The sequence below is a fragment of the Catellatospora sp. NPDC049133 genome (assembly GCF_040648455.1).
Classification (GTDB): Bacteria; Actinomycetota; Actinomycetes; order Mycobacteriales; family Micromonosporaceae; genus Catellatospora; species Catellatospora aurea.
Genome location: NZ_JBEZDT010000006.1, coordinates 6,787 through 116,884, shown reverse-complemented (window position 1 = coordinate 116,884; position 110,098 = coordinate 6,787). Strand labels below are relative to the sequence as shown.

General features: G+C 72.0%; 107 protein-coding genes and 1 pseudogene. 52 read left to right on the top strand and 56 right to left on the bottom strand.

Annotated features, from left to right (window positions below; all coding sequences use genetic code 11):
• Positions 1-99: 99 nt before the first annotated feature.
• Positions 100-507: a hypothetical protein gene (locus tag AB0B35_RS08495; protein ID WP_361042448.1), complete on the bottom strand. Its 408-nt coding sequence runs from the start codon at positions 505-507 to the stop codon at positions 100-102.
• A 136-nt stretch (positions 508-643) separates the two neighbouring features.
• Complete coding sequence (gene rho, locus AB0B35_RS08490; protein WP_361042446.1) at positions 644-1,957, bottom strand: transcription termination factor Rho; 1,314 nt, start codon at positions 1,955-1,957, stop codon at positions 644-646.
• A gap of 604 nt (positions 1,958-2,561) precedes the next feature.
• On the opposite strand from rho, the gene AB0B35_RS08485 reads away from it, so the two are divergent.
• The 4 genes from AB0B35_RS08485 to AB0B35_RS08470 are packed head-to-tail and all read left to right on the top strand — an operon-like array spanning position 2,562 to position 5,485.
• Complete coding sequence (locus AB0B35_RS08485; protein WP_361042444.1) at positions 2,562-2,966, top strand: hypothetical protein; 405 nt, start codon at positions 2,562-2,564, stop codon at positions 2,964-2,966.
• An 11-nt stretch (positions 2,967-2,977) separates the two neighbouring features.
• Positions 2,978-3,502, top strand: a complete 525-nt coding sequence (locus tag AB0B35_RS08480) for a hypothetical protein (protein WP_361042442.1) — start codon at positions 2,978-2,980, stop codon at positions 3,500-3,502.
• Entirely contained in the window at positions 3,432-4,655 is a 1,224-nt protein-coding gene (locus AB0B35_RS08475) for an MAB_1171c family putative transporter (RefSeq protein ID WP_361042440.1), read from the top strand. Before AB0B35_RS08480 ends, AB0B35_RS08475 begins: the two co-directional genes overlap by 71 nt.
• A 2-nt stretch (positions 4,656-4,657) precedes the next feature.
• Positions 4,658-5,485, top strand: a complete 828-nt coding sequence (locus AB0B35_RS08470; RefSeq protein WP_361042437.1) for an oxygenase MpaB family protein — start codon at positions 4,658-4,660, stop codon at positions 5,483-5,485.
• Positions 5,486-5,536: 51 nt separating this feature from the next.
• On the opposite strand, the gene AB0B35_RS08465 is transcribed toward AB0B35_RS08470, so the two are convergent.
• Both AB0B35_RS08465 and AB0B35_RS08460 read right to left on the bottom strand, forming a co-directional pair.
• On the bottom strand, positions 5,537-5,836 hold the full coding sequence (locus AB0B35_RS08465; RefSeq protein WP_361042434.1) for an antibiotic biosynthesis monooxygenase: 300 nt from the start codon (positions 5,834-5,836) through the stop codon (positions 5,537-5,539).
• 29 nt (positions 5,837-5,865) lie between these two features.
• Positions 5,866-6,693: an alpha/beta hydrolase gene (locus tag AB0B35_RS08460; protein ID WP_361042432.1), complete on the bottom strand. Its 828-nt coding sequence runs from the start codon at positions 6,691-6,693 to the stop codon at positions 5,866-5,868.
• Between the two features lie 505 nt (positions 6,694-7,198).
• On the opposite strand from AB0B35_RS08460, the gene AB0B35_RS08455 reads away from it, so the two are divergent.
• From AB0B35_RS08455 to AB0B35_RS08440, 4 genes are read left to right on the top strand one after another with little or no spacing between them, the layout of a single operon-like run.
• Entirely contained in the window at positions 7,199-8,224 is a 1,026-nt protein-coding gene (locus AB0B35_RS08455) for a sulfate ABC transporter substrate-binding protein (RefSeq protein ID WP_361042430.1), read from the top strand.
• Positions 8,221-9,069 (top strand): sulfate ABC transporter permease subunit CysT, encoded by an 849-nt coding sequence (cysT, locus tag AB0B35_RS08450; protein ID WP_361042427.1) that lies wholly within the window; start codon positions 8,221-8,223, stop codon positions 9,067-9,069. The genes AB0B35_RS08455 and cysT overlap by 4 nt, the downstream gene beginning before the upstream one ends.
• Complete coding sequence (locus AB0B35_RS08445) at positions 9,062-9,889, top strand: sulfate ABC transporter permease subunit (RefSeq protein ID WP_361042424.1); 828 nt, start codon at positions 9,062-9,064, stop codon at positions 9,887-9,889. Before cysT ends, AB0B35_RS08445 begins: the two co-directional genes overlap by 8 nt.
• Entirely contained in the window at positions 9,886-10,860 is a 975-nt protein-coding gene (locus tag AB0B35_RS08440) for a sulfate ABC transporter ATP-binding protein (RefSeq protein WP_361042422.1), read from the top strand. Before AB0B35_RS08445 ends, AB0B35_RS08440 begins: the two co-directional genes overlap by 4 nt.
• A gap of 95 nt (positions 10,861-10,955) precedes the next feature.
• Here the strand turns inward: AB0B35_RS08440 and AB0B35_RS08435 are convergent, their stop codons facing one another.
• A complete protein-coding gene (locus AB0B35_RS08435; protein ID WP_361042419.1) occupies positions 10,956-11,423 on the bottom strand; it encodes an Rrf2 family transcriptional regulator in 468 nt (155 codons plus the stop codon).
• A gap of 150 nt (positions 11,424-11,573) precedes the next feature.
• Entirely contained in the window at positions 11,574-12,173 is a 600-nt protein-coding gene (locus AB0B35_RS08430) for an XRE family transcriptional regulator (protein ID WP_361042416.1), read from the bottom strand.
• Between the two features lie 118 nt (positions 12,174-12,291).
• On the opposite strand from AB0B35_RS08430, the gene AB0B35_RS08425 reads away from it, so the two are divergent.
• Positions 12,292-12,975 (top strand): class I SAM-dependent methyltransferase, encoded by a 684-nt coding sequence (locus tag AB0B35_RS08425; protein WP_361042413.1) that lies wholly within the window; start codon positions 12,292-12,294, stop codon positions 12,973-12,975.
• 17 nt (positions 12,976-12,992) lie between these two features.
• Here AB0B35_RS08425 and AB0B35_RS08420 read toward each other — a convergent pair whose 3' ends face one another.
• The 6 genes from AB0B35_RS08420 to AB0B35_RS08395 all read right to left on the bottom strand — a co-directional run bounded on the left by AB0B35_RS08420 (position 12,993) and on the right by AB0B35_RS08395 (position 17,673).
• Positions 12,993-13,307 carry a hypothetical protein gene (locus AB0B35_RS08420; protein WP_361042411.1) on the bottom strand — a complete coding sequence of 105 codons (315 nt, stop codon included), beginning with the start codon at positions 13,305-13,307 and terminating at the stop codon, positions 12,993-12,995.
• A complete protein-coding gene (locus tag AB0B35_RS08415; protein ID WP_361042409.1) occupies positions 13,307-14,305 on the bottom strand; it encodes a pre-toxin TG domain-containing protein in 999 nt (332 codons plus the stop codon). Before AB0B35_RS08415 ends, AB0B35_RS08420 begins: the two co-directional genes overlap by 1 nt.
• Complete coding sequence (locus AB0B35_RS08410; protein WP_361042407.1) at positions 14,302-15,525, bottom strand: hypothetical protein; 1,224 nt, start codon at positions 15,523-15,525, stop codon at positions 14,302-14,304. Before AB0B35_RS08410 ends, AB0B35_RS08415 begins: the two co-directional genes overlap by 4 nt.
• Complete coding sequence (locus AB0B35_RS08405; RefSeq protein ID WP_361042405.1) at positions 15,470-16,153, bottom strand: DUF6789 family protein; 684 nt, start codon at positions 16,151-16,153, stop codon at positions 15,470-15,472. Before AB0B35_RS08405 ends, AB0B35_RS08410 begins: the two co-directional genes overlap by 56 nt.
• A 76-nt stretch (positions 16,154-16,229) precedes the next feature.
• Positions 16,230-17,204 carry a hypothetical protein gene (locus AB0B35_RS08400; protein ID WP_361042403.1) on the bottom strand — a complete coding sequence of 325 codons (975 nt, stop codon included), beginning with the start codon at positions 17,202-17,204 and terminating at the stop codon, positions 16,230-16,232.
• 73 nt (positions 17,205-17,277) lie between these two features.
• On the bottom strand, positions 17,278-17,673 hold the full coding sequence (locus AB0B35_RS08395) for a MerR family transcriptional regulator (protein ID WP_360527347.1): 396 nt from the start codon (positions 17,671-17,673) through the stop codon (positions 17,278-17,280).
• A 280-nt stretch (positions 17,674-17,953) separates the two neighbouring features.
• Here AB0B35_RS08395 and AB0B35_RS08390 point away from each other — a divergent pair, with 280 nt between their 5' ends.
• The 4 genes from AB0B35_RS08390 to AB0B35_RS08375 all read left to right on the top strand — a co-directional run bounded on the left by AB0B35_RS08390 (position 17,954) and on the right by AB0B35_RS08375 (position 22,939).
• The gene (locus AB0B35_RS08390; RefSeq protein WP_361042400.1) at positions 17,954-19,087 is read left to right on the top strand and encodes a sporulation protein; all 1,134 of its coding nucleotides are present in this window, start codon (positions 17,954-17,956) and stop codon (positions 19,085-19,087) included.
• A gap of 95 nt (positions 19,088-19,182) precedes the next feature.
• Positions 19,183-20,001: a Bax inhibitor-1/YccA family protein gene (locus tag AB0B35_RS08385; RefSeq protein ID WP_361042398.1), complete on the top strand. Its 819-nt coding sequence runs from the start codon at positions 19,183-19,185 to the stop codon at positions 19,999-20,001.
• Between the two features lie 167 nt (positions 20,002-20,168).
• Complete coding sequence (locus AB0B35_RS08380) at positions 20,169-21,203, top strand: alcohol dehydrogenase catalytic domain-containing protein (RefSeq protein ID WP_361042395.1); 1,035 nt, start codon at positions 20,169-20,171, stop codon at positions 21,201-21,203.
• A gap of 482 nt (positions 21,204-21,685) precedes the next feature.
• Positions 21,686-22,939: an EAL domain-containing protein gene (locus AB0B35_RS08375; RefSeq protein WP_361042393.1), complete on the top strand. Its 1,254-nt coding sequence runs from the start codon at positions 21,686-21,688 to the stop codon at positions 22,937-22,939.
• Positions 22,940-22,946: 7 nt separating this feature from the next.
• On the opposite strand, the gene AB0B35_RS08370 is transcribed toward AB0B35_RS08375, so the two are convergent.
• From AB0B35_RS08370 to AB0B35_RS08350, 5 genes are all read right to left on the bottom strand, one after another.
• Positions 22,947-23,309, bottom strand: a complete 363-nt coding sequence (locus AB0B35_RS08370) for a hypothetical protein (RefSeq protein WP_361042391.1) — start codon at positions 23,307-23,309, stop codon at positions 22,947-22,949.
• 29 nt (positions 23,310-23,338) lie between these two features.
• Positions 23,339-24,370 carry a nitronate monooxygenase gene (locus AB0B35_RS08365; protein WP_361042389.1) on the bottom strand — a complete coding sequence of 344 codons (1,032 nt, stop codon included), beginning with the start codon at positions 24,368-24,370 and terminating at the stop codon, positions 23,339-23,341.
• Positions 24,371-24,403: 33 nt separating this feature from the next.
• A complete protein-coding gene (locus AB0B35_RS08360) occupies positions 24,404-25,111 on the bottom strand; it encodes an SDR family oxidoreductase (RefSeq protein WP_361042386.1) in 708 nt (235 codons plus the stop codon).
• Positions 25,112-25,283: 172 nt separating this feature from the next.
• Positions 25,284-25,583 carry a muconolactone Delta-isomerase family protein gene (locus AB0B35_RS08355; RefSeq protein ID WP_361042384.1) on the bottom strand — a complete coding sequence of 100 codons (300 nt, stop codon included), beginning with the start codon at positions 25,581-25,583 and terminating at the stop codon, positions 25,284-25,286.
• A gap of 171 nt (positions 25,584-25,754) precedes the next feature.
• Positions 25,755-26,336 carry a TetR family transcriptional regulator gene (locus AB0B35_RS08350; protein ID WP_360527320.1) on the bottom strand — a complete coding sequence of 194 codons (582 nt, stop codon included), beginning with the start codon at positions 26,334-26,336 and terminating at the stop codon, positions 25,755-25,757.
• 280 nt (positions 26,337-26,616) lie between these two features.
• Here AB0B35_RS08350 and AB0B35_RS08345 point away from each other — a divergent pair, with 280 nt between their 5' ends.
• Together AB0B35_RS08345 and AB0B35_RS08340 are read left to right on the top strand one after the other, a co-directional pair.
• Entirely contained in the window at positions 26,617-28,815 is a 2,199-nt protein-coding gene (locus AB0B35_RS08345) for an MMPL family transporter (protein ID WP_361042851.1), read from the top strand.
• A 152-nt stretch (positions 28,816-28,967) separates the two neighbouring features.
• Positions 28,968-29,909, top strand: a complete 942-nt coding sequence (locus tag AB0B35_RS08340) for a hypothetical protein (protein WP_361042381.1) — start codon at positions 28,968-28,970, stop codon at positions 29,907-29,909.
• Between the two features lie 55 nt (positions 29,910-29,964).
• On the opposite strand, the gene AB0B35_RS08335 is transcribed toward AB0B35_RS08340, so the two are convergent.
• Entirely contained in the window at positions 29,965-30,585 is a 621-nt protein-coding gene (locus AB0B35_RS08335) for a methyltransferase domain-containing protein (protein ID WP_360528228.1), read from the bottom strand.
• A 211-nt stretch (positions 30,586-30,796) separates the two neighbouring features.
• Here AB0B35_RS08335 and AB0B35_RS08330 point away from each other — a divergent pair, with 211 nt between their 5' ends.
• Together AB0B35_RS08330 and AB0B35_RS08325 are read left to right on the top strand one after the other, a co-directional pair.
• Positions 30,797-31,102 carry a hypothetical protein gene (locus AB0B35_RS08330; RefSeq protein WP_361042378.1) on the top strand — a complete coding sequence of 102 codons (306 nt, stop codon included), beginning with the start codon at positions 30,797-30,799 and terminating at the stop codon, positions 31,100-31,102.
• Positions 31,099-31,713 carry a hypothetical protein gene (locus AB0B35_RS08325; protein WP_361042375.1) on the top strand — a complete coding sequence of 205 codons (615 nt, stop codon included), beginning with the start codon at positions 31,099-31,101 and terminating at the stop codon, positions 31,711-31,713. Before AB0B35_RS08330 ends, AB0B35_RS08325 begins: the two co-directional genes overlap by 4 nt.
• Positions 31,714-31,897: 184 nt before the next feature.
• On the opposite strand, the gene AB0B35_RS08320 is transcribed toward AB0B35_RS08325, so the two are convergent.
• Entirely contained in the window at positions 31,898-33,442 is a 1,545-nt protein-coding gene (locus tag AB0B35_RS08320; RefSeq protein WP_361042373.1) for a vWA domain-containing protein, read from the bottom strand.
• 248 nt (positions 33,443-33,690) lie between these two features.
• Here AB0B35_RS08320 and AB0B35_RS08315 point away from each other — a divergent pair, with 248 nt between their 5' ends.
• The 7 genes from AB0B35_RS08315 (at position 33,691) to AB0B35_RS08285 (ending at position 42,357) form a co-directional block, all read left to right on the top strand.
• A complete protein-coding gene (locus AB0B35_RS08315; RefSeq protein WP_361042370.1) occupies positions 33,691-34,320 on the top strand; it encodes a HEAT repeat domain-containing protein in 630 nt (209 codons plus the stop codon).
• A 90-nt stretch (positions 34,321-34,410) separates the two neighbouring features.
• On the top strand, positions 34,411-34,905 hold the full coding sequence (locus AB0B35_RS08310) for a hypothetical protein (RefSeq protein ID WP_361042368.1): 495 nt from the start codon (positions 34,411-34,413) through the stop codon (positions 34,903-34,905).
• Positions 34,906-35,149: 244 nt separating this feature from the next.
• On the top strand, positions 35,150-36,385 hold the full coding sequence (locus AB0B35_RS08305) for an exonuclease domain-containing protein (protein ID WP_361042366.1): 1,236 nt from the start codon (positions 35,150-35,152) through the stop codon (positions 36,383-36,385).
• A 106-nt stretch (positions 36,386-36,491) separates the two neighbouring features.
• Positions 36,492-40,004 carry an ABC transporter ATP-binding protein gene (locus AB0B35_RS08300; RefSeq protein WP_361042363.1) on the top strand — a complete coding sequence of 1,171 codons (3,513 nt, stop codon included), beginning with the start codon at positions 36,492-36,494 and terminating at the stop codon, positions 40,002-40,004.
• Positions 40,005-40,208: 204 nt separating this feature from the next.
• Positions 40,209-40,946, top strand: coding sequence for a lytic polysaccharide monooxygenase (locus AB0B35_RS08295; protein WP_361042360.1), 738 nt, complete (start codon positions 40,209-40,211; stop codon positions 40,944-40,946).
• A gap of 103 nt (positions 40,947-41,049) precedes the next feature.
• The gene (locus tag AB0B35_RS08290) at positions 41,050-41,646 is read left to right on the top strand and encodes a DUF305 domain-containing protein (protein ID WP_361042357.1); all 597 of its coding nucleotides are present in this window, start codon (positions 41,050-41,052) and stop codon (positions 41,644-41,646) included.
• 105 nt (positions 41,647-41,751) lie between these two features.
• Positions 41,752-42,357 (top strand): hypothetical protein, encoded by a 606-nt coding sequence (locus AB0B35_RS08285; protein ID WP_361042354.1) that lies wholly within the window; start codon positions 41,752-41,754, stop codon positions 42,355-42,357.
• A 6-nt stretch (positions 42,358-42,363) separates the two neighbouring features.
• On the opposite strand, the gene AB0B35_RS08280 is transcribed toward AB0B35_RS08285, so the two are convergent.
• The 3 genes from AB0B35_RS08280 to AB0B35_RS08270 all read right to left on the bottom strand — a co-directional run bounded on the left by AB0B35_RS08280 (position 42,364) and on the right by AB0B35_RS08270 (position 46,892).
• Positions 42,364-43,572: a PP2C family protein-serine/threonine phosphatase gene (locus AB0B35_RS08280; RefSeq protein ID WP_361042351.1), complete on the bottom strand. Its 1,209-nt coding sequence runs from the start codon at positions 43,570-43,572 to the stop codon at positions 42,364-42,366.
• 96 nt (positions 43,573-43,668) lie between these two features.
• Complete coding sequence (locus AB0B35_RS08275; protein ID WP_361042348.1) at positions 43,669-46,158, bottom strand: ABC transporter permease; 2,490 nt, start codon at positions 46,156-46,158, stop codon at positions 43,669-43,671.
• Complete coding sequence (locus AB0B35_RS08270) at positions 46,155-46,892, bottom strand: ABC transporter ATP-binding protein (RefSeq protein WP_360527272.1); 738 nt, start codon at positions 46,890-46,892, stop codon at positions 46,155-46,157. The genes AB0B35_RS08275 and AB0B35_RS08270 overlap by 4 nt, the downstream gene beginning before the upstream one ends.
• A gap of 108 nt (positions 46,893-47,000) precedes the next feature.
• Here AB0B35_RS08270 and AB0B35_RS08265 point away from each other — a divergent pair, with 108 nt between their 5' ends.
• Positions 47,001-48,212 carry a histidine kinase gene (locus AB0B35_RS08265; RefSeq protein ID WP_361042344.1) on the top strand — a complete coding sequence of 404 codons (1,212 nt, stop codon included), beginning with the start codon at positions 47,001-47,003 and terminating at the stop codon, positions 48,210-48,212.
• Complete coding sequence (locus AB0B35_RS08260; RefSeq protein WP_361042342.1) at positions 48,200-48,850, top strand: response regulator transcription factor; 651 nt, start codon at positions 48,200-48,202, stop codon at positions 48,848-48,850. The genes AB0B35_RS08265 and AB0B35_RS08260 overlap by 13 nt, the downstream gene beginning before the upstream one ends.
• A gap of 4 nt (positions 48,851-48,854) precedes the next feature.
• Here the strand turns inward: AB0B35_RS08260 and AB0B35_RS08255 are convergent, their stop codons facing one another.
• On the bottom strand, positions 48,855-49,562 hold the full coding sequence (locus tag AB0B35_RS08255; RefSeq protein WP_361042340.1) for a carbon-nitrogen hydrolase family protein: 708 nt from the start codon (positions 49,560-49,562) through the stop codon (positions 48,855-48,857).
• A 328-nt stretch (positions 49,563-49,890) separates the two neighbouring features.
• On the opposite strand from AB0B35_RS08255, the gene AB0B35_RS08250 reads away from it, so the two are divergent.
• The 5 genes from AB0B35_RS08250 to AB0B35_RS08230 all read left to right on the top strand — a co-directional run bounded on the left by AB0B35_RS08250 (position 49,891) and on the right by AB0B35_RS08230 (position 55,439).
• The gene (locus tag AB0B35_RS08250) at positions 49,891-51,750 is read left to right on the top strand and encodes a Calx-beta domain-containing protein (protein ID WP_361042338.1); all 1,860 of its coding nucleotides are present in this window, start codon (positions 49,891-49,893) and stop codon (positions 51,748-51,750) included.
• 386 nt (positions 51,751-52,136) lie between these two features.
• Positions 52,137-52,748, top strand: coding sequence for a hypothetical protein (locus AB0B35_RS08245; protein WP_361042336.1), 612 nt, complete (start codon positions 52,137-52,139; stop codon positions 52,746-52,748).
• 58 nt (positions 52,749-52,806) lie between these two features.
• Positions 52,807-53,394 carry a hypothetical protein gene (locus AB0B35_RS08240; RefSeq protein WP_361042333.1) on the top strand — a complete coding sequence of 196 codons (588 nt, stop codon included), beginning with the start codon at positions 52,807-52,809 and terminating at the stop codon, positions 53,392-53,394.
• Between the two features lie 122 nt (positions 53,395-53,516).
• Positions 53,517-54,308: an META domain-containing protein gene (locus AB0B35_RS08235; RefSeq protein WP_361042330.1), complete on the top strand. Its 792-nt coding sequence runs from the start codon at positions 53,517-53,519 to the stop codon at positions 54,306-54,308.
• 264 nt (positions 54,309-54,572) lie between these two features.
• Positions 54,573-55,439 carry a hypothetical protein gene (locus tag AB0B35_RS08230; protein WP_361042328.1) on the top strand — a complete coding sequence of 289 codons (867 nt, stop codon included), beginning with the start codon at positions 54,573-54,575 and terminating at the stop codon, positions 55,437-55,439.
• A gap of 133 nt (positions 55,440-55,572) precedes the next feature.
• Here the strand turns inward: AB0B35_RS08230 and AB0B35_RS08225 are convergent, their stop codons facing one another.
• The 3 genes from AB0B35_RS08225 to AB0B35_RS08215 form a co-directional block, all read right to left on the bottom strand.
• Positions 55,573-55,911, bottom strand: a complete 339-nt coding sequence (locus tag AB0B35_RS08225) for a hypothetical protein (RefSeq protein WP_361042326.1) — start codon at positions 55,909-55,911, stop codon at positions 55,573-55,575.
• A 127-nt stretch (positions 55,912-56,038) separates the two neighbouring features.
• Positions 56,039-56,188, bottom strand: a complete 150-nt coding sequence (locus AB0B35_RS08220; RefSeq protein WP_361042323.1) for a hypothetical protein — start codon at positions 56,186-56,188, stop codon at positions 56,039-56,041.
• A 65-nt stretch (positions 56,189-56,253) separates the two neighbouring features.
• The gene (locus tag AB0B35_RS08215) at positions 56,254-57,867 is read right to left on the bottom strand and encodes a RecQ family ATP-dependent DNA helicase (protein ID WP_361042320.1); all 1,614 of its coding nucleotides are present in this window, start codon (positions 57,865-57,867) and stop codon (positions 56,254-56,256) included.
• Positions 57,868-58,093: 226 nt separating this feature from the next.
• Here AB0B35_RS08215 and AB0B35_RS08210 point away from each other — a divergent pair, with 226 nt between their 5' ends.
• Positions 58,094-59,773: a fibronectin type III domain-containing protein gene (locus tag AB0B35_RS08210; RefSeq protein ID WP_361042317.1), complete on the top strand. Its 1,680-nt coding sequence runs from the start codon at positions 58,094-58,096 to the stop codon at positions 59,771-59,773.
• A gap of 124 nt (positions 59,774-59,897) precedes the next feature.
• Positions 59,898-60,653, top strand: a complete 756-nt coding sequence (locus AB0B35_RS08205; protein ID WP_361042313.1) for an alpha/beta hydrolase — start codon at positions 59,898-59,900, stop codon at positions 60,651-60,653.
• A 152-nt stretch (positions 60,654-60,805) separates the two neighbouring features.
• Here the strand turns inward: AB0B35_RS08205 and AB0B35_RS08200 are convergent, their stop codons facing one another.
• The gene (locus AB0B35_RS08200; protein WP_361042311.1) at positions 60,806-61,744 is read right to left on the bottom strand and encodes an SDR family NAD(P)-dependent oxidoreductase; all 939 of its coding nucleotides are present in this window, start codon (positions 61,742-61,744) and stop codon (positions 60,806-60,808) included.
• Between the two features lie 162 nt (positions 61,745-61,906).
• Here AB0B35_RS08200 and AB0B35_RS08195 point away from each other — a divergent pair, with 162 nt between their 5' ends.
• Positions 61,907-62,470 (top strand): TetR/AcrR family transcriptional regulator, encoded by a 564-nt coding sequence (locus AB0B35_RS08195; RefSeq protein ID WP_361042308.1) that lies wholly within the window; start codon positions 61,907-61,909, stop codon positions 62,468-62,470.
• A gap of 88 nt (positions 62,471-62,558) precedes the next feature.
• Here the strand turns inward: AB0B35_RS08195 and AB0B35_RS08190 are convergent, their stop codons facing one another.
• On the bottom strand, positions 62,559-63,500 hold the full coding sequence (locus tag AB0B35_RS08190; RefSeq protein WP_361042306.1) for an NAD(P)/FAD-dependent oxidoreductase: 942 nt from the start codon (positions 63,498-63,500) through the stop codon (positions 62,559-62,561).
• Positions 63,501-63,574: 74 nt separating this feature from the next.
• Positions 63,575-64,162, bottom strand: coding sequence for an HD domain-containing protein (locus AB0B35_RS08185; RefSeq protein WP_361042304.1), 588 nt, complete (start codon positions 64,160-64,162; stop codon positions 63,575-63,577).
• Positions 64,163-64,518: 356 nt separating this feature from the next.
• Here AB0B35_RS08185 and AB0B35_RS08180 point away from each other — a divergent pair, with 356 nt between their 5' ends.
• Positions 64,519-65,484, top strand: coding sequence for a sulfite exporter TauE/SafE family protein (locus AB0B35_RS08180; RefSeq protein ID WP_361042301.1), 966 nt, complete (start codon positions 64,519-64,521; stop codon positions 65,482-65,484).
• Positions 65,485-65,501: 17 nt separating this feature from the next.
• Here AB0B35_RS08180 and sigJ read toward each other — a convergent pair whose 3' ends face one another.
• From sigJ to AB0B35_RS08155, 5 genes are all read right to left on the bottom strand, one after another.
• Positions 65,502-66,440, bottom strand: coding sequence for an RNA polymerase sigma factor SigJ (gene sigJ / locus AB0B35_RS08175; protein ID WP_361042299.1), 939 nt, complete (start codon positions 66,438-66,440; stop codon positions 65,502-65,504).
• On the bottom strand, positions 66,440-66,877 hold the full coding sequence (locus tag AB0B35_RS08170) for a carboxymuconolactone decarboxylase family protein (RefSeq protein ID WP_361042296.1): 438 nt from the start codon (positions 66,875-66,877) through the stop codon (positions 66,440-66,442). The genes sigJ and AB0B35_RS08170 overlap by 1 nt, the downstream gene beginning before the upstream one ends.
• A gap of 119 nt (positions 66,878-66,996) precedes the next feature.
• Positions 66,997-67,389 carry a four-helix bundle copper-binding protein gene (locus AB0B35_RS08165; RefSeq protein WP_360525285.1) on the bottom strand — a complete coding sequence of 131 codons (393 nt, stop codon included), beginning with the start codon at positions 67,387-67,389 and terminating at the stop codon, positions 66,997-66,999.
• A 281-nt stretch (positions 67,390-67,670) separates the two neighbouring features.
• Positions 67,671-69,344 carry an MDR family MFS transporter gene (locus AB0B35_RS08160; RefSeq protein WP_361042294.1) on the bottom strand — a complete coding sequence of 558 codons (1,674 nt, stop codon included), beginning with the start codon at positions 69,342-69,344 and terminating at the stop codon, positions 67,671-67,673.
• Between the two features lie 74 nt (positions 69,345-69,418).
• A complete protein-coding gene (locus AB0B35_RS08155; protein WP_361042292.1) occupies positions 69,419-70,036 on the bottom strand; it encodes a TetR family transcriptional regulator in 618 nt (205 codons plus the stop codon).
• 252 nt (positions 70,037-70,288) lie between these two features.
• Between AB0B35_RS08155 and AB0B35_RS08150 the strand changes: the two genes are divergently transcribed.
• Complete coding sequence (locus AB0B35_RS08150; RefSeq protein ID WP_361042290.1) at positions 70,289-70,495, top strand: S1 RNA-binding domain-containing protein; 207 nt, start codon at positions 70,289-70,291, stop codon at positions 70,493-70,495.
• 41 nt (positions 70,496-70,536) lie between these two features.
• Here AB0B35_RS08150 and AB0B35_RS08145 read toward each other — a convergent pair whose 3' ends face one another.
• Together AB0B35_RS08145 and AB0B35_RS08140 are read right to left on the bottom strand one after the other, a co-directional pair.
• On the bottom strand, positions 70,537-70,968 hold the full coding sequence (locus tag AB0B35_RS08145; RefSeq protein WP_361042287.1) for a CBS domain-containing protein: 432 nt from the start codon (positions 70,966-70,968) through the stop codon (positions 70,537-70,539).
• 21 nt (positions 70,969-70,989) lie between these two features.
• Positions 70,990-71,874, bottom strand: coding sequence for a universal stress protein (locus tag AB0B35_RS08140; RefSeq protein WP_361042284.1), 885 nt, complete (start codon positions 71,872-71,874; stop codon positions 70,990-70,992).
• Positions 71,875-72,015: 141 nt separating this feature from the next.
• Between AB0B35_RS08140 and AB0B35_RS08135 the strand changes: the two genes are divergently transcribed.
• Positions 72,016-72,978, top strand: a complete 963-nt coding sequence (locus AB0B35_RS08135; RefSeq protein ID WP_361042282.1) for an alpha/beta hydrolase — start codon at positions 72,016-72,018, stop codon at positions 72,976-72,978.
• Positions 72,979-73,270: 292 nt separating this feature from the next.
• Positions 73,271-73,744, top strand: a complete 474-nt coding sequence (locus AB0B35_RS08130; protein ID WP_361042279.1) for a hypothetical protein — start codon at positions 73,271-73,273, stop codon at positions 73,742-73,744.
• A gap of 98 nt (positions 73,745-73,842) precedes the next feature.
• On the opposite strand, the gene AB0B35_RS08125 is transcribed toward AB0B35_RS08130, so the two are convergent.
• Positions 73,843-74,100, bottom strand: a complete 258-nt coding sequence (locus AB0B35_RS08125) for a hypothetical protein (protein ID WP_360525306.1) — start codon at positions 74,098-74,100, stop codon at positions 73,843-73,845.
• A 325-nt stretch (positions 74,101-74,425) separates the two neighbouring features.
• Here AB0B35_RS08125 and AB0B35_RS08120 point away from each other — a divergent pair, with 325 nt between their 5' ends.
• Positions 74,426-74,866: a GNAT family N-acetyltransferase gene (locus AB0B35_RS08120; RefSeq protein WP_361042276.1), complete on the top strand. Its 441-nt coding sequence runs from the start codon at positions 74,426-74,428 to the stop codon at positions 74,864-74,866.
• 43 nt (positions 74,867-74,909) lie between these two features.
• On the opposite strand, the gene AB0B35_RS08115 is transcribed toward AB0B35_RS08120, so the two are convergent.
• Both AB0B35_RS08115 and AB0B35_RS08110 read right to left on the bottom strand, forming a co-directional pair.
• A complete protein-coding gene (locus tag AB0B35_RS08115; protein ID WP_361042273.1) occupies positions 74,910-75,788 on the bottom strand; it encodes a hypothetical protein in 879 nt (292 codons plus the stop codon).
• A gap of 62 nt (positions 75,789-75,850) precedes the next feature.
• The gene (locus AB0B35_RS08110; RefSeq protein WP_361042271.1) at positions 75,851-76,048 is read right to left on the bottom strand and encodes a hypothetical protein; all 198 of its coding nucleotides are present in this window, start codon (positions 76,046-76,048) and stop codon (positions 75,851-75,853) included.
• Between the two features lie 157 nt (positions 76,049-76,205).
• On the opposite strand from AB0B35_RS08110, the gene AB0B35_RS08105 reads away from it, so the two are divergent.
• The 5 genes from AB0B35_RS08105 to AB0B35_RS08085 all read left to right on the top strand — a co-directional run bounded on the left by AB0B35_RS08105 (position 76,206) and on the right by AB0B35_RS08085 (position 81,257).
• Entirely contained in the window at positions 76,206-77,462 is a 1,257-nt protein-coding gene (locus AB0B35_RS08105; RefSeq protein ID WP_361042268.1) for an alpha-L-fucosidase, read from the top strand.
• 72 nt (positions 77,463-77,534) lie between these two features.
• Complete coding sequence (locus AB0B35_RS08100) at positions 77,535-78,788, top strand: acyltransferase (protein WP_361042265.1); 1,254 nt, start codon at positions 77,535-77,537, stop codon at positions 78,786-78,788.
• 17 nt (positions 78,789-78,805) lie between these two features.
• Positions 78,806-79,708: an ABC transporter ATP-binding protein gene (locus AB0B35_RS08095; protein WP_361042262.1), complete on the top strand. Its 903-nt coding sequence runs from the start codon at positions 78,806-78,808 to the stop codon at positions 79,706-79,708.
• A complete protein-coding gene (locus AB0B35_RS08090; protein WP_361042260.1) occupies positions 79,705-80,772 on the top strand; it encodes an ABC transporter permease in 1,068 nt (355 codons plus the stop codon). The genes AB0B35_RS08095 and AB0B35_RS08090 overlap by 4 nt, the downstream gene beginning before the upstream one ends.
• 317 nt (positions 80,773-81,089) lie before the next feature.
• Entirely contained in the window at positions 81,090-81,257 is a 168-nt protein-coding gene (locus tag AB0B35_RS08085; RefSeq protein ID WP_361042257.1) for a hypothetical protein, read from the top strand.
• Between the two features lie 105 nt (positions 81,258-81,362).
• On the opposite strand, the gene AB0B35_RS08080 is transcribed toward AB0B35_RS08085, so the two are convergent.
• Both AB0B35_RS08080 and AB0B35_RS08075 read right to left on the bottom strand, forming a co-directional pair.
• Positions 81,363-82,013 carry a response regulator transcription factor gene (locus AB0B35_RS08080; protein ID WP_361042255.1) on the bottom strand — a complete coding sequence of 217 codons (651 nt, stop codon included), beginning with the start codon at positions 82,011-82,013 and terminating at the stop codon, positions 81,363-81,365.
• Entirely contained in the window at positions 81,977-83,992 is a 2,016-nt protein-coding gene (locus AB0B35_RS08075; RefSeq protein WP_361042252.1) for a sensor histidine kinase, read from the bottom strand. Before AB0B35_RS08075 ends, AB0B35_RS08080 begins: the two co-directional genes overlap by 37 nt.
• A gap of 134 nt (positions 83,993-84,126) precedes the next feature.
• Between AB0B35_RS08075 and AB0B35_RS08070 the strand changes: the two are divergent.
• Both AB0B35_RS08070 and AB0B35_RS08065 read left to right on the top strand, forming a co-directional pair.
• Positions 84,127-84,786 (top strand): annotated as a pseudogene (locus AB0B35_RS08070) (ABC transporter ATP-binding protein); the annotation flags it as partial.
• Positions 84,787-84,876: 90 nt separating this feature from the next.
• Positions 84,877-85,620, top strand: coding sequence for an ABC transporter permease (locus AB0B35_RS08065; protein WP_361042250.1), 744 nt, complete (start codon positions 84,877-84,879; stop codon positions 85,618-85,620).
• 55 nt (positions 85,621-85,675) lie between these two features.
• On the opposite strand, the gene AB0B35_RS08060 is transcribed toward AB0B35_RS08065, so the two are convergent.
• The 6 genes from AB0B35_RS08060 to AB0B35_RS08035 form a co-directional block, all read right to left on the bottom strand.
• Positions 85,676-86,179 (bottom strand): hypothetical protein, encoded by a 504-nt coding sequence (locus tag AB0B35_RS08060; protein WP_361042248.1) that lies wholly within the window; start codon positions 86,177-86,179, stop codon positions 85,676-85,678.
• A gap of 159 nt (positions 86,180-86,338) precedes the next feature.
• Positions 86,339-86,584, bottom strand: a complete 246-nt coding sequence (locus AB0B35_RS08055; protein ID WP_361042245.1) for a DUF6458 family protein — start codon at positions 86,582-86,584, stop codon at positions 86,339-86,341.
• 37 nt (positions 86,585-86,621) lie between these two features.
• Entirely contained in the window at positions 86,622-87,812 is a 1,191-nt protein-coding gene (locus AB0B35_RS08050) for a cation diffusion facilitator family transporter (RefSeq protein ID WP_361042242.1), read from the bottom strand.
• 73 nt (positions 87,813-87,885) lie between these two features.
• Positions 87,886-88,131, bottom strand: a complete 246-nt coding sequence (locus tag AB0B35_RS08045; protein ID WP_360525400.1) for a hypothetical protein — start codon at positions 88,129-88,131, stop codon at positions 87,886-87,888.
• Positions 88,132-88,209: 78 nt separating this feature from the next.
• Positions 88,210-89,049: an alpha/beta fold hydrolase gene (locus tag AB0B35_RS08040; protein ID WP_361042240.1), complete on the bottom strand. Its 840-nt coding sequence runs from the start codon at positions 89,047-89,049 to the stop codon at positions 88,210-88,212.
• Positions 89,050-89,159: 110 nt separating this feature from the next.
• The gene (locus AB0B35_RS08035) at positions 89,160-89,825 is read right to left on the bottom strand and encodes a LysE family translocator (protein WP_361042237.1); all 666 of its coding nucleotides are present in this window, start codon (positions 89,823-89,825) and stop codon (positions 89,160-89,162) included.
• 257 nt (positions 89,826-90,082) lie between these two features.
• Here AB0B35_RS08035 and AB0B35_RS08030 point away from each other — a divergent pair, with 257 nt between their 5' ends.
• On the top strand, positions 90,083-90,883 hold the full coding sequence (locus tag AB0B35_RS08030; RefSeq protein ID WP_361042234.1) for a metallophosphoesterase: 801 nt from the start codon (positions 90,083-90,085) through the stop codon (positions 90,881-90,883).
• A gap of 20 nt (positions 90,884-90,903) precedes the next feature.
• Here AB0B35_RS08030 and AB0B35_RS08025 read toward each other — a convergent pair whose 3' ends face one another.
• Positions 90,904-91,080 (bottom strand): hypothetical protein, encoded by a 177-nt coding sequence (locus AB0B35_RS08025; RefSeq protein ID WP_361042231.1) that lies wholly within the window; start codon positions 91,078-91,080, stop codon positions 90,904-90,906.
• Positions 91,081-91,736: 656 nt separating this feature from the next.
• Between AB0B35_RS08025 and AB0B35_RS08020 the strand changes: the two genes are divergently transcribed.
• Positions 91,737-93,530 carry a glycoside hydrolase family 15 protein gene (locus tag AB0B35_RS08020; protein ID WP_361042228.1) on the top strand — a complete coding sequence of 598 codons (1,794 nt, stop codon included), beginning with the start codon at positions 91,737-91,739 and terminating at the stop codon, positions 93,528-93,530.
• 9 nt (positions 93,531-93,539) lie between these two features.
• Here the strand turns inward: AB0B35_RS08020 and AB0B35_RS08015 are convergent, their stop codons facing one another.
• From AB0B35_RS08015 to AB0B35_RS08005, 3 genes are all read right to left on the bottom strand, one after another.
• Positions 93,540-94,808: a vanadium-dependent haloperoxidase gene (locus AB0B35_RS08015; protein WP_361042226.1), complete on the bottom strand. Its 1,269-nt coding sequence runs from the start codon at positions 94,806-94,808 to the stop codon at positions 93,540-93,542.
• 204 nt (positions 94,809-95,012) lie between these two features.
• Positions 95,013-97,814, bottom strand: coding sequence for a glycoside hydrolase family 9 protein (locus tag AB0B35_RS08010; protein ID WP_361042224.1), 2,802 nt, complete (start codon positions 97,812-97,814; stop codon positions 95,013-95,015).
• Positions 97,815-98,328: 514 nt separating this feature from the next.
• Positions 98,329-100,221, bottom strand: a complete 1,893-nt coding sequence (locus AB0B35_RS08005) for a cellulase family glycosylhydrolase (protein WP_361042848.1) — start codon at positions 100,219-100,221, stop codon at positions 98,329-98,331.
• A gap of 388 nt (positions 100,222-100,609) precedes the next feature.
• Here AB0B35_RS08005 and AB0B35_RS08000 point away from each other — a divergent pair, with 388 nt between their 5' ends.
• The 3 genes from AB0B35_RS08000 to AB0B35_RS07990 all read left to right on the top strand — a co-directional run bounded on the left by AB0B35_RS08000 (position 100,610) and on the right by AB0B35_RS07990 (position 104,742).
• Positions 100,610-101,590, top strand: a complete 981-nt coding sequence (locus AB0B35_RS08000; RefSeq protein WP_361042222.1) for an aminoglycoside phosphotransferase family protein — start codon at positions 100,610-100,612, stop codon at positions 101,588-101,590.
• A 78-nt stretch (positions 101,591-101,668) separates the two neighbouring features.
• Positions 101,669-103,327 (top strand): FAD-dependent oxidoreductase, encoded by a 1,659-nt coding sequence (locus tag AB0B35_RS07995; RefSeq protein ID WP_361042220.1) that lies wholly within the window; start codon positions 101,669-101,671, stop codon positions 103,325-103,327.
• Positions 103,324-104,742: an ATP-binding protein gene (locus tag AB0B35_RS07990; protein WP_361042217.1), complete on the top strand. Its 1,419-nt coding sequence runs from the start codon at positions 103,324-103,326 to the stop codon at positions 104,740-104,742. Before AB0B35_RS07995 ends, AB0B35_RS07990 begins: the two co-directional genes overlap by 4 nt.
• 8 nt (positions 104,743-104,750) lie before the next feature.
• Here AB0B35_RS07990 and AB0B35_RS07985 read toward each other — a convergent pair whose 3' ends face one another.
• Both AB0B35_RS07985 and AB0B35_RS07980 read right to left on the bottom strand, forming a co-directional pair.
• Entirely contained in the window at positions 104,751-105,629 is an 879-nt protein-coding gene (locus tag AB0B35_RS07985; protein ID WP_361042214.1) for a helix-turn-helix transcriptional regulator, read from the bottom strand.
• Positions 105,630-105,711: 82 nt separating this feature from the next.
• Positions 105,712-105,945, bottom strand: coding sequence for a DUF397 domain-containing protein (locus AB0B35_RS07980; RefSeq protein WP_203698181.1), 234 nt, complete (start codon positions 105,943-105,945; stop codon positions 105,712-105,714).
• 368 nt (positions 105,946-106,313) lie between these two features.
• Here AB0B35_RS07980 and AB0B35_RS07975 point away from each other — a divergent pair, with 368 nt between their 5' ends.
• Positions 106,314-106,577 carry a hypothetical protein gene (locus AB0B35_RS07975; protein WP_360525437.1) on the top strand — a complete coding sequence of 88 codons (264 nt, stop codon included), beginning with the start codon at positions 106,314-106,316 and terminating at the stop codon, positions 106,575-106,577.
• Between the two features lie 77 nt (positions 106,578-106,654).
• On the opposite strand, the gene AB0B35_RS07970 is transcribed toward AB0B35_RS07975, so the two are convergent.
• The 3 genes from AB0B35_RS07970 to AB0B35_RS07960 form a co-directional block, all read right to left on the bottom strand.
• A complete protein-coding gene (locus tag AB0B35_RS07970) occupies positions 106,655-107,497 on the bottom strand; it encodes an SAM-dependent methyltransferase (RefSeq protein ID WP_361042212.1) in 843 nt (280 codons plus the stop codon).
• A gap of 87 nt (positions 107,498-107,584) precedes the next feature.
• Positions 107,585-108,949, bottom strand: coding sequence for a lysine N(6)-hydroxylase/L-ornithine N(5)-oxygenase family protein (locus tag AB0B35_RS07965; protein ID WP_361042210.1), 1,365 nt, complete (start codon positions 108,947-108,949; stop codon positions 107,585-107,587).
• Positions 108,950-109,109: 160 nt separating this feature from the next.
• Positions 109,110-109,949: an NAD(P)-dependent oxidoreductase gene (locus AB0B35_RS07960; protein ID WP_361042207.1), complete on the bottom strand. Its 840-nt coding sequence runs from the start codon at positions 109,947-109,949 to the stop codon at positions 109,110-109,112.
• Between the last annotated feature and the right edge of the window lie 149 nt (positions 109,950-110,098).

The window sequence follows — 110,098 nt, the reverse complement described above, 5'->3', positions numbered from 1 at the left end:
GGGCCCGCCCAACACACCCCTCCCCCACCCGGCGCTCATGCCCCCCCCGGGCGGGGGGGCCCCCCGGCCCCCCCGCGCCGGCGCCCGCCGCACGCAGGGTCACCGGGCGCAGGAGACCCCGGTCAACCACACGGGCGAGTAGCACTCGGCGAACGACCACTTCTGATCCGAGAAGCTGTCGTCCGTGCTGTCGGTGTACACCTCAAGCCCGCCTTGCGGCGTCACCCGGTAGTACTCGCGAACAGGGTCACCCTCGATGGTCGGGAAAGTCACCTTCAGCTCCGCGCTCTCGCCACTCTCGAGGGCGCGCTCCAGGCAGGCGATCTCCTGCACCGCCTTCTGCCGCATCTCCTCATTCAGCCCCAAGCTCACCTCGCCACAGCTGGGAAACTCCGTCCTGGACGCCCAACGGTCCTCGACCGGATCACCGAACAGACCGCAGCCTGAGGTGAACAAGGACGCCGCCGCCACCGCGACGAGCCACGGGCGAGCCGAACGAGCTGCCACGCGGCGATGATGAGCGCTGCTCCGACCTACCATGTCGTGTCCCCTTCCCTGCTGGTTCAACGCGGCCGGGCGGACGGCCGGTTCCATGCGGGCAGGTAACAGATACGTTCCGGAACGGACGGTGCACCGCGGCAGGTCAGGGCGTGCTGCGGGCGAGCTGCATGAGGAACTCGGCGTTGCTGCCCGTCTTGCGCAGCCGGTCGACGAGCTGTTCCCCGGTCTGCTGGCTGTCCATGGTGTGCAGGGCGCGGCGCAGGCGGCGGACCAGCTCCAGCTCCTGCGGGCCGACCAGCAGTTCCTCGCGGCGGGTGCTGGAGGAGTCGACGTCCACGGCCGGGAAGACGCGCCGGTCGGCGAGCCCGCGCAGCAGCCGCAGCTCGGCGTTGCCGGTGCTCTTGAACTCCTCGAAGATGACGGTGTCGCCCAGCGAACCGGTCTCCACCAGCGCGGTGGCGATGACGGTCAGCGAGCCGCCGCCCTCGATGGTGCGGGCCGCTCCCAGGAAGCGCTTGGGCGCGTGCAGGGCGCCGGCCTCGATGCCGCCCGACATGATGCGGCCGTTGGACGGCGCGGCGAGGTTGTAGGCGCGGCCCAGCCGGGTGATGGAGTCGAGTAGCACGACGACGTCGCGGCCCTGCTCGACCAGGCGCTTGGCGCGTTCGATGGCCAGTTCGGCGACCGCGATGTGGTCGGCCGGCGGCCGGTCGAACGTCGAGGAGACCACCTCGCCGCGTACGGTGCGGCGCATGTCGGTGACCTCCTCCGGACGCTCGTCGATGAGGATCGCCATGACGTGCGCGTCGGGGTGGTTGACCGTGAGCGCGTGCGCGATCGCCTGCAGCACCATGGTCTTGCCTGCCTTGGGCGGCGAGACGACCAGGGCGCGCTGGCCCTTGCCGATCGGGGTGAGCAGGTCGATCACCCGGGTGGTCAGGATGTCCGGGGTGGTTTCCAGGCGCAGCCGCTCCCGCGGGTAGATCGGGGTCAGCGCGTAGAAGTCGGGCCGGTCGCGCAGGTGCCCGGCGGGCTCGCCGTTCACGGTTTCGATCGTGGTGACGGTCGGCCGCTGGGCGCGGCGCGCGTCGGCGCGCTCGCCGGAACCGGACCGGCGGACGGTCGCGGGCTGCGCGGCGGTGCCGGTGACGAGGTCGCCGCGGCGCAGGCCGAGGCGCTGGACCAGGCCCGGCGGCAGGTACGGGTCGCCCGGGTCGGACAGGTAGCCGACCAGTCGGACGAAGCAGTGCTTGTCGCGGACGTCTACGACGCCGCTGACGGCCGTCGTCGGAGCCTCGGCGCCAGGCTCGGCGGCATCGTGCTCGATGTGGTCCCGCACGTTCGCGCGGGGGCGGGCCGTCGTGCGGCGGCGGCGGGTGGAGGTGGCTGGTCCCGTCGCACCGTTCGCGGCGGCGGGGCTCGCCGCGGCGGAGGGCCGCAGGTCGAGATCGGTCATGGGTACTCCTCGGAGACGGTGCGCCAGGGCACGGGCGTGCTGGGGCGCGATGGGCACCGAGCGCCTGATGCGTCTGCCGGGCGGATCCAGAATGGTCCGGAGGGCTCGGCGGCTGAGGCGGCGGTGCGGTGGAAGCCGGTCCCGGCGGACGCGCGGAGCGTGGCCGGTTCTCGGGAAAGGGCATCCTCGGGGCGGGAACTCCACGCCTGCATCGAGAGATGCTTGATCAAATGTACCCCACCGGGGCGGTCGGGGCAACCGGCACGCCGGTACGGCCGCGATCGGGCTTCGCCCGGCGGCCTTGCGGGCTGCGGCGGCACGCCCTCGCGCGCGTCACAAGGAGAGTGGCCGCGCGGGCCGCTCCCCTTGTGCCCCCGTTACGCCGCTGTGCAGGCACTCCCCCGTCGCGCCTGCCGCCCCGCGCGGGTGCGGCCCCGCGCGGTCCTGTTCGTCCGGACCCGAAACGCCGACCGCGCACGGCTTTCGGCCGTGCATCGGCGAATTGAGTCTTGGACCCCGACAGCATAGGCTGTTGACTATGGATTCTGTCAACCACAGCTAACAGCTCCGTGGCTGGCGTCAGCTTCAGATGACTAGGGGCGTCATGGGCGAGAACAGCGGCCCAGGAACGGTCGCCGAGCGCTTGACCAGGCTTTTCGACACCATCACCAACCCGCGTACGGCGAAGCGCTACACCGATCGCGAGGTGGCCGCAGCGGTCGGCTGTTCGCATACGCTGATCTTCGATCTGCGCAAGGGCAACACCCCGCCGGAGAAGACCCAGGCGGGCATCCTCATGCGGCTGGCCAGGCATTTCGGCATGGACGACAACCACCTCATGCCGGCGGGCTCGGGCACGGTCGACCCCGAGGTCTGGTCCTTCGCGATGCGGGCGAGGGCCATCTCACCGGCGGGCCTGGCGATGCTGAACGGTGTCCTGGATCACATCGCCGAACTGGAGGCTCGCGCGGCCACCCGGCCCGGGGCGACCGACGACGCGCCGATTTAGACTGTCCGCCTATGCCACCCAGCCGCGAGGTCGTCGCCGAGTGCCGCGCCGCGCTCGACGGGCTGGCCATTCCCGACCCCTGGGACGTGGTCGCGCTGGTCGAGTGGCTCGGGCAGCGGCGCGGTCGCCCGATCATCCTGATCCCGTGGCCGACGGCGGGCGGAGTCACCGGCTGCTGGGTGGCGGCGGCGCACCAGGACTACATCGTGTACGAGCGCACCGCCACGCCGCTGCACCGGTCGGTGATCGTCTGCCACGAGGTGGCGCACATCTGGCTCGGACACCGCGGGCACCCCACGACCGCCCTGGCACAGGAGTCGGTGCTGCCGCACGGCTACACCGGCGACGAGGAGATCCGCGCCGAGACCCTGGCCGAGCTGATCCTCGAACAGGCCGCCCTGCCGGCCCCCAAGGTGCCCGAGGACGTGCTGCGGGTGATGAAGACACTGGATCAAGGAGTGACCGTTGATTCCCTGGCTGACCAGCGGGGCGTTCCTGCTCGCCGCCGTCGTCGTTGGCTCGGTCCTCGCCCGTAGGCCGCAGGCCCGCACCCCCGCGGGCAAGGCACTGCTCGCCTGGAACCTGCTCGGCGGCGCGGCGCAGGTCGTCACCATCCATCCCGTATACCAGGCGATCAGCTCGCTGACCGGGCACCACAACACCGCGATCGTGATCAGCCACAGCCTCGGGCTGGTCGCCGCGTTCTTCGCCGAAATCATGATGCTGTGCTGGACCCGCGGCGCCGACGGGGCCCGTGCCGCGGCCCGCTACCGGGCCGCGATCACCGGCGCGGCGACAGCGGCGCTCGTCGTGCTGTTCGCGCTCACGCCCGAGGTCGCCGACACCCCGTCGAGCTGGCGACTGGACAACATCGACCGGACCACCGTGGCGCTCTACTCGGTCGGGTACGCCCTGGCGTACTCCTGGGTGCTGCTGGACCTGTGCCGGCTGAGCATCCGCTACTCCCGGATGGTGGTCACGGCGCAGACCCGGGTCGGGTTGCGGCTGTTCACGGTCGGCACCGCGTTCGGCCTGGCGTATCAGCTGATGGCCGCCGTGGACGGGCTGGTCGGCCTCACCGGGCACCGGCTCCCCGCGCACACCCCGCTGAGCCTGGCCCTGGTCTGCGTCGGCGTCGTGTTCCTCTGCCTCGGCGCCATCGTCCCGCTGGTCACCACCGCCGTGATCGAGTTCGCGCGACGCTGCCGGCAGGCCTGGCTGTGCCACCGCATGGAGCCCCTCTACCGCGACCTGGCCACCGAATACCCGCAGGTCCTGAAAGGCCCTGTGCGGTACGGCACCGTGGGCTGGCTGGTCAACTGGTACGGCAACGGGCGGCGGCTGATGCAGCGCACCATCGAGGTCCACGACGGGCTGTCCGAGCTGCGGCCCTGGCTCGACGATCTCGCGTACCGCATCGGCGCTGCCGAGGCGGTGAAGGCGGGCTTCGACGCCGACACGGTGATCCTGGTCGCCCAGGCCGCCCAGGTGGCCGACGCGCTGCGGGCCAAGCGCGCCGGCGAGCCCGGCCACCAGGTCCACGTGGAGATGGTCGAGGTGGCCAAGGACCGGGAGGCGGTGTGGCTGGCGCGGCTGGCCCAGACCTACCGCTCCCGTTTCGTCGAACACGCCCTGGCCGAGCTGATCCTGCGCCGCGGCCCCGCCCTCGAACAACCCGTGGGGAACTGACCGTGTCGCAGCCGCAACACCTCGACCACCACGCCGTCTACCGGCACCTTGCGCTCCGCGAGTTCGCCGCGGACGTGCGCATCGGGCTGAACCTCGCGTTCTACCGGACGTTCGCGGTCCCGGCGGCCGCGCGGCTGCTGCTGGACACCGGCGAGATGACCGAGCGGTCCGCGAAACGCACCGACGACACCGGCCTGATGATGTACGAGGTGATCGCCCACGGACCCGCCCACCCGCGCAGCAGGCAGGTCATCTCCGCGCTCAACCGCATCCACCGCGTGTACGACATCACCCCCGACGAGTACCGGTACACGCTGGGCACCTTCATCTTCATCCCGACCCGCTGGATCGACCGGTACGGCCCGCGCCGCCTCACCGCCGACGAACGGACCGCCACCTGGCACTTCTGGATCGAGGTCGGCAAGCTCATGAACATCCGCGACGTCCCGGTGACGTGGGCGGAGTTCGAGCAGTGGTTCAACGCCTACGAGCGCGACAACTTCGCCTACGACGAAGCGGCGACCAGGCTGATGGACGCCACCCGGGAGGTGCTGGCCGCCCGCTTTCCGAAGGCGCTGCGCCGCTGGGCGGGCGCGGCCGGCGACGCGCTGCTCGACGACGACGTCCGCCGGGCGCTCGGCGTGCCGAAGCCGAGCCTGGCCACCCGCGCCGTCGTGCACGGCGCGCTGCGGGCCGGCGCGCTCAAGCGCCGCCTGCGACCGGCGGCGAAGGACATCTTCACGCCCGGCCAGCCCAGCCGCCACTACCCCGGCGGGTACACGATCGAGCAGCTCGGGCCCGACCCGGTGCGGCCCGTGGCCCGGCGCTGACGATCAGCGAAGGGAGCCCTGCCGCGTGGCAGAGCTCCCGTGCGGACACCGTCAGGACGGCATCTTGTACGTCAGCAGGTCCACCGGGTTGATCCTCGGCGGCGGATCGAACAGATCCGCGCGGGCCTCCAGGCCCTGCCGTACCTTCCCCGCCAGATGGAACTGGCGGTCGTCCTCGTTGTTGAAGGCGTCGAAGATGCGAAACGAGGTCGGCCCGACCTGGAAGGCGTACCAGACGATGGTGCCGGGTTCGGCGTCCACCAGTACCTTGGCCTGCCGCAGGAACTCCGCGACCTCGCCCTCCTTGCCGGGCTTGGCCTCGATCTCCACGAGAAAACCCAACGTGAGCACGCCTGCTCCCTCCCTGCGGACGGCGGCGATCAGCCCTTGAGGAACGCCAGCAGGTCGGCGTTGAACTCGTCCTGATGAGTGGCGAACAGGCCGTGCGGCGCTCCCGGGTACACCTTGAAGGTGTTGTTGGGAATGATCTTGGACGACTTCTGGCCCGAGGCGACGATCGGCACGATCTGGTCGTCGTCACCCTGGATGATGAGCACCGGGACGTCGATCTTCTTGCAGTCCTCGGTGAGGTCCGTCTCCGAGAAGGCCTTGATGCAGTCGTAGGCGGCCTTGAAGCCCACGGTCATGCCCATGAGCCAGAACGAGTCGCGCAGACCCTGGCTGACCTTGCTGCCCTCGCGGTTGCCCCCGTAGAACGGCGCGCTCAGGTCCTTCCAGAACTGCGACCGGTCACGCTCGACGCCTTCGCGCAAGCCGTCGAAGACGCTGCGGGGCAGGCCTTCCGGGTTGGCGTCGGTCTGCAGCATCAGCGGCGGGATCGCGCCGACCAGCACCGCCTTGGAGACGCGGTCGGTGCCGTGTCGACCCATGTAGCGCACGACCTCACCACCGCCGGTCGAGTGGCCGACCAGCACGATGTCGCGCAGGTCGAGCTTCTCGATCACCGCGGCCAGGTCGTCGGCGTACGTGTTGAGGTCGTTGCCTTCCCACGGCTGGCTGGAGCGGCCGTGGCCGCGCCGGTCGTGGGCGATGCCGCGGAAGCCGTTGGAGACGACGTACCACATCTGATCGTCCCAGGCGTCGGCGGTGAGCGGCCAGCCGTGGCTGAAGACAACGGGTTGTCCCGTACCCCAGTCCTTGTAGAAGATCTGGGTTCCGTCCTTGGTGGTGACCATACCGGTGCTCATGTGGCGACTCCCTGCAGGCGAATGTGGCAGTGCGTACGTCGCGGCACACCGTCGGGCCGACCTCCCGAAGCTAGCATCACGGGCTTGTCGGACTTGTCGGTTCAGAGAATGAAACAACCTACAGGCAGTTCTGCCACTTTTCACGGGTTTTCAACCACTTTTGCTCCCTCTGGCGCGCCACGGCTCGCGCGCCCCTCCGGGAGGTAGTCCGTTCGGCCAGTCATTTTTTCTCATATTCGGGCATTTGTCTTGTATGCCCGGGGTCCGCTCGGCAAACCATTGAAAGTCTAGCGGATTAGTGGGATATTCGCTTCGTGGTCGTTCCGGATCACGTCTGCCGGCGGGCACCCGCCGGAGGTCGTGGCATCGGAGCCCGACGTCGCACGTGCCGGTCGACCATGCGCCACCACAGAACTGCACCCCCAAACATTGATGACTACCGATCACGCCGAACTCTCGGCGTTATTCGGTGTGCGCATTTGCGCTCGAGGAGGACAGGTTCCGCATGAAGAACCGGATCAGAGCAGCCGCCGCACTCGCCGCCACCGCCGTCCTGGCGCTGTCGGCCTGCGGCGGGGGCGACAGCGGCACCACGGGATCGAGCACCACGCTGAACATCGTCGGCTTCGCCGTGCCGGAGGCGGCGAACAAGGCGATCGCGGCCGAGTGGAACAAGACCGAGGCCGGCAAGGGCGTCAAGTTCCAGACGTCGTACGGCGCGTCCGGCGACCAGAGCCGCGCGGTCGTGGCCGGCCTCAAGGCCGACTACGTGCACTTCTCGGTCTCCAGCGACGTCACCCGCCTGGTCGACGCGAACCTGGTGGCCAAGGACTGGAACGCCGGCCCCAACAAGGGCATCGTGTCCTCCTCGATCGTGGTGCTCGCGGTGCGCGAGGGCAACCCGAAGGGCATCAAGGGCTGGGACGACCTGATCAAGCCGGGCGTCCAGATCGTCACCCCGAACCCCGCCTCCTCGGGCGCCGCCCGGTGGAACGCGCTCGCCGCGTGGGGCCACGTCACCGCCAACGGCGGCACCGACGCGCAGGCCACCGAGTTCCTGACCAAGCTGTTCGCCAACGTCGTCGCCCTGCCCGGCAGCGGCCGCGACGCGACCACCAGCTTCCTCGGCGGCACCGGCGACGTGCTGCTGGCCTACGAGAACGAGGCCATCCTGGCCACCCAGGCGGGCGAGAAGTTCGACTGGGTCGTGCCGGCCACCACCATCCTGATCGAGAACCCGGGCGCGATCCTCGTCAACGCCGACCCCAAGGCCAAGGACTGGCTGAACTTCGTGCTCAGCAAGGAAGGCCAGCGCCAGTTCGCCCTCAAGGGCTTCCGGCCGATCATCGAGGGCGTCGACACCACCGGCATCGAGGGCGCCAAGGACCCGGCCAACCCGTTCCCCGCGCCGGAGAAGCTGCTCACCGTGTCGAAGGACTTCGAGAGCTGGTCGGCTCTGTCGAAGAAGTTCTTCGACGAGAAGGAGGGCATCATCGTCAAGGTCATCGCAGCCTCGGGCAAGGCTAAGTGACCTCGACCGCGCTCTCTCCGGACCGGCCGGCGACCTCTCGCCGGCCGGTCCGGACCGGCCGCCCGCTGACCCGAGTCTCCGGACTCGGGTTCGGCGTGGCGATGATGTGGTTCAGCCTGCTCGTGCTCATCCCGCTGGCCGCCGTGGTGGTAACCGCGTCGACGGGCGGGTGGAGCGCGTTCTGGCAGGCGGTGACCAACGAGCAGACCGCCGCGGCGATCGAGCTCACCGTTGGCACCGCGTTCGCCGTGACACTGGTGAACATCGTCATGGGAACCATGATCGCGTGGGTGCTGGTCCGGGACCGGTTCTTCGGCAAGCGCGCCCTGGAGATCCTGATCGACATCCCGTTCGCGTTGCCGACCATCGTCGCCGGCCTGGTCCTGCTGTCGCTGTACGGCAAGACCAGCCCGCTCGGCATCGACATCGCCAACACCCGCCCCGCGGTCTTCCTCGCCTTCCTGTTCGTCACCCTGCCGTTCGTGGTCCGCACGGTGCAGCCGGTGCTGGCCGAACTGGAGCGCGACGTGGAGGAGGCGGCGATGTCGCTGGGCGCCAGCCGGTTCACCGTGTTCCGGCGCATCATCCTGCCCAGCCTGACGCCCGCGATCGCCGCGGGCGCCGCGCTGTCGTTCGCCCGCGGGGTCAGCGAGTACGGCTCGCTGGTGCTGCTGTCGGGCAACCTGCCGATGAAGACGGAGGTCACCTCGGTGCGCATCCTCAGCAGCATCGAGAACGACAACCTGGACAGCGCCGCGGCGGTCGCCACGATCCTGCTGGCCATCTCGTTCGCGGTCATCGTGCTGCTCGACGTCATCCAGCGCAGGATGGTGCGCCGTGGCTAGCCACCCCAGCACCCGCACCCGGCGCGGCCCGGTCACCTACCTGGTCCGCCTGCTCGTGATCGCGTACCTGTTCCTGCTCGTGGCGTGGCCGGTGTACCTGGTCGGCAAGAACACCTTCGCCGACGGCATGGACAACATCAACGGGATCCTCGAAGACCCCGACATCGTGCACGCGATCAGCCTGACCGTGCAGGTCGCGATCATCGCGGTGATCATCAACACGCTGTTCGGCGTGGGCATCTCGCTGCTACTCGTCCGGTACGACTTCCCGGGCAAGCGGCTGCTCAGCGCGCTGCTGGACATGCCGTTGTCGGTGTCGCCGATCGTCGTCGGCCTGGCCCTGGTGCTGGTCTACGGCGGGCGCACCGGCTGGTTCGGACCCGGCCTGGAGAGCATGGGCTTCCAGGTCATCTTCGCCACCCCCGGCATCGTGCTGGCCACGGTGTTCGTCGCGCTGCCGCTGGTGATCCGCGAAGTGGTGCCCGTGCTGGAGGAGGTCGGCGAGGAGCAGGAGCAGGCCGCCCGCAGCCTGGGCGCGAACGCGTGGCAGACGTTCCGGCGGATCACCCTGCCGTCGATCAAGTGGGGCGTCATCTACGGCGTCGTGCTGAGCCTGGCCCGGTCGCTGGGCGAGTTCGGCGCGGTCAAGGTCGTCTCCGGCAACGTGCTCGGCGAGACCCGCACCGCCACCCTGGTCGTCGAGGAGAAGTACCTCAACTTCGACAAGGGCGGCGCGTACGCCACCGCGTTCCTGCTCGCCCTGGTGGCGGTGGCCTGCATCATCATCGTCTCAGTCATTCGGCCGAAGGAAGACCGTTGAGTATCGAGATCGTCAACGTTGCCAAACGTTTCGGAGACTTCGTCGCTCTCGACAACGTCTCCGTCAGCATTCCGTCCGGGCAGCTCACCGCGCTGCTCGGCCCGTCCGGTGGCGGCAAGTCGACGCTGCTGCGCATCATCGCCGGGCTGGAGACGGCCGACAGCGGCCGCATCGAGATCGAAGGCGTGGACGCGACGAAGCTGTCGCCGCAGAAGCGCAACGTCGGTTTCGTGTTCCAGCATTACGCGGCCTTCAAGCACCTGTCGGTCGCCCGCAACGTCGCGTTCGGACTGGAGATCCGCAAGCGGCCCAAGGACGAGATTCGCGAGCGGGTCGACGAGCTGCTCAAGCTGGTGCACCTGTCGCAGTTCGCGGACCGGCTGCCCTCCCAGCTGTCCGGCGGGCAGCGCCAGCGCATGGCCCTGGCGCGGGCGCTGGCGGTGCAGCCCACCGTGCTGCTGCTCGACGAGCCGTTCGGCGCACTCGACGCCAAGGTGCGCAAGGAGCTGCGTGACTGGCTGCGGCGGCTGCACGACGAGGTCCACGTGACGACCGTGTTCGTCACGCACGACCAGGAGGAGGCACTGGAGGTCGCCGACGAGATCGTGGTCATCAACGAGGGCCGCGTGGAGCAGATCGGCTCGCCCGACGAGCTCTACGACACCCCCGCCAACGACTTCGTCATGCGCTTCCTCGGCCCGGTCACCGAGCTGGGCGACCGGCTGGTCCGGCCGCACGACCTGCAACTGCTCACCGGCGGCGGCGAGCCGGACGCCGTCGCGGGCCGCATCACGCGGATCACCCGCGTCGGCTTCGAGATCAGGGTGGAGGTCGCCGTGGCCGGGCAACCGGTCATCGTCACCCTCACCCGTAACGAGTTCCTGTCGCTCGGCCTGCAGGTGGGCTCCGAGGTGCAGGTGCGGGTCGCGCCCGAGGTCGTGGCCGGGGCGAGGCTGCTCGACGCGGTCTGATCGGACACGAGAGCCTCCGGGCGGGGTGGTGCGCGCCGATCCGGCGGCCGCCCACGCCCGGGGGCTCTCGTCTGCGCGGATGCGGGCCGCCACCGTCACGGTCGGCGTCCGCCGGTGTCACCGCTCGCGCCGTCGCGCTCCGGACGGGCCGCGGTCAGCGCGGGTCCGGTGCCGAGCAGCTGGTCGAGGGTGGTGCTGTCGAGCAGGTCATTGGTGAACGTGTGGACCGAACGCCAGAGTCCGGGCAGCGCCGTGGCCGCGCCCGTGTACGTGATGGTGTGCGGCGGACGGCCTCGTACGCTGGCCAGCGCGCCGCTGACGGCCCGCATGATGTCGCCGACGCTGATCCGCGTGATCGGCCGGGCCAGGCTGAAGCCGCCGTCGGTGCCGGGGCGGCTGCTCAGCAGCTCCGCGCGGCGCAGGTCGGCGAGGATCGACGGCAGGTAACTGACGGGAATGCCCTGCATGGCAGCCAGGTCGCTGGTCTTCACCGGACCGCCGCCAGCCGCGGCGATGGCCAGCATGGCCTGCACCGCATAGTCGTGTCGCGCTGAAATGTGCACGGCCCCATGGATTCCTGCTCGTGACGGCGCGACCGGCAGCAGGCGCGCGTTGCATGCGTGTCCGCATATTCCTATAACTTCGATAGATAATATAGGCGTTACGCGTACGGGGCAATGGCGGTCACGATCCGATCTCGACGGCGGCCGCCGTCACCGTTCGGCAGACTCCTTCGGCTTCGGCGCCGCCCGCAGGTGGGCACGCTCGCCCTGGGTGCCGAACAGGCTGAGGAACTCGACCGGCTCCGGACCGGCCGCGCCGAACCAGTGCGGCACCCTGGTGTCGAACTCGGCCGCCTCCCCCGGCGACAGCACCAGGTCGTGCTCGCCGAGGACCATGCGCAGCCGGCCGTTGAGGACGTACAGCCACTCGTAGCCCTCGTGGGTCTTCAGTTCCGGATGCCGGCGGCGGCTCTCGGCGGGGATCACCAGCTTGTACGCCTGGATCCCGCCCGCGCGGCGGGTCAGCGGTAGCATGATCATCCCGTGCCGGGTCACCGGGCGCAGGTGGATGCGCGGGTCGCCGGTCGGCGGGGCGTCGACCAGCTCGTCGAGCGTGACACCGTGCGCCCGGGCCAGCGGGAGCAGCAGCTCCAGCGTCGGCCGCCGGGAGCCGGACTCCAACCGGGACAGGGTGCTCACCGAGATCCCGGTCGCCGTCGACAGGTCGGCCAGCGTGGTCTCCCGCTGCTGGCGCAGCGCGCGCAGCCGCGGCCCGACCGCGCCCAGGGCTTGATCAAGGTCGTCGTCCATGCTCCCACTTTGCCAGATCGGCAACAGGATTTGCGAACGCGGCCGATCGTCTCGCATGGTTGTCCCCTGGCCACGGCTCATCCGTGACCACGCACAGGGCAGCACGGAAGGGATCGCCATGACCGAGGAGTTCAGCAAGGCGTACTGGGAAGACCACTACCAGGGCCCTGCCGCAGCCCACGGCCATGCCGGGGAGCACGGTGACGGCGCAGGCCACGGTCACGGCGCGGGCCACGGCAAACCGGCCAACCCGCAACTGGTCGCGGAGATCGCCGGCCTGACGCCCGGCACGGCGCTGGACGCCGGGTGCGGCGAGGGGGCCGAGGCGATCTGGCTCGCCGCCCAGGGCTGGCAGGTCACTGCGGTCGACATCGCCGACAGCGCACTGCGCCGGGCGCGCTCACACGCGCAGGACGCCGACGAGGCGGTCGCCGAGCGGATCGACTGGCTGCAGGCCGACCTGTCCGAATGGACGCCGCCCGCGGAGCGGTTCGACCTGGTCTGCTCCCTCTACGTCCACCCGACGTCGTCTCGCGAGTCCCTGGCAGCCCGGCTCGCCGCGGCGGTCGCGCCCGGCGGCACCCTGCTGATCGTCGGCCACCACCCGTCGGACCCGCGGCCCGGCGTCTCGCCCTCCGCCGTCCGCGACGTGCACTTCACCGCCGACGAGGTCGCGGCCGGGCTGGACCCCGACCACTGGGAGATCATCGTCGCCGAGTCCCGCCACCGCCCGGCCACCGGCCACAACGGCCACGAGCACCTCTTCCACGACACCGTCCTGCGCGCCCGCAAACTCCACTGACGCCGGGCGCGGGCGGGTCAGGCGTTCTCGGCGAGTCGGCTGAGGTCGCGCAGCAGGTCGACGGCTTCGGAGCGGTTGGGCAGCGTCGGCGGCAGCTCCCGGTCGGCGCGGTCGACCAGCTCCGTCCTGATCCGGCGCAGCACCTCGGCGCGGACCGCCGGGGACAGGTCGTCCAGCCCCAGCCAGCCGAGATTGTCGTCGACGATCTCCCGCAGCGACGCGACCGCGGCGTCGTCATCGAGGTCTTCCGCCAGGGCTTCGACGGCCCACTCGAACAGCCAGCCGGCCGCCGACCAGCGCTTGTCGGGGGCGACCGCGATCGTTCCGGACATCAGTTGCCTACCAGGAATGCTCGGGGCGCGAGGCCGTTGTCGGTGATGAACTTCTGTACCTTAGCGATCTGATCGGGCGTGAACTGGGAGACGTCGACGGGCACGTAATCGGCCTTGGCCAGGTGGTCGACAATCCTGGTCTGCAGATTGGGCCACTGCTGGTCGAAGTGCCGGGACGGAAAGTTGCCCACCGCGTCGTAGGTCTTGCCGGTGGCGTTGTCGACCCAGTCCACCTTCGGATCGGTCGAGCGGCTCAGCTCCACACCGGTGGCGTCCTCGACGCGCAGCGCGGTCTCGCCCTCCGCCGCGCGATACCGCCCCGTCGCCGGGTCCATGCCGAGTTCACGCTGGTGGGCGTCGCGGGCCGCCTCGGCCGCCCGCTCGGCCTCCCGGGCGCGTTCGGCTTCCTGAGCCGCCTCCGCGGCGCGATCCGCTTCCCGGGCACGCTCAGCGTCGCGGGCGGCCTCCGCCGCGCGTTCCGCCTCCCGGGCAGCCTCCGCGGCCCGCTCCGCCTCCCGGGCCGCTTCGGCGGCGCGTTCGACCTCGCGCGCGGCTTCGGCGGCGCGTTCGGCGTCGCGGGCGGCTTCGGCAGCGTCCGCGGCCCGGTCCACGGCCCGGCCGAGGTCGGCGACGTCGTCGATCGCCCGTGCGCCCTTGGAGATGCCGGCCGCGACGCCGGCGATCCCGCCGACCACGGGCACGATGCCGAGCAGGCGTTCCCACCAGGCCAGCTCCTGGCCGGTGATGAGGTCCTTGCCGGTGATCGCCTCGATGACGCCTTTGACCGTGCCGACCACGGGGACGAAGTCCAGCCCGATGCTGAGCAGCACCCCGAACAGCACGGACAGGCCGACCAGGGCGGCCAGCGCCGCCCGTGCGGTGTAGTAGCAGTCGGACATGCTGCCGCAGTTGTCGGCGTACGCCGTCCCGGGCAGCAGCAGCACCGCCGCGCCCGCGCCGAGCGCGGCGCCGGCCAGCACCCGTGTCGTCGTTCTCATTTCGACTCCTCGGGGCCGGGCGCGGAGGCAGGCGACGGCGGCGCGGGCGACGCCTCGCGGGCGTGCGGGCTGAGCAGGGTCATCAGCACCGCCGACACGATCGCCAGCAGCAGGAACGGGAAGAAGCTGGTCTGGTCCAGGAACATGGGCACGACGACCGCGCCGAGCAGGTACACCGGGATCATCACGACGATCAGGCGGATGATCCGGGGGATCTTGGCGATGAAGCGGGCGTACGCCCCGAAGTCGAGCGGCAGCAGCGGGCTGGCGATGACCTGCGCGACGAACAGCACGAGGAAGGTGAGCCCGGCCTGCCAGTAGGCGGCGTACAGGCCGGACAGCAGCGCGGTGAGGATCGCCGCGCGGATCAGCAGCCGCAGCACCAGCGGTATGCGGCCGACCAGCGGCTGCACCGGGACGTCGGTGCGGAACCGGTCCTCCAGCTGCGTCATCCGGTCGGGGCCGCCGCCCTTGCCGATCGGGTTCGCCAGGACCGCCTGCGCGACGGCCCGGCCGACGGTGGCCGCGACCGCGAGGAACACGATCCAGCCGCCGCTCTCCTGCGTCGTCGACATGGCCTCGACGGTCGGGCGGGCCCCGGCCCAGACGAACACAGGCCGCACCAGCAGGGGCGCCGACTGGGTCCACACCCAGACCAGCAGCCCCGAGATGACCACGAGCGCGCCGAGGCCGACCATCGCCCGCACCGCTCTCGGGACGCTCGGCGGCAGCAGGAACTCGGCGGCGAACGACTTCGCGGCGATGGGCACGCCGACCGCCAGCATCGCGAACAGCGCGTAGGTGAGCAGCTGGGAACCGTACTGCGCGGGGATGTCGAGCAGGGTGTCGGTGTGCCAGGTCTCCCACTGCGGGTGCGCGCCGAGAGCCAGGTCGCCGAGGGCGAACCCGAGGGTCAGGTAGGAGCCGAGAGCGCCGCTGACCGCGCCGACGAGCGCGATGAGCAGCAGCAGCCAGAGCGCCTCGGTGAAGACGTACTCGAAGCCGGGGTGGAGCACGCCCACGACCAGACCGATCAGGAACACGGTGGGCACGGTGACCAGGCCGACGACGGGGCGGGCGGCGAGATACAGGCCGTCGACGGTGGACATCGCCAGGCCGGCTGACAGCTTGCGCAGGGTCAGTGGCACACCGACCCAGATGCCGTCAGCGAGCCTGGTCAGGGGATCGGGCGGGCTCGTCGGCCCCGGAATCGCGGTCATGTTCTCCCCATCGGGAACTGCCGAGCAGGTGTTTGGCGAGCCAGCCGAGCACGACGCCGTAGACGAGGTGGCCGGTGATGCTGACCGACAGGAACTCGTCGAGCGCCTTGAGCCCGAGCCAGCCCGGGTAGACCGAGACCATGAAGGTCTCCAGGACCAGCGCCCAGAGGATGGCGGGCCAGATGCCGCGTCGTCCGAACGCGACCGTGTACGCGACTCCGAACGCGATGCCGTTGCACAGGTGGAACGCGACGCCGAGCAGGAACACCCAGGTGGCGTCGTGATCCGTCTCGGCCAGGGCCAGCCCGAACAGCCGCCACGCCTCGAACGGCCGCAGCCGCAGGCCGGCGAACTCCACCAGGGCGATCCGGACCGCGTCGTAGGCCAGCGTCGCGGCGAACCCGGCGACCGCGCCGACCGCCATCCGGCGCAGCACCTTGGCTCTGCGCTCAGCGGGCAGCCGCCGGATGACGACGGTCGCCACGACGGCCGCGGCCAGGCCGAGCGCAAGGAAGGTCCAGCGCAGGGAGACGCCCGACAGGATGTACACCAGCAGGGCCGCGCCGCTGGCCAGGAAGACCGCGGCGACTGTCCACTCTGGCCGGAGCCGGGGTCCGCGATCAGCCACGCCGATACGTTAGGAACTCACGACCATAAGTGGGGCGCAGTGTCGGCGAGCCGACAGCGGGCTCAGCGGCAGCCGCTCAGACGGGTACGCCGGCTGGGTCCTCCGCCGGTCTTTCGTACGGCCGCTGCCGCGACGGCAGCGCGGCGGCTGCGAGGGCGAGCAGCGCGAACCCCGTCCCCAGCAGGAACAGCAGGCCGGTGGTGGGCAGGCCCAGCCACTCCCACAGCGGATGCCAGGAGTAGTGCCATTCGCTCAGGTGGTGCCGCAGGCCCAGCGGCGCGGCGAGCACGACCGGCGCCCACCACAGGAACATCGCGAACGCGAACAAGGTCTTCACGCCCCCGGCGGGCCGCGACGCGGTGCGCCTACTCGCCCAGGCGAACAGCCACCAGGCGGACAGCGCGCCGACCAGCCCGGCGACGGCCGCGGCCGGATACACGGCCGGCGGGGTCGCCCGGGTCAGGCTGATGCCGAAGTTGTTGCTGCCGCTGCTGCCCGCGGCGAAGCCGCTCACGTTGACGACCTGGTCGCCGCGTCCCGCGTAGACCACGGTCTCCCGGGCGGCGGTGTCAGGGTCGCATCCGGTGCCGCACGGGTCGAGATACGTCACCTTCGGGTAGCCGACGCTCCAGCCGCCCGCCCGCAGCCGCTCGACGACACCGTCGAGGACCTGCTTCTGCTCCGCCGGGCCCACGTCCCGGCCCAGTGTCCCGCCGATCCCGGTCAGGCTGTACTCCCCGCCGTCGCCGAGCAGCAGCGTGTCGAGGTTCCGCCAGCTGAGCGGCTCGCCGTAGATGACGAACACGGTGTCCGGCTCCGGGCCCAGGTGGGTGGTGATGTCGGTGCCGGGCATCAGCTCGGTGAGCACCTCGACGGCCTCGGCACTGGTCAGCGGGCGCATCGTCCACCACGCGGCCCAGGTCGCGATGGTCGCCGCGTACAGGCCGGCGGCGAGGGCTGCCAGCAGCGCGAAGACGACCGCCGAGCGGCTCTCGGGCCGCCCGAGCCGCGCACGCAGGGTAGGCCGCTCCTTGGCGGACGGTTCGCTCATCGCGGCACCATAACCGACCCGCGGCTTGGACACCGCCCCGTCCGCGCGGCCCTGCGGACCAGGCATGCCGCGCTCAGGGCGGCGGCATCGTGGCCAGCAGCTCCGCGGCAGCGGTCAGCAGCTGATTGGCGCGCACCGCGAGCGTCGTGGCGAGGCCGTGCGCGGTGCCGGCCGCGGTCTCGGCCAGCGCCCGCAGCGCCGTCAGGTCGTGGTCGAGCCGGGCGAGCGCGCCGGCCAGGTCGGCCGCGGCTGCGCCGTGCAGGTGTGCGGCGATGTCGTCGAGGGCCATGCCGCTGGACTCCAGCCGCTGAACGGTGGCGATCTGCTCGACCGTCGCCGGGTCGTACAGCCGGAAGCCGCCGGTGGTGCGCGAGGCGGGGGTGATCAGGCCGAGGTTGGTGTAGAAGTCGACGGTCCGATTGCTCACGCCCGCTGCCGAGGCAAGTTCGCCGATCCGCATCAGCGCCATGAGCAGCCCCTTTCCAGCAACCGTACAGTTTCACGTGTTAGTGTCGCTCCCGTGGCTGATCCTACCGCCGCCCGCCGCCAACGGCACCGGTCCAGACCAGGGCCGACAGCGCCGCGGCCGAGGCGAGGAGCACTGGCACCGCCGTGCTGATCCTCGCGGACCTGGACTCCACCATCGGCGCGCCTGGCCGCCCCCGCTCTTGCCGCGTACTGCGGCGACGCCGCCCGCACACCACCGCCGCGGCTGAGGCCGGGGCGGAGTTCCACAGGAGAGGAAACCCATGGTCTTCAAGAAACTGCTCGCCGGGCTCGGACTGGGCGGCGTCGAGGTGGACACCGTGCTGTCGCCGCAGACCACGGTCCCGGGCGGTCAGCTGAGCGGCCACGTGAACCTGCGCGCCAAGTCCGACACCGACATCACCGCGATCTCGCTGCTGCTCACCGCGACCGGACCGGCCGGCGAGCTGGAGCTGGCCCGCTACCAGGTGGCGCAGCACCTGCGCCTGCCCTCGGGCAGCACCCAGGCCGTGCCGTTCACGGTGCCGGTCCCGGTGCACGCGCCGTTCACCGCGCTGTACGGCCAGGCCCTGCCGGGTCTCGGCGTCGGGGTGCGCACCGAGGTGTCGGTAGCCTCGGGCAGCGCCAAGGGCGACTTCGACCCCGCACGTATCGACGCGGCGCCGGTCCAGCAGCACATCATGGACGCGCTCGGCACGATCGGCTGCCGGTTCGTCCGCAGCGAGCTGCGTCCCGGCGGGGTGCCCGGCCTGCCCGTGCCCGCCGCGCAGGCGATCACCTGCTACGCCCCGCTGCCCGAGGGCGGGCAGCACGGCCCGCACATCCCGCTGCTCACCTTCACCGTCGCCGCCGCCGGGGACGGCCTCGTGGTGCTGGCGGAGCTCACCGGCCGGTTCGGCGCGCCCGACCGTCACGACCTGTCGGCGGCCGACCTGGCGCGGCTCGCCGAGACCGAAGGCGGCTGGATCGCCGAGGTCGACCGCTGGCTGACCAACGCCCTGGACAAGCTCGGCTCCCCCGCGCAGGCCGCCCCAGGCGCGTTCCTGCAGTCGCCCGCCCCGGCCCAGCCGGGCTACGGCCAGCCGGGGTACGGCCAGCCTGCCTACGGGCACGGACGTCCCGGATACGCCTACGGCGGGCACGGCGGACACCACGGCGGCTACAAGTACGGCGGCTACCGGGGCAAGCCGAGCATGGCCGGTGCGATGGCGGCCGGGGTCGGCGGCGCGGCGCTGGGCTTCCTCGGCGGCATGGTGATCGGCGACATGATCGGCGACGCGATGGCTCCCGACCTGGGTGAGGCCGCGTCGGCGGCCGGCCTGGACCCGGGTGTGGCCGACGCCGGTTTCGAAGACCTCGGCGGCGGGGACTTCGGAGGCGACTTCGGAGACTTCTGACCGCCGATCGCGGGTGGTGCGGGCCTGTCCTAGCCGGAGGCCCGCACCACCCACCCCCTCGCACCAACCCCGCCCGTAGACGAAGGAGACCCTGCGTGAAGTCCTCTAACCCGGTGCTCGGGCGGATCACCGCCGCCGCGCAGCAGCCGACCTACAGCGTGCCCGGCGGCCAGCCCTACAGCTACGGCGGCCAGACCTACGAGCAGCCGGCCGGCGGTTACGGCTACCCCGAGACCGTCCAGCACTCCCGCGACGTCATGACGATCGACGACGTCGTGGTCAAGACCGTGTCCCTGATCGGTACGGCGGTGGCCGCGGCCGCCGCCACCTGGATCCTGGTCCCGCCGCAGTCGCTGGGCGTGGTGTGGATCGCCGCGATGCTGGTCGGGCTGGTGCTCGGCCTGGTCATCTCGTTCGCCCAGATCACCAACCCGGTCGTCCTGTTCAGCTACGCGATCGTCGAGGGCGTGTTCCTCGGCGCGGTGTCCAAGGCGTTCGAGACCCGCTGGAACGGCATCGTCCTGCAGGCGGTCATCGCGACCCTGGGCGTCTTCTTCATCATGGCTGCGCTGTACCGGGCCCGGATCATCCGGGCGACGCCGAAGTTCATGAAGGTCGTGATCGGGGCCGCGGCCGGGCTGGCCGTGGTCATGCTGGTCAACTTCGTCATCAGCATGTTCACCGGCTCGGCCGGTCCGCTGCGCGACGGCGGCGGCATCGCGATCATCTTCTCGCTGGTCTGCATCGTGGTGGCGGCGCTGATGTTCGTGGTCAGCTTCCAGCAGATCGAGGACGGCATCGCCGCCGGGCTGCCGCGCAAGTACGGCTGGCTCGGCGCGTTCGGCATCCTCGTCGAACTCGTCTGGCTCTACCTGGAGATCCTCCGACTGATCTCGTACTTCCAGGAAGACTGACGCCGCGACCAGGCGGCCCGGGTTCTCCCCAGCCCGGGCCGCCGCACGCGGGCACCCGTGCGCATTGCCCGCAATGACCGGATACCGCGGCCGCCCCGCGCCGATACTGATCGTTGGACCAGGTCGGCACCGGCCGGGCCCGCGAGGATCACGGAACGGGGAGAGCCATGCGAGCCACCTTGATCTACGGCGCCGGTGACATCAGGGTCGAGAACGTGCCCGACCCGGTGCTGCACGAACCCACCGACGCCCTGGTACGCGTGCTGCGGTCCTGCATCTGCGGCAGCGACCTGTGGCCGTACGGGTCACGGCCCGCCAGCGAGCAGGGCGACCGCATCGGCCACGAGTTCCTCGGCGTCGTCGAGGACACCGGCGCGGACGTCTCCGGGCTGACAGCGGGCGACATCGTGGTCGCGCCGTTCGTCTGGGCGGACAACACCTGCGACTTCTGCCGCGAAGGCCTGCAGACCTCCTGCCGGCACGGCGGCTTCTGGGGCGCGAACGGCGTCGACGGCGGCCAGGGCGAGGCGGTACGTGTGCCGCAGGCCCAGGGCACGCTGGTCAAGCTGCCCGTCGGCGAGGACTCGGCGCTGCTGCCCTCCCTGCTGTCGCTGTCCGACGTGTTCCCGACCGGCCACCACTGCGCCGTGACCGCCGGGGTGGGTCCGCGGACCACGGTGACCGTGATCGGGGACGGCGCGGTCGGCCTGTGCGCGGTGCTGGCCGCCAAGCGCCTGGGCGCGGAGCAGATCATCCTCATGGGCCGCCACCAGGGCCGCACCGACCTCGGGCGGGACTTCGGCGCGACCGACGTGGTCGCCGAACGCGGTGACGAGGGCGTGGCGAAGGTCCTGGAGCTGACGGGCGGCGACGGCACCCACGCCGTGCTGGAGTGCGTCGGCCTGCGCCCGGCCATCGAGACGGCGTTCGCCGTGGCCCGGTCGGGCGGCACGGTGAGCCGGGTGGGCGCGCCGCAGTACCCGGAGGTGCCGATGGGCTTCGAGGAGTTCCGGCGCAACGTCACGCTCACCGGCGGCATCGCCCCGGCCCGCGCCTACATCGAGGAGTTGCTGCCCGACGTGCTCGCCGGGGAGGTCGAGCCCGGCCGGGTGTTCGACTCCGTGATCGGCCTCGACGAGGTGCCCGCGGGCTACCAGGCCATGGCCGACCGCACCGCCCTCAAGGTCCTCATCCGCCCCTGACCGAGATCATCGGACTTGCCTGGCAACTGGGCTCATGCACGGTCAAGATACGCACAGGTGCCCGGCAAGTCCGATGATCTGGTCGGTCAGGGCAGCAGGCGCGGGTCGGCGGCTAGTGCGGCCAGGCGGGCCGGGGTGAACGCGGCGGCGTCAAGTGCGGGCCGTGGCCGCGCAGTTCCTCATCGAGTCGCTGCTGCTGTCCGGCCTCGGCGGCGTCGCCGGGGCGCTGCTCGGCGCGGCCGTCACACCCTTTCTGAACTTTCAGGGGTTTTGCAGGCTTATAAGCTGTTTTAGCAGCGATTTCCGTGAAAGTGCAGCCTCAGTGGACTCGGCCCCGCCTATGGACGCCACGGGCGGGCCCGGCAGGGCGGGTCCGGTGAGGATCAGTGCCGCAGTACGCGGAAGTCGCAGGCCGGAGGCTGTCTGGCCGTTAGCCTTACAACGGACAAACCCATAGATAAGGTGGCGGGACTGGTGACGCAGTGAACGATCCGCAGGACGGGTCCGCCGAGCTCGACCGGACCGTGACCAAGCGTGCCGTCTACCCGGTCTTCCAGCCGGTCATCGCGTTGCGCAGCGGCCGGGTCGCCGGCTACGAGGCGCTGGCGCGCGGACCGGCGGGCTCCGAGCTGCGCAACCCCGCCGAGCTGTTCGCGCAGGCCCAGCGTGCCGGTCGGCTCACCGAACTGGACTGGGTGGCCCGCGCGGCGGCGTTCCGGGCAGCGATGGCCGCGTGCCTGCCGTGGGACGTACCGCTGTTCGTCAACGTCGAGCCGTCCACCATGGGCAGTGCCTGCCCGCCGGGGCTGGTCGACACCATCGACACGGCCATGCGCGAGCTGCAGGTCGTCATGGAGATCACCGAACGCTCGCTGTCCGACGACCCGGCCGCGCTGCTCACCTCCGTGGCCCGGGTGCGCGGCCAGTCGACCCGCATCGCCCTGGACGACGTCGGCGTGAACCCGGCGAGCCTGTCGCTGCTCGCCCTGCTCAGCCCCGAGATCATCAAGCTGGACCGGCACGTGGTGCAGGGCCGCCCGACCCACGAGACCGCGCAGGTGGTCAACGCGGTGCTGGCCGAGTCCGAGCGCACCGGCGCGATCATCCTCGCCGAGGGCATCGAGACCGAGCGGCATCTGGCGGCGGCGATCTCGATGGGCGCGACGCTCGGGCAGGGCTGGCTGCTGGGACGGCCCGGCCCGCTGCCCGGACAGTTCGAACGGCCGGACATCGACCTGCCGTACAGCACCGCGCCGAGCACGGGGGCGCGTACGCCGTTCGAGGTCGCCCGGCGGCAGCGGCGCGCCACCCGGGCCACCAAACGGCAGCTCATTCCGCTCAGCCACCACCTGGAGAGCATGAGCGAGAACGCGCCGGAGGCGTCGGTGCTGCTGGGCGCGTTCCAGGACGCGAAGCACTTCACCGAGCACACCCGGCACCGCTACCTGTCCATCGCCGGCAAAGGGGCGCTGACCGCGGTGTTCGGCCGCGACATCACCTCGCAGCCCGCTCCGGGCATCCGCGGTGGACCGCTGGCTGACGACGATCCGCTGATCGGGGAGTGGTCGGTGATCGTGCTGGGCAGCTACTTCTCGGGCGGCCTGTTCGCCCGGCAGCTGCCGACCACGGCGGCCCGCGAGGCCGACCGCGAGTTCGACGTGATCATCAGCTATGACCGGTCGCTGGTCGCCGAAGCCGCGCGCACACTGCTGAGCAGACTCGCCCCGGTCTCCTGACCGCGGCTCACAGTTGCGAGACCTGGTAGTGCGCGACGAGCCAGTCGTCGCCGACCCGGCGCACGATGAGACTGAGGTAGACGTTCTTGGTCGGACGGTCGGTGAACGAGAAGTCGACGGCCAGGTAGCCCAGCACCACGTCGTCGGCGAGGCGGCGGGTCTCCAGCAGGCGGTACTCGGCGGTCATACCTATCGGCTGGCTGTCGTAGTACTCCGCCACGCCGCCAGGCCCGACCGTGTACGGATGCAGGCCTTGGAAGATCGCGTCGTGGGTGAAGTTCTCCGCGACACGCCGCGGATCGTGGGCGTCGACGGCCGACTTCCAGCGGTCGAGCACGGTGGTCAGGATCTGGGCCTCGGTGCCGGTCATGTCCTTCTCCCTCGCGTCGCTGCGTGCGGTCAGAGCCGGGCGGCCAGGCCGGTGAGGATCGCGGCGGCCGGTCCGTCGGCGGCCCGCCGGTAGCCGGTGCCGGCCCACAGGTGCACCCGCTCGGGGTCGCCGGCCGCGGCGGCCGCCCGGCGCAGGCCCGCCGTCAGGTGGTGCACGGCGGGATAACCGTACGGGGCGAGCTCGCCGTACCGGTCGGTGAACTCGTTGCGCAGGGCTCGGGCGGGACGTCCGGTGAAGGCGCGGGTGACGACGGTGCCGGTCCGGTCCGGGTCGGTGACCGCGGCCCGGTGCACCGCGGAGGTGCCCGCCTCGTCGCTGCGCAGCAGGACTGTCCCCACCGCGGCGGCGTCCGCGCCGGCGCTTACGACGGCGGCCACGTCCTGCGGTGTGGACAGACCTCCTGCGGCTATCAGCGGCAGGTCCACGGCGTGCCGGATGGCCGCGACGAGGTCGGTGAGCGCGGTGCCGGTGACCGGTGCGGACGGGTCGAAGGCACCGTAGTGGCCGCCAGCGGCGGCGGCCTGCACGGCGAGCGCGTCCACGCCGGCGGCTGCGGCCGCCTTCGCCTCCTCGATGCTGGTGACCGTCTGCACCAGCAGCGCCCCGGTGGCGCGCAGCGCGGCCAGGTCGGCCCGGCTCGGTATGCCGAAGGTCAGGCTGATCACGGGCACCGGCCGGGCGCGCAGCACGTCGAGTTTGTCCTGCCAGCGGTCGTCGTCCTCGACGGGCACCGGGTCCAGGGTGACGCCGTGCCGGCCGGCCTCGGCGGCGAGCAGATCGGCGTAGCGGCGCAGGGCCGCCGGGTCGATCGGCACGGGGTTGGGCACGAAGAGGTTCACCCCGAACGGCACCTCCGCCGCCCCGACCGTCGTGATCTCCGCCTCGAGCGCCTGGGGCGTCTTGTAGCCGGCGGCGAGGAAGCCCAGTCCACCGGCACGGGCGGCGGCCACGACCAGGGCGGGCGTGCCGGCTCCGCCGGCCATCGGCGCGGCGATCAGGGGCACGTCGACGCCCAGCGTACGGATGAAAGCGCTGCTCATCGTTCTTCGGCTCCCCGGTGGACGCGGTGTGGCTCAGTGCCCGGCGCTCTGGCCGCCGTCGACGTGCAGGATCTCACCGGTGACGAAGCCCGCGCGGTCGAGGTAGAGGACGGCGTCCACGACGTCGTCCACCTCGCCGACCCGGCCCACGGGGTGCAGGGCGGCGAGCGCTGCGTAGTCGTCGGACGCGTGCATCGGGGTGCGGATGACACCCAGCGCGACGGCGTTGACCCGGATGCCGCGGGTGGCGTACTCGATGGCCAGCGATCGGGTGACCGCGTTCAGCCCGCCCTTGGTGAGCGCGGCCATCGCTGCGGGCACCTGCGAGTTCGCGTGGTCCACGAGGGTGGTCGTGATGCTGACGACGTGGCCGCCGCCGTGGTCGAGCATCGCGGCCACGGCCCGTTTCGTGATCTCGAAGAACCCGCGCAGGTTGACTCCGGTGACCAGGTCGTAGTCCTCGGCGGTGTACTCGGTGAACGGCTTGGCGACGAACACGCCCGCGTTGTTGACCAGCGTGTCGATGCGGCCGAACGCGGCGAGGCCCTCGTCGATCACGCGGGCGGCGACGTCCGGGTCGGCGATGTCGCCGGCCACCGCCAGCACCATGGGATCGCTGCTCGGCGGCATCGACCGCGAGTTGGCGACGACGGCGTGACCGAGCTTGCGGTACGCGGCCACCAGCGCCGCCCCGATGCCCTGGGACGCGCCGGTGACCACGGCGACCTTCTGCGTGTTCATGGCATCGTCTCCGTCTGATGGTCTGCGGCTTGCCGAGCAGCCCGACGCGACCGGCGTCGAACCGGATGCCCTAAGCGTGCGCCCACCTGGCCCGCGAGCGCAGCCGCCTGACAGGACCCGCGCCCGATCGCCCATGCCCGTGCGCTGCGGGCCAGGCGGGACCCGTGCCTGGTCAGCGGGGCGGTTGGCCGGGGTCGTTCGGGTGCGGCGTGAGCGGCGTGACCTCCTCGGTCCGCCAGGCGCGCAGGGGCATGGACGCGAGCACGGTCTCCAACTGGTCCGGGTCGTCCGCACGGAACAACCCCCAGGTCCGCCACTCCCCCGGGGCCAGCGGCGGCCGCCACAACCGCAGCAGGCTGCCCTGCGCCACCAGCTCGGCCGACCGCGCCGCCTCGCGACGGCGCATGTCGGCGACCCCCTCCTCGGTGGTGCCCTCCGGCACCGTGGTCCGCATGTCGACCATGTATTCCATCGCCGCGCTCCCTTCGCCGCCCAGCCGCCCCGTGTCGCGGCCGGCCACCAAGACCGTCGGACTTGCCTGGCACCTGTGCGTATCCACGCGCAAGATACGCACAGGTGCCAGGCACATCGGGCGATCTTGAGCGTACGCGGCGCGGGACCGGGGCGTGGGCGGCGGGCGGAGTCAGGGTTTGCGGGCGCGCAGGCCGAGGATGCGGCGGCCGGCGGCGAGCAGGTGGTGGCGCAGCACGTCGGCGTCGTGGTGCTGCATCACGGGCGAGGAGGCGGTGGTGGCGATGCCGGCCAGGGCGAGCGTCGCGTTGATCTCGGCTTCGGCGGAGCCGTCGAGGGCCATCAGCTCGCCGGGGCGGCGGAACAGCTCCATCACGTCCGGGTGGCTCTGCAGCGCGCTGGTGACGCCGGGATCCGTGCCGATCATCGCGATCAGGCCGCGGTGCTTGACGGTCAGGTCGACCAGGCCCGACAGCATCGCATCGGCCCGCGCCGACGGGGTGCGCTGCGCCTCGGCGGCGGCGATGATCGCGTGCATCTCCTCGATGGCGGGCTGGATCACCGCGGTCAGGATGTCGTCACGGGTCTTGAAGTGGTGGTAGACGGCCGCCTTGGTGACCCCGAGGGTGTCGGCGATCATCTGCAGCGACGTGCCGGCGAAGCTGTGCATGGCGAACAGCCGGCAGGCCTCGTCCAGCAGGCGCTGCCGGGTGCGCTCCGGGCCGCGCGAGTCGGCGTGTGTCGCAGCTCTCACGGCACCCTCCTTACCAGATCAACGACGGCGGGGGAAGTCACCCGTCCTGAGCAAATCTAGCTGATCAGCAGCCTTCCGCCTAGCCGGTCGACAAGCTGGAAACCAGCCGAACGGCAAGCTGAAAACTTGCCGATCGACAGGTTCATTCCTTGCCGATCGGCTTGCTCACTCCTTGCCGAACGGCTAGGGTCGGCCCTGGTGCGGCGACCCCTGAACATGCACGTGAACAGCATGTTTCGCCGCGATGACAGCCACCCATCCCTCGTTTGGAGTACTCGACGTGGCGACCTTCCTCTACCGGATCGGCCGGTTCTCCTACCGCCGACGCTGGCTCGTCCTCGGCCTCTGGGTGCTGCTGCTCGGGCTCGCCGGGGCCGGCGCGGCGACGCTTTCCGGCAAGATGTCCAACGACTTCAGCATCCCGGGCACCGAGGCCCAGCGGGCCATCGACCAGCTCGGCGAGCGTTTCCCCGAGGCCCACGCGGGCGGGGCGCGGGCCCGGGTCGTGTTCGCCGCGCCCGAGGGCAAGACGATGACCGACCCGGACATGCAGCAGGCCGTGGGCCGCGTGGTCGGCGCGCTGAACACCGCGCCCCAGGTCGCGCGGGTGATCGACCCGTACACCGCGAAGACCTTCTCCCCCGACCTGCGCTACGCCTTCGCCCACGTCACCTACGGCGTGCAGGGCATGGAGCTGACCGACAGCGACCGGGCCGCGCTGCTCGACGCCGCCGCCCTCGGCCGCGACGCGGGCCTGACGGTGGAGGTCGGCGGCGACGCGTTGCGCGCCAACCCGAAGACCGGCGTCGTCGAGGTCATCGGCATCGCCATCGCCGCGCTGGTGCTCATCGTCACGCTGGGTTCGCTGGTCTCCGCCGGGCTGCCGCTGCTCACCGCGATCGCCGGGATCGGCATCGGCCTGTCCGGCGTCGCCATCGCCTCGCGCTTCGTCGACATCAACTCCAACAGCCTGATCCTGGCGCTGATGCTGGGCCTGGCCGTCGGCATCGACTACGCCCTGTTCATCGTCTCCCGGTTCCGGCACGAGCTGCTGGTCCGCAAGGACGGCGCGGAGGCCGCCGGGCGGGCCGTCGGCACCGCCGGCTCGGCCGTGGTCTTCGCCGGGCTCACCGTCATCATCGCGCTGGCCGCACTGACCATCGTCGGCATCCCGCTGCTGGCCGGCCTGGGCCTGTCCGCGGCGGCCACGGTCGCGGTGGCCGTGCTGGTCGCGGTCACGCTGCTGCCCGCGCTGCTCGGCTTCACCGGCGACCGCCTGATCAAGGGCCGCCTGTTCGGGCACGCCACCCCCGATCCGGAGTCCGACACCGGCCCGGTCCCGATGGGCGAGCGCTGGGCCCGGTTCGTGGTGCGGTTCCGCATCCCGGTGCTGGTGCTCACGGTGGCCGCACTTGGCGTGCTCGCGATCCCGGCCGCCGACCTGCGCCTCGGCCTGCCCGACGACGGCATGCAGTCCGCCGACACCACCCAGCACAAGGCGTACGACATGGTCACCGCCGGATTCGGACCGGGCTTCAACGGCGAGCTGGTGGTCGTCGCCGACCTGCCCGAGGGCGCCGACCCGCAGGCCGCCATCGGCCAGCTCGTCACCCGCTTGTCCGGGGTGGACAACGTGCTCTACGCCGCCCCGAACGGGGTGAGCCCCGACGGCCGCACCGTCCTGCTGGCCGTCATCCCGAAGACCGGGCCGAACGACGAGGCCACCGCCGACCTGGTGCACACCCTGCGCGACGAGCGCGCGGACCTCACCGCCGGGACCGGCGCGACCATCGCGGTCACCGGCGTCACCGCACTGGCCATCGACGTGTCCACCCGCCTCGACGAGGCGCTGCTGCCTTACCTGGCGGTCGTGGTCGGGTTGGCGTTCCTGCTGCTCCTGCTCGTGTTCCGGTCGGTGCTGGTGCCGCTGAAGGCGACGCTCGGCTTCCTGCTCAGCGTCGCGGCGACGTTCGGCGCGGTGGTCGCGGTGTTCCAGTGGGGCTGGCTCGGCGACGTGTTCGGTGTACAGGAGACCGGGCCGATCATGAGCATGCTGCCGGTGCTGCTCATCGGCATCCTGTTCGGCCTGGCCATGGACTACCAGGTGTTCCTGGTGACCCGGATGCGCGAGGACTTCGTGCACGGCGCGCCGGCCCGCGACGCCGTGATCACCGGCTTCCGGCACGGCGCCCGGGTGGTCACCGCCGCCGCCATCATCATGATCAGCGTGTTCGGCGGGTTCGTGTTCTCCGGTGAGACGCTGATCCAGTCGATCGGCTTCGCGCTGGCGTTCGGCGTGCTGGTGGACGCGTTCGTGGTCCGCATGACCATCGTGCCGGCGCTGATGTCGCTGCTCGGCAAGGCTGCCTGGTGGCTGCCGCGCTGGCTGGACCGCGTCCTGCCCAACGTGGACGTCGAGGGCGAGAAGCTGCGCCCGGCCGAGGAGCCGGTGCGCGAGCCGGTCACCGCCGGCGTCTGACGGACGAACGGCCGTGGCGTACGGGTCTCTCCCGTGCGCCATGGCCGTTCGCCGTGTTCGTCCCGTGTTGCCCGCTCTGACCGTGCGGCATAGCCTGCACTCGACGATCTTCGGGCAACGGGCCCACGTCGTCACGACCGCGGGGAGGACAAATGCGACTTGGCGCACGACTGGCGACTTCGGCAGCCCTGGTCCTGGGGCTGCTGGCGGTGACCGGACAGGCGGCGCAGGCCGCCTACTACAACACGTACACCGACATCGCCGACACACCGAACACCAGCTGCTGCACCGGTGTGCAGGGTTTCGCCGCCGGATCGACCTACCTGTACTCCGTCAAGAACCACACCAATGTCGACGACGTGTCCGTCATCTACCGGGTCAACAAGACCACCGGCGAGCGCGTGCTGATGACCAACGGCACGAACGGCGGAACGACCAACACCTGGCTCGGGCACGGCAACGACATGACGATCGTCGACATCGACGCCCAGCACCACCTGTTCGTCGTCACCATGAAGGCGAACGGTCCGCAGCTCGTGCGGCTGCGCTACGACGGCACCACCTATTACCACGCCGGGTCGTACCAGGTCCGGCTCAACGGGGCCGCCTTCGCACCGTCCGGGATCAACCGGGTGTCGGTCAGCGGCACCACGATCACGTTCCTGTTCAAGAGCGGACGCACGATCTACAACGGCAGCCTGCCCCTGCGCGCCTCCTCCGGGACCATCGACCTGACCAAGGCGTTCGACCTGCAGGTCGAGGGTGCCCTGGTCAACGGGGCGCCGGTGGCGGATCTGGGGACCTTCCTCACCCAGGGGATCTTCTACGACGCGGCCAAGAAGGTCCTCTACTACCCGCTGACCAAGGACAACCGCAGCATCGTGCTGGTGTACCGGAACGTGTCTCCGACGACGACCGGCACCGCGCCCGCCGCCACCGACCTGTCCTTCCGCATCACCTCCTCGGCGTACTCGGAGCTGTTCGAGATCGAAGGCGTCGGGATCAGCGACGGCAAGCTGTACTTCAACACGAACCGGGCCAGCGAGACCGCCGCCGCTGACGGGGTGCACGTGTTCAACGGCTACGTGGCCTGACCCACGCCGGGCCGGGACCCGCTGCGGCGCGATCGAGCCCAGCGGGTCACCCGGTTCAGCTCCGGCGGACCGCCGTCAGCACGGCGTCGTGGATGGTGACCGGGTTGCCGTCGGGGTCGGTGACCTCGCGGCCGGGGGTCTCGGCGCGGATGTCCCAGTCGCGCTCGTCCAACGTGGCCGCGACCTGCTCCGCCGTGAACATCAGCTCCGGCAAACGGGGGCGGCCGATGGTGGTGTCCAGGTCCGACGGGTGGTGCCCGACGATCAGGAGCGTGCCGCCGGGACGTACCGCTGCGGCCAGGCGACGGTGCAGCGCCTCCAGCGCGGGCCGGGGCAGGTGCATGAACTGCGCCGACACCAGGTCGTACTGGACGGGCGCGGGATCCCAGGACAGCACGTCGACCTGCTGCCAGCTGATCCGGTCGGCGACCTGCTCGCCCCGCTCGACGGCGTGCGCGGCGGCGCGCCCCAGCGCCACGGTGGACACGTCGACGCCGGTGACCCGCCAGCCCTTGCCGGCCAGCCAGACGGCGTCGGCGCCCTCGCCGCTGCCGACGTCGAGCGCGTCACCCGGCGCGAGCCCCGCGACGGTGGTGACCAGGTGCGGGTTCGGGTTCCCGCTCCACACCCGGTCCTTGGAGCCGTACCGCTCGTCCCAGAACTCCGCGGTGAACATGATCTCGATCGGTTGCTGCTCCTGCGTATCGGCCACGGTGACCACCTCCGCCGCCCACCCTGCCGCCCACCCCCGACCACCCGCAACCAACCTTGCTATTCCAGCAAACCGGGTGCCGCGCCCGCCGCCACACCACCACCACCCAAGTTGATCATGAACTTATGGCAGCGACACGCCGACGAGCCGTGCCATAAGTTCATGATCAACGTACGTGACGCTGCCCAGCATCTCACCGGTGCTGGCGTTCGCGGCGATCACCGGGATCATCGGCACGCTGCAGTACTTCACGCAGGCCGCCGTCGCCGCCAGCGTCGCCTCCGGGCAGGTCACCGGCGGCGGCATCTCCGACACGTTCGGCTACCCCGAGGGCTCGACGTTCACCTATCCACTGTGGCTGTACGTGGTCGGCTTCCGCTACCACGTGCTCGGGTACGCCAACGTGCTGGCCGTGGTGCTGTTCGTGGTCTCGATGACCGCGACCGTGCTACTGCGCCGGTTCAAGGAGTTCACCCGGTGACCCGACGCAACGTCCTGCTCTTCGTCGCCCGGCACGCGATCGCGATCGCGCTGTCGGTGATGTTCCTGGCCCCGGTCGTGTTCCTCGGGCTGACCTCGTTCATGACCAGCGACCAGACACTCACCTCGCAGCTGTGGCCGACATCGTGGCACCCGGAGAACTACGCCGAGGCGTTCGCCAAGGCCCCGCTGCTGCGCTACCTGCTCAACACCCTGCTGTACGCGGCGCTGGGCACCGGCTTCATGCTGCTGGCCAGCGTGCCCGCCGCGTACGGGCTGGCCAAGCTGCGCTGGCGCGGCCGGTCGGTCACCATGGTCGCGATCGTCTGCATGATGATGCTGCCCCCACAGGTCACCACGGTGCCGCTGTACCTGTTCTGGGCCGACGCCGGCCTGACCGGCTCGCTGTGGCCGCTGATCCTGCCGATGCTGGCCGGTGACGCGTTCTCCATCTTCCTGCTGCGCCAGTTCCTTGGAACGACTACTACGGCCCCCTCCTCTACACCACCGAGAACGAGGCCAACTGGACCGTGTCGCTGGGCCTGGCCAGCTTCCGCACCATGCATCACGTGGAGTGGCACCTCGTCAGCGCCGCCACCATGCTCACCATGATCCCCGTAGTGGTCCTCTTCTTCTTCGCACAGAAAGCCTTCGTCCAGGGCGTAACCCTCACCGGCGTCAAAGGCTGACCCCCACCCTCCCTTAGCGACGATCTTGCGCGAACCGTGGGGACGACACGCTTAATTCGGGCGTATCGCCAACAGTTCGCGCAAGATCGTCGCGATCTTGGCGGCTGCTACCCGATGTAGCAGCCGCCGAGGACGATCTGCTGGGTGACGATGCCCAGGAGGCCGAGGACCTCGACGCGGACGGCGTTCTGGACCAGGCGGCCGCCGGGGCCGGTGGTGCTCTCGTTCAGGTGGACCGTGGCGACGCCGGGGATGCCGATCGTGGCCGGGCCGGCGCTGATCGGGGTGCCGTTGATGGTGCCGACAACCTGCGAGGAGCGGTTCACGCCGCTACTGCTGCCCGAGCAGGTGCTCGAAATGGCACTGAGCTGGATGGCCCCGCCGAGCAGCGTCGCCCCGTCCACCGAGGAGCGTGCGGTGGTCGTGCCGCCGGTGGCGGCGCAGCTCGCGTTCAGGGCACCCGTGGTCACCAGCGGGGGCAGGTTGACCGCGACCTGGGTCTTGGTCGCGCCGGGCGGGCAGACCGCCTCCGGGGTACGGGGGATCTTGACCAGGCCGGTCGCCTCCAGGGCGAACGCGCCACCGGGGCCGTTGACGACGACCGTGTGGCAGTCGGTGACCTGGCCGGCCCCGCCGCCGTCGGTGCCGTTGGCGCGTACGCAGATCTCGTGGGAGCCGATGCCCAGCGCGGTGGTGGCGACGCTGTAGTTCACGTTCACCGGCCCGTCCTGCGGCAGGTCGGGGGTGATCGCGGCGTTGCCGATCGGGGTGAATGCCCCGCCGTCCACCTGCATCGACAGGGTGCTCAGGCTGGACCCGATGACGCCGGGCAGGATCGCCGGCAGCGAGCCGACGTCGGTGACCTGCACGCAGTGCCCGCCCGGCACCGTCGCGGCGGTGATCTGCTCCAGGCTGCCCTCGTTGTTCGGCCCGGCGTTGGTGCAGTTCGCGCCGCTGCCCACGGCGAAGGTGTAGATGTCGATGTCGTCGGGGATGCCCGCGAGGGGCACGTTGATGCTGCCGCCGCCGACCGCGAAGCCGTCGGACATGAATACGACGATCTTGCGGGCCCGGGTGGAGGCCTCGGCGACGATGCGCGCCTTGGCGATGGCGTCGGCGAAGTTCGTCTGGCCGCCGCCGACGTTCTTGTTGGTGAACGTGGCGACCCCGTTGATGAAGGTCGACGAGATGACCTCTTCGATGTCGCGTACGCCGTCGGCGTCGCCGTCCGTGGCCGGGCCGGTGAGCAGCTGGTCACCCGCGCCGGGCTGCACGTCGGCGGTGGCCGCGGTGACGCCGAAGGCGACCATGCCCACGTCGCCGATCGTGCCGCTCTGGGCCTGGGCGTTGAGGGCCAGCCCGGCGGCGATCTCGCACTGCAGGATGTTGCCGCAGCTGGGGGCACCGGGATTGCCGGTGCTGCTGGAGGCGTCCAGCACGTAGATGAGCGTGGTGTCGGCCACGGGGACACCGGTGCCGACCGAGGCGGTGCCCGTGACGGTGACCGGGCCCGGCGCGACCTCGGCGCCGTCGGCCGGGGTGGCGATGGCGACGGTGATGCTGGTGCCGCCGGGCAGGTTGCCGTCGACGGCGAATGCGGGTGTCGCGACCAGCGCCGAGGCCGCGACGAGTGCGATGAGCGCACGCTTCAAAGCACACCTCCATGAATGGGAATCAATGCGAATTTCGATGCTAGAGATCGCTACACCGCATCGATGTGGCGCAGATGAGACATCCCAGACCATTGATGATCTGCTATGGCAGAGCGTGCGCGGGCCGCGTCCGAGCGCTCCGGCGGTAATCCGATCGGGGGAGGGCGCATACGCCCTGTCGAGTGATCGGCGGCGCAGTGTTCAATGATCCGGTGGGAATCGCCAGGAGTCGCCGGAACATCGGCCGCATGCAGCAGGAGTCGACCTTCGACGGCGGTGGCGCGTCCGTGCCGCAGCCCGACGGGCCTGTTCCCGATCTGGCGTTCGACGAACGTCCCGCGGCCGACGAGCACTGGGGACCCTTCGCCCGCCGCCTGCAGGCGACCCGCGACCCACGGGCGCTTCCGGCGCTGCTGGAGGCACACGACACCCTGCGCCGGGAGCCCCGGTTCTGCTGCGTGGGCGCGGTCCGGGCGGCTCTCTACGAGATCGCGACGGCGCGCGAGAACGCCCACAGCGCGCAGGTCGCCGACCTCGTCGACCGGTGGTGGAACTCCACCGACCCGTGGGAGGAGATGGTCGCGGTCGCGGCCCGCGCGGGCGGCCAGGAGGAGACCGAACGGCCCGCACTGCTGGAGAAGGTGCGCTCGGCCCGCCCCACGGTGATGACGGCGGCCATCGAGGGCCTGTGCGGCATGTCCGACGCCGCCGAGATCGAGACACTGCGCGACGTCGTCAGCCGCCCCGACCCGATGCTGCACTGGGCGCACCAGGCCGCGGCCCGCCGCCTGGCCGAGATCGGCACCCCCGAGGCCGAAGCTGCCCTGGCGCAGCGCTTCATCGACCCCGACGGCCTCTGGAGCGACAAACCGGCCTGATCCTGCCCCGGCCGGTGCACCCGGTCGGCGTGCTCGCGCCGCCGACCTGCCGGACCGCGTCAGGCGGGCCGTTGTGGCAGATTGCCGGGCATGGATGCAGAACCGACCCGGATCGGCGTGACCGGACACGTCGGCCTCACCGCGCAGACCGCGGACCTCGTCGCCGCGGCGCTGCGCGAGCTGCTGGCCGGGTACCCGCCGGAGGAGCTGACAGGCGTGACCTGCCTGGCGGCGGGCGCGGACACGATCTTCGCTGAGGCGGTGGTGGCGCACGGTGCGCGGCTTGAGGTCGTGCTGCCCTCCGCCGACTACCGGGCGCGGAAGGTCGCCCCGGAGCACGCCGCGGCATTCGACCGGATGGCCTGGCATGCCGCGTCGGTGCGGGTGATGCCGCATGAACGGGCGGGCCGGGCCGCGTACGAGGATGCCAACGCCGCCATGCTGGCCGGCTGCGACCTGCTCCTCGCCGTGTGGGACGGGCAGCCGGCCGTCGACCAGGGCGGCACCGCGGCCGTGGTCGCCCAGGCGCACGCGCTGGGCCTGCCGGTGGTGGTGGTCTGGCCCGACGGGTCCCGCCGCGCCTGAACCGGCCGCGCGGCGCGCACGCGCCACCACAACCGCCGACCGCCGACCGGCGACCGGCGACCGGCGACCGGCGACCGGCGACCGGCGACCGGCGAGGATCGGCCGCTCCCCGAGCGACTCCACCGGATTCGTGGGCGCGTCGGTGCGCCCGGCGGAGCCGTGACCGCACCCGCAGGACATAGGGTGAGGTCCCCGGGAACGGGTCGTGATGGGACGGTCGGGCCGAGTCGGCGGAGGTGGCGGCGTGTACGCGGTGATCGATGTGGAGACGACCGGGCTGCGCACGACCTGGCACGACCGGATCTGCGAGATCGCGGTCGTGCACGTCGACGCGTCCGGCCGGATCACCGGCGACTGGTCCAGCCTGGTCAACCCCGAACGCGACCTCGGCCCGCAGCACGTGCACGGCATCACCGCCGCCGAGGCCCGCCGCGCCCCCGTCTTCGCCGACCTCGCCGGGCAGATCGGCGCGCTGCTGCGCGAACGGGTGATCGTGGCGCACAACCTCGCCTTCGACGCCGCGTTCCTGGTCGCCGAGTACTCCCGGCTCGGGCTGCAGGCCCCGGTCGGGCAGGAGTACGGCCTGTGCACCATGAACCTGGCCGCGCAGCTGCTGCCGTCGGCCGGGCGCAGCCTGCGCGACTGCTGCCAGGCGGCGGGCATCCCGCAGCAGCGGGCGCACAGCGCGCTCGACGACGCCCGCGCCGCCGCCGGGCTGCTCGCGCGCTACCTGCACCGGGTCGGCACGCCGCCGCCCTGGCAGCAGCTGGTGCTCGACGCGTCCACGCTGGCCTGGCCACCGCTGCCGCCGGCCGAGGCACTGCCGGTGGTGCGCCGGCACCCGCACGAGACCGAGGATCACTTCCTCAGCAGGCTCGTCGACCGGCTGCCCCGGGTGCCCGCGCCGCCGCAGGCCGACAGCTACCTGTCGCTGCTCGACCACGCCCTGCTCGACCGGCACGTGTCGGCGGTCGAGGCGGACGCGCTGGTCGAGGCCGCGGACGCGCTGGGGCTCGACCGCGCCCAGGTGCTCGATTTGCACCGCCTCTACCTGCAGGCGCTCGCCGCGGAGGCCTTCGACGACGGCCGGGTGACCGAGATCGAGCGCGACGACCTGCACACCGTCGCCGCGCTGCTCGGCCTGGACCGTGCCGACGTCGACCGGGCCCTCGACCCCGACGCGGGCGACCAGCAGCGCCGCACCACGCGGCCGCTGCCCGCGCCCGCGTTCCGGCTGCTGCCCGGCGACACCGTGGTGTTCACCGGGCAGACCGCCGAGTCGCGGGAGCTGTGGGAGGAGCGGGCGCGCATCGCCGGGCTGACCGTGGGCCGCACCGTCACCCGGACCACTCGCCTGCTGGTGGCCGCCGATCCCGACACCATGTCCGGCAAGGCCCGCCAGGCCCGCCGGCACCGCGTCCCGATCGTGCATCCCGGCGCGTTCCTGAGCATGCTCGTGGCGCTGCGCGTCGCGGAGTAGCCGACTGTGTTGATCACCACGTCCGCGCCGCCGTAATTGCGTTGAGCTCGGACGGGCCGCCTTGCATGCTGGTGACCAGATCAAACCAGCTGCAAGGGGCCGTGCCATGCGTCTGTTCCGTGACCTGTGGGCCACCTCGCCCCGCCGTACCTTGGCGGTGCTGGTGCTCATCGTCGCCGGCGCCGGCGCGGCCGCGCTGTCCGCGGCGCTGGCCGGCACCGTGCTGGTGAACCGGTCCGCCGTCGCCTTCGCCGCGCTGGCCACGGCGCTGGCAGTGGTCGTGCTGAGCGACCTGACGCTCAGCCTGATCATGTCCAGGCTCACCGCCGACTGGGCGGCCGACGTACGCCGCCGGCTGTGCCGGGTCGCGTTCGGGCAGAGCCTGCCCGCGCTGGAGGGCACCCCGGTCGGCGAGCTGCTCGACCGGATCGACGGCGACGTGTACCAGGTGGGCTCGCAGCTGCGCGGCAGCGGCGTCCGGCTGGCCCAGTCGGCCGCGGTGGCCGTGCTGTCCGTGGTCACCGCGTTCGTGGTGTGGTGGCCCGCCGGACTGGCCATGCTGCTGCTGTCCGTGGTGCTCGGGTTCGGGCTGCGCCGCCCGACCGCGGCCATCGGCCCGGCCCGCATGCACGAGGAGGAGGCCTGGTCGGACCTGGCCGCCGTGCAGGAGGAGTCGGTGCACGGCCAGGACGACGTGCGCACCAGCCTGGGCCGCCCGTACGTGCTGCGCCTGTACGCCCAGCGCTCCGCCGAGGTGCTCAAACGCGGCCGCCGGGTGTGGGCGCTGTCGTCGAAGGTCAGCACCATCGCGGGCGGCGTGACCCGCGCCGGCATCGCCCTGCTGGTGCTCGGCGGCGTGTGGGCGCTGACGGCGGGTCACCTGGACGCGGCCCGGCTCACCGCCGCGTGGCTGCTGGCGCTGGCCTTCGGCGGCACCGTCGAGCAGGTCAGCCGGATGCTGCCCGAGCTGCAGCACGCGCTGGGCGCATGGGCGCGCGTGCAGCTGCTGCGCGACACCCCGCAGGAGCCGGTCGGCGGCGGGACGCCCGCCACCGGCAACATCGAGGTACGCGGGCTGACCTTCCACTACTCCGCCGACCGCCGCCGCCCCGCGCTGCGCGAGCTGGACCTGACCTTCGCGCCCGGCCGCTCGTACGCCCTGGTCGGCCGGACCGGCTCGGGCAAGTCGACGCTGGCCAAGGTCCTCACCCGGGCCGTGGACGTGCCGCGCGGCACGGTGTTCCTGGGCGGGGTGGACCTCAACGACCTGGACGTCGAGGCCTTACGGCGCTGGATCGCGATCGTGCCGCAGCGCACCGAGATCCTGGCCGGCACGCTGGCGGAGAACATCGCGCTGTTCGACCCGGAGCTGCTCGATTCGGCCGGACCGGCGATGGACGAGCTGGGTCTGACCTCCTGGGTCGACTCCCTGCCCGACGGGCTGCAGACGTTGCTGGGCGAGGGCGGCCAGAAGCTGTCGGCGGGGCAGGAGCAGCTGGTCGCGTTCGCGCGCATCCTGGTCCGCGACCCGCAGGTGGTGATCCTGGACGAGGCCACCGCCCGGATGGACCCGGTCACCGAGTCCCGGGTGCAGCACGCCGCCCAGCGCCTGCTGCGCGGCCGGATCGGCGTGGTCATCGCACACCGGCTGTCCTCGGTCCGCGACTGCGACGAGGTCGTGGTGCTGGCCGACGGCCGGGTCGTGGAGGCCGGGCCGCTGTCGGAGTCGCAACGGTTCGCGCAGCTGCTCGCCACCAGCAACAGCGCGGCCGACGGCGAGCTCGTCCTGGCCACCGCGTACGGGCTGGAGTCGGCCGGCGAGGCCGGGGCGGGCGACGGGTCGCAGGCCGTCCCGGCTCGCCCGAGCGGCAATGCCGGTGCCGGCACGGGCGCCGAGCTGGTCGCCCCGCCGAAGGCCGACCCGCCGCCGCTGCCCGCGCCGCAGCGGGTGCGCACCCTGCGCGAGATCTTCCGGCTGACCGTCAACGACTTCCGCTTCGGCCAGGTGTCCGTGGCGCTGTTCACCGTCATGGTGCTGTTCGGCCTGGACGGCACGGTGCTGCCGTGGCTGTGGGCCGACGTGGTCGACGGCGCGGGCAGCCCGTGGTGGCCGGCGCTGGGCATCGTCGCCGGGCTGGCCGTCACCACCCCGGCGGGCTACTTCGCGGGCCTGTGGTATCCGGAGTGGTGGGTCCGGCAGATGCTGCGGATCAACCTGCGCCTGGTGCACGGGCAGACCGGGCCGCGCCGGGTCAGCGCGCACACCCCGGCCGAGGTCGTCGCGCAGGGCGGCGACAACGAGCGGGTGGTCATGCTCGCCGACAACCTGGTCGACCAGTCCATCAGCATCGTGATGATCGTCGCGATGACGCTGGTGTCCGGCTCGATCGTGCCGGCGCTGTTCTTCACCGGCACGATGGTGGTCTCGGCGCTGGCCGCGACGGTCTTCGCGCCGGTGCTGAAGCGCTCGGCCGCGCACACCGTGGCGGCGCGGGCCGCGTTCGCCACGTTCCTGGTGTCGTCGCTGTCGTCGGCGCGCACGGTCAAGCTGGCCGGCGCCACCCGGCCGGTGCTGGACCAGCTGGCCGGCCTGGACGCCGCGCGCAGCGAACGCCAGCGCCAGGAGATCGCCATGCAGGTGTGGGCGCGCTCGACGCCGTCGCTGCTGGCGGGCCTGCTGCCGATCGCGGTGTGGGCCCTGTTCATGGCCGGTGAGCTGGGCACGGGCGCGACCCTGGTCGCCGTGTCGACGCTGGGCGCGGCCCGGTGGTTCGCCTGGACCACGGCGTCGCTGGTGTCGCAGCTGCCCTCGGCGCGGGTGTGGACCAGGCGCACCGTGGCGATGGCCGGGGTGGGCGCGTACTCCGCGGCCGTGCCGGGCGTGGACCTGTCCGCGGGCACCGCCCCGGGGCCGGTGGCCGCGCCGCGCAACCCGCTGCACCGGTTGGAGCTGTCCAAGTTCGGCGCGGTGCACGAGGACGGCACGGTCGGCGTACGCGGTGTCGACCTCGCCGTGGAGCGCGGTGACCTGGTGCTGGTGGTCGGGCCGGTGGGCTCGGGCAAGTCGTCGCTGCTGCGGGCGCTGGCGGGCATCGTGCACCACGACGGCGTGCTGCTGTGGAACGGCGAGGCGGTCGGCGAGCCGGAGGTGTTCCTGCGCCCCAACCAGGTCGGGTACGTGGCCCAGCTGCCGCGGGTGCTGTCGGGCACGGTCGGCGACAACATCCGGCTCGGCCACGACGTCGACGCCGCGCAGGCGGTGGCGACGGCGCAGCTGGAGCACGACCTGGCGGCGGCGGGCAGCGGCATGGAGCTGCTCATCGGGCACAAGGGCACCCGGCTGTCCGGCGGTCAGCTACAGCGGCTGGCGTTGGCGCGGGCCCTGGCGCCGGGCACCGAGCTGCTGATCGCCGACGACGTGTCGTCCGCCCTGGACGTGACCACGGAGCTGGCCCTGTGGCAGGCGCTGCGGGCGCACGGGGTGACCGTGGTCGGCTCGACGTCGAAGCGGGCGGCGCTGGTGCAGGCCGACCGGGTCGTCGTGCTGATCAACGGCGAGGCGGTCGCGCAGGGCTCGTGGGACGAGCTGGAGGCGGGCTGGGGCCACCTGGCCGGTTGAGCGCGCGGCGCGAGAAGCCCCGGCCCGTCTGGCCGGGGCTTCTCCCATGTCAGGCACGTGCCAACTTGAACGCAATCTCAGTTAAGCGTATTTACAGTTAGGACTGTTTCTTTTATGTTTTCGTGAACGAGTGTCGATGTCTCCTCTCACGACACCGGCACTCGTCCCACCGGTCGATCCATCCCGCACAGAAGCGGAGGAGCCGTGAGAAAACGGATCGTCCTACCTGTCCTGTCCATCCTCACGATCGTGGCATCCGGCATGATCGCCAACCCGGCGAGCGCGCACGGATACATCTCGTCCCCACCCAGCCGCCAGGCCAACTGCGCTCAGGGACGGGTCGCCAACTGCGGCGACATCGTCTGGGAGCCGCAGAGCGTCGAGGCCCCCAAGGGCTCGATGCAGTGCAACGGCGGCGGCAGCCGGTTCGCGGTGCTCAACGACAACAGCAAGAACTGGCCCGCGGCCTCGGTCGGCAACAACGTCACGTTCAACTGGGTGCTCACCGCCCGCCACCGCACCAGCACCTGGGAGTACTTCGTCGGGAGCACCCGCATCGCGGTGGTCAACGACAACGGCGCCCAGCCCGGTGCGACGGTCTCGCACAACGTCAGCCTCGGCGGACGCACCGGCCGGATCCTCGTGCTGGCCCGGTGGAACATCTACGACACCGCGATGGCGTTCTACTCCTGCGTCGACCTGCAGGTAGGCGGAGGCGGAGGCAACCCGACGCCGCCCCCGTCGTCGCCGTCGCCCAACCCGCCGCAGTCCCCGCCGCCGTCCAACCCGCCGCCCGCCGGCGGCACCTGGGCAGCGGGCACCGCGTACGCCGTCGGCGCGACGGTGACCTACGGCGGGCTCAGCTACCGCTGCCTGCAGGCGCACACCGCGCTCGCCGGCTGGGAGCCGCCCAACACGCCTGCCCTGTGGCAGCGCATCTAGTCCCACCTCACCCGGTCCGCGGCTCACCGGAGCCGCGGACCGGCCACCTTCGCCGCCGCGGGCCGCAGCCGCGCCGCCCGGCGCCCACGAGGAGCCACCGCGAATGAAGCGCTTCGTCCTGCTCGCCGTCACCCTGGCGACCCTGGCCGCCTGCGACGCGCCACCCGGGGTCACCACCGCCCCGTCGTTCGCGCCGCCGTCCGGCTCACCGCCGCCCGCGGTCTCCGAGTCGGGCGGGCACAACGCCACCGACGTGATGTTCCTGCAGATGATGGCCGCGCAGTACGGCCCGTCCGCCGAGCTGCTCAAGCTCGCCGCCGACCGCAGTGCGAACACGAAGGTACGCGAACTGGCCGCGGCCATGGACGTGACACAGGCCGACGAACTGTCCAAGGTGCAGGGCTGGCTGGGCGCCTGGGGCGAGTCGCCCACCCCTGCCGCCGACCCGGGCCTGCACGCCGAGCACGGCGGGCTGCCCGCAACCGGGCCGAAAGAGGTCAAGGCACTGCGCGACGCCACCCCCGCCGACTTCGACAAGGTCTTCCTCAACCTGCTGATCGGCCACCAGCACCAGGCCGTCGAGTACGCCCGGATGGAGCTGACCTCGGGCGTCAACCCGCAGGTGCTGGAGTTCGCGACGCGCATCGACCAGTCCCGCACCGCCCAGGTGACCATGATGCTCGGCATGGTCTCCGGCTGACCGGCCTCCCGCTCGTTCGTGGACACCCGCACCGGTCCTCGGCGCGGCCCCGGATCGTGCGATGATCGGGCACCGTCACCGCCGGGACCGACGCCGAGGAGCATCGTGCAGACCCTCATCCCCGCCGCCTGGGCCGCCGCGGGCCACGGCATCCCGAGCGTGTGCAGCAGGCACGGACTGCCCGCCACGCTACGGGCCCGCACGAGGTTCGAATCGGCCCCGGCCGGGTGGACGTACGCGCTGATCCCGCTCGGGCTGCTCGCCTTCATCATCGTGCGCGCCGTCACGCGCCATGTCGTCGACGCGCCCGTGTGGCACTACTGCGACCGGTGCCGCAGCCGGCGCCGGCAGCAGCGGGTGGGCTTCGGGCTGCTCACGGCCGGCGGCTTCGCGATCCCCGTCGCCGCGATCGTGACGGAGGCCGACGGTCCGGTCGCTTCGCTGCTGACGGCCACGGCGCTGATCGCCCTGATCGTCGGCTACGTCGGACTGGTCCGCGCCCGCTGGGAGGTCATCGCGCAGGCGCGCGTGACCCGGGACGGGCAGTGGATCGCTGTACGCGATCCGGCTCCCGAGTTCGACGCGGAGTTCACCGCCACGATGTCCGCCGCGGTGACCGGCGCGCAGCAGTACGCGCCGGCGGCGGCGCCCGCCGCACGGCCCGCCGTCACGGCCGCTCCCGGGAGCGCGGGCTGGTCCTCACCGCGCTGAGCTGGGTCAGGGCAGCACCCGGCGGGCCGCTTCGGCCGACCATTCGACCAGCATCAGCGTCGCGTCGTCGCGGGGCGGGCCGTCCCGGAAGTCGGCGACCCGGTGGGCCAGGCCGCGCAGCGTCTCCGGGGCGGGCAGCCGCGCCTGCGCCGCCCGCTCGGTGAGGTCGGCGAGCCGCTCGACGCCGAACATCTGCCCGCGCCGGTCGCACGCCTCGACGATGCCGTCCGTGTACAGCAGCAGCCGGTCCCCGGGCTCCAGCATCTCCTCGGCGACCTCGATCGAGCTGTCGTCCAGTCCCAGCGGCAACCGGCGGCCACCGGTCAGCTCCCGGACCGCCCGCCCGCGCCGCAGCAGCAGCGGGGCCGGATGACCGGCGCTGATGAAGCGCAGCCGCCCCGTGTCGGTGTGCAACTCGCACAGCAGCCCGGTGACGTAGGCGGTGTCGGGGAACTGGTCCCGCAGCGCGTCCTCGACCGAGCGCGCGATCGCGTGCAGGCCGCCGTCGGCGCGCCGCGCCGCCCGGATGGCCGCCAGCGTGGTCACCGTCATGACGGCCGCGTTCAGGCCACGGCCCATCCCGTCGAGCACGCAGAACCACGCGACCTCGCCGTCCAGCGCGTAGTCGAAGGCGTCCCCGCCGATGTCGTAGTGCGGCTCCAGCACCGCGCTGAGCACGAGCCGGTCGGACGTGAAGGTCAGCGGGGGCAGCGTCGACAGCAGCAGCTCGCCCGCCACCGACATGGGCCGGGTCCGCCGGACCTGCTGCAGCGAGTCGCCGTACGGCATCTTCACCGCCAGCAGGTGCCCGACCAGGCCCACATAGCTCTCGCACCAGTCCTGCAGCGCCTCGATGTCGCAGTCGTCGCGGCGCAGCACGATCTCCACCACGCCGAGCCGCTCGGTGCCGTCCACCAGCGGAACCCACAGCCGGCTGCCCTCGCCGTCGCCCACCCGCTGGGTGTCCACGCTGGTGAAGGCACGTCCGGCGAGGGTGTTCTCGACGCCGAGCGGGTCGGCCGGCGTCTTGCCGTGTTCGGTCAGCGGGTGCAGGTGGCGCTGCTCCTCGTCGACGAGGTAACACGTGGTCTCCATGCCCAGCGGGCGCAGCGCCGCACTGACGCACTCGGCGACCTGGTCGTCCTGCGCCTGCTGGGTCAGGTGCAGGAGATCGAGGAGCGCCGCGTGCCACGGGTCGTACGTCACCTGGGTCATCCGCGCACCTCGCCGTCCCGTCGTGAGCACGGTCGGCGCGGCGCCGTCACCTTCGCACCCCCGTGCATCCACTGACGTGCCCCGCCGACCGCCTGCTCAAACGCTCGCGGCAGGTCTGGCCGACCGCCCGGAGCCGAGCGCGGGCAGCATCGCCGCGGCCACGGCCAGCACCAGGCAGACGCCGACGGTCGCGGCGAGGGTGCCCCACGGGATCACCACGGGCACCGCGACGCCGAGCTGCACGCTCAACCCGTGGGCGAGCGCCGCCAGCGCGGCCACGGCCACGGCCAGCCCCAGCGCCGCACCGGTGACCACCACGGCCGCGGTCTCAGCGGCCAGCAGGCCCAGCACCTGAGCCCCGGTCGCCCCGGACAGCTTCAGCACCCGCAGGTCCCCGGCCCGGCCGGTGGTGGACATGAGCATCGTGTTCACCACCGCCAGCAGCGCGAACCCGGCCGACACCCCGATCAGCAGCGCGGTGAACACCCATACCAGCCGGTCGTCCTCGTCCTGACCACTGGCTGCGTAGGCGGCGGCGCTCAGCGGGCGCGCGCCCAGACCGGCGGCAGCCGGTACCAGCCGTTCGGAGTAGACGACGGGGGTCAGCGCGGACGGGTCGATCGCGCGCACCACCGCGCGGTCGAGCAGGATGCCGGCCGGCAGCGGGCCATCGACCACGATCGCGACCACCTCCAGCGTGATCGGGCGTCCGCCGGGGCTGAACGCTGGGTGGCTGCTGCCCACGGCCCACCCCGCCGAGGTGGCGAAGCCCTCTGCCACGGCCACGGCCACTACGGGATCGGCCGACGACGTCCGGCCCGACCCGGTCGGCGGGACCGGAACGGCCTGCTCCCCGGCACTCGCGGGCTCCGGCAAACCCGCCGTCGGCCGATGCAGCTCGGTCAGATCGCCCTCCGCGACGGTCAGCACAGCGTGCTCGGCGGGGGTGATACCCGCGGCGGGCAATGGCTCGACGCCGTCGTACAGGACGGTGGGCAGGGCGGACAGGCCGCCCGCAGCGGTGACGGCGGCGTCGGACAGGCCCGGCGTGCCGTCGGGCACGACCACGGCGGTGGCGTCCGCGGCGGTGACCCGGTTCAGTCCGTAGTAGGCGGTGGTGGTCTGCACCATCCCGCCGATGAAGACGGTGAACGCCACGCAGAGCAGCACCGGCGCGGCGGCCGAGGCCGCGCGCCGGGCCGCGGTGGCGACGTGCTGGCGCACCAGCAGCACGGTAGCGCCCCGGCCGCCCGCGAACGGCGCGGTGAGCAGCCGCACCGCGCCCGGCAGCAGCAGCGGGGCGAGCAGGCTGCCCGCGACGACCAGCAGCATCGCCGCGTACAGGGCGTAGGAGCCCAGATCGGCCCCGGACGCCCGGGTCGCCGCCACCCCGACCGCGACCGCACCGGCCAGCGCCACCGCACCGGCGAGCAGCCGTACCCGGCTCACCGGCCGGTCGTCGACCGCGGCCTCCCGCAGCGCCGCCAGCGGGCCCACCCGCGCCGCGCGCCGGGCCGCCGCCCAGGCTCCCGCGAGCGCCACCAGCACCCCGGCGGCCAGCGCGGCAACCGGGACGACCGGCTGGTACAGCACGGTGAACGACGCCGGTTCGAACCCGGTGCGCACCAGCCAGCCCGCCACCGGTCCGGCGGCCAGCAGGCCCGCCGGCACCCCGATCGCACCGCCGAGCAGGCCGAGCAGCAGCACCTCGCCGAGCACCCAGCCCCGCACCTGCCGGGGCACCGCCCCGAGCAGCCGCAGCAGCCCCAGCTCGCGGTGCCGCTGGCGGGTCGCGAAGGCGAACGTCGACGCCACGATGAACACCGACACGAACGTGCCCAGCGCGGCCAGGGCCGACAGCACCTGCAGGCCGATCCACCGGGTGCGGGCATCGCCGACCGGCTCCAGCGCGCCGCGCGCGTCCCCCGTCAACACCACGCCGTCCGCGCCGATCACCTCAGTCACCGCAGCGGCGACCGCGGCGATGTCAGCGTCCGCGCCGGTCAGCAGGCCGATCACAGGCACTCCACCGCCCGCACCCGCTGCCGCGTCGCCCACCCAGATCCCGGGGCCGCTGACGGTGCCCGTGACCGTGAACGGCTCCGGTCCGGCCGCCGTGAGCAGCTCCACCCGCGCACCGGGCGGCAGTCCGAGGTCCTCGCCGAGCGCGACCTCACCGGGGGCGGCCGGTGCCCGGCCCGCCGCGAGTCGGTAGCCGCCGAGGTCTGCCGAGGACCAGTTATAGGCTTCGCGTTCCCCCGCGACGGGTGCGCCGTCGCGCAGGAGCTGGGCGTAGAAGCGGTGCACCGGCACCGCTGCGGCCACGCCGGGCACGGCGGCCAGCCGGGCGGTCAGCGCCGCCACCTGCTCCTGCGGCCAGGGGCGCGGTTCGGTGAACGCCTCCGGGTTGCTCGGCGGCACCGGGCGGATCAGCACAGGGCTCGCCGCGTACCGGTCCGGGGTGACCGGGCGGGCCGAGCCGAGCAGCAGGCCGCAGATGGTGAGCACGGCGACCGCGACGGCGAGCGTCAGCAGTGTGCCGAGCAGGCTGCGGCGGCGTTCCCGCAGTGAGGCGAGCGCGATCATGCGGCCACCGCCCCGCGGGCCAGCCGGGCGGCGATGCGCGCCGGGTCAGCCCCGGTGATCTCGTCGACCAGCCGCCCGTCGGCCAGCACCAGCACCCGGTCGGCGGCCGCGGCGGCCACCGGGTCGTGGGTCACCATCACCACGGTCTGCCCGTGCTCGTCGACCAGCCGCCGCAGCGCGGCCAGCACCACCGCCGACGACGTGCTGTCCAGCGCCCCGGTGGGCTCGTCGGCGAACAACACCGCAGGCCGGGTGATCAGCGCGCGGGCGATGGCGACCCGCTGCTGCTCGCCGCCGGACAGCTGCGCCGGGTAGTGCCCGGCCCGCTCGGCAAGACCCACTTCGGCGAGCGCCTGCGTGATCGCCGCGGCCTGGGGTGCGCGGCGGGCCAGCCGCAGCGGCAGCGCCGTGTTCTGCGCCGCGGTCAGCGCGCCGACCAGGTTGTACGCCTGGAACACGAACCCGATCCGGTCCCGCCGCAGCAGCGTGCGGGCGTGCTCGGACAGCCCGGCCAGGTCGACGCCGTCGACGGTGATCTGCCCGCCGTCGACGGTGTCGAGCCCGGCCGCGCACTGCAGCAGCGTGGACTTGCCGGAGCCGGACGCGCCCATGACCGCGGTGAAGCTGCCCCGGGCGAACTCCGCGCTCACCCCGTCGAGGGCTGTGACCGTGTTCGCGGCTGTGCCGTACGTCTTGCGGACCGCGTGCAGGCGGACCGTCGCCGTTGATGTCATGCGACCACCCCACCCGAACGCGGGGCCGGGCACACGGGTGCGGTGGCGAGGATCCGGACTAGTCCCAGCACTACTGTGCCGGGTATCGGTGCAGGTTAGGGTCGTGCGGTGACCCCTCGCACCGCTCTGTCCGCCGCCGCGACACCGCCGTGGCGGCTGGCGCGGTCGAGCTGGCCGTGGCGGTCCCTGCTCTACCTGGCCGCGGGCCTGGTCCCGGCCGGGCTGCCCCTGGCGCTGCTGGCCGGGATCGAGCTGCTCCGTCCGGCGCGCACCGCGCTCATCCTGCTGCTGGTGGCCGCGCTGCTGATCGTCGTCGCCGCCGGGCCGCTGATCGCCGGGTTCGACCGGCGGCGGCTGCGCCTGGTCGACACCCGCCCGCTGCCCCCGCGCCCGCCGCTGCGGCTCCGCGAGCCCGGCACCTGGCGCGAGATCGGGTACGCCGTGCTGAGCGCCTGCGTGGCCTGGTGGCTCGACCTGGCCGTGGTGCTGCTGTCGCTGCTCCCGCCGCTGATGCTGATGTCCGCGCCGCTGCAGCCGTCCGGGCCGGGTGCGGAACTGCCCGCCGACGCGTGGTTCACCACGCTGCTGTGCACGGCCGGGTTCATCATGCTGCCGTTCGCGGCGTACCCGATCACGGCCTGGGCCGGGGCGCGGGCCGCCGTCGCCCGTGCGGTGCTCGCCTCGGCGGACAGCGACCTGGTCGAGGTGATGCGGTCGCGGCAGCGGCTGGCCGCGGGCTTCGACGACGAACGCCGCCGCCTCGAACGGGACCTGCACGACGGCGCGCAGCAGCGGCTCGTCGCGCTGAGCGTCACGCTCGGCCTGGCCCGGCTGCAGGTCGCCGACGACCACACGGTCGCGCCGCTGCTCGACGACGCGAAGCAGCAGACCGCGGCGGCGCTGGCCGAACTGCGCGAGCTGATCCGCGGCGTACACCCGCAGATCCTCAGCGACCGCGGCCTGGCCGCCGCGATCCGTGACATCGCCGGGCGCTCCCCCGTGCCGGTCGAACTGGACCTGCGGCTGGACGGGCGGCTGCCCGCGCCGGTCGAGGCCACCGCCTACTTCGCGGTCAACGAGGCGCTGGCCAACCTGGCCCGGCACAGCAGCGCGGCCGGCGGCCGGGTGCGTGCCTGGACCCAGGACCGGCAGCTGGTGCTGGAGGTCCACGACGACGGCGCGGGCGGCGCGGACCCGGCCCGCGGCACCGGGCTGACCGGCCTCGCCGACCGGACCGCGGCCGTCGGCGGGCGGCTGCTGCTGGCCAGCCCGCCCGGGGGGCCGACACTGCTGCGGGTGGAGCTGCCATGCGAACGCTGAGGGTGGCGCTGGCCGAGGACTCCGTGCTGCTGCGCGAGGGCCTGACCAGCCTGCTGCGCCACTTCGGACACGAGGTCGTCGCCGCGGTCGGCGACGCCGACGCGCTGCGCGAGCAGGTGCCGCTGGTGCGGCCCGACATCGTCGTCACCGACGTGCGCATGCCGCCCGGCTTCAGCGACGAGGGGCTGCGGGCCGCGCTGGCGTTGCGCGCCGCGCTGCCGCACCTGCCGATCCTGGTGCTCAGCCAGTACGTCGAGCAGACCTACGCCGCGGAGCTGATCGACGCGGGCCGCTCGGCGGGCACGGGATACCTGCTCAAGGACCGGGTCGGCGAGGTCGCCGAGTTCGTCGACGGGCTGGTCCGGGTCGCCGACGGGCACACCGTCATCGACCCCGAGGTGGTCCGCCAACTGCTGGACCGCCGCCGCGACCCGCTGCACCGGCTGACTCCGCGCGAGCGCGAGGTGCTCGGCCTGGTCGCGGAGGGCCGCTCCAACGCGGCGATAGCCCGCCGCCTGGTGGTCACCGAGGCCGCGGTGGCCAAGCACATCGCGGGCATCCTGGCCAAACTCGACCTGCCGCCCGACGCCGACGACCACCGCCGCGTCCTGGCGGTGCTGGCCTACCTACGCGGCTGACCGTTCACGGCCGCAGAATGGCACGGGCGATCGCGCCTGGTTCCGGGCCCGCCTCGGCCAGTGGCGTGCCGTCCGGGGAGCAGATCGCCGAGCCGCCCGCGGCCTGGTCGAAGCCGCCGCCGGTGGAGCCCGCGAAGCTCGCCGTGGCGACCCAGACGCCCCGGTCGGCGGCGACGCGGCGCGCGCGTTCGGCGGGCACGTGCGCGTCGCGGACGTGGTCGAGCACGGACGCGACGTACACGTGCATGCCCAGGTCGGCAGTCGCGGCGTCGTGCTCGGCGAACCCGGTGTCGCGGCAGATCGCCAGGCCCAGCCGCCAGCCGTCGACCTCGACCACCGCCGGCCCGTCGCCGGGGCTGAACCGCTCCTCCGACTCGTGGATGTGCACCTTGCGGTAGGCGACCCGGGCCCCGTCGCCGTCCACCGCCAGCGTCGCGATGTACGCGTGCCCGGCCGTGTCCCACACCGGGGCGCCGGCCAGCGCCAGCGTGCCGGTCTCGGCGCAGGCCTGGACCAGCGGGGCCAGGCGCGGGTCGCCGGGCGTGATCGCGGGCGCGTCGAGCTGGTAGCCGGTCAGCGACAGCTCCGGGAACACGACCACCCTGGCCTGCGCGGCCCGTACGGCGGCGGCGTGCTCGACCGCGTTGGCGGCCACGTCGTACGCCACGGTCGGCGGCTGCGCCACCGCGATCACCAGCGGCCCGCGTCCCATCGGCACTCCCCGCTATCGAATAGCCGTCACACGTGCACCCGGCAGTCATTCACTTCACGTCACCGGGATCGGGCCCAGCGTAGTCCGATCAGGTTACGCCGAACGGAGCGATCGACCGCCGTCACGCACTGCGGTCACGCTCACACGGGCAGTCACTTAGTCGTCCCGTACCAGATAGTCAAGCGTTGATGGGGTGGAGATTCATGGCTTTGACTCTAGGCACACCCAGCAGCCGCCCGCTCCGGCAACCGCCGGAGGCGGCAGGCTGCCCGAAAGGATGTGCCAGATGTTGCACCTGCACAGGCGGAAGGCTACCCACCGGTGGGGCGTGAACGCTCTGGCGGTGGCCGCCCTGGCGGCGTGGGGTCTGCTCTCCCAGCCGACGCCGCCGGCGCACGCCGCCGAACCCGGCGTCGAGCCGTCCGCCGTCACCCGCACCCTGCCGCCCGGCGGCACCGCCACGATCAGCAAGGTGGTGCACACCCCCACGGTGCCGCCGAAGCCCGACATCGTGTTCCTCGCCGACACCACCGGCAGCATGTTCAGCGCCATCAACAACGTGAAGACCAATGCCGCCGACATCCTCGCCGCCGTCAGCGGCGCGCAGCCCGGCGCGCAGTTCGCCGCCGCCAACTACAAGGACGTCGACGACACCCCGCCGTTCGCCGTGAACCAGGGGCTCACCGCCGACCAGGCCCTGGCCCAGGCGGGCATCAACGCGTGGAGCATCGGCGGCGGCGGGGACCTGCCCGAGGACGGCCTCAACGCCCTGTACGAACTCGCCACCGGCGCGGTCGCGTTCCGCCCCGACGGCACCCGCATCGTCGTCATCTTCGGCGACGCGCCGTCGCACGAACCGAGCCTCGGCCACACCCGCGCCCAGGTCATCGCCGCACTCCAGGCCGCCCACGTACGGGTGGTCGCGGTCAACGTCGGCGCGGGCGGCCTCAACCAGAACGGCCAGATCCAGGCCGTCACCGACGCCACCGGCGGCGTGTTCCTGGACAACGTGCCCGCCGACCAGGTCGCCGACGCGATCCTGGCGGGCATCCAGGCCATCGAGGTGACCGTCACCCACAGCGTGGACTGCGACGGCGCGCTGTCACTGGCGCTGTCCCCTGCGTCGCGGACCGTCACCAGCGGCGACGACGCGGCGTTCAGTGAGACCGTCGAGGTGGACGGCGGTGCGGCCCCCGGCACGTACCACTGCGAGGTCGACTTCCTCATCGACGGAACCAGCCGCGGCTACGTGCAGACCCTGACCGTGCACGTGCCGGGCCTCAGTGTGTACGACGTGCAGGTCAACGAGGGCGCGGGCACGGTCGACTTCACCGTCACCCTGTCCGTGCCCGCCCCGTTCCCGGTGAGCGTCAGCTACGCGACCACGGCCGGCAGCGCCGGGGCGGCCGACTTCACCGCCAAGAGCGGCGTGCTCAACTTCTCCCCGAACGAGACCCTCAAGACGGTCACCGTGCCGATCGCCGACGACGCCGTCGACGAGCTGAACGAGACCTTCAAGCTGGGCCTCAGCTCACCCAGCGGCGCGGGCCTGACCGACCCGTCCGGTGAGGCGACGATCGTGGACAACGACCGCGACGGCGTCTTCACCTGCTCGGCGACCGCCCTGAACCTGGCCGGCCAGCTCGCCGCCCAGGCCAACCCGGCCAACTCGCCGTGCGTGGACGCCACCGCGGCCGGCCCCGACAACACCTTCAACGCCGGCCTGGTCACCGTCAAGACGACCGGCCTGTCCGCGAACACCGACCTGACCCCGAACAACCTGAGCACCACACCCGCCGCCGGTGACAAGGCCGTGTCCACATCGGCCGCGGGCTCCACGAAGATCACCGTCGCGGGCCTGGTCACCATCGAGGTCGGCTACATCAACACGACCGCCTCAGCCACCTGCGCGACCGGCCCCGGCGGGCTCGTCCCGCAGTTCAGCGGCTCGTCCACCATCACCAACCTGAAGGTCAACGGCGCGACGGTGACGGTCGGCAGCGGCCCGCTCACCATCCCACTGGTGGTCGGCAGCCTGAAGCTCAACAGCACCACGACCACCGCCACCGGCGTGACCCAGCAGGCGCTGGTCCTGGACACCCTGCTCACCGACCTCGTCATCGGCGAGGCCAAGGCCGGGGTCGCCGGCACGTCCACCCACCCCGCGGGCAGCCCCTGCCGCGCCTGACCTGAACCGAAGTCGCTCACCACGTCACACCGGTCGGCCCGCAGCCGCGTCTCCACGCGACTGCGGGCCGACCGCCGTCGCGACGGCGCACGGATCACAGTTACCAATCTGTGATCTCTCACTCGAAGTAGTCCCAGCCCGCGACGCTGTCCGATTCATGCCTCCGTGAAAGCCACGGCTATCAGGCATTTTGAATGGCCGGACACGATCGGTGACGATCACTGCCCGTGACCCCGCGACGGCCGGCGGCAGGGCCGAAAAAGCCCGGCGGTTGGCCCTACGATCCCCGGCACGGCAACCGAAGAACGGTTGACCTGCGAAAAATGCGGCTGCGGTGGGCCAACACCGCAGCCGCCCTGTTCCCCAACGCGATCTGGAGGATCGAAGTGAGAACCCTTTCCAAGGTACTCCTCGCCGTCGCCCTCGCCTTCGGCGCTTCGGCCATTACCGCCGCCCCGGCGGCTGCCGAGGACGTCACCCCGATGGCCCTGCTGTGCGACAACCTGGGCGAAACGTGGTACACGATGACCAACGTCTCCAAGCCCAAGGAACTGACCCACGGCGAGCGCTACTACAACGGCAGCGGCTCGAACGTGACCACGAGTTTCGTGGCCAAGCACCACTCGACCATCACCGCGTCGATCAGCGTCACCGCCGGGGTGAAGGCCGAGGCGGGCACGATCTTCGCCAAGCTGGAGGCCTCGGCGAGCGTCACCGTCGCCGGCGAGTACGCCTCGACGTCCGGCACCGACGTGGGCATCACCGCCACGCTGCCGCACGGCAAGTACCTCGTCGCCTACCGCGGCTACCTGACGGTCTCCGCCAATTGGGGCAAGTACTACTGCACGACCAGCGGCACCATGCAGACCAAGGGCGAGGGCGCCGTCAAGTCGTGGAACGAGGTGCCGGAGACCGGCGTGCAGCGCTGTGACCTGTCGGCTCCGTCCGGCTCGATGGCCTCCGTCGCCAAGGCCCGCCTCTGCGACGGCACCTGGTAACAACCGTTCCGCCGGGCGGCGGTCCTCCGCCGCCCGGCCGTGCTCAGGAGCCCCACCCATGAAGACAACGATGATCGCCGTGGCCGTGGCCGCCCTCGCCGCCATGACCGCCTGCACGGCAACCGACTCCCCGACCCCGCCGGCCAGCTCCGCGGCGGCGTCCCCGCAAGCCGCGTGCCGGCTCGATCGGGTGACCCTCACGACGGGCACCGCGCCCGCCGAGCAGGTGCTCACCGCCGTACGCCGGATCAAGGTCGCCGACACGGCGGAGTACGAGAACACCGTGCTGATCGACCAGCCGGTCGTCCCCACCGTCTCGTGGACCGGACCCGGGGCGGACACCCAGGCGGTGCTCGAAGCGCTCGCCCTGCAGCACGGCGACGAAGTCGCCGCCGCACCGCACCAGGGACTGCCCAGCGTGGACGCGTTCCTGAGCGGCATCGAAAGCAAAGCCGGAACGCTCATCGGCTACGCCGCCGTCATGCGCCAGTCGCACACCGTCACGGTGACGTGTGCCGACGGGCGGAGCCTCTCCGGGGCCGTCACCTCGTGGAGCAGACCCGACATCGGGGCCGTCCGCTGCGGTCTCGACCTCGGCGCGGACGCGCCGGCGGTGGCGCTGCGGGCACAGAGGGAGTTCTGCTGATCCCGGTCGGCGAGCCGCTGGACCCCCGGCACCCGGGACGCCCGGAAGTGACACCTTCCAGGCGTCCCGGCCCGCGACGGAACCCGGCGGGCCCCACGGCGGTCGAAGGTAACGTGAAAACCGTGCGCGTAGTGCCGCTGCTGACTGTTCTGCTGCTCGCCGCGTGCGCGCAGCCCCTCGACGCCGGCGCGGACGGCCCGCCCGACGACGGCGCCGTCCTGGCCGGGCGGACCTTCCTGTCCACCGCCGTCGTCAAGGACGGCAAACCCTACGAGCTGTTCAAGGGCACCCGCATCCGGCTCACACTGGACGGCGAGGGCCATGTCGGGGCCACCGCCGGCTGCAACAGCATGGGCGGCGACGCCGACCTGTCCGGTGGCCGCCTGCGGATGACCGGCGACGTGAGCATGACCGACATGGGCTGCGACCCGAAACTGCACGAGCAGGACGAGCTGGTCTCCGGCTTCCTCCAGGCCGGGCCGCGCTGGGAGCTGGCCGGCGACAAGCTGACCCTGCGCACCGACACCATGGAGGTCACCTTGCTGGACCAGGAGTCCGCCGAGCCGGACCGGCCGCTGACCGGCGTGCGCTGGCAGGTCGACACCCTGCTCGACGGGCAGAGCGCCAGTTCCGTCCCGAACGGCGCGAAGGCCTACCTGGAGTTCGCCGACGGCAAGGTGCAGGGCCACACCGGCTGCAACACCCTCGGCGGCACCGCCGTGCTCGCCGAGAAGACCATCGCGTTCAGCGACGTCTTCACCACGAGGATGGGCTGCGCCGACGACGTCAACCGGCTCGAACGGGCCGTGCTGGAGACGCTCAAGGGCGACGTGGCCTGGGAGGTCACCGCGGATCGGCTGACCCTCACGGGCCCCGGCGGCCACGGATTGCAGCTGGTCGCCGCGCAGAAGTGACCGACAGCGGCGCGACCGCGTACGGTCGACAGGCCGTACGCGGGGTGCCCCGCGACGAACCCTCGACCGGTGGATGGCAACCACCGGTCGAGGGCGGCTCGGCATCGGCCGAACCGTCGCCGCCCGTCCGTCAGATCCGCGACTTTCCGCAGGTCAGAAACCCGTCGCTGTAACCGTCGCCACCGTCGTTGTGTGGATAAGTCCACAAACGAATCCTGCTCGCGTTCCTACGGTGAAGGCTCCCGACCGAAACAGGAGACTTCGATGCAGGCACGAGCGACCCACCACCGGCTGACCCGCGCGGCGCTGGCCGCCGGTCTGGCGCTGAGCGCCCTCGCGGTGAGCCAGCTCGCCCTGGCCGCACCCGCCGCGGCGGTCACCGCGCTGACCCGCCAGACCGCCACCGGACCGAGCGACAGCCTCGCCAAGACGCAGAACAAGACCTGCCCCGCGGGCACCGTCGCGCTCGGCGGCGGCGGTGCGGTGTCCGGCGCGACCGGCCACATCGGCATGGACTTCATGCTGCCCGTGTCCGAGAACACCACCTGGTCGGTGACCGGGCGCGAGGACGAGAGCGGCACCGGGCTGCGCTGGTCGCTGTCCACCACCGTACTGTGCGCCCCCGCTCCGGCCGGCTACCAGGTGATCGCGGGCAGCTCCGCCTGGTCGTCGCCGTCCAGCAAGTCGCACCTGGTCAGCTGCCCGCTCGGCAAGGTCGCCCTCGGCGTGGGCGGCGCGGTCAGCGGCGCGTCGGTCAGCGAGCTGATCCTGGAGGACCTGCGGATCGACACCGGCAGCGTCACGGTGACCGGCGCGGAGGACGGCACCGGCTTCGCCGGCGACTGGCAGGTGCAGGCGCGGGCGATCTGCGCGGACCAGCCGGCCGGCTACGAGCGGCTGCTCGACGACAGCGCGTACAGCTCCAGCGGCACGCAGTCGGTGACGGTCACCTGCTCCGCGGGGCGCAAGGTGCACGGGGTCGGCGCGGAGATCCTGGGCGGCGAGGGCCAGGTGCGGCTGACCGCCGTGCACGCCGTGTCGAGCACCTCGGTGACGGCGAGCGCGACCGAGGACGACAACGGCTTCAGCGGCAACTGGAAGGTGCGGGCGTTCGCGATCTGCGCGAGCTGAGCCCGCGGCCGGCGGGCCCCTGCCCCGAGGCTCGCCGGCCGCGCCGATGACGCCCGGCCGCGGTGGTGCGGTTCCACCGCGGCCGGGCGTCCCACGGCCACCGGCACCGGGCGCCGGTGTCACCGGTGGTCTGTCAGGACACGACCCAGGAGGTCTTGCGGATCGTGAACTTCCCCGATTCCTCGACGGCGGGCAGCAGCAGCGCGACGACCCGCCAGGACCGCGGATCGGCCGCCCGCTCCCACGGCTGCGCGTCGAGCAGCGCCAGCAGCTCGCGCAGCTCCTCCAACGCGTCGGCCGGTTCGCCATCGCGCGGGTGGGTCAGGCGTTCCCTGACGCTGTGCGATTCGAGCCGGGCACGGGTGAAGCGGACCAGGCCGCGCACCTGTCGGATCAGGCGCAGTTCCTGTCGTGGCATCCGCCAGCCGTCGTCGAGGAGCAGGAGACTGGCGGCGAGACCGAGCAGCCCCATGCCCTTGACGAAGACGTCGGCCCCGGGATCGGGCTAGCCGGGCAGGCACACGTACACGGCAAAGCCGAACACCACGATGACCAGGCCAAGCCAGGCGCGGGCGTGGGCCACCGGAATCTCGAACACCTCACCCAAAAACACGGTGCTGGGCCGCCGCTCCGGTTGCCGCCAGCGGTGCAGCCCAGATCTGGTACTGCACCAGCATGCGCAGCGACTGGCCCAGGACCACGGCGTAGCCGAGCGTCAGGGCCGAGTTGAACACTCCGTGGAACAGCATCGCCGCCACCATAACCGGGCTCTACGACATCGGTCGATGCCGTAGAGCCCGGGCGGGCGTCGGGGTCAGGCCGGGGTGAGCAGGTTGCGGGCGCGGACGGCCTTCAGCGACAGGGTGCGGTAGCCGACCTCGTCGAACAGCACCGTGATCCGGTCGTTCTCCTCGCGCATGACCACGCCCGGACCCCACTGCTCGTGGGTGACCCGCGACTGCACCGGGAAGCCGGTGTCCACGTCGGACTGCGCGTCGGCGGTGCCCGCGGCGCACGTGTCGCAGTTGCCGCAGGTCTCGACCAGGTCCTCGCCGAAGTAGCCGAGCAGGAACTGGCGGCGGCAGTCGTCGGTCTCGGCGTACCCCCGCATCATCTCGACCCGGGTCAGCTCGATGGTGCGCATCTGCGCCGCCTCGACCGCGGCGGCGGCGACCGCGTCGGCCAGCTCGCCGCCGGTCCACCGCACGCCCTCGCCGGTGGTGAGCACGGCCCCGGCCTCCTGCAGCAGGTTGATCGAGCGGGTGACCCGGGCGCGGGTGACGTCGAGCTCCTCCACCAGGTCGTCGAGGCGCACCGGGCCGTCGGCCGCGAGCACGCCCGCGCCGACCCGGGTGAGCAGTTCCTCGTCGACGGTGCCGGAGGAGAAGAAGCGCGGCAGGCGCAGGTCCTCGGGCCGGAAGTAGAGCACGGCGGTGGCCGGGTCGGAGTCGCGGCCGGCGCGACCGATCTGCTGGTAGTAGGAGTCCAGCGACTCGGCCGGTGCGGCGTGCACCACGAAGCGCACGTTCGGCTTGTCGATGCCCATCCCGAACGCCGACGTCGCGACGACCACGACCCGGTCGGAGGCGAGGAACGCGTCGTGCACCGCCGAGCGCTCCGCGGAACTCAGACCCGCGTGGTACGCGTACGCCTCCTCACCGGCCTCGCGCAGCGCTTCGGCGTACTCCTCGGTCTCGCCGCGGGTCTGCACGTAGAGCAGGCCCGGCGGGTCCAGCGCGATGATGCGCTCGATGATCTCGCGGCGCTTCTCCCGCTCGGTGATCTCGCGGGACACCTCCAGCCGAATGTTCGGCCGGTCGAAGCCCTTGACCAGCTGCACCGCGTCGCGCATGCGCAGCCGCTCGACGATGTCGGCGCGCACCGGCGGCGAGGCGGTGGCGGTCAGCGCCAGCACGGTCGGGTGGCCCAGCCGCTCGATGACCTCGCCGAGGCGCAGGTAGTCGGGCCGGAAGTCGTGGCCCCAGGAGGAGACGCAGTGGGCCTCGTCCACCACGAACAGCGACGGCTTGGCCTCCAGCAGCTGCTGCACGACCTCGTCCTTGGCGAGCTGCTCGGGCGCGAGGAACAGGAACTCGGCGTCACCGGCCTGGATCGCGTCGAACGCGGCCGCGTTGTCGCGGGCGCTGCGCGCGGAGTTGACCACGTGCGCGTCCGGCGCGCCCCGGTCGACGAGGTTCTTGACCTGGTCGCGCTGCAGCGCGATGAGTGGCGACACCACGATCGTCGGGCCGCCGACGACCAGCGCCGGGACCTGGTAGATGGCGGACTTGCCGGAGCCGGTCGGCGACACCACGATCGTGTCGCGGCCCGCGGTCACGTGGGCCATCGCCTCCTCCTGCGCCGGGCGCAGCGCCGTCCAGCCGTACACCTGTGCCGCGACCTCGCGCAGCCGCTGCAGATCTCCCACCGTCGTACCCCTCCCCAGACTCGAACCCGCATCCTCCCATCCGGTGCACGGGCGAACCGCAGCGGTCCGAAAGGTAACGAAACCTTGGCGCGCGTGTAACTTCCATGAAACTGATTACCGTCAATGGTTTTGTTTACAGGCAGTTCGACGATGGCCTATGGTGTCCGATGGAAGCGCTCCCAGTCCTGGCACATCCCGATCTCTCCTCCCCTGCCCAAGGAGTGACATGCACGCCACGACGAGCAGAAAGCATCGCCTGACGACGATCGCCTCGGCCATCGCGCTGACCGTCGCCGCCACCGCCGTGAGCCTTCTCGCGGCGCAGCCCGCCCAGGCCGCCACCATCTGCGAGCAGTACGGCACCGTGGTCGCCGGCAGCTACGTGATCCAGAACAACCGGTGGGGCACCAGCGCCACCCAGTGCATCAACACCACCAGCAACGGGTTCAGCATCACCCAGCAGGACGGCGTCGGCAGCACCTCGGGTGCGCCGGTGTCCTACCCGTCCATCTTCCTGGGCTGCCACTACTCCAACTGCAGCCCCAGCTCCCCGCTGCCCAAGCAGCTCAGCACCATCGGCACCGCCAACAGCAGCATCAGCTACTCGTACCCCGGCAGCGGCACCTACAACGCCTCGTACGACATCTGGCTCAACGCCGACACCAACGTCTCCGGCGTCCAGGACACCGAGATCATGATCTGGTTCAACCGGCAGGGCAGCATCCAGCCCATCGGTTCCCAGACCGGCACCGCGAGCATCGCCGGACGCAGCTGGGCCGTCTGGACCGGCAGCAACGGCGCCAACAACGTCGTGTCGTACCTGTTCACCGGGTCGATCATCAACTCGCTGAGCTTCGACGTGATGGACTTCGTCCGCGACACGTTCACCCGCGGCTCGCAGTACGGCAACAGCAGCTGGTACCTGACCAGCGTCCAGGCCGGATTCGAGCCGTGGATCGGCGGCGTCGGCCTGACCGTGAACTCGTTCTCGGCGGGGGTCACCACCGGCGGCGGCACTCAGCCGCCCGGCACTCCCGGCACCCCGACCGCGTCGAACGTGGGCTCCAGCAGCGCGTCCCTGAGCTGGTCGGCCTCGTCGGGCACGGTGAGCAGCTACCTGATCGAGCGGGCCACCGGCGCGAGCAGCACCAGCTTCAGCCAGATCGGCACGTCGTCCTCCCCGTCGTTCACGGACTCGGGCCTGGCCGCCAACACCACCTACCGGTACCGCGTGCGGGCCAGCAACTCGGCGGGCACGTCCGGCTACTCCGGCGTCGTCAACGTCACCACCACCGGTGGCGGCACGCAGGTCCCGGGCACGCCGGGCACCCCGACCGCGTCCGGTGTGACGTCGAGCGGCGCGTCCCTGAGCTGGTCGGCGTCGTCGGGCACGGTCAGCGGCTACCTCGTGGAGCGGGCGACCGGCGCGAGCAGCACCAGCTTCAGCCAGATCGGCACGACCAGTTCGACGTCGTTCACCGACTCCGGGCTCGCCGCGAACACCACGTACCGGTACCGCGTGCGGGCGTCGAACTCGGCGGGCACCTCCGGCTATTCCGGCGTCGTCAACGTCACCACCACCGGTGGCGGCGGCGGATCCGGCTGCACCACCACCGCGTCGGTGCAGAGCCAGTGGAACAACGGCTACGTCATGCAGGTGACGGTCACCAACACCGGGTCGACCTCGATCAACGGCTGGTCGTCCACGGCCACGCTGCCGTCCGGCCACGCGCACACCGGCTCCTGGCCGCAGGCGGCCGTGGTCAGCGGCCAGAACGTGACCCAGACCAACCAGAACTGGAACGGCGCGCTCGCGCCGGGGCAGACCGCCTCGTGGGGCTTCCAGGCGAGCCGTCCCAACGGCAACACCGCCCTGCCGACCACGTTCTCCTGCACCGCCTCGTAGTCATCGGTGACGTGCGGCGGAGCCACCGCTCCGCCGCACGTCGGCCCAGCCTTCCGCGCGCTGCGCCACTGTCGACGATCTTCCGGTGTATGGTCGGCCAGATCATCTTCTTGGGAGGTCCCCGGTGCGCACCGCTCACCTCGCCTGGGAGCGCCACGGCGGCGAGCCGGGTCTGCTGCTCCTGCACGGCTTCTCCGACTCGGGCGCGTGCTGGGACCCGGTGCTGCCGGCCCTGACCGCGCACACCGGCGCGATCACCCTCGACGCGCGCGGCCACGGCTCGTCCGAGCTGCCCGACGAGCCCACCGGCACCGCGGCGAACGCCGCGGACGCGGCGCTGGTGCTCGACGCGCTGAAGCTGCCGCCGGTCGTCGTGATCGGGCACTCGATGGGCGCGCTGGCCGCCGCCGCCCTGGCCGCCGCCCGGCCGGACCTGGTCCGGGCGCTGGTGCTGGAGGACCCGCCCGGCCCGCACCACACCCTGGCCGCCGACGGCATGCCGTCCTGGCTGTCCGAGCTGCAGGCGCTCGACCTGGACGCGCGGATCGCCAAGGGCCGCGCCGACAACCCTGGCTGGCCCGACGCCGAGTACGAGCCGTGGGCGGTCAGCAAGGGCGAGTTCGACGCACGCTTCTACGACCTGCCGTACGAGCCGGGCCCGTCGCTGCTGCAGTCGCTGGCCGGGGTGGCCTGCCCGACGCTGCTGCTCTACGGCGAGGTCGCCCGCGGCGGCCTGCTGTCGGAGTCCGATGCCGAGGACTGCGCGGACGCCGCCGCCGGTGACTTCGACGCGCTGCGGGTCACGGGTGCCGGCCACAGCGTACGCCGCGACGCCCCCCAGGCTTTCACCACCGCGCTCACCGACTTCCTGGCCCAGTGACCCGCACGGCCCGCGGCCCCCGCAACGGCACCGGCAGTCCGAGCGACCTGTGTCAAACGGGTGCCGCGGTGAAGTCGGTCTCGCCGCGCATCGCGGCTACCGCTCCTTGATCGCGGCCCGCCCCGCCCGGGAGCGGGACGGGCCGCCCTGGTTCACGCCGCCAGGGTCTGCTCGGTGACCTCCCACAGCTGCCGCGCCGCGGCCGGGTCCAGCGCGTACGCCGCCACACCGCGCCGGCTGCCCGCGACGGTCGGCTCGGCCTCGGCGCAGTCCTCGAAGTAGCGCCCGCCGACCCCGTCCAGCAGCGGCGAGGCCGCCAGCAGGACCGAGGTGGCCGCGCCCTGCTCGGTGGTCTTCCACTGGAAGTCGCCGCCGCCCATCTGCGCCCGCAGCCGGTTCAGCTCCTCCTCGGAGACATACCGCTGCAGGTTGGTCTGGATCGCGCCGGGCATCAGCGCGTTGACGGTGATGCCGTCGGCGGCCCAGCGGCGGGTCGCCTCGACGGCGAACAGCACATTCGCGGTCTTCGACTGCCCGTACGCCGCCCAGGGCTCGTACTCGCGCTCGGTGAAGTGGATGTCGTCGAACACCACGGGCGAGCGCAGGTGCGCCGAGGAGCTGACCGAGACCACCCGGGCGCCGCCGGCCGCGGCGAGCGCGCCGTGCAGGCCGCGGGCCAGCGCGAAGTGTCCGAGGTGGTTGGTGGCGAACTGCATCTCCCAGCCCTGCGGGGTGCGCATCAGCGGCGATGCCATGATCCCGGCGTTGTTGACGAGGATGTGCAGCGGACCGTCCCAGCCCGCGGTGAACGTGGCGACGGAGTCCTGGTCGGCCAGGTCGAGCCGGGCGACGTGGATCTCCTTGTTGCCGGTGGTGGCGGTGATGTCGGCGGCGGTGCGCTCGCCGGCGGCGGTGTCGCGTACCGCCAGGGTCACCTCCGCGCCCGCTCCGGCCAGGGCGCGGGCGGTCTCCACGCCGATGCCGGAGGCGCCGCCGGTGACCACGGCCCGCCGGCCGGTGAGGTCGACGCCCCGCACGACCTCCGCCGCGGTGGAGGTGGCGGAGAACGGGGTGGTGATACGTGTGCTCATGATCTTTCCGTTCTGATCGGCGATGCCGGGTCGGGCTCTCCGGTACAGTCAACAACCGGAGGACCCTCCGTTACCCGATCCACGCTAACCGGAGCATCCTCCGTTTTGCAACAGGAACGCCGATGCGCACAATGAGCGGCGTCACCACCGGAAGGAGGAGCCGTGAACCGACCCCTGCGCGCCGACGCGCAGCGCAACCGCGAGCGGCTCCTGGAGGTCGCCGCGCAGGCGTTCGCGCACGACGGTCCGCAGGTCTCACTGGACGCCGTCGCCAAGCAGGCGGGCGTCGGCATCGGCACCCTCTACCGGCACTTCCCCACCCGCGAGGCGCTGGTCGAGGCCGCCTACCGCAAAGAGCTGGCGCGCCTGTGCGACGCCGCTCCCGCCCTGCTGGAGACCATGCCGCCGGACCAGGCCGTGCGCGCCTGGATGGACCTGTTCGTCGAGTACATGACCACCAAGCGGGGCATGGCCGATGCCCTGCGCGCCGTCATCGCCTCCGGCGGCAACCCGTTCGCCCAGAGCCGCGACCGCCTCATCGAAGCCGTCACCACACTCCTGACCGCGGCCGCCGACGCCGGCTCCGTACGCACCGACGTCCGCCCCGAAGACGTCCTCGCCGGCCTCGGCGGCATCTCCCTGGCCACCCCCGACCCGGCCCAGTCGGAGCAGTCCGCCCGCCTCCTCGACCTCCTCATGGACGCCCTCCGCTACCGCCCCCAGTGAAAGGAAGGGCACCTTCACATCGCTATCCGTTGTGGAAGGTGCCCTTCCCAACATCAGACGGGCGCTGCCTGCGGGGATGCTGCTGCGGTCAGGCAGCCGAGGCTGCGGCCACCGCCGCCGCGGTGTCCTCGGTGACCAGGTCGAAGTTGATGAAAGCCGCCGCGCGCGAGCCGCCGGCCGCCGCGTGGATGACCTGCGCGGCGAGGTCGGTCACGTTGCCCGCGACCCACACGCCGGGCACCTCGGTCAGGCCGGTCGGGTCCGCGGCGACGTACGCGCCGAACGGGTGCTCGGTCAGTGAGACTCCCAGCGACTCCAGCACCGCGGCGCGTGGCGTCATACGCGCGGACACCACCAGCGCCTCGCACGGCACGATCGTGCCGTCGGCCAGCCGCGCCCCGGTGAGCCGGTCGCCGGCCACCTCCAGCCCGGCCACCTCGCCGTCGACCAGCCGCACGCCCCGGGCGGCCAGCTGGGTCAGCTCCGCCTCGGTCGGCTCCGGGCCGGTATGGCGCAGCAGCGTCACGTCCGGGGTCCACTGCCGGTAGAGCAGCGCCTGCTGGGCGGCATGCGCGCCGGTCCCGAGCACCGCGACGGCCTGGTCACGGACCTCCCAGCCATGGCAGTACGGGCACTGCAGCACGTCCCGGCCCCAGCGTTCCCGCAGACCGGGGACCGGCGGCAGCTCGTCGACCACGCCGGTGGCCACGAGCAGCCGACGCGCCCGTATCACCCGTCCCTCGTCGAGGGTCACGGCGAAACCGCCGTCCTCGCGTACCGCCGAGACCACGTGGCCGGTGACGATCTCGCCGCCGTAGCCGCGCACCTCCTCCCGACCGATCTTCAGCAGCTCGCCCGGCGGCATCCCGTCGCGGGACAGGAACGCGTGCATCGCCGCGGCCGGGGCGTTGCGCGGCTCGCCGCCGTCGACCACGAGCACCGAGCGCCGCGCCCGCGCCAGGGTCAGCGCGCCGTTCAATCCGGCGGCGCCGCCGCCGACGACCACCACGTCGTACGCCTCAAAGGTCATCTCGACCACCTCCGCGACCACCGTGCGCCCGCCGCCCGCAAGCCGGCAACTCCTGTTGCCGTTTCGGCAAGTCGTCAGACGGGGTGGCGGGCCTGAAACGCCAGGCGGGCGTCGGCGTCGCGGGCCAGCCGCTCCAGCAGGTCGTCCAGGCGCAGGAACGCCTCCCAGGGCTGCTCGCCGCTCACCGCGCACAGCCGGGCGGTGAGCTCCTCTTCCAGCACGGTGACCCGCTTGCCCTTCCACACCTTGTCCGCGAGCACGACCAGCAGATCCTCGGTGCCGAGCCCTGCGTACGCCACGGACCCGTGGTCACGGGCGAACCGGGCCAGGCGCGGCTCGACTCCGCTCGCCACCAGCAGCTCATAGCCCGCGGGCTCGTGGGCGGAGCCGGGTCCGGACAGTTCGGACGGGAACGCGACCTTGCCGATGTCGTGCGTGGCCGCGCCGAACAGCACCTCCTCGGCGGCGACGGCCAGCCCGGGGTACGCCTCGGCGAGCGCGCCGAGCAGCCGCGCTGCGACGTCGTGCACCGCGCGCAGGTGCGCGCCCAGGCGCGGCGGCGCGTCGAGGTCGGTGAGCAGTGCGGCGACGGCGTCGGGCAGCGCGCGCAGGTGGGGTTCGGCCGGTTCGGTCAGGGCACGGTGGAGCGCGGCGGTACGCATCCGGCCGACGTTAGCGCGCAGAGCCGCGCCCGACCGGACCTCATCGGCAGCACCTGCGGCACCGCAGCTCAGCCCGTGCCGCCCGTTGACAAGGTGCCCTTGCACTACGCAGGGCGATGTGAAGGTGCCCTTCCTTCGCGAACGGCTTTTCGTCCAGGCGGCGGGTCGCACGAACGTCCGGCGCGGCGGGGCCCGACGGTCTCATTTCTGACGCACGGGCGTCCCACACTGCCGGATTCAGTGGCTCGGCATGGCTCGTGAACTGCGAGTTAATGAAGACGGTGGCCAGGTTCGGGACATTTCGCCAACTGGGACGGCGACACGCGCCGGTGACGTCGCGCCGATAGGGTCACCGCATGGATCTCTGGGTGGCGATCGCCGGGTTCGGCGTGGGTGTCGTCGTCGGGCTCACCGGCATGGGCGGCGGCGCGCTGATGACCCCGTTGCTGGTGCTCGTGTTCGGGGTGCCCCCGCTGAGCGCGGTGTCCAGCGATCTGGTCGCCGGCGCGATCATGAAGCCGTTCGGCGGTGCGGTCCACATGCGGCGTGGCACCGTGGACAAGCGCCTGGTGCTGTGGCTGTGCGCGGGCAGCATCCCGGCCGCGTTCGCCGGGGTGTTCGTCGCCAAGGCGGTCGACGGCGACGGCATGTCCCAGGTCATCCAGTCGCTGCTGGGCGCGGCGCTGCTGCTGGCCGCGTCGGGCCTGGTCGTCAAGGCCTGGTTCGGGTTGCGTGACCAGGCGCGCGCGGCCGCCGACCCGTCGCTGCGGGAGGTCGTCGAGGGCGCCCTGGCGCGCGTTCGCGTACGCATAATTCCGACCGTGCTGGTCGGAGCAGTGGGTGGACTCGTCGTCGGGGTCACCTCGGTCGGCTCGGGCTCGCTGATCGTCATCGCGCTCATGGCGCTCTACCCGGCGTTGCGGCCGCAGCAGCTCGTGGGCACCGACCTGGTGCAGGCGGTGCCGCTGGTCGGCGCGGCCGCCCTGGCTCACCTGCTGTTCGGGGACTTCCAGCTGGCGCTGACCGTCGCCCTGGTCGTCGGGGCGGTGCCGGGGGTGCTGCTGGGCGCGGCGGTGTCCTCGCGCGCTCCGGGCGGCCTCATCCGCGCCGCGCTGACCGTCGTGCTGACCGCGAGCGGCCTGAAGCTGCTCGGCGCGAGCACGGTCGCCGTCGGCGTCGTCACCGCCGTCCTGGTCGCGGTCATCCCTGCGGCGTGGGTGCTGGCCCGCCGCCACCACGGCCTGCCGCTGCGCGCGCAACCGGTCCCGGCCCCCCGCACACCGGCCGAACCGGCCCTGGCCGACCAGGTCCCCGCCGCCTGAGCAACAGCCTCCGGCCGTCAGAGGCGCGCCCAGGCGGTACGGGCCACGGCCGGGGACGTGCGCTCGTCGGCGAACAGGCCGACGGCGCGCAGCTTGTCGGGATTGGCCAGCAGCTGGATGCCGGCGAGCCGGCCGTGGTCGGTCTCCCAGCTCATCAGCGACCACCGTGTGCCCAGCCGCAGCAGCGCGGCCGGGCCGCCGTTGACCTCGACGAGCCACCACTCGACGTCGCCGGCCTTGGCGCTGACCCCGGCCAGGAACCGCGCCACCCGCGACGCGCCGACCACCGGGTTGACAGCGGCGCGGGCCTTGCCGCCCCCGTCGCTCCACAGCGTGACCTCCTCGGCCAGCATCGCCTGCAGCCCGGCCCGGTCGCCGGTGGCGGCGGCCGACAGGAAACGGTCGACGAGCGCCCGGTGCCGGGTGTCGTTCACCGAGAAGCGCTGCCGGTCGTCGCCGATCCGCTCGACCGCCCGGCGGTGCAGCTGGCGGGCGTTCGTCTCGGTCAGGCCGAGGGTGTCCGCGATCTCCGCGTACGGCAGCTCGAACGTCTCCCGGAGCAGGTAGACCCCGCGTTCGGGCGGTGTGAGCCGCTCCAGCAGCCGCATCGCGGCCAGGGACAGCGTGTCGCGCTGCGCGGCGGTCTCGGCCGGGTCGCCGACCTGTGTGCCGACCGGGATCGGTTCGGGCAGCCAGGTGCCCGGGTAGGTCTCCCGGCGGTGGCGGGCCGAGCGCAGCTGGTCGAGGGCGAGCCGGGTGGTCACCGTGACCAGCCAGCCCCGCGGGTCCGCGATCGCCGCCCGGTCGGCCCCGTGCCAGCGCAGCCAGGCATCCTGCAGCACGTCCTCAGCGTCCCACCAGCTGCCCAGCATCCGGTACGCGACTCCGAGCAGCACCGCCCGGTGCTGCTCGAAGACCGCCGCGTCCGCCGGACGCAGTTCGACATGTGCCGTCATCACACCTCCGGATGCATCCGTGTGGTCACGCCGATGCGGTTCCACAGGTTGATGGTGCCGATCGCCAGGATCAGGTCGGCGACCTCCTTGTCGGTGAACGCCGCCCGCGCGGTGTCCCAGACCTCGTCGGAGACGCCGCGCTCACCCAGCTTGGTCACCGCGTCGGTGAGCGCCAGCGCGGCGCGCTCGCGGGCGTCGAAGCCCGGGAACTCCCACCACGCGCCGACGGCCAGCACCTCGCGGAGGTCGGCCCCCTGCTTGACCAGGTCCGTGCCGTGCAGGTCGATGCAGTACGCGCAGCCGTTCAGCAACGACGCGCGCAGCTTCACCAGGTCCAGCAACCGGGCGTCCAGGCTCTTGGCCAGGTACTTCTCCAGGCCCAGCACCGCCCGGTAGCCCTCGGGTGCCAGTTCGCCCAGATTCATCCGCTGAGACATCAGTCGTACCCCTCCGTGGTCCATTGTCACGGCAACCGTCGGCCGCCGCCGCAGGAACGACACGACAGCCGGGTCCGGACGTGACAATTCGGGGCACAGATGCGACGCAGCACACGTTCTCAGGCGAGCGCCGGCTCCGCCAGCATCTGCCGGCAGGCGTCCCGGGCGGTCTCGCACGCGTCGGCGGCGATCGCACAGTGCCGGTGCCGATCGGCGTGGCTGCGGCTCTCCTGCGCGCAGACGTCGCACACGGTCGCGCACGCCTCGATCACGGTGCGGGCCAGTTCGGGGTGGTAGCCCCGGAACCGGTCGAGGATCTCGGCCGCGGTGGCGCACATGTCGGCGCAGTCCAGATTCGTCCGGATGCAGATCACCAGTTGCGCCACCTCGGGATCGCCAAGGCAGGCGTCGGCGCACGCGTTGCAGGCCTCCGCGCACAGATTGCACGCCCGTACGCAGGCCGCCCGCACGTCGTGGCGCAGGTCCTCTTCGTCGCGGTACATCGGCGTCATCGGCTGCATGGTTCGCCCCCGATCAAGAAGATCAATCGTACGCGCTGCGGTTCAGCCGCCCACCCGCGTCCAAGATCGTCCGACTTGCCCGGCACCTGTGCGTATCTTGAGCGCGCATTCGCCCACGTGCCGGGCAAGTCGAACAACCTTGGTGCGTACCTCGCCCGCACCACCCGGCCGCGCGAGGCCTTGCGCGCCGCGAGGCGGCGGGCGCGAGGCGCGTCGGAGGTACGGAAAGGGCGTCCGTGCCGGTGGCACGGACGCCCTTTGCCGGTGGAAAGTCACTCCGCCCGGACGAGCCCGTCGGGGCGGTTCTCCGATTTCGCCGTCCGTTCCGCATCGGCCCGGCCACCGAGGTCCTCGCCGCCGATGTCCGTGCCCTCGGCGGCCGCCGACTCCATGGCGAGCCGGTCCGCGCCGCTCAGCGTGCTCAGCGGCTTCTCCTTGATGAACAGCACCACGACGAACGCCAGTGCCGCGATCGGCGCGCCGACCAGGAACAGGTCCGCGGTGGCCAGGCCGTAGATCTCGGCGACGATGGCCTTGATCTCCGGCGGCAGCGAGGCAAGGTCGGGCACCTGGCTGGAGCTGCTGCCGGCCGGGGCGGGCCCGAACCGCTCCTCGCGCAGGTCGGAGATCCGGGCGGTCATCACCGCGCCGAGCGCGCTGACGCCGACCGCACTGCCCATGCTGCGGAAGAAGGTGAGCACCGAGGTGGTGACGCCCAGGTCGTGGGCGGGCACGTCGTTCTGCGCGGCCAGCACCAGGTTCTGCATGAGCAGGCCGACGCCGATACCGAGCACGGCCATGTACACCGACACCAGCGGCACGCTGGTGGTGTGGTCGATGGTGCCCAGCAGCAGCATGCCGGCCGTCATCACCACCGCGCCGACGACCAGGTAGATCTTCCACTTGCCGAACTTGGTGATCAGACCGCCCGCGACGGTCGACGAGACCAGCAGGCCGAAGATCATCGGCAGGCTCATCAGGCCGGCCACCGTCGGCGACTTGCCCAGCGAGATCTGGAAGTACTGCGACAGGAACACCGCGCCGCCCATCAGCGCCAGACCGACCAGCACGCTGGCGATCGTGGTCAGGGTGACGGTGCGGCTGCGGAAGATGCCGAGCGGGATGATCGGCTCCGCGGCCCGCGACTCGACCCACACGGCCAGCGCCAGCAGCACCAGGCCGCCGGTCACCAGCAGCGCGGTCCAGCCCGAGGCCCAGGCGAACTTGTTGCCCGCCAGTGTCGACCAGATCAGCAGTGTGGAGACACCCGCCGTGATCAGGAACGCGCCCCAGTAGTCGATCTTCACCTTGCCGGGCGGGGTGGCCGGCAGGTGCAGGGTGCGCTGCAGCAGGTAGATGGCGAGCAGGGTGAACGGGACGCCGATGAAGAACGTCCAGCGCCAGCCCAGCCACGAGGTGTCCACCAGCACGCCGCCGATGAGCGGTCCGGCGATGGTGCCGATGCCGAACACCGCGCCGAAGATGCCCGAGTAGCGGCCCATCTCGCGGGGCGGGATCATCGCCGCCATCACGATCATGGCCAGGGCGGTCATGCCGCCCGCGCCGACGCCCTGCACGACCCGGCTGACGAGCAGGATCTCGACGTTCGGGGTGAAGCCTGCGATGAGCGAGCCGACCACGAACAGGCCGAGCGAGAGCTGGATGAGCAGCTTCTTGCTGTACAGGTCGGCCGCCTTGCCCCAGAGCGGGACGGTGGCGGTCATCGCCAGCAGTTCGGTGGTGACGATCCAGGTGTAGACGGACTGGCTGCCGTCGAGGGCGGCGATGATGCGCGGCAGCGCGTTGGCCACGACCGTCCCCGCCAGGATGGACACGAACATGCCCAGCATCAGCCCGGACAGCGCCTGCATCACCTCGCGGCGGGTCATCGGGACCGTGTCGGGCTCCGGTCCGGCCGTCTGGGCCGGTATGTCGGTCGTGGTCATTCTCTTCCTCACGTGGTGCGGCAACCGGGTGAGGATCACCCGGGGGGATCGGGGGGCGTCGGGCGCGGTGCGGGTCAGTCCGGATCGGGCAGGCCGGCGGCCAGGGCCGTGAACGCCTCGTCCACCAGCGCGCCCAGGGACAGGCCGCCCGCCGCGGCCATCCAGCGGGTGGCGGCGACGCGGAAGGCGGCGCTGGTCGTGGCCACCACGAGCGCCGGGTAGCCGTGCCGCACGGGATCGACCCCGAGGTGCGCGGCGATCTGCTCGGTGGTGGCGCGTTCGGCCTCGGCGTTGCTGAGCACCAGCCTCGGCAGCAGCTGCGGGCTGCGCTGGATGATCTCCATGCGGAGGAACCAGTGGTCGCGATCGGCCTCCATGGCGGCGACGACCAGCAGCACGGCGCGGCGCACCGCGTCCAGCACTCCCATGGCGGGCAGCAGCACGGCCAGCCGGGCCCGCATCGCGTCGACCTCGACCAGGTGGTCGCCGAGCACGGCGTCCTCCTTGGAGGCGAAGTAGTTGAAGAAGGTGCGCGAGGACACCCCCGCCTCGGCGCTGATGTCGTCCACGGTGACGTGTTCGAAGCCGCGCGCCGAGCACAGCCGCAGGGCCGCGCCGGTCAGCGCGGCGCGGGTCTGCTGCTTGCGGAGGTCACGCCGGCCGAGCGGGGCGTCCTGGTCGAGCGGAGTCACGGGCAGATCAAACCTCAAACTTGCAGTGGCTGCAAGTTTATTTCCGGCGTGTTCACCCACCAGCGAAACCGGGCACCGCGGTTGCCAGGGGACGGAACCGCCGCTAAGGTCGGGCGCTGTGACTGCCGGGTCGGCCCAGTGCCGTGATCAGATGAGGCATCCGGCTGAGCCGTGATCGCCCGGCGGGCCCGTGGCCCGCCCTCCTTCGTCGTCGCCCGCCAAGCGGAGCCTGCCGAGGAAGGAGGTGATCGCATGTCCCGCTTCGAAGAACTCAACGCCGGTGACGTCCTGGTAGGCCAGGTCGTCAAGGTCGTTCCCTTCGGCGCTTTCGTCGAGATCGCCGATGACGCCCACGGTCTGCTGCACGGCCAGACCGAGCCGCAGGTCGGCACGAGCGTCACGGTTCGCATCCTCGAGATCGACCGTGAACGCAGGCGTGCCAGCCTGACGCTGGCGTGATCACGGCGGGGGAGGTGGCGCGAGCCGTCTCCCCCGCTTGCTCACCTGGCAAGCAGGGCGACGAGGTCGCTGCCGGTCACCACGCCGACCGCCACTCCGCGGGCGTCGACCACGGCCACCGCGTCCACGCAGGCCGTACGCATCAGCCGCGCCGCGTCCACCACCGCCGCCTCGGCGGCCACCACCGCGGGCGTACGGTCCAGCACCGACGAGATCCGCCGGTACGACAACGTGGCCGGCTCGGCGGCCCACGCCGCGACGACCGCCCGGTCCGCGAGCACACCCACGCACCGGCCGCCCTCGTCGGTGACGACCAGGTGCCGCAGCCCTTCGCGGACCATCACCGCGAGCGCGTCACCCAGCGTCGTCGACGGCCGCACGCAGTACGGCGGCGCGCTCATCACCTCGCTGATCTGCCGCCACGCCAGCCCCGCCGCCCGCTCCGGCCCGCTCTGCGTCACCCGCCCGTCCATGACCAGCTCCCGACCCGTACCTCAGCCCGCAGGCTCCTCGACCGGGGTGTGCCGCACCACCAGCACCGGGCATGCCGCGTGGTGCAGCAACTGCTGGCTGACCGAACCCAGCAGCAGCCCCTTGAAACCGCCGCGCCCCCGGGCGCCGACCACCACCAGCTGCGCCTGCTCGCTCAGCCGCACCAGCTCCCGGCCGGTGCGGCCGGGCACCACTTCCGTACGGACCCGGACATCGGGGCGCTGCTTGCGCATGGCCTCGATCGCCGTGTCGAGCTCCTGCTGCTCGGCCGACCGCGCGGCGAGCGGGTCGTAGAGCGCCGGGATCGAGTACGCCAGCGTGGTGGCGGCGTCGTGCCAGACCCGCACCGCCAGCAGCTCCGCGTCCCGCTGCTTGGCCTCGCCGAACGCCTGCCGCACGGCGGCCGCCGATCCCGGCGAGCCGTCGACCCCGAGCACGACCGGGCCGGCCCGTGCCTCGCCCCGCACCACCAGCACCGGCGTGGCGCAGTGGGCCGTCACCTCCACCGCGACCGAGCCCAGCAGCAGCCCCGTGAAGCCACCCAGGCCCCGGTCGCCGAGCACCAGCAGCTGCGCGGCGCGCGCGGCGGCCAGCAGCACGCCCGCGGGCCCGCCGGTGACCAGGTCGGCCGTCACCTCGACGCGGCCGTTCGCGGCCTTCGCGGCCGCGGTCGCCTCGGCGAGGACATGTTCGGCGTCGTGGCGTAGCCCGCCCTCCGGCACGGCCGCCGACGCCCCGACGTCGACGTGCATGAGCGGCCAGATGAAGGCGTGCACGATGCGCAGGCCGCAGCCGCGCCACGCCGCCTCCCGGACGGCCTCGCGTACCGCCGCCAGCGCCGAAGCCGACCCGTCGACGCCGACCACGACCATCGTCTGCTCAGTCATCGCGTTTCCCCCACCCCATTATCGACCCGTCCGAGCGAAAGGAGCTGCTCAGCAGCCCCGAACACGGGCGGGGATTCCACCGAAGGGCAGCGGTCGGGGCGGGCGCGGCGGACATTGGAGGAGGGGCAGGCGGGAGGCGATGTGGGGCTCGACGAGGATACGTTCGCGCAGACGCAGTACGCCGACGACGTGGTCGCGGCCAACGCGGCCATGGGTGCGGTGGTCCGCGCGATGGGCTGGCCACCGCAGAGCGTGCGGGAGTTTCGCGAACAGGCCCGCGAGCGGCTGGCCGAGGCTTCGCCGGGCGGCGTCCTGTCGCGATCCCCGCTGGCACGCGAGATCACGGTCCCGGCGCCGGGCGGGCCGATGGCGGCCCGGGTCTTCGACGCACCCGAACCGACCGGCCTCTACCTGCACGTCCACGGCGGAGGCTGGACGGTGGGCGCGGCCGACGAGCAGGACTCCTACCTGGAGGAGCTGCTGCACGCCACGGGCCAGACCGTGGTCAGCCTCGACTACCCGCGCGCCCCCGAACGGCATTTCCCCGGCCTGCTGGACGACTGCGAGGCGGCCGCCCGGCACCTGCTCGACCACGCAGGGCGGGACTTCGGCGTCACCGCGGCGACCATCGGCGGCGAATCCTCCGGGGCCAACTTGGCCTTGGCCGTGGTCCTGCGGCTGCGCGATCGCCCGGCCGCCGCCGCCGTGCGCGCGATGAACCTCTGCTACGGCGTCTACGACCTGACCCTCACCCCGAGCGCCCGCGGCTGGGACGACGCCCGGGGCGGCGTGCTCACCGCGGCCCGCATGCGCTGGTACGCCGAGCAGTACGTGCCCGACCTCGCCGACCGCCGCGACCCCGAGGCCTCCCCGCTCTACGCGCGGCTCGCCGGGCTCCCGCCCGCACTGCTCACCGTCGGCACCGAGGACCCGCTGCTCGACGACACCCTGTTCCTGTACGCCCGCCTGCTCGCCGCCCGGTCATCGGCGCGGCTGCAGGTGGTGCCCGGCGCGGGCCACTCGTTCACCATGATGCCGCTGTCGGTCACCGGGCCGGCGAACGCCGCCGCGCACCGCTTCCTGGCGGAGGCGCTCGCCGCCTGACGGCCCGCTGTCGTGAACCCGTCGGAGGATCTTCTCGCAGGTCGGCCGTTGCGGCAGCGGGAACCGGTCGGACAGCTCTCGCCGTGGACACACCGTGGTGGGATGATCGGCGCGCCGCTCGCACGGCCCTGTCCGCGACATGCCCCTCAGCACCACCGGACCGGCGCTTTGCGACCCTCGCAGCACCGTACGTCCACCTCGGCCGGATCCCGTCTGAACTGGACTTTGGCGGCCGCAGGGGCCCCGGGTCACGGGAGCGCCGGCGTGACGGAATCGGTGAGGGAGGAACGCTGTGACGCAGGCAGAAGCCGGCGCATTCAAGATTCTCAAGGGCCTGGGCATCGCGATCGTGATCGTGGTTTCCCTGGTGCTGATCGCGGTGTACTGGCAGCCCGTGCTGTCCACCATCGTGGACATCTGGAACTACCTGATCGACCGCATCCCCTCGGACGGCGGCCAGCGCACCGCGGTGCTGATCTACATGATCGCGGCGGTGGTGATGGGCGTGCTGTTCTCGCAGGCCGGCCACTTCACCGCGTACGGCATCGCGATGGGCCTGGTGCCGCTGCTGTGGGTGCTGTTCTGGGAGGGCTTCCCGCCGCTGGGCCTGAACCCGGTGTGGACGTCCAACATGGGCGTGTCCCACATGAGCCCGAGCCAGGTCGCGCTGTGGGCGGTCGTCGCCGCGGTGCTCACCACGCTGGTCTTCGTGCCGCTGGAGTTCCGCGAGAAGTGGCAGCGCCGCCGGCGCTCCCGCCGGGGCTGAGAAAGCCGGGGCGGGTGGCGCCGGCATCGTCGGCGCCACCCGCCTGGCCCGGTCCGGCCCCCGAGGCTACGCGAGAGCCGGCTCGGTCTTGCGGCACCTCACACGTAGGTCACCGTGTCGATGTAGAGGTACACGTCGTCACGGACCACGAGGTGGGGTGCGGTCACGGTCTCCTCCATGACACCGGAGTCGCCGCCGCAGATGACCACGGCCTTGTCCGATGTGACGTCGGAGATGATCCCTGCCTGCCATTTCCGCTCGCGGTAGATCCAGACCCGGTCTCCGGACTGGTACGAGTCGGTGGCCGCGATCTCGGCGGAAGAGCGCCGGGCGGGGTTGATCCTGGGAGCTGGCATTCGTGCCTCACTGCGGCGAACGTTGCTCGCGGATGGGGGGTGGAGCCGGCCGGAACGGTGGAGTCCGCGCCGTCCGCCCGGTGGGGTGTCGCCACACCATCCGGGCCACAGATGCAAGTGCCACAATGCAAACGTAAGTCGTTGCGCCTCCCATCATGCAGACCATCCTGTGCAGGCGCAAGCGCCGGATGCACGTGCAGATGACTTTTGGCATTCCTTCCCCGTACAGAGCGTCACCTGCCTGGCGTAACGCGGGCGAAATCCTGATGAGACATGGCGGTCACCCACCTGGTCGACGTCCCACTTGGCGGGAAAAGATCGACAGATGACCGTCGTGCGCCCCGTCCGACCCGGCGACCTGCCGGCACTGCTCGCCCTGATCGCCGACCACGCCGCGTACGAGCGTGCTGCCCCGCCACCGTCTGACCTCGCCGAACGGCTCGCACCGGCGCTGTTCGCCGACCCGCCGCGGCTGCGCTGCCTGGTCGCCGACGACGCCGGCACGCTGGTCGGCTACGCCACCTGGACCCGCGACCTCGCCACCTGGACCGGCCGCCACTACACCCACCTCGACTGCCTCTACCTCGACGACCGGCACCGGGGCCGCGGCCTGGGCAGGCAGCTGATCGACGCCGTGGTCGAGGCGGCCCAGGGCGACGAGATCCAGTGGCAGACCCCGGTCTGGAACACCGACGCCCGGCGCTTCTACGAGCGCCTCGGCGCACGCCCCGCCGAGAAGATCAGGTACACGCTGCAACCGCGCTGACCTAGCTCGAATCTGGCACGGACACTTTCCGGACGGGTCCGGCTCAGACGGCGTCGGGCTCCCGTACCCCGGGCACGGCCGCGGGCGGGGACGGCTGCCCGGACAGCTCCCCGAACCGGGCCAGGGCCAGCGCGCCGCCGACGGCCAGCAGGAAGCCGCCGACCGCGACCGGCACCCAGCCGGGCCGCGCCTCGTCGCCCAGCACCACGACGCCGACGACGGCGGGCAGCACCGTCTCGCCGATCACCATCGCCGCCGTGGCGGTGGTGACCGAGCCGCCCGACAGCGCCATCGTCCACAGCACCAGCGCGATGAGGCTGGACGCCGCGACCAGGTACGTGGCCGGCTCGCGCACCATCCGCGCCGGGTCCAGCTCCGGCAGCGTACGCGCGGCCAGCGCCAGCACCCCGAAGCACAGTCCCGCGCACAGCCCGAGGACCATGGTGCGCCACCGCCCGCGTAGCCGTCCCGCACCCACCCCCAGCACGGCGATCCCCACCAGGCACGCGGCCAGCGCGGCGTAGAAGTCGGTGTGCGCCCGGTTCGCGCCCTCGGGTCCGGCCGACACACCCAGCAGGGCCAGTCCGACGCAGACGGCGGCGACCGCGCCTTTCTCGACCCGGCCGAGCCGCTCCTTCATCACCACGGCCGCCGCGATCGCGGTCACCGCCAGGGCGGACGCGATCGCGGCCTGCACCAGGAACAGCGGCAGGTGCCGCAGCGCGACCAGTTCGAAACCGAAACCCAGTAGGTCGAGGCCGACACCGGCGAGGAACGGCAGGGTCAGCCAGGCGCGCACCAGCGACTTCGGCTCCAGTTCGCTGACCGGCCCCGCCTTGCGCATGCCGACGGCCTGCATGACCGACGACAACCCGAAGCACACGGCCGCCGCCAGCGCCCCGCACAGGCTCACGATCAGCACCGGATCATCGTGTCACGGAGCCCGCCGCCCGGAGCCGCGTTCCCGGCGCGCCGATAAGGCGCTCAATCCTGCAGGTGGCTGTTGGCGGAGTTCGTCCACCAGCCGCCGCCGGCACCGGTTCCGGACCTGCCGGGGTTGCCCATGCGTCGGCTGAGCCGGGCGGCGTCCTGCACCGCCCGGCGGGCCGGGTGCATCCGTCGCCTGCGGATCCTCCGGATCACCGCGAGCACCGCCTCACCGCCGAGCACCACCCCCCACACAGGCGAGCACGGTCAGCAGGATCGCCACGAAGTCCGGCATGTGCCCACGGTAGGGCAGAGCGTCGAGTCGCGGACCGGTCGAACCCTATAGGATCCGGCGATGAAACCGTTTACTATCCCTTCGGCCTCGTAACCTCCGCTCCTGAGGAGCACCCACATGACGACCCGACCCACTCCCGGCCAGCTCGCCTGGCAGGAGGCCGGCTTCGGCCTGTTCCTGCACTTCGGGCTCAACACGTTCCACGGCAGGGAGTGGAGCGACGGCACCCTCGACCCGGCCACGTTCGACCCCGCCGATCTCGACGCTGGCCAGTGGGTGGACGTCGCGCAGCGGGCAGGCGCGAAGTACATCGTGCTCACCGCCAAACACCACGACGGCTTCTGCCTGTGGCCGACCGACACCACGGCGTACTCCGTCGCCTCGTCGCCCTGGCGCGGCGGCCGCGGGGACGTGGTGGGGGAACTGGCCGAGGCGTGCCGTGTCGCGGGTATGCCGCTGGGCCTGTACCTGTCCCCCTGGGACCGCAACGCGGCCTGCTACCCCGACCCGGCCGCGTACGACGAGTTCTACTGTCGCCAGCTCACCGAGCTGTGCACCCGGTACGGACCGCTGTTCGAGCTGTGGTTCGACGGCGCGGGCTCCGAGGGCCGCGCCTACGACTGGGACGCGATCATGCAGGTGGTCGACACCCACCAGCCGCAGGCCATGGTCTTCAACATGGGCCGGCCGTCGATCCGATGGGTCGGCAACGAGGACGGCCTGGCCGCCGACCCGTGCCGCTACGCCGTGGACCGGCTCGGCAGGTCGATGTTCACCGCCGAGGCCGACACCCTCGACGGTCTGCGCTACCTGCCGCCGGAGTGCGACGTGCCGATCCGGGCGCACTGGTTCTGGCAGCCCGACGACCTGGACACGCTCAAGAGCGCCGAGCACCTGCTCGCGATGTGGTACCGATCCGTCGGCCTGGGCGCGGGCCTGCTGCTCAACGTGCCACCGGACCGGCGGGGACGGCTCGACGAGCACGACGTGACCCGGCTGCTGGAGGTCACCGCCGAGCTGCGCCGCCGGTTCGCGACCCCGCTGCGCGCCCGGCTCACCCGTGAACCGGGACGGGTCGTCGCCGAGTTCGACACCGAGGTCGAACTCGACCACGTCGAGCTGCGCGAAGACCTCACGGACGGCCAGCGGGCGGGCGCGCACGAGGTCCGCTGCGGCGAGGCGGTGGTCGCGGCCGGGCACACCGTGGGCGTACGCCGCTGGCACGCCTTCCCCCCGATCCGCACCCGGCGGCTCACCGTCACCCTGGACGACCCGCATGCCCGCCTGACCGCCGTCACCGGCTTCCGCGCCGGCCACGAGTCTCCGCCCGCACTCCAGCAGCAGCCCGAGCTGGACATGTCGAAAGTGGACTGATTCCGCCGCCCACCTCCCGCCGCCCCTCGCGCGTCAACCCCCTGGACGCGGCTGGTCACGGAGGGAGCGGGCATGAGCGAGGAGCAGGTCAGCACGGCACCGGCGCGGGTGGCCGCGCGGCGGCCAGAGCTGGACGCGATACGCACACTGGTGGTCGTCGGGCTGATCTTCTTCCACTCGTCGCTGGTGTTCGACGAGCGCGACGACTACTACATCAAGAACGCCGAGACGACCGAGGTCACCACGGTCCTGTCCGGGCTGGCCGTGGTCTGGGCCATGCCGGTCCTGTTCCTCATCGCGGGCTTCGGAGCGCGCCACTCGCTGCGCCGCCGCGGTCCGGGCGGGTTCGCCGCCGAGCGGCTGCTGCGGCTGGGCGTGCCGCTGCTGTTCGCGCTCGTGGTGCTGCTGCCGGTGCCGCCGTGGCTGCGGTTGAAAGCCGCCGACCCCGGCTACCACGAGTCGTACTGGCAGTATCTGCCGCGCTTCTTCGACGTGCGGTTCGACGCGGGCGAGTTCCCGTTCGTGGTGCAGGGCGAGCAGTTCGAGACCGGGCACCTGTGGTTCGTGGTGATGCTGCTGGCCTGGGCGCTGTTGCTGGCGGGCGCGGCGCGGCTGCTGGCCCGCCGGCCGCTGCGGCGGCTGCGCGACCGGCTGGGCGCGGTCACCGGGCGGCGCGGCCTGGTCCTGCTGCTGCCCGCGCTGCCGCTGGCGCTGATCACCGCGCTGGACGGCATGGAGGAGGGTTACGCGGGCTGGAGCCGCTGGGCCTACCTGCTGTTCTTCCTGTACGGCGTCGTGCTCGCCGGCGACGACCGGTTCCGCGAGGCGATGCGGCGGGAGGCGGTGCTCGCGGCCGTCGCCGGTGCCGTGCTGATGGCCGTGGGCATGCCGCTGTTCTTCGCCGTCGCCGAGGGCGGCGGCGACCCGCTCACCGACCTCACCGGCACGGCCGTGCTGATGCGGGCGCTCTACGGCATGACCGGCTGGTGCTTCGTGGTCGCCATTCTCGGCCTGCTCGACCGGCGCGCCCGGCGGCAGCCGAGCGCGGCACCGGGACTCGGCCGCCGCGCCTACCTTTACCTGGCGCTCGGCGCGCTGCCGATCTACGTGCTGCACCAGCCGATCGTGGTGGCGGTCGCGTACCACGTCGTGTCGTGGCAGGCCCCGATCGTCGTCAAATACCTGGCCCTGGTCGCGATCGCGCTGGTGCTGACCGTCGCCGCGTACGACCTGCTGGTCCGGCGCACGCGGCCGACCCGCTTCCTGTTCGGCGTACGCGAACCGGCCGTCGAGCGTCCAACCACGACGACGCCGCCTGGCGAGTGAGGGGTACGGTGCAGGTCATGTCACCGACGATCAAGGTCGAGGAGCTGCGCAAGGCCTACGGCGAGCTGCGCGCCGTCGACGGCGTCTCCTTCGACGTGCAGGCCGGGGAGTTCTTCGGCATCCTCGGGCCCAACGGCGCGGGAAAGACCACCACCCTGGAGATGATGGAGGGGTTGCGCCAGCCCGACTCGGGCAGCGTCACCCTGTTCGGCGAGAGCCCATGGCCGCGCAACCCGCGGCTGCTCCCCCGCATCGGCGTGCAGCTGCAGGCCAGCGCGTTCTTCGAGCGGCTGACCGCGCGCGAGCAGATCCGCACCTTCGCCTCGCTGTACGGCGTCACCGCCCGCAGGGCCGACGAGTGGCTCGACGTCGTGGGCCTGGCGGACATGGCCGGCAAGCGCAACGAGGACCTGTCCGGTGGCCAGCAGCAGCGGCTGTCCATCGCCTGCGCCCTGGCGCACGGGCCGGACCTGGTGTTCCTCGACGAGCCGACGTCGGGCCTGGACCCGCAGGCCCGCCGCAACCTGTGGGACGTGCTGCGCGACATCAGCGCGCAGGGCCGCACCGTGGTGCTGACGACGCACTACCTCGACGAGGCAGAGTCGCTGTGCGACCGCGTCGCCATCATGGACCACGGCCGCATCCTGGAGTCCGGCCCGCCCGCGACGCTGGTCCGCGACCTGGACGCGCCGACCCGGATCGCGATCGAGAGCGGCGTCATCACCGCCGACGCGGCCCGGGGACTCGCCGACGGGCTCGACGTGACCGACGACGGGGTGTCGCTGACCATCGCGACGCGTACCCCCGCGCCCGTGCTGTCGGCCCTGGCCGAACGGGACGCGATGCGCGGCCTGTCGGTGCGCGGCGCCACCCTCGAAGACGTCTTCCTGCACCTCACCGGACGGGAGTACCGGGCATGACCGGCTTCGTCAGCCTCTCCACGGCGATGGCCCGCGGCTTCTTCCGCGACCGCACCGCCATGTTCTTCACCATCCTGTTCCCGCTGATGTTCCTGGTGCTGTTCGGCGGCCTGTTCAAGGACGCGGGCGCGTCGAAGACCGACATCCTGCAGATCGGCCCGGTGCCGGTCGTCGACCAGCTGCCCGCCGAGGCCGCCGCGGGGCTCGACCAGGTGCTCGCGGTGACCCGTACGGCCGACCGCGCCGCCGCGCTGGAGGAGGTGCGCAAGGGCGACAAGGCCGCCGCGATCGAGCAGGTCGGCGGTGAGCTGATCGTGCACTACTCGGCCGCGGACGCGGTCAAGGCCGCCACCGTGCAGGGCATCCTGGAGTCGCTGGTCCAGCAGGCGAACCTGGCCGCCGCGGGCGTCACCACCCCGGCGACCACCTTGCGCGCCCAGCCGGTCGAGGACCAGTCCCTCAAGGCGATCCAGTACATGACCCCCGGCCTGCTGGGCTGGGCGATCGCCACCGGTGCCACGTTCGGCGCGGCGCTGACCCTGGTCACCTGGCGGCAGAAGAAGATCCTGCGCCGCCTGCGGCTGTCCCCCGTGCCCGTCGCCTCGATCATCGGCGCGCGGGTGTCGGTCAGCATCGCCATCGCCCTGGTCCAGTCGGCCATCTTCATCGGCGTGGCCCTGCTGCCCTACTTCGGCCTGCGGCTGTCCGACCAGTGGTGGGCGTTCATCCCCATCATGATCGCCGGCACCCTGGCCTTCCTGTCCATCGGCCTGGTGGCCGGCGCGGCCTCGAAGACCCCCGAGGCGGCCAGCGCCATCGCCAACCTCATCACCCTGCCGATGGCGTTCCTGTCCGGCGCGTTCTTCCCCCTCGACGGCGCGCCGGCGTGGCTCCGGCAGATCTCCGAGTTCCTCCCGCTCAAACACCTCGTCTCCTCGATGCAGGACGTCATGGTCCGCGGCGAGAGCATCACCGTCACCCTGCCCGACATCGGCATCCTGCTCGCCTTCACTCTCGTCCTGTCCGCCGTCGCCGCCGCCCTCTTCCGCTGGGACGACGCCTGACCCGCCCGGAACAAAGGAAGGGCACCTTCTTATCGCTACGCGTATAAGAAGGTGCCCTTCTTCACGCAGCGCGCCTGCGAGCTGCGGCGATGCGGGCTGCGGCGATGCGGGCTGCCGAGCCTTCGGCCACCGGTCGGCCGCCGTTCAGGAACCGTCTCCGCCTGCTTCACCCGGTGCCGCCACCGTGAACCCGCCCGCCTCCGTGCGGGCCGGACCACGTGATGCAACCCCGGACTCGGCACAGCACGACTCTCTGGTCGTCAGGACGAATCGCGGCGCATCCCGCCCGGTCGCCGAAGCCACGCCCAGGGGAGCCGATGACCACGTACCTCGTCCTGGCGGCAGCCGCCGTCGCGGTGTCGCTGGCCACGCTGCTGTTCCTCGGCCGACGCATCGTCCTGACCGAGGACGGCTCCCACGGCCTCTGCCGCCTCGACCACACCGCTCCCACCACCGCCGCGTGGTGCGCCGACTGCGGCGCGTGACCCCAAGATCGCTCGACTTGCCGGGCACCTGTGCGTATCTTGAGTCCGCTTACGCCCACCTGCCTGGCAAGTCGAGCGGTCTTGAGCGCGCGGGCCGTGACGGGATCAGCTCGCGCCGTTGAGGTAGGCCAGGACCGCCAGGACGCGCCGGTTGTCGTCATCGGACGGTGCCAGGTCGAGTTTGCCGAAGATGCTGGCCGTATGCTTGCCGACAGCGCTCTCCGACAGGAACAACCGCTGCCCGATCGCCGCGTTGGAGCGCCCCTCGGCCATCAGCTCCAGCACCTCCCGCTCGCGCGGGGTCAGCCGGGCCAGCGGCACGTTGCGCGCGGGTTGCTGGAGCAGCTTCGCGATGACCTCCGGGTCCATCGCGGTGCCGCCACCGGCGACCCGGCGCACCGCGTCGAGGAACTGGTCGGCGTTGAACACCCGGTCCTTGAGCAGGTATCCGATCCCGCCGGTCCCGTCGGCGAGCAGTTCGCGCGCGTACAGCTGCTCGACGTGCTGCGACAGCACCAGCACCGGCAGGCCCGGCACCTGCCGACGCGCCGTCAGCGCCGCCTGCAGTCCTTCGTCGGTGTTCGTCGGCGGCAGCCGCACGTCGACCACGGCCACGTCCGGCCGGTGCGTGAGCAGGGCGTCGAGCAGGTCCGGGCCGGTCTCCACGGCGGCGACGACGGTGCAGTCGTGCGCCTCCAGCAGGCGGACCAGCCCTTCCCTCAGGAGGTAGAGGTCCTCGGCGAGGACAACGCGCACGGTATCTCCAGGGTCAGCACGGTGGGGCCACCCTGCGGGCTGTGCAGGGCGAGGGTTCCGTCGAATGTAGCGAGTCGCCGGCGCAGCCCGTGCAGCCCGCCGCCGTGCGCGGGTTCGGCCCCGCCGCGGCCGTCGTCGGTGACGGTGACCCGCAGCAGGCCGCTCGTGTGCCGGATGTCCACGCCGACCCGGCTGGCCTGCGCGTGCCGGGCGGCGTTGGTCAGCGCCTCGGCGACCGCGAAGTACGCGGCCGTGGCGACCGGCGCGGGCGGCTGCCCGGCCAGGTCGGCGCGCACCTCCACGGGCAGCGCGGAGTCCAGCGCGAGGGCGCGTACGGCGTCGGCGAGGCCGCGCTCGGCGAGCACCGGTGGGTGGATGCCGCGGACCAGGTCGCGCAGCTCGGCCAGGGCCGCGGCGGAGGTCTCCCGGGCCTGCGCCAGCAGCGCGCGGGCGGCGGCCGGGTCGCGGTCCATCAGCTGCTCGACCGTGCCCAGGCTCAGCCCGACGGCGACGAGCCGGGCCTGCGCGCCGTCGTGCAGGTCGCGTTCGATGCGGCGCAGCTCGGCGCTCTGCGCGTCGACGGCCTCGGCTCGGGTCTGGGCGAGATGCTCGACGCGCTGGGTGAGCCGGGCGGAGCGGCTCGGCGCGAGCAGCAGCCGCGCCCAGCCGGTGATCAGCCGCAGCACCGGGCGGGCCAGCACCACGCCGAGCAGCCCGAGAGCCAGGCCGATCGGGATGGACGTCCAACCGGGCAGCATGTCGGCGGCGGGCACGCCCAGGGTGAACAGCTGCCAGACGTACCAGGGGCTGATCCACAGGCCGGTGACGAGGCCGAGCGGCACGCCCCACAGCGGCCAGAACAGCGCCTGCCAGAACAGCCCGAAGTAGCCCGCGCCGATCAGCACGCCGGGGATCACGGCAACCAGCGCCGCCAGCGGCGCGGTGGCCATCCAGGCCAGGTCGCGCCAGGTGGCCGGGTCGCCGAGGATCCACGGGAAGAAGCCGGCGCGGCGGGCGCCGTCGCGGGTGGCGTAGAGGGTGCGCCCGACGCGGTAGCGGCCGTCGGGTCCGGGCTCGGGCACGGGCTCACGCTGCCGGTACGGGTCCGGCATGGGCTCGCCGCCGCCCCACTGCACGCACAGCCGCCGGTAGTGGTTGAGCATCGGCCGGATCGCGTACGCCAGCCAGGCGATGCCGAACCCGCCGCTGAGCATGGTCAGCAGCAGCGTCAGCGCGAACACCGCGAACCCGGTCAGCGACAGCCCGAGCAGCAGCGCCGCCTTCCACGTGTCGTGGCCGCCGCGACGCAGCCAGTCCCCGATCCCGGACGACTTCCACCAGGTCAGGCCCGGGTCGCCGAGCCACTGCCGGGCCCAGCGGCCATGGGTGCGCAGCAGGGTGGGCCCGGCGAGCACCCCGACGGCGATCGCGGTGATGCCCGCCGCGAGCACGGCCCAGCCGGGCATCGTCAGGCCGAGCCCGGCCACCAGGTCGGTCAGTCCGGTGTCGGCCAGCACCCGGCGGCCGGGACCGGTCATCCCGCCGACGAGCAGCACACCGGCTACGAGCAGGCCCGGCGCGAGCAGCGCGACCAGGGCGCCGGCGGGTGCGAGCAGCACCAGCCACATCCAGTCCCGGGCCGTCGCCGGGTCGTCGCTCAGCCACTGCATGCGCAGGAAGAAGGCCGGATAGTGGCGGGTCTTGAACAGCTGGCCGTCGTGCTCGTACCAGCCGTCGGGGCGGCGCGGCGGCGTCGGCACCGGGCCCGCGCGGTACGGCGGGTCGATCACGATTCCGCTCCAGGAGCCGGCCAGCCGGCGCGACAGCGCGGTCAGCCGGCGGACCAGCTGCAGCACGGCCGGGTAGGTGACGACCGCGCCGACCGCCATCATCAGCGGCAGCGAGGCGACGAATCCGAAGACCGCGAGCAGCGCGAGGGCGACGCAGCGCAGCGGGGCGAGGGCGTACGACCGGAACATGCGACACATCGTCGCCGATCGGCGCGGGTCACGGCACTGCGCGTGGGCCCCCGGCCGGGGTGGGGTTTCCTACACCCCCGCTCGGCGCGCAACCGCATACCGGCGCTCGCATCGCGTCTCTACCGTCTATCAGCATGACAGTCATCGAAGTCAACGGACTCACCAAGCGGTACGGCGACCGCACGGTCGTCGACGGCGTCTCCTTCACCGTCGCCGAAGGCGAGATCTTCGGCATCCTCGGCGAGAACGGCGCCGGCAAGACCACCACCGTCGAATGCATCTCCGGGCTGCGTACCCCCGACGCGGGCAGCATCGGCGTGTTCGGTCTCGACACCCGGACCGACCGGGAGGAGCTGCGCCGGATCATCGGGGTGCAGCTGCAGGAGAGCCAGCTGCAGGACCGGCTGCGCGTCGGCGAGGCCATGCAGCTGTACGCCTCCTTCTACCACGACCCCGCCGACTGGCGCGAGCTGCTGGCCGCGGTCGGGCTGACCGAGCAGGTCCGGGTGCCGTACGCGAAGCTGTCCGGCGGCCAGAAGCAGCGCCTGTCGATCGCGCTCGCACTGATCGGCAACCCGCGCCTGGCGATCCTGGACGAGCTCACCACCGGCCTGGACCCCCGGGCCCGGCGCGAGACGTGGAAGCTGATCCGCCAGATCCGCGACCGCGGCGTGACCGTGCTGCTGGTCACGCACTTCATGGACGAGGCCGAGCGCCTCTGCGACCGGCTCGCCGTGCTCGACGGCGGCAAGATCGTCGCGCTGGACACCCCCGCCGCGCTGATCGCGGGCGTCGGCGACGTCGACGGCTACCGCGCCAACCTCGAGGACGCGTTCCTCGCCCTGACCGGCACCGACCGCGACAACTGAACAGGAGCAACCACCATGTCCGCCCTGACCCGACTGACCGGCACCGAGGCCCGGCTGTTCCTGCGCGAGCCGGTGAGCGCGTTCTTCGCGCTGGCCTTCCCGGCCGTGCTCGTGATCGTGCTCGGCAACGCCATCCCCGCGTTCAGCGAACCGTCGCCCGACTTCGGCGGCGAGCGCCCCATCAACCTGTACCTGCCCATCGTGCTGGCCCTGGCCATCGGCACGGTGACGATGACCTCCCTGCTCAGCGTGCTCGCCCAGTACCGCGAGCGGGGCGTGCTCAAGCGGCTGGCCACCACGCCGGTGAAGCCGTCGGCGCTGATCGGCGCGCAGCTCGGCGTGAACGTCGCGGCCCTGGTCGCGGGCTCCGCGCTGATGATGCTGACCGCCGCGGTGGCGTTCGGCAGCCGCGGGCCCGAGAACTGGCCGGCCCTGCTGGTCGCCTACCTGCTCGGCGCCGGGGCGATGACCGGCGTGGCGCTGTTCATCGCCGCGGTGACGCCCAATGCCCGCGCCTCGGCCGGCATCGGCACCCTGGTGTACTTCCCGATGCTGTTCTTCGCAGGCGTGTGGACCCCGGGCGACATGATGCCCGACGGCGCGCAGCGGGTCGCCGACTTCACCCCGCTGGGCGCCGCGTCGCAGGCGATGCAGGCCGCCTGGAACGGCGCCTGGCCGCAGCCCCTGCACCTCGCGGTGGCCGCGGGGTACACCCTGGTCACGGGGGCTCTCGCGATCCGGCTGTTCCGCTGGCAGTGACCGGCCGCGGTCCTCGGCCGAAGCCGCATCCCTCGGGGGTGCGGCTTCGGCCTGTTCAGGCGGCGGTCGCCGCGTCGAGCAGGGCCAGCACCTTGCGGTCGAGTTCCTCGGCGACGGCCAGGGCCCGCTGGTCGCCGTACGGCCGCAGCGCGCTCGCGACGGTGTCGTAGCCGACGCGGACCCCGTCGGGCGCCTGGTGGACCAGGATCGTGACAGGGGCGTAGGAGCCCGCGTCGGGCACGTACCGGGCCATCTGGCTCATCGTCAGCGGGTTGCCCGCGATGATCCGTACCAGGCGGAACTCCGTGATGTCCGGGTTGACGGCCAGCGCCGCGCCCTCGTCGAGTTCCAGGAACCGCATCAGGTCGCTGGGCCCGACCGCGTCCTCGACGACCCTGCGGTACTCCCCGAAGTCCTTCGCCGCGGCCAGGTCGGCGAGGAACGCTCCCAGGTCCGGCCGCCCGATGCCCAGGTAGATGCCTGCGACGACGTCGTCGAAGGTCCGTCGCGAGGTGAAGGTGACCCGCTCCAGCGGGATGCTCGTCGTCCTGGCGCTCATCTGACGCTCTCCCTGGTGTCCGTCCGGCCCCGGCGGCTGCGCTCAAGTCTTCCTGGTCGGCTCACCTGACGAGCCCGAATTCTCCGAGCCGGCCGGCGGCACGGTGTGGGCATGGCGAAGGGCGGGGCCGGTCCAGGCCCCGCCCTTCGCGGAAGACGGTCAGACCGTGCCGGGGGGCACGGTGTCGCGGGTCTCCTCGATGACCCGCCGCTCCGTGGGCGCGGTCGTGACCGCGGGCCGACGGCGGCTGCTCCAGATGGTGAGGGTCAGCACCATCCCGAGCGCGCCGACGACCATCAGGATCCAGCCGACCACGTCCAGGTCCAGCCCACTGATGCTCACGTCCAGGGCGAATGTGAGGATCGCGCCCAGCGCGATCAGGAATAGGCTCGCGCCGATACCCATGTCAGCCTCCTTCTGGCGACCATCGCCTCGCCAGCGGCTATACCCGGTCGCGTGCCCCGCCAACCTCGGAATCACGGTGGTGGCTCAGCACCGCGTGCGGGTCGGCGTGTGTCCCGGCCGGATCGGCGTGCACCATGGCGGCCGTGAGCTTCGGCACCGCATGCAGCAGCCGGTGCTCGGCGTCGACCGCGATGGCGTGCGCCCGGGACACCGTCAGCTCGGCGTCGACGGCCACCGCGCACTCGGCCCGCAGCCGGTGCCCGATCCAGCGCAGCCGCACCTCGCCCACGTCGACCACGCCCGGGGTGCCGCGCAGCGTCTGCTCGACGGCGTCGACGAGTTTCGGGTCGACCGCGTCCATCAGCCGCCGGTACACCTCGCGCGCGGCGTCCTTGAGCACCAGCAGGATCGCCACCGTGATGAGCAGGCCCACCACCGGGTCCGCCCACCACCAGCCCAGCGCCGCACCGCCCGCGCCCAGCAACACGGCGAGTGAGGTGAAGCCGTCGGTACGCGCATGCAGCCCGTCCGCGACCAGCGCCGCCGAGCCGATGCGCCGCCCGACGACGATGCGGTAGCGGGCCACCAGCTCGTTGCCCGCGAACCCGATCAGCGCCGCCGCGGCGACGTAGGGCAGGTGGCGTACCTCCTGCGGGTCGAGCAGCCGACGGAACGCCTCGTACCCGGCCAGCGCCGCCGACGCCGCGATGGTCAGCACGATGAAGATGCCGGCAAGGTCCTCGGCCCGGCCGAAGCCGTACGTGTACGAGCGCGTCGGGCGGCGGCGGCCCAGCACGAACGCCACGCCCAGCGGCACCGCGGTCAGCGCGTCGGCCACGTTGTGCAGGGTGTCGCCGAGCAGCGCGACCGAGTGGGAGAAATACACGACGACGGCCTGCAGCACCGCGGTGACGCCGAGCACCACCAGCGAGATCCACAGGGCGCGCAGGCCCTCGCGGGAGGACTCCATCGCGGAGTCCACCTTGTCCGCCGCGTCGTGCGAGTGCGGGCTGAACAGGTGGCCGAGCTGGTGCTTCAGCCGGGAGAGCAGGCCCGTGCTCGCATGATCGTGGCCGTCGTGATCGTGGCCGTCGTGATCGTGGCCCTCGTGATCGTGGCCCTCGTGATCGTGTTGATGGTCGCGTGCGTGCGGGTGCGCGCCGTGCTCGCCGGGTCCGTGTTCCGCGTGGCCGTGGCCGTTCGAGCCGTGGCGGTGATCGTCACTCATGGCGTGCCTCCCGCGCCCACTAAAGCAGAAGTCGATCGCGTTCGCCGCTCAGCACGCCGTTGCGGTCGCCGCGTCACGGCCCGTCGAGTGGGTACTCCACGTCCGGAAGCACCTCGATGGGGAAGATCTCCGCGTGGACCGCGGCGTGAGCGTGCACGTCGGCGAAAGCGGCCTCCCTGGCCCCCGGCTCATCCGGCCGAGCCTCCCCGCACCAGCCGCACTCGCAGGTGGCCGCATAGTACGGCTGGTAGTTGTCCTTGTCCTTGACGTACATCACGAAGGCCCGTTCGGTGATGTCACGCTTGCGCCACCATGCCATGACCGCTCCCTCGCCAACCGCAGGCATCGGCCCAGAACCATATCCGGCCCGCGCACCTCGCCGCGCCTGAAGTGCCGGTCAGGAAGCGCCGTCGATCCGGTCGGCGAGGCGGTCGACGGCGGCCATCAGCTCGTGCCCTTCGAACAGCACCGCGTCGTTGTGGTCCGCCCCTTCGACCGGCGTGATCTCCACCGCGCCGGCCGCGGCCTTCGCGACCGCGAGGCTCTGCTCCGCGGGCACGATCGAGTCCTCGGTGCCGTAGACCACGGTGGTAGGCACGGCGATGCCCGCGATCTGCTCGGCCACCGGGAACCGGTCGCGCAGCATGAGGCGTACCGGCAGGAACGGGTAGTGCTCGGCGGCGGTCGCCGCCAGGTCCGTGAAAGGCGAGCGCAGCAGCAGCCCGGCGGGCGGGTGCTCGACGGCCAGACCGGTGACGGCGGCGCAGCCCAGGCTCTCTCCGAAGTAGATGATCCGGTCCGGACGCGCCTTCGCCTCGTCCACAAGGTGACGGTATGCCGCACGGACGTCCAGCGCCAGGCCGGTCTCGCTCGGGCTGCCGGGGTTGCCGCCGTACCCGCGATAGTCCATGAGCAGCACGGTGAACCCGCGGGCGGACAGCGCCCGCGCGACCGGGGCCCGGTCGGCGCGGTTGCCCGCGTTGCCGCCGGCGACGAGCACGGTCAGGTCGCGGTCCGGGCCGGTCGGCGGCACCAGCCACGCGGTCAGCGCCAATCCGTCGGCGGTGTGCAGGGTGACGTCCTGCGCGCCGGGAATCGTCCGGTCGGCCGGGCCGGGGTGCGCGGTGTCCGGCAGGAAGATCAGCCGTCGCTGCAGCAGCCACAGCGCGGTCACCAGCACCGCGATGACCAGCAGCACGATCAGCGCGGGGCGAACCAGCGACGAGGCCTTCAGCACCGTTCCATTCTCACCCCGCGGCCGCCGCCACGAAGCGGCAGCCCGCGCCGCATCCGGTGTTAAGAAGGTGCCCTTCCGCTACGGAATCCGTTAAGAAGGTGCCCTTCCTTTTAGCGGTCGGTGGTTAGGCGGAGGCCTAGGGAGATCAGGAGGGTGCCGGCCAGGGCGTCGGTGAGGCGGCGGAGGCGGGCGGGGGTGGCGGTGTCGCCGTTCCACCAGCGGCGGGCGAGGTCGATGCCGCCGATGAGCAGGGCGAACCAGATCATCGCTTCGAGGTCGTGGACCAGGGCCAGCAGGAGGCCCATGGGGAGGGCGGCGACGTCGTCGGGCAGGAACTGCGGGAGCATCGCGACGTAGAAGAGGCCGACCTTGGGGTTGAGGAGGTTGGTCAGGGCGCCGGTGCCGAAGGCGCGCCAGGCCGAGCCGGTCGCGGGCGGCGGCGGCACGGCGGCGGGGGTCGGCTCGGCGGTTGCGGTGCGGCGGGAGCGCCAGGCGTCACGCAGCATGAGTGCGCCGATGACGACCAGGTAGATTCCGCCCGCCACCCGCATCACGGCGTACGCGGTGGTGCTGGCCAGCAGGAGCGCGGAGACTCCGGCGGCCGCGGCGGCGCCCCAGACCAGCGCGCCGGTGCAGATGCCGGCCGCGGTGGCGTACGCGTGCCCGCGTCCCCGGGCCACCGCGACGCGCAGCACCAGCGCCGTGTCCACCCCGGGGATGATCGTGAGCACTCCGGCGACGAGGGCGAACGAGACGACGGCCGAGGTGATGGTCACGCGCCGCAGTCTCTCACGCGGCGCGCGAGCTCACACCGCGCCGTGCCGCCGGCCGCCGCGCAGCCGTCGGCGCTGCCGCAGATCCCCGCGACGCGAGCGGCCACCCGACGCCGCCGACTCCGGCGAAGCGGGGTGGTTCACTGCGGCGACAACACCCGCGTGCGGCGGTTACATCTATTTTGATGTGACCACATCAAAATAGATGTAAGCGTTCCGGCAGATGTGCCCCCGGGCCCGGCGCCCGCTACGGTCAGGCGATGCAGGTGACCGGAGACGAGCTGACGACCGTGACAGGTCTGGCCTACCGGCAGGCCCGGTCGGGCGGCGGCACCGAGTCGGTGCGGCTGCCCGTGCACCGGCTCGCCGTCACCCGGGTGCCCGACGGCTGCGAGGCCGTCCTCGTCGCCGGTGACCTGCAGGGTGTCGCCCCGTCGCCGCTCCAAGGCGCATCCGTGCTGCTCGGGGTCGCGCTCGCCGAGCACCTGGCCGGCTGGGCGGAGCAGGGCCTCGTGCCACCGCCGGACCGGCTCGTCGTGGTGCTCGCCGGTGACCTCTACTCCGCGCCGACCGCCGACGTACGCGGCGCGAGCGGTGACGTCGCCGACGTCTGGCTCGCCTTCGCCGCCGCAGGATGCCGCCTCGTCACCGGGGTGCTCGGCAACCACGACGTGCTCGCGCCGTCCGATCTGGCCGGTCTCGACCCGGCCCCGACACCGCTGGACGGCGACGCGGTCGTACACGCGGGTGTGCGCTTCGCCGGGGTGAGCGGCATCATCGGCGATCCCGCCCGGCCGGGCCGGCGCGCCGAACGCGACCAGCTCGCCCGCCTCGACCGCGCCCTCGCCACGGCGCCCGACCTGCTCGTGCTGCACGAAGGCCCGGCAGGGGCGCGGCCGGACCAGCGCGGCAACGCCGTGCTCGGCGAGCGGGTGCGCCAGGCCGCGCCGCCGCTGACCGTCTGCGGCCACGTGCACTGGCCCGAACCGCTGTCCATGCTGGGCGGCGGGCATGTGCTCAACGTGGACTCCCGGGTGGTCCTGCTGACACCGGGCCGCTGACAGGCGGCCCGGTGTCGCGGTCAGCGGACCGGGTCGGTGGTCCAGCCGCTCTGGTCGGCGGGTTCGGCGAGGCCGGCCAGGTTGCCGGCGCCGAGCACCTGGACCCGTCGGTAGCGGTTCACCAGCCCGTTGCGGCCGGTCAGGCACGTGGTCGCCGCGTCGCTGATGGCCAGGGCGACGAACGGGCCGGGATTCATAACAGCTTTCGCTCCGTGAACTCTGGTATACGCGAGTGTGTTCAGTGGCCCGGGTCCGGATTTTAGGAGTTTTGGTTCGTCGCGATGAGTTGGGTGGTCGCGGAAGGGGGTCGGCCTTGGGCTGGATGCCCGGTCGATGGTGTACCGGCGGATGTTGTCGTACCGGGTGTTCAGCCTGATCGCGTGTCCGATGTGCATGGTGGCGGGTTGGTGGTGCAGGAGCTCGGTCTGCTGCTGAGCTCGTTGCCAGCACACGGCCGTGTCCGGTGCCGCGGCGCTGGCACGTGCTGGTACGCCGTCTGGCCGGCGGCAGGCGGTTGGCGGTGAGCGGGTCGGACGGTCGGATGCGGTCGATCGCTGCGCCGTTCGTGGTGGCCGGGCCGACGGGTGTGGCGGTCCGGGACCGGCCACCGCCCGGCGTCACCTGCTTAAGCGCGCAGTGACCGCAGACGGCGGTGTTGCCCTGGCGCTGGTCCAGCCGCACCCGGGGACGATCGCCCCGAAAAGGGGCGGCGTGCTGTTTGAACACTCGACCAAGACAGCGGACAGCGCTATTTGAGCATTCGCTCAAGTCGTATGATCTGCCGACAAGCGGACTCAGACACGGTCGCCATCGGAACCGTTTCGGCGGCCGCCGCCCGGGTACCGTCGATGCCATGCCCCTGCGCATCGAGGACTACGCGGTCATCGGCGACACCCAGACCGCGGCGCTCGTCGGCAACGACGGGTCGATCGACTGGCTCTGCCTGCCCCGCTTCGACTCCGGCGCGATCTTCGCGGCGCTGCTCGGCACCCCCGAACACGGCCGCTGGCAGATCGCACCCGCGACCCCGGTGCGCGCGGTGCGGCGGCGCTACCGCGGCGACACCCTGGTACTGGAGACGGAGTTCGACACCGACGAGGGCACCGTGCGGCTGGTCGACTTCATGCCGCCGCGCGGCGAGGCCGCCGACGTCGTGCGCATCGTCGAGGGCGTGCACGGCCGGGTGCCGATGCGCATGGACCTGCGGCTGCGCTTCGACTACGGGCACGTCGTGCCCTGGGTGCGCCGCATGGACGCCGACACGGTGGCCATCGCCGGGCCGGACGCGGTGTGGCTGCGCACCCCGGTCGCGCTGCACGGGGAGAACCTGGCCACGGTCGCCGACTTCAGCGTCGGCGCGGGGTTCCACGTCCCGTTCGTGCTGACCTGGCGCGAGTCGCACCTGCCCACGCCGCACCCGGTCGACCCGATCGTGGCCCTGGAGGGCACCGTCTCGTACTGGGAGGAGTGGATCGCGGGCTGCGCCTACGACGGGCCGTGGCGCGAAGCCGTGATCCGCTCGCTGCTCACCCTGAAGGGCCTCACCTACGGCCCGACCGGCGGCATCGTCGCGGCGGCGACCACCTCGCTGCCCGAGGAGCTTGGCGGGGTGCGCAACTGGGACTACCGCTATTGCTGGCTGCGCGACGCCACCATCACCCTGCAGTCGCTGATGTACGCCGGGTTCGTCGACGAGGCGCGGGCCTGGCGGGCCTGGCTGCTGCGGGCGATCGCCGGCGACCCGTCCCAGCTGCAGATCATGTACGGCGTGGCGGGCGAGCGCCTGCTCACCGAGCGCATCGCGGACTGGCTGCCCGGTTACTGCGGCAGCCCGGTCCGCATCGGCAACGCCGCCTCCGAGCAGTTCCAGCTCGACGTGTACGGCGAGGTCATGGACGCGCTGCACCAGGCCCGCAAGGCCGGGCTGGAGTACGACCAGCACACCTGGGACCTGCAGCGCGCGCTGATGAGCTTCGTGTCGGAGAACTGGACCCGGCCCGACGACGGCATCTGGGAGGTCCGCGGCGGCGCGCGGCAGTTCACCCATTCCAAGCTGATGGCCTGGGTCGCCGCCGACCGCGCGGTCAAGGCCGCCGAGCAGTTCGGCCAGACCGGCCCGGTGGAGCACTGGCGCGACCTGTGCCGGCGGATCCGGGCCGACATCCTCGACCAGGGCTACGACCCGCGCCGCAAGACGTTCACCCAGTTCTACGGCTCCGCCGAACTGGACGCGTCACTGCTGATGATGCCGCTGGTCGGCTTCCTGCCCGCGACCGACGAGCGGGTGCGCGGCACCGTCGCCGCGATCGAGCGGGAGCTGATGCGCGACGGCTTCGTGCAGCGCTACACCCAGCACCCCGGGTCGGCGGTGGACGGCCTGCCACCGGGCGAGGGCGCGTTCCTGGCCTGCACGTTCTGGCTGGCCCAGAACTACGCCCTGATGGGCCGCGTGGACGAGGCCCGCGAGGTGTTCGAACGGCTGCTCGGTCTGCGCAACGACGTGGGGCTGCTGGCCGAGGAGTACGACACCGACGCGCGCCGCCAGGTCGGCAACTTCCCGCAGGCGTTCAGCCACGTGCCGCTGATCGACACCGCGCGCCACCTGGCGGCGGCGATGGGGCCGGCGGAGAACCGGCCCCGCGAGTGACGCCGCGGCTCAGGGCGCCGGCTGGAAGTAGTGCTTGGCACCGTAGAAGGCGACCTTCTTGCCGATGACCGCGCCGTGGTGGTCGGCGGTGCGGAAGTGGATGCCCGCCCACACCCGGGCGTCGATGATCTCCTTGCGGGCCTCGGAGAAGCGGGTGAAGCTGCGGGTGGTGCCGGTGACCGCGTTGAAGCCGGAGAAGGCGACCTGGTCGGTGCCGAAGAAGTCGGTCAGCGCGTAGGACCAGGCGGAGATGTTGCAGGAGTGCCCGGACGAGTGCTCGTACCAGGGCGGGGTGTCCAGCAGCGGAACCCAGGACGGGTCGGGGTCGGTGGCCGGGTTGCCGTCGTTCGCGGCCTCGTGGATCGCGGTGACCGGCCGCCAGGACTTCCAGTGCGCCTTGTCGTTGTGGCAGGCGATGACGGCGTCCGCGGTGGACATGCCGACCTGGGCGAACAGGCGGGCGCTGTCGGCGGCGGACAGGTTGTGGCCGGTGGCCAGCGCGCGCAGCATCGCCTCCTGCGGCACCGCGGCCCACCAGCGGGCGGCGTCGGTCTGGTCCGCGGTGCGCGTGGTACTGGTCCGTGAACCGACCGACTTGACCTCGTTGAAGTCCTCGGTGTAATCCGCACTGGTCAATGCGTTGGGGCCGTCCGAGCGCAGTGCCGCGACGTCGGGGACCAGGAACGGTTTCACGTTGCCCGCCCAGGGCGCCGGGTCGATCGCGAACGCGGGCGGCGTGGGCCGCCACTGGCCCGGCTCGGTGCCGATGACCACGTCGGCCGGGCCGCCGCGCCCGTCGCCGGTGCGCGCCGTGATCATCGCGGTCGCGGCCTGCTCGCCGTCGGTGATGCCGCCCAGCTTGGCGGGCCCGTCGGGCACGGCCGCGAGCGCGGCGTCGTACTTGGTCTGCAACGCCGCCGACTGGGCCGGGAACAGGTGCTTCAGCAAACGGAACGCGGCGGTGGCCGCGGCGGCGTCCACCGAGTCGCCGGGCTGGGCTTCGACCTGCACCAGGTACGGCCGGTGGGTGCGGGTGATGCCGTTGACCGCGTCGTAGACGGCGCCGTGCACCATGGCGCGGTTGATCAGGGCGACGTGCGGCACGAAGGGGCCGGCGTTGCGGATCGTGTCCTCGGTGTGCTGGTTCCACACCACGACCGCGTTGGCCGCGGACAGCACGGCCGCGGGCGCGCCGACGGGGGCGAGGGCCGCGGTCGCGGCGGCGAGGACGGTGAGGACGGTGAGGACTGCGCCGGTACGGCGGGCTCGGAGCCGCATGAACACTCCCGAGGGCACGTGCCCGCCCCGGATGGGCCGGCAGCAACGTGTCCATTGTGCGGGGTTGTGACCGGAAAACGAACGGGCCGCACCGGTGATTCACCGGAAAGATGCAGGTCAGCGGCCTTCGTCGGGCGCAGTGCACGGACCGGCGAACGCAGGTGCCCGGGGCTCCCCTGGCGGGGGGAGCCCCGGGCGGACCGGTCACGCGGGCGGGGTGCCCCAGGAGAGCACGCCGCTGACGTATCCGGGGATGGTGGGCGCGTCCGCGAACGCCGTGTTGGCGCCCCGGCTGTAGTCACCGACCTCGTTGAACGGGCTCCAGTCGGCCTTGTGCAGGCGCAGCTGGATCTCCCCGGTCGACGCGCCCGCGGCGAGCGTGCCGCCGGTGAACGCGACCTCGACGTAGGTGTCCGCCCCGGCGACCGGGGTGGCCAGGTTCACCACGGTGGTGCGCACGTTCGCGCAGCCGAGCTGGGCCCAGTCGCAGTACGCCGTCACACCCGCCGACCCGTCACGGGTCAGGTAGTAGCGGGCGGTGACCGTGCTCAGCCCGGTCGCGGACGTGCCGCTGTTGACGACCTGGAGCCCGAACCGGATCGAGTTGTCGGTCGGCGAGCCGTCGTTGTTCCTGTACCGCACGGTCAGCCCGCCCCCGGCAGGTGGCGCGGACGTGGTCGCGGTGATCGGACCGGACCACGCCGAGGCGTCACCGGCGGCGTTGCGGGCCTGCACGGTGTACGTGTACGCCGTGCTCGGGCTCAGCCCGGTGTCGGTGTACGACGTGCCCGTCACCACGGCGACCTGCACGCTGCCGCGCCGCACCGCGTAGCTCACGGCCGTCTGCACCGCGTCCCAGGCGATGGTGACCGAGTCGCTGCCCGTCGCGGTGACCCGCAGGTTCGCCGGTGTCGCGGGCGGCACCACGTCGCCGCCCTGAGTCGTCCCGGTCACCGTCGACGATGCCGTCGAGACGTTGCCGCCCGCGTCGCGCGCACGCACCGTGTACGTGTACGCCGTGGACGGGGTAAGACCGGTGTCGGTATAGGAGGTGCCGGTCGGGGCGCCCACCTTGACCGTGCCGCGGTACACGTCGTAGCCGACGACCCCGACGTTGTCGGTGGACGCGTCCCAGGCCAGCGAGATCGAGGTCGCCGACGTGCCGGTGACCCGTGGGTTGCCCGGCACGGTCGGCGGCGTGACGTCCACCGGCGGCGTGCCGCCGGTCAGGTCGGCCGTGTTGCGATCGAGGTGGGTGGCCACCCAGACCAGCGGGGCGTTCCAGTTGACCGTGTTCTCCTTGGAGCCCCACGCGTCGGGCGCGGTGTTCTTGCCCGCGTACGACTTGGCCGCCGGCCGGCCGGTGGGCGTGGCCGGGTCGTTGATCAGCTCGTTGTTCGGCCCGCCGGCCAGCCAGCCCTTCGGGTACGCGATCCCTGGATACTTCCCCCACGCCCAGCGGTCGTGCAGGTCGGTCTCGGCGTATTCGCCGTAGCCGGTGACGTACGACAGGCGCATCGCGTTGTTGCCCATCAGGTAGTCCATGGCCCGGTTCATCGCCTTGAGGTAGGTCAGGCTGCCGGAGTCGTCATAGGCCACCCCGAGCACCAGCATCCGGTTGGCGATGAACGAGTTCGAGCCCCACGGGTACGCCGACGCGCCGCCGATCAGCGACGGATAGCCCTCGCCCCGCAGCGTCGTGACGATCTGGTCCGCGAAGGAGCGCACGTTGCCGCGCATCGTGGCCAGGTCCGCGGCGGGTAGGTCGTTGGTCACGCTGACCAGCGACAGGGTGCCGGTCGCGGCGACCTCGGCCCAGTCGAACTGCCCCATCTCCCGGTAGTGCGGCGAGCCGGTCACCGCGGTGCGGTAGCCGGACACGGCCGAGTCGCCGCGCTTGAGCGCGGTCAGGTACAGCTCGGCGGCGGCCGCGTACCGGTCGTCGCTGTTCTTCGTGTCGCCGTAGTCGCCGCCGCCCTCGGCGTCGGAGGTCGTGTTGTAGTCCACGTTCGGCTGCGCCTCGGCCCTGGTCCAGGCGTCCCTGGCGATGCCCCACAGCGTCGCCGCCCGCGACGCGTCGTACGGCGCCAGCACCCGCGCGAGCTGCGCGTTGGTCCGCGCCACCGCGTACGTGGCGTTCGTCGACGGCCCCATCGCCGAGCGGGCCAGCCCGTTCTCGGCGTCGACCGAGGTCACCGGGAACGCGCTCCAGGCGTGGTTGTGCACCTTGTGCGAGGCCAGGCCGGTCGAGGGCAGCAGGCCCGCCATCCAGCGCGAGCCGAACTCGACCTCGTCCAGGATGTCCGGCCGCCCGTTGGCCCGCTCCGGGATCGGCAGCGACCCGTCGCCGTACGCGGCCGGCTCCCGCTCCAGCAGGTTGAGCAGCGTCCACGCGGACACCGCGTGGTTGACCGCGTAGATGCCGAAGTCGCCGGCGTCGGCCCAGGAGTAGCGCACGTTCAGCCGCTGGCTGCCGCACCAGCTGTTGTAGCAGGGCACCGACTCGTCGCCGGGGTGCAGGGCGGCGTGGGCGTGCCCGCTGTTCTGCAGGAACTGGCCGTCGACGGCGGCGCCCATGCGGTGGAAGTAGAAGTACTGCATCGCCTCGCGGCCCAGGGCCGGGTAGAGCGAGGACGCCGAGATCGTGAACGGCACGCTGGTGCCGACGCCGTCGACCCACAGCACGTAGTCGCCCGGTGTGCTCAGGGCGCTGAAGTCGGCCTGCTGCACGGTGTCGCCGGAGGCGCGGTCGCTGCCGTACACGGTGGTGGCGCCGGAGGCGACGGTCGCGCCGCCGGAAGCCTGGCGCACCTGCCAGGCACGCGCGCCGCCGGTGGCGACCACCGTGGCGATCTTGTCCGCGCCGGTGAGGTAGCCGATCTGGTTGACCCGGACCGGGCTGGTGTCGAAGTCGGCCGCCGCGGGCGCGGCGGGCAGCGGAAGCAGAACGGCGGCGGTCGCGGCGGCGAGCACCAGGCGCAGCCGCCGGGACAGGGGACGTTTCATCGCATGCCTCCGTGGATACTCCGGCATCCAGGCCGGAGAGGAAACGGATCCCCTGCGGAGCAGGGCAGGAAAAGCCGGTTCGCCGTCAGGGCGAATCCGGCGTCCACCGGCGTCACAGAAGGGAACAGGTGTGCTAATTTGTTGTGGCCTGGTCGGCGAAAACCAAGCTGGCCGGGCCTACCGCCGGGCTGGCGGGAAGTCAGGTCTGTGGAGCCTGTGTAAGACCGATGGGCGGTACACCGTCCCTTGCTGGTAACCCAGGTCGGCAACGGGCTGTGAAGCAGAAAGTTCCACCCGCGAGGGTCGAATACCCCTGCTTCAGCTGGGGGAGATGTCAACGGTGACTCCAGTGATCGGCTGGACGGTCGGCGCCCGCGGAACGCGCCGGGAGGACGCGCGCTCCGCGGGCCGGGCGGCCCGGCCGGACCCCGGATCAGGGGCGGACCGGCCGGGCCGCGTCATACTGCGGGACCGGCCGGCAGCGGAGAGGGGTCCGCCGCCGGCCGGTCGACGATCACGGAACAGCCAGGGCGCAGCTGGTCACGGTGACCGTGCCGGTGCCGTTGGCCACGAACCCGAAGGACGTGCTCGCCGACGGGGCCAGCGTGCCGTTGTGCGGCGCGTTGGTGACGGTGCTGCCGGTCCGGTTGCCGTTCCACAGGTTGGCGATGGTCAGCGTGCTGGGGATGTTCAGCACGACGGACCAGGCGGCCGACGTCATGGTGCTGGTGTTCTTGACGGTCACCTCCGCCTGCATGCCGCCCTGCCAGGAGCCGGTCACCAGCAGGGTGGCCGTGCAGCCGCTGCCGCCACCGCCGCCCCCGGACGTGGTGCCGGTGACCGCTGCCGAGGCCGCCGACACGTTGCCCGCGGCGTCCCTGGCCCGCACCGTGTACTGGTACGCGGTCGACGCGGCCAGCCCGGTGTCGGTGTAGGTGCGCCCGGAGACCGTGGCGACCTTGGTCCCGGCGCGGTAGACCTCGTACGCCGTCACGCCGACGTTGTCGGTGGCCGCGCCCCAGGTCAGCGACACCGAGCTGCTGGTGACGCCGGTGACCGACGGGTTGCCGGGCGCGGACGGGGCGATGGTGTCGCCGCCGGTGCCTCCGCCGCCGTACACGTCGGCGAGGTTGTAGCCGGTGGTGCTGGTCGCGCCGCCGAGCCGGACCTGGTGGTCGAGGCTGACGAACTTGCCCTGGTGCTGCCACAGCGCCGGCTTGAGCAGGTTGTACTTGGTGGTGTCCCAGGTGGCCCAGTCGTCGAGCAGCAGGCCACCGGTGTCGCCGGAGTTCGGGTTGAGCACCCAGAACGTCTGGTGCAGGCGGTACTGCACGATCAGGTCACGCAGGGCGGTCATCCACTTGTCCTGGCGGGCGTCCTGGGCGAGCCGGCCGCCCCACTCGCCGATCAGCAGCGGCGCGATGCCGTCCTCGTGGATGTAGAACCAGTTCGGCCGCCACACGTCGTTGGTCAGCGAGGTCTTGTCGAACGTGCCCTGGAACCACGGCTGCTCGTAGACCAGCGGGCCGTAGTCGTGCGGGGAGTACATCAGCTGGTCCTGGTTGGCCCCGAGGTTGATCGGGTAGTCGCGCACGCCGCGCAGGTTGCCGCCCCACCAGTTGTAGAAGTAGTTCGGCGACAGGTCCGGGTCGGTGTTCGGGGAGCTCCAGGTCTCACCGGGACGCGGGTAGACCTCGATGCCCTCGCACAGGATCAGCACGTTGGGGTTGATCGCCAGGATGCGCTTGCCCGCGGTCTCGCAGGTGTACTTGAAGTTGTCCTGGTCGGTGCTGTTGTCCCACTTGGCCCGCGGCGGGGAGTTCGGGGTGCCGTGCGGCTCGTTCTTGATGTCCATCGCGACGATGGTGTCGTTGTTCTTGTACCGGTTGGTCACCCACTCCCACGCCTGGTAGAACTGCTCGACCGTGATCGAGCCCTTCCACCACACCGGGTGGATGTGGCCGGAGTTGTCCGCCTCCGCGCTGTGCACGTCGAGCATGACCTTGATGCCGTACTGCTCGCACAGCTGCAGCCAGTAGTCCCAGATCTGCAGGTTGTTCTTGCCGGCCAGCTCGGGGTTGGCGTACGTGTTCACGTTGGGCGCGGCGACCGTCTGGCCGTTCTTCCACTCCAGCAGCAGCTGGGTGGAGATCGGCACGCGGACCAGGTTGATGCCGCGGTCGGCCATGCCCTTGGTGATGGTGGTGATGTTGCCCGACCACAGGCCGTGGAAGACCCGCTCGGAGGCGTTGAAGCCGAACCAGTTGACGCCGGTCAGCCACACCTCGTTGCCGGCCTCGTCGACGACCTTGTTGCCCTGGACGTGCAGCCAGTCCTTCTCCGGCACCGCGGCGGAGGCGGTGGTCGGAGCGAGCACGGCCGCGCCGGCCGCCAGCATGGTGGCCATCGTGGCCAGCACGAGGGGGATGCGCAGTCGTCTGCGTATCCCCGCCTTCGGAGTGAGTGCCATGAGAACCTCCCGGAAGCGGTGGTGCGGCGGTGATCGGTGGCCGCCGCAGGTCGGGAGCGCTCCCAGCCACGGCCGGACAGAACCCGCGCCCCCGGCGGGCACCGGGGGTGGCACAGGCGTCCCGCCGAGGCGGGCCACCCGCTTCCCGCCCCTGTCGCCGACCATCCGAGATGGACCATACATCGACGACAGTGAACGGGAGCGCTCCCATTTGTGTTGGAGCGTAAGGCTCCCGAAACCCGGACGCAACAGTTTGCGTCAATCCCTGCCGCCGCCGTCTCCGACGGCCTTGCTTCTGGAAGCGCTCTCCCACCATGATCGGCCCATGCGCAGCATCACCAAGCCCGTGCTGTCCGAAGCCGACATCGCCGCCCTGATCCGGCGGACCCTGGGCGAGCACGCCCTCGTCGAAGGGCACGAGGAGTTCACCGACGGCTTCTTCAACGCCGCCCACGCCGTACGCCTGGCCGACGGCCGCGAGGTGGTGCTGAAGGTCGCGCCGGACCGGGGCATCACGATGCTGACCTACGAGGTCGACCTGATGTTCACCGAGATCGAGTTCTTCGAGCGGGCCGCCGCGGCGGGCGTGCCGCTGCCGCGGATGTGGCACGCCGACGCCGAGAGCGGCGTCATGGTCATGGAACGGCTGCGCGGCGTCTCCTTCGAGCAGGCCAAGCAGACCATGTCCGACGAGCACGTGCTCGCGGTGCGCCACGAGCTGGGCCGTATCGCCGCAGCCGTCACCGCCGTCACCGGCGAGCGCTTCGGCTACCCGCGCCGCGACGGGCGCACCCGCTCGGCGTCCTGGCGGGAGTCGTTCCTGCACTTCGTCGACGACATCCTGGCCGACGCGACGGCCACCGAGCGGCCGCTGCCCCGGCCCGCCGGAGAGATCCGCGAGCTGGTCGTACGGCACGCGGCGCTGCTCGACGCGGTGACCGTGCCCGCACTGGTCCACTTCGACCTGTGGGACGGCAACGTGTTCGTGCTGGCCGACGGCGACGGCTGGCGGGTCGAGGCCGTCATCGACGGCGAGCGGGCCTTCTACGGCGACCCGATCGCCGAACTGGTCTCACTGGCGACGTGGGTCCCGGAGGACCAGGCCGCGGCCGCGATCGGCGGCTTCCTCGGCCGGCCGCTGACCGCCGACGAGCAGACCCGCCTCACCCTGTACCGGATCTACCTGTGGTTGATCCTGGTCGCCGAGACGGCCGTGCGCGGCTACCCGGAGAAGGAGAACGCCGAACTGCTCGCCACGGCCGGTGGACAGCTCGCCGCGGACCTCGACCGGCTCGCGGCGGCATGAAAGTTACAGGCGTGACCGGTGATGCGCTTGTGATCACGATGCCATGGAAAGGGCCCGCGAAGGTGTTTGATAGGTGACATGAGCACTCCGGCGATCCTGACCGTGGACGACGACCCGAACGTCTCCCGCGCGGTGGCGCGCGACCTGCGCCGGCATTACGGCGAGAACTACCGGGTGGTGCGGGCGAGTTCGGGCAGCGAGGCCCTCGACGCGCTGCGCGAGCTGAAACTGCGCGGGCAGCAGGTCGCCGTGCTGCTGGCCGACTACCGGATGCCGCAGATGAACGGCATCGAGTTCCTGGAATCGGCGATGGACCTCTACCCGCGGGCGCGGCGGGTGCTGCTGACCGCGTACGCCGACACCGACGCGGCGATCAACGCTATCAACCTGGTCGACCTGGACCACTACCTGCTCAAGCCGTGGAACCCGCCGGAGGAGCACCTCTACCCCGTCGTGGACGACCTGCTGCAGTCCTGGCTGGCGACCCCGGATGCGGCCACCGCCGAGCTGCGCGTGGTCGGCCACCGCTGGTCCGCGCACTCCTACAAGATTCGCGACTTCCTCGCCCGCAACCTGGTCCCGTTCCGCTGGTACGTCGCCGACGACCCCGAAGGCGCCCGCCTGCTGGCCGCGGCCGGGCTGACCGCCGACGACGTGCCGCTCGTGGTGACCGCCGAGGGCAAGACCCTGGTCCAGCCCAACGAGGCGGAGCTGGCCGGAAACATCGGCCTGACCACCACCCCGGCCGCCGACTTCTACGACGTGATCGTCGTCGGAGCGGGCCCTGCCGGACTCGGCTCGGCCGTGTACGCCGCCTCCGAGGGCCTGCGCACCGTGCTCGTCGAGCGCCGCGCCACCGGCGGGCAGGCCGGGCAGAGCAGCCGCATCGAGAACTACCTCGGCTTCCCCGACGGCGTCTCCGGCGCGCAGCTCACCGAGCGGGCCCGCCGCCAGGCGCTGAAGTTCGGCGCGGAACTGCTCTCGGCCCGCGAGGTCACCTCCCTGGAGACCTGCGGCTCGGCCCGGGTCGTGCACTTCGCCGACGGCAGCCGCATCGCCGCGCACGCCGTGGTCCTGGCCACCGGCGTGTCATACCGGATGCTCGACGTGCCCGGCTGCGCCGACCTGACCGGCCGCGGCGTGTACTACGGCTCGGCCGCCACCGAGGCGCCCGGCTGCCAGGACCAGGACGTCTACATCGTCGGCGGGGCGAACTCGGCCGGCCAGGCCGCCGTCTACTTCTCCCGGTACGCCAGCCGCGTGCACATGCTGATCCGCGGCGAGGACCTGCGCCGCTCCATGTCGCGATACCTGATCGACCAGATCGAGGCGATCGAGAACATCACCGTGCACCCGTACACCCAGGTCAAAGAAGGTGGTGGCGACGACCACCTGGAGCACCTCACCCTGGTCGACACCCGCACGAACGAAGAGACCCGGGTCGACGCGTCCTGGCTGTTCATCTTCATCGGCGCGGAGCCGGGCACCGACTGGCTGGACGGCGTGCTGGCCCGCGACGAGCACGGCTTCGTGCTGACCGGGCCCGACCTGCTCAGCGGCGGCAAGCGCCCGACCGGGTGGCGCCTGGACCGCGACCCCTACCACCTGGAAGCCAGCGTGCCGGGCGTGTTCGCCGCCGGTGACGTGCGGTCCGACTCGGTCAAGCGCGTCGCCTCCGCCGTCGGCGAGGGCGCCATGGCCATCTCACTCGTACACCGTTATTTGGAGGGGCAGTGACCATCGAACTCACCCCCGCGCTGCTACGCGAGCTGTTCCTGTTCGAATCGCTCAGCGACGACCAGCTCGCCTGGCTGGCCGAGCACGGCCGCATCGAATGCATCCCCGCCGGTCCCGTCTTCGCCGAGGGCGACGAGGCCAGCTGCTTCTACGTGCTGCTGTCGGGCACCGTCGCGCTCAGCCGCCAGGTGCACGGCGACAGCATCGAGGTCAGCCGCACCGACCAGCGCGGCGTGTACGCCGGAGCCACCCAGGCCTACCTCGGCGACCGGGTCCCGCAGAAGTACGTCCACTCCCTGCTCGCGGTCAGCGACACCGAGTTCTTCGTGCTGCCCGCCGACGACTTCGGCACCGTCATGCGCGAGTGGTTCCCGATGGCGATGCACCTGCTTGAGGGCCTGTTCTTCGGCATGCGCAGCATGCAGACCCTGGTCGGCGAGCGCGAACGCCTGCTGGCCCTGGGCTCGCTGTCGGCCGGGCTCACCCACGAGCTGAACAACCCGGCCGCCGCGGCGGTCCGGGCCACCTCCGTGCTGCGCCAGCGCGTCGCCGGGATGCGGCACAAACTGTCGCTGATCGCCGACGGGCGGCTCGACGGCACCCGGCTGCGCCAGCTCGTCGACCTGCAGGAGGAGGCCGTCAAGCGGATCGACGGCGCGGCCCAGCTCACCCCCGTGCAGACGGCCGACGCCGAGGACGCGCTGGCCGACTGGCTGGAGGAGCGCGACATCACCGGCGCGTGGGACATCGCCCCGACCCTGGTCGCGGGCGGCGTCGACGAGGAGTGGCTGGAGCAGGTGTCCGACACGGTCGGCGCGGAGAACTTCGAATCCGCGGTGCGCTGGTTGACCTACACCCTGGAGACCGAGCTGCTGATGGGCGAGATCGACGACTCGGTCACCCGCATCTCCGGCCTGGTCGCCGCCGCCAAGCAGTACTCGCAACTGGACCGCGCGCCGTATCAGGAGGTGGACGTCAACGAGCTGGTCAAGGCGACGCTGGCCATGTTCGCCGGGAAGGTCACCAAGGACCTGACCGTGGTCAAGGAGCTGGACCGGACCCTGCCGAAGATCCCCGCGTACGCCGCCGAGCTGAACCAGGTGTGGACCAACCTGATCGACAACGCGCTCGGCGCGATGCGCGGCTCCGGCACGCTGACCGTCCGCACCGGCCGGGACAACAACTGCGTGTTCGTGGAGATCGGCGACACCGGCCCCGGTATCGACCCGGCGATCCGGCCGCGCATCTTCGAGCCGTTCTTCACCACCAAGCCGGTCGGCGAGGGCACCGGCCTGGGCCTGGACATCTCGTACCGGATCGTGGTCAACAAGCACCACGGCGACATCCGGGTCGAGTCCCAGCCCGGCGACACCCGCTTCCGGGTGGTGCTGCCGATCGAACCGCCCGCCGAGTAGCCGCCCGGCTAGTCGAGGTCGCGCAGGATGCCCTCCAGGATCGCGGGGGTGTCCTGCGGCGGCGAGGCGTCGACGCACAGCTGCTCCATGACGGTGACGTACTGCTCGACGTCCTCACGCTTGTCGAGGTAGAGCGCGCTGGTCAGCTGCTGCAGGTAGACCACGTCGGGCAGGTCGTGGTCGGGAAAGCGCAGCAGCGAGAACGCGCCGCTGCTGAAGGCGTGGCCGCCCTTGGCGAACGTCATCACCTGCAGGGTCACCGTAGGCAGCTTCGCCGCCTTCAGCAGCGCCTCGATCTGCCCGCGCATCACCGAGCGCCCGCCCACCGGCCGGCGCAGCGCCGCCTCGTCGACCACGGCCCACAGGCGCGGCGGGTTCTGCCGGTACAGGATCTGCTGGCGGGTCATCCGCAGCTCGACCCGGCGGCTCACCTCGGGCTCCGGCTTGCCGCCGTGGCCGAGCATGATGACGGCACGGGCGTACTCGGCGGTCTGCAGCAGACCGGGCACGAACTGCACCTCGTAGGTCCGGATGATCTGCGCGGCGGATTCCAGGCCCAGATAGGACTGGAACCACGCCGGGTAGACGTCGCCGTACTGGTGCCACCAGCCCGGCTCGTTGGCCTGCCGGGCCAGGGCGGCCATCGCCTCCCGCTCGGCCTCGTCGGTCACCCCGTAATAGGTGAGCAGGTCGGCGACGTCACGCTCCTTGAAGCCGACCCGGCCCAGCTCCATCCGGCTGATCTTCGATTCCGAGGCCCGGATCTGCCAGCCCGCGTCCTCCCGGCTGATGCCGCGGGACTCCCGCAACCGCCGCAGCTGCGCCCCGAGCAGCATGCGCAGCACGGTAGGACCGCCGCCCGACCCACTCTCCGGGTCTGCCGCCATACGTGCGCCCTCCGCCTGCCCGCCCGCCAGCACTACTGCGCATACTGTCGCAAAGCGCGGGCGCACTGTCGAGGATCAACGGTCAAGAAAGTAGATCGTCGAAGTCGCCGTCGTACACACCCAGCAGAAACGCGTTCATCTCCGCCCTCGTGTAGAGCAGCACCGGCCCCAGCGGGTCCCGCGAATGGCGTAGCGCGAAACCCGACCCCCCGGGCAGCCGGCCGATCTCGACACAGTTCCCGTCAGCTCCACTGCGCACGCTCTTGCGCCACGCGATCGCGGCGAGCTCCGGTGCCCCGCCGTGGATGTGCGTCATCGCGATCCTCCGCCCCCAGAGAGAAGACACGCCGCCGCGTGCAGATGACACGATCATCTGCACGTGCATCAGCGCTTGCTTTTGCACAGGATAGCCGTGCATCATGGGGTCGGCTAAGCGAACACAGTCAATGGAAGCGCTACCGTTTGCCACCCGAACGGCTGGCGCTACCCCCTCCACCTGGGCAGACGGCACGGACCCCTCCCGGACCGGCAGGCTCAGCCTTCTCGGGATGCGGCTACCTCCCGGGCGCGTCGCGCTACGCGGTGTGACCGAAGGCGGCCTAGTCCACGGACGTGGGGAGTCGCCGGCACACGCGGCACGAGCCACGTCGGAATGTTCCGGCCCCACAGGAGGACTCCCGATCCATGGCACCACCGAAGACACACCCCGACGAGCGGACCGTGGCGGACGTCGTACCCACCGACGCGTACGCGCCCCACGACCGGGTCTGGGTGTACCGCGACGGCCAGTGGCGCGCCGGCATCGTCTACGACGCCAGCAGCCACGCCGCGACCGTCATCTGCTGCTCCTCGACCGCCCGCGGCACGGAGGTCGAGATCAGAACCGCACGCTACGTGGCCCGGCGCGACCTCATCGACCTGTCGATCGACGCGCTGAGCTACGTCTGACCCTCCTCAGGTCACCGCGGGGCGGGAGCGGACAACGGTGCGAGTTGTCCGCTCCCGCCCCGCGGCGGGTCTGCGGGTCAGCGTTTGCGGGCCATGCCCGCCCAGTAGAACGCGCCGTTCGGGTCTTCGGGCTCGGTCTCCGGGTGCCAGGCCATCACCGGCACGACACCCGGCTCGACCAGGTCCCAGCCCTCGAAGAACCGGGCCACGTCCACCTTCGTCCGCGGAATGACCGTCATGCCGCCGCGCTCGGCCGAGGAGCGAATGGCCTCCATCGCCTCCTCGTCGAACTCCCGGCCGGGGTGGGTGATGGTGAGGTAGCTGCCCGACGGCAGCGCGTCCATCAGCTCGCGGGTGTGGCCCCACGGGTCCTCGTCGTCCTTGAGCAGCATCAGCACCGCGACCATCATGAGCGCCACCGGCTTGCCCAGGTCGAGCGTGCTCAGCAGCGCCGGGTCGGACAGGATCTCCTGCGGCTTGCGCAGGTCGGCGTGGATGTACTCGCTGCGGCCCTCTTCCGAGCTGACCAGCAGCGCCCGCGCGTGGGCCAGCACGATCGGGTCGTTGTCCACGTAGACCACGCGGGTCTCCGGGGCGATGGCCTGCGCGTCCTCGTGCAGGTTGGGCCGGGTCGGGATGCCGGTGCCGATGTCGAGGAACTGCCGGATGCCCGCGTCGGCGACCAGGTGCTTCACCGCGCGGCCGAGGAACTTCCGGTTCTCCTTGGCCATCGTCTTGATGGTGGGGATCGCCTGGATGAACGCGTCACCCATGGCCCGGTCCGCGGCGAAGTTGTCCTTGCCGCCCAGCCACCAGTCGTACATCCGTGCCGAGTGCGGTGTGCTCGTGTCGACGCCCGGAGGCGCGACCTCCTCGCCACCCGCACCCGGACCGCCGCCCTGCGACACTGACGCCTCCATTGACCGTCGTGGTATGCAGCGGAAGCATAGACCCGCACCGTCCGGTCAGGCCACACCCAGCGCCACGGAAGTGCTACGCACAGATCATCACAGTGCCCCACCCAGGACGGCAGGTTGCGCCGCGGCCGCTCGCGGGCGGGTGATCAGCGCCGGCACCTCTGCGGTGAGCGTCGCCGCCGGACCGTCGCGGCGGTCGAGAACGGACTGAAGGATCTCCCCCGCCCGCACCGCGGTCGCCGACAGCAGCGACGACGTGATGCCGTGCGAGTGCTCCGTGCCGCCCTGCAGGTAGACGCCGCAGGCCAGATCGGGCCCGGCGGACAGCCGGTAGTCGCGCCCGGCGACCAGCCGGCCGTCGCCGTCGCGGCGCAGGTGCCCGGCGAGGTCACCGAGCAGGCCCGACGGATCGGCCTGGCGGTAGCCGGTGGCGCACACCAGGATGTCCGCGTCCAGCGCCGTCAGCTCTCCCGTGAGCAGCGAGGACACCTCGACGTGGACTCGGTCGCCGTCGTCGCGCACGCCGGTCAGCCGGCTCGCGTTGAGGATGCGCAACCGCTCCTGGCCGAGCACCTTCTCCTGGTATACGCGCCGGTAGAGGTCGTTGATGAGGTCGAGGTCGACGACCGAGTAGTTGGTGCTGCGGTGGTAGTCCAGCAGCAGCTGCTTGGTCTGCGGCGGCGCGGTGTAGAAGTCGTCGACCGCGCCCGGGTCGAAGATGCGGTTGGCGAACGGGCTGTCGTCGGCGGGGCTGTAGCCGTACCGGGAGAACAACGCGCAGACCTCGGCCCCGGGGAAGCGCTCGTGCAGGAACGCGGTCGCCTCGGCCGCGCTCTGGCCCGCGCCGACCACCACGAACCGCTTCGCGCCGGACCACTGCCCGACCTGGTGCAGCAGGTCCTGGGTGTGCCAGACCCGCGCCGACGGGGTGACGCCGTCGGGCAGCCGCGGGGACAGGCCGGTCGCGAACACGACGTTGCGGGCGCGAAGCGCCGTCGCCGTGCGCGGGCCCTGGGCCACCACCATCAGGTGGTCGGCGCGGCCGCGCTCGTACACCGGGTGCACGTCGACGACCTCGTGGCCGTAGCGGACCATGCCGCCGACCTGCGCCGCCGCCCATTCCAGGTAGTCGTGGAACTCCACCCGCAGCGGGTACAGGCTCTTGTGGTTGATGAAGTCGATCAGGCGGCCGCGGCTGTGCAGGTAGCACAGGAAGCTGAACCGGCTCGCCGGGTTGCGCAGGGTGACCAGGTCTTTCATGAACGAGACCTGCATGGTGGCGTCGTCGAGCAGCATGCCGCGGTGCCACCCGAAGGCCGCCTGCCGCTCCAGGAAGACCGCGCTGACCGGAGCGGGACTCTCCGCGGCGGCGATGGCCAGGGCCAGGTTGGACGGACCGAATCCCACGCCCACGATGTCATGGACGACGTCCCCGCCAAACGATTGTTCTGTCATTGCGGTTCCGTTCCTAAGCATCGCCGGCGAGCCTCCTCGCCAGCACTTAGGTTAGGCTAACCTACGTCATTCGGCTTGCCAATACGGGGCCGCTTTCAGCGCAGGTCGTGAATGGAATTCTCATCCATGGCGATGAATTAGGCAAGGCATACCTATGAAGTCAGGCGTAGAGGTGCTCCGGGACCAGGCCCAGCAGGCGGCCGGACAGGGCCAGGTCGAACGGCACGGTCCGGCCCGGGAACTCCACCCGCCGCGGCACCCCCGGGTGGAACCGGTCGAGCAGTTCCTCGGTCGGCAGCGCCGCCAGCGTGATCGGGGCGGCCACGTAGATCTCGTGCGCACCGGACAACGGGCGGGTCAGCGCCAGCCAGTTCGCCGTCGCCGCGTCGCGGTCCTCCAGGTAGGCCCACAGCGACCTGGCCCCCTGCACCGGGTCGGCGCGGTAGTGCGAGGCGAACGTGGGCAGGCGCTCGGTCAGGCCGCCGAGCAGCGGGAAGCGCAGCGTCACCACGGTCATGCCGTAGCGGCGGGCCATCATCTGCCCGATCTGCTCGTCGACCTGCTTGCTCAGCGCGTACGGGTCCGCCGCCAGCAGCGGATGCGCCTCGTCGACAGGCAGGTACAGCGGCGCGATCGGCTCCGGCGACCAGGCGAAACCGAGCGCGGACTGGCTGCCGGCCAGCACCGCCCGGGTCACCCCCGCTTGCGCAGCCTGCTCCAGCACCACGAACGTGCTGCGGGTGTTCCCGCAGAACACCTCCTCGGCCGTGCCGAGCGTCGGCGCGGGAATCGCGGCGCAGTGCACGACCGCGTCCACGCCCGACAGCGCCTCCCGGACCACCGCCACGTCGCCCGTGTCGCCCACCACGACCCGCGCGGCCGGCAGCTCGCCGGGATCGTGCAGGTCGAGCGCCGTGGCGGCCACCCCCTCCCGGGCGAGCAGGTCCAGTGTCGCCCGGCCGAGCCGCCCCGCGGCCCCGGTCACCAACACGTGCCTCACCGACGCCACCGGCCGACCTCGCTGTGCATCTTCACCACACCGTTCTACCCGCCCCCCTCCCCCGCCTCACCCCCGGCTCCCGAAACGGATCTAGAAGAGTTGTGGGGGGGGGGGGGGGGGCGACGACTAGGAAAATAGGGGGAGAGAGG

Bases quoted from the DNA above. Each gene is read 5' to 3' on its own strand.
- AB0B35_RS08010 (WP_361042224.1), bottom strand. From the start codon at position 97,814: ATGAAACGTCCCCTGTCCCGGCGGCTGCGCCTGGTGCTCGCCGCCGCG.
- AB0B35_RS08275 (WP_361042348.1), bottom strand. From the start codon at position 46,158: ATGATCGCGCTCGCCTCACTGCGGGAACGCCGCCGCAGCCTGCTCGGC.
- AB0B35_RS08310 (WP_361042368.1), top strand. From the start codon at position 34,411: ATGGATGCAGAACCGACCCGGATCGGCGTGACCGGACACGTCGGCCTC.
- AB0B35_RS08400 (WP_361042403.1), bottom strand. From the start codon at position 17,204: ATGAGCGAACCGTCCGCCAAGGAGCGGCCTACCCTGCGTGCGCGGCTC.
- AB0B35_RS07975 (WP_360525437.1), top strand. From the start codon at position 106,314: ATGGCACCACCGAAGACACACCCCGACGAGCGGACCGTGGCGGACGTC.
- AB0B35_RS08270 (WP_360527272.1), bottom strand. From the start codon at position 46,892: ATGACATCAACGGCGACGGTCCGCCTGCACGCGGTCCGCAAGACGTAC.
- AB0B35_RS08180 (WP_361042301.1), top strand. From the start codon at position 64,519: ATGGATCTCTGGGTGGCGATCGCCGGGTTCGGCGTGGGTGTCGTCGTC.
- AB0B35_RS08230 (WP_361042328.1), top strand. From the start codon at position 54,573: ATGCAGGCACGAGCGACCCACCACCGGCTGACCCGCGCGGCGCTGGCC.
- AB0B35_RS08460 (WP_361042432.1), bottom strand. From the start codon at position 6,693: ATGAGCACCGGTATGGTCACCACCAAGGACGGAACCCAGATCTTCTAC.
- AB0B35_RS08225 (WP_361042326.1), bottom strand. From the start codon at position 55,911: ATGGGGCTGCTCGGTCTCGCCGCCAGTCTCCTGCTCCTCGACGACGGC.
- AB0B35_RS08185 (WP_361042304.1), bottom strand. From the start codon at position 64,162: ATGCGTACCGCCGCGCTCCACCGTGCCCTGACCGAACCGGCCGAACCC.
- AB0B35_RS08480 (WP_361042442.1), top strand. From the start codon at position 2,978: ATGCCACCCAGCCGCGAGGTCGTCGCCGAGTGCCGCGCCGCGCTCGAC.
- AB0B35_RS08170 (WP_361042296.1), bottom strand. From the start codon at position 66,877: ATGTCTCAGCGGATGAATCTGGGCGAACTGGCACCCGAGGGCTACCGG.
- AB0B35_RS08055 (WP_361042245.1), bottom strand. From the start codon at position 86,584: ATGGGTATCGGCGCGAGCCTATTCCTGATCGCGCTGGGCGCGATCCTC.
- AB0B35_RS08065 (WP_361042250.1), top strand. From the start codon at position 84,877: ATGTCCGCCCTGACCCGACTGACCGGCACCGAGGCCCGGCTGTTCCTG.
- AB0B35_RS08455 (WP_361042430.1), top strand. From the start codon at position 7,199: ATGAAGAACCGGATCAGAGCAGCCGCCGCACTCGCCGCCACCGCCGTC.
- AB0B35_RS08430 (WP_361042416.1), bottom strand. From the start codon at position 12,173: ATGGACGACGACCTTGATCAAGCCCTGGGCGCGGTCGGGCCGCGGCTG.
- AB0B35_RS08355 (WP_361042384.1), bottom strand. From the start codon at position 25,583: ATGGAATACATGGTCGACATGCGGACCACGGTGCCGGAGGGCACCACC.
- AB0B35_RS08425 (WP_361042413.1), top strand. From the start codon at position 12,292: ATGACCGAGGAGTTCAGCAAGGCGTACTGGGAAGACCACTACCAGGGC.
- AB0B35_RS08200 (WP_361042311.1), bottom strand. From the start codon at position 61,744: ATGAGCACACGTATCACCACCCCGTTCTCCGCCACCTCCACCGCGGCG.
- AB0B35_RS08075 (WP_361042252.1), bottom strand. From the start codon at position 83,992: ATGTTCCGGTCGTACGCCCTCGCCCCGCTGCGCTGCGTCGCCCTCGCG.
- sigJ (WP_361042299.1), bottom strand. From the start codon at position 66,440: ATGACGGCACATGTCGAACTGCGTCCGGCGGACGCGGCGGTCTTCGAG.
- AB0B35_RS08360 (WP_361042386.1), bottom strand. From the start codon at position 25,111: ATGAACACGCAGAAGGTCGCCGTGGTCACCGGCGCGTCCCAGGGCATC.
- AB0B35_RS08240 (WP_361042333.1), top strand. From the start codon at position 52,807: ATGAAGACAACGATGATCGCCGTGGCCGTGGCCGCCCTCGCCGCCATG.
- AB0B35_RS08005 (WP_361042848.1), bottom strand. From the start codon at position 100,221: ATGGCCACCATGCTGGCGGCCGGCGCGGCCGTGCTCGCTCCGACCACC.
- AB0B35_RS08190 (WP_361042306.1), bottom strand. From the start codon at position 63,500: ATGACCTTTGAGGCGTACGACGTGGTGGTCGTCGGCGGCGGCGCCGCC.
- AB0B35_RS08380 (WP_361042395.1), top strand. From the start codon at position 20,169: ATGCGAGCCACCTTGATCTACGGCGCCGGTGACATCAGGGTCGAGAAC.
- AB0B35_RS08020 (WP_361042228.1), top strand. From the start codon at position 91,737: ATGCCCCTGCGCATCGAGGACTACGCGGTCATCGGCGACACCCAGACC.
- AB0B35_RS08210 (WP_361042317.1), top strand. From the start codon at position 58,094: ATGCACGCCACGACGAGCAGAAAGCATCGCCTGACGACGATCGCCTCG.
- AB0B35_RS08050 (WP_361042242.1), bottom strand. From the start codon at position 87,812: ATGAGTGACGATCACCGCCACGGCTCGAACGGCCACGGCCACGCGGAA.
- AB0B35_RS07980 (WP_203698181.1), bottom strand. From the start codon at position 105,945: ATGACGCACATCCACGGCGGGGCACCGGAGCTCGCCGCGATCGCGTGG.
- AB0B35_RS08085 (WP_361042257.1), top strand. From the start codon at position 81,090: ATGACCACGTACCTCGTCCTGGCGGCAGCCGCCGTCGCGGTGTCGCTG.
- AB0B35_RS08335 (WP_360528228.1), bottom strand. From the start codon at position 30,585: ATGTTCACCGCGGAGTTCTGGGACGAGCGGTACGGCTCCAAGGACCGG.
- AB0B35_RS08260 (WP_361042342.1), top strand. From the start codon at position 48,200: ATGCGAACGCTGAGGGTGGCGCTGGCCGAGGACTCCGTGCTGCTGCGC.
- AB0B35_RS08120 (WP_361042276.1), top strand. From the start codon at position 74,426: ATGACCGTCGTGCGCCCCGTCCGACCCGGCGACCTGCCGGCACTGCTC.
- AB0B35_RS08095 (WP_361042262.1), top strand. From the start codon at position 78,806: ATGTCACCGACGATCAAGGTCGAGGAGCTGCGCAAGGCCTACGGCGAG.
- AB0B35_RS08165 (WP_360525285.1), bottom strand. From the start codon at position 67,389: ATGACGCCGATGTACCGCGACGAAGAGGACCTGCGCCACGACGTGCGG.
- AB0B35_RS08000 (WP_361042222.1), top strand. From the start codon at position 100,610: ATGCGCAGCATCACCAAGCCCGTGCTGTCCGAAGCCGACATCGCCGCC.
- AB0B35_RS08100 (WP_361042265.1), top strand. From the start codon at position 77,535: ATGAGCGAGGAGCAGGTCAGCACGGCACCGGCGCGGGTGGCCGCGCGG.
- AB0B35_RS07985 (WP_361042214.1), bottom strand. From the start codon at position 105,629: ATGGCGGCAGACCCGGAGAGTGGGTCGGGCGGCGGTCCTACCGTGCTG.
- AB0B35_RS08410 (WP_361042407.1), bottom strand. From the start codon at position 15,525: ATGACCGCGATTCCGGGGCCGACGAGCCCGCCCGATCCCCTGACCAGG.
- AB0B35_RS08255 (WP_361042340.1), bottom strand. From the start codon at position 49,562: ATGGGACGCGGGCCGCTGGTGATCGCGGTGGCGCAGCCGCCGACCGTG.
- AB0B35_RS08090 (WP_361042260.1), top strand. From the start codon at position 79,705: ATGACCGGCTTCGTCAGCCTCTCCACGGCGATGGCCCGCGGCTTCTTC.
- AB0B35_RS08150 (WP_361042290.1), top strand. From the start codon at position 70,289: ATGTCCCGCTTCGAAGAACTCAACGCCGGTGACGTCCTGGTAGGCCAG.
- AB0B35_RS08415 (WP_361042409.1), bottom strand. From the start codon at position 14,305: ATGAGAACGACGACACGGGTGCTGGCCGGCGCCGCGCTCGGCGCGGGC.
- AB0B35_RS08025 (WP_361042231.1), bottom strand. From the start codon at position 91,080: ATGAATCCCGGCCCGTTCGTCGCCCTGGCCATCAGCGACGCGGCGACC.
- AB0B35_RS08105 (WP_361042268.1), top strand. From the start codon at position 76,206: ATGACGACCCGACCCACTCCCGGCCAGCTCGCCTGGCAGGAGGCCGGC.
- AB0B35_RS08125 (WP_360525306.1), bottom strand. From the start codon at position 74,100: ATGCCAGCTCCCAGGATCAACCCCGCCCGGCGCTCTTCCGCCGAGATC.
- AB0B35_RS07995 (WP_361042220.1), top strand. From the start codon at position 101,669: ATGAGCACTCCGGCGATCCTGACCGTGGACGACGACCCGAACGTCTCC.
- AB0B35_RS08140 (WP_361042284.1), bottom strand. From the start codon at position 71,874: ATGACTGAGCAGACGATGGTCGTGGTCGGCGTCGACGGGTCGGCTTCG.
- AB0B35_RS08420 (WP_361042411.1), bottom strand. From the start codon at position 13,307: ATGTCCGGAACGATCGCGGTCGCCCCCGACAAGCGCTGGTCGGCGGCC.
- AB0B35_RS08160 (WP_361042294.1), bottom strand. From the start codon at position 69,344: ATGACCACGACCGACATACCGGCCCAGACGGCCGGACCGGAGCCCGAC.
- AB0B35_RS08060 (WP_361042248.1), bottom strand. From the start codon at position 86,179: ATGAGCGCCAGGACGACGAGCATCCCGCTGGAGCGGGTCACCTTCACC.
- AB0B35_RS08045 (WP_360525400.1), bottom strand. From the start codon at position 88,131: ATGGCATGGTGGCGCAAGCGTGACATCACCGAACGGGCCTTCGTGATG.
- AB0B35_RS08390 (WP_361042400.1), top strand. From the start codon at position 17,954: ATGGTCTTCAAGAAACTGCTCGCCGGGCTCGGACTGGGCGGCGTCGAG.
- AB0B35_RS08145 (WP_361042287.1), bottom strand. From the start codon at position 70,968: ATGGACGGGCGGGTGACGCAGAGCGGGCCGGAGCGGGCGGCGGGGCTG.
- AB0B35_RS08300 (WP_361042363.1), top strand. From the start codon at position 36,492: ATGCGTCTGTTCCGTGACCTGTGGGCCACCTCGCCCCGCCGTACCTTG.
- AB0B35_RS08015 (WP_361042226.1), bottom strand. From the start codon at position 94,808: ATGCGGCTCCGAGCCCGCCGTACCGGCGCAGTCCTCACCGTCCTCACC.
- AB0B35_RS07970 (WP_361042212.1), bottom strand. From the start codon at position 107,497: ATGGAGGCGTCAGTGTCGCAGGGCGGCGGTCCGGGTGCGGGTGGCGAG.
- AB0B35_RS08315 (WP_361042370.1), top strand. From the start codon at position 33,691: ATGCAGCAGGAGTCGACCTTCGACGGCGGTGGCGCGTCCGTGCCGCAG.
- AB0B35_RS08220 (WP_361042323.1), bottom strand. From the start codon at position 56,188: ATGCTGTTCCACGGAGTGTTCAACTCGGCCCTGACGCTCGGCTACGCC.
- AB0B35_RS08365 (WP_361042389.1), bottom strand. From the start codon at position 24,370: ATGAGCAGCGCTTTCATCCGTACGCTGGGCGTCGACGTGCCCCTGATC.
- AB0B35_RS08485 (WP_361042444.1), top strand. From the start codon at position 2,562: ATGGGCGAGAACAGCGGCCCAGGAACGGTCGCCGAGCGCTTGACCAGG.
- AB0B35_RS08030 (WP_361042234.1), top strand. From the start codon at position 90,083: ATGCAGGTGACCGGAGACGAGCTGACGACCGTGACAGGTCTGGCCTAC.
- AB0B35_RS08395 (WP_360527347.1), bottom strand. From the start codon at position 17,673: ATGGCGCTGATGCGGATCGGCGAACTTGCCTCGGCAGCGGGCGTGAGC.
- AB0B35_RS08340 (WP_361042381.1), top strand. From the start codon at position 28,968: ATGCGACTTGGCGCACGACTGGCGACTTCGGCAGCCCTGGTCCTGGGG.
- AB0B35_RS07965 (WP_361042210.1), bottom strand. From the start codon at position 108,949: ATGACAGAACAATCGTTTGGCGGGGACGTCGTCCATGACATCGTGGGC.
- AB0B35_RS08370 (WP_361042391.1), bottom strand. From the start codon at position 23,309: ATGACCGGCACCGAGGCCCAGATCCTGACCACCGTGCTCGACCGCTGG.
- AB0B35_RS08280 (WP_361042351.1), bottom strand. From the start codon at position 43,572: ATGACCCAGGTGACGTACGACCCGTGGCACGCGGCGCTCCTCGATCTC.
- AB0B35_RS08290 (WP_361042357.1), top strand. From the start codon at position 41,050: ATGAAGCGCTTCGTCCTGCTCGCCGTCACCCTGGCGACCCTGGCCGCC.
- rho (WP_361042446.1), bottom strand. From the start codon at position 1,957: ATGACCGATCTCGACCTGCGGCCCTCCGCCGCGGCGAGCCCCGCCGCC.